This is a genomic window from Methylophilus sp., assembly GCF_052437885.1.
In the GTDB taxonomy this organism is placed as follows: Bacteria; Pseudomonadota; Gammaproteobacteria; order Burkholderiales; family Methylophilaceae; genus Methylophilus.
This window is the reverse complement of the sequence record NZ_JBQVPB010000001.1, coordinates 170,349-283,258: the sequence shown is the minus strand read 5'-3', so window position 1 is coordinate 283,258 and position 112,910 is coordinate 170,349. Positions and strand designations below refer to the sequence as shown.

The 112,910-nt window shown below is 53.1% G+C and carries 113 protein-coding genes, 1 other RNA gene and 1 pseudogene (2 of these 115 cut by a window edge); 55 read left to right on the top strand and 60 right to left on the bottom strand.

Annotation, left to right across the window (positions count from 1 at the left end; all coding sequences use genetic code 11):
- The 6 genes in view from ACT6RZ_RS01425 to mraZ are tightly spaced (at most 25 nt apart) and all read right to left on the bottom strand, a layout consistent with a single transcriptional unit that may run on beyond the window.
- Nucleotides 1-747, bottom strand: partial view of a UDP-N-acetylmuramoyl-tripeptide--D-alanyl-D-alanine ligase gene (locus tag ACT6RZ_RS01425; RefSeq protein WP_444700400.1) — the 5' portion only. The gene continues 630 nt to the left of window position 1, outside the view; only the first 747 of its 1,377 coding nucleotides appear in the window; it begins with the start codon at nt 745-747; the stop codon falls past the left edge of the window.
- Complete coding sequence (locus tag ACT6RZ_RS01420; protein WP_444700399.1) at nt 744-2,171, bottom strand: UDP-N-acetylmuramoyl-L-alanyl-D-glutamate--2,6-diaminopimelate ligase; 1,428 nt, start codon at nt 2,169-2,171, stop codon at nt 744-746. The genes ACT6RZ_RS01425 and ACT6RZ_RS01420 overlap by 4 nt, the downstream gene beginning before the upstream one ends.
- On the bottom strand, nt 2,168-3,895 hold the full coding sequence (locus tag ACT6RZ_RS01415) for a peptidoglycan D,D-transpeptidase FtsI family protein (protein ID WP_444700398.1): 1,728 nt from the start codon (nt 3,893-3,895) through the stop codon (nt 2,168-2,170). The genes ACT6RZ_RS01420 and ACT6RZ_RS01415 overlap by 4 nt, the downstream gene beginning before the upstream one ends.
- Nucleotides 3,896-3,920: 25 nt before the next feature.
- Nucleotides 3,921-4,220: a cell division protein FtsL gene (gene ftsL, locus ACT6RZ_RS01410; protein ID WP_379057546.1), complete on the bottom strand. Its 300-nt coding sequence runs from the start codon at nt 4,218-4,220 to the stop codon at nt 3,921-3,923.
- Nucleotides 4,221-4,236: 16 nt separating this feature from the next.
- Nucleotides 4,237-5,223, bottom strand: coding sequence for a 16S rRNA (cytosine(1402)-N(4))-methyltransferase RsmH (gene rsmH / locus ACT6RZ_RS01405; protein WP_444700397.1), 987 nt, complete (start codon nt 5,221-5,223; stop codon nt 4,237-4,239).
- Nucleotides 5,220-5,666, bottom strand: coding sequence for a division/cell wall cluster transcriptional repressor MraZ (gene mraZ / locus ACT6RZ_RS01400; RefSeq protein WP_379058004.1), 447 nt, complete (start codon nt 5,664-5,666; stop codon nt 5,220-5,222). Before mraZ ends, rsmH begins: the two co-directional genes overlap by 4 nt.
- Nucleotides 5,667-5,977: 311 nt before the next feature.
- Here mraZ and ACT6RZ_RS01395 point away from each other — a divergent pair.
- A pseudogene (locus tag ACT6RZ_RS01395) lies at nt 5,978-6,277 on the top strand (glutaredoxin family protein); the annotation flags it as partial.
- Between the two features lie 83 nt (nt 6,278-6,360).
- Here the strand turns inward: ACT6RZ_RS01395 and rnpB are convergent.
- An RNA gene (gene rnpB, locus ACT6RZ_RS01390) (RNase P RNA component class A) lies at nt 6,361-6,693 on the bottom strand.
- A gap of 68 nt (nt 6,694-6,761) precedes the next feature.
- On the opposite strand from rnpB, the gene ACT6RZ_RS01385 reads away from it, so the two are divergent.
- The 3 genes from ACT6RZ_RS01385 to ung are packed head-to-tail and all read left to right on the top strand — an operon-like array spanning nt 6,762 to nt 8,145.
- Entirely contained in the window at nt 6,762-7,244 is a 483-nt protein-coding gene (locus ACT6RZ_RS01385; protein ID WP_444700396.1) for a nucleotidyl transferase AbiEii/AbiGii toxin family protein, read from the top strand.
- Nucleotides 7,245-7,248: 4 nt separating this feature from the next.
- Entirely contained in the window at nt 7,249-7,428 is a 180-nt protein-coding gene (locus tag ACT6RZ_RS01380; RefSeq protein WP_444700395.1) for a hypothetical protein, read from the top strand.
- A gap of 30 nt (nt 7,429-7,458) precedes the next feature.
- Nucleotides 7,459-8,145, top strand: a complete 687-nt coding sequence (gene ung / locus ACT6RZ_RS01375) for a uracil-DNA glycosylase (protein WP_444700394.1) — start codon at nt 7,459-7,461, stop codon at nt 8,143-8,145.
- Between the two features lie 61 nt (nt 8,146-8,206).
- Here ung and pyrC read toward each other — a convergent pair whose 3' ends face one another.
- Entirely contained in the window at nt 8,207-9,241 is a 1,035-nt protein-coding gene (pyrC, locus tag ACT6RZ_RS01370) for a dihydroorotase (RefSeq protein WP_444700393.1), read from the bottom strand.
- A 23-nt stretch (nt 9,242-9,264) separates the two neighbouring features.
- A complete protein-coding gene (rsmI, locus tag ACT6RZ_RS01365; RefSeq protein ID WP_444700392.1) occupies nt 9,265-10,113 on the bottom strand; it encodes a 16S rRNA (cytidine(1402)-2'-O)-methyltransferase in 849 nt (282 codons plus the stop codon).
- Between the two features lie 105 nt (nt 10,114-10,218).
- On the opposite strand from rsmI, the gene ACT6RZ_RS01360 reads away from it, so the two are divergent.
- From ACT6RZ_RS01360 to ACT6RZ_RS01350, 3 genes are all read left to right on the top strand, one after another.
- A complete protein-coding gene (locus ACT6RZ_RS01360; protein ID WP_444700485.1) occupies nt 10,219-10,575 on the top strand; it encodes a YraN family protein in 357 nt (118 codons plus the stop codon).
- A gap of 110 nt (nt 10,576-10,685) precedes the next feature.
- Nucleotides 10,686-11,270: a BON domain-containing protein gene (locus ACT6RZ_RS01355; RefSeq protein ID WP_444700391.1), complete on the top strand. Its 585-nt coding sequence runs from the start codon at nt 10,686-10,688 to the stop codon at nt 11,268-11,270.
- A 31-nt stretch (nt 11,271-11,301) separates the two neighbouring features.
- A complete protein-coding gene (locus ACT6RZ_RS01350; protein ID WP_379057536.1) occupies nt 11,302-11,595 on the top strand; it encodes a DUF3579 domain-containing protein in 294 nt (97 codons plus the stop codon).
- Here ACT6RZ_RS01350 and ACT6RZ_RS01345 read toward each other — a convergent pair.
- Complete coding sequence (locus ACT6RZ_RS01345) at nt 11,582-12,088, bottom strand: TlpA disulfide reductase family protein (RefSeq protein ID WP_444700390.1); 507 nt, start codon at nt 12,086-12,088, stop codon at nt 11,582-11,584. The genes ACT6RZ_RS01350 and ACT6RZ_RS01345 overlap by 14 nt on opposite strands.
- Before the next feature lie 257 nt (nt 12,089-12,345).
- Here ACT6RZ_RS01345 and trxA point away from each other — a divergent pair, with 257 nt between their 5' ends.
- From trxA to ACT6RZ_RS01325, 4 genes are all read left to right on the top strand, one after another.
- Nucleotides 12,346-12,672, top strand: a complete 327-nt coding sequence (trxA, locus tag ACT6RZ_RS01340) for a thioredoxin TrxA (RefSeq protein WP_019883507.1) — start codon at nt 12,346-12,348, stop codon at nt 12,670-12,672.
- An 82-nt stretch (nt 12,673-12,754) separates the two neighbouring features.
- Nucleotides 12,755-14,014: a transcription termination factor Rho gene (gene rho / locus ACT6RZ_RS01335; protein ID WP_379034478.1), complete on the top strand. Its 1,260-nt coding sequence runs from the start codon at nt 12,755-12,757 to the stop codon at nt 14,012-14,014.
- Between the two features lie 104 nt (nt 14,015-14,118).
- Entirely contained in the window at nt 14,119-14,319 is a 201-nt protein-coding gene (gene rpmE / locus ACT6RZ_RS01330) for a 50S ribosomal protein L31 (RefSeq protein ID WP_379034476.1), read from the top strand.
- A gap of 119 nt (nt 14,320-14,438) precedes the next feature.
- Nucleotides 14,439-16,106, top strand: a complete 1,668-nt coding sequence (locus tag ACT6RZ_RS01325; protein WP_444700389.1) for an ArnT family glycosyltransferase — start codon at nt 14,439-14,441, stop codon at nt 16,104-16,106.
- Between the two features lie 39 nt (nt 16,107-16,145).
- Here the strand turns inward: ACT6RZ_RS01325 and ACT6RZ_RS01320 are convergent, their stop codons facing one another.
- The 5 genes from ACT6RZ_RS01320 to ACT6RZ_RS01300 all read right to left on the bottom strand — a co-directional run bounded on the left by ACT6RZ_RS01320 (nt 16,146) and on the right by ACT6RZ_RS01300 (nt 22,286).
- On the bottom strand, nt 16,146-16,364 hold the full coding sequence (locus tag ACT6RZ_RS01320; RefSeq protein ID WP_444700388.1) for a formate dehydrogenase subunit delta: 219 nt from the start codon (nt 16,362-16,364) through the stop codon (nt 16,146-16,148).
- A 61-nt stretch (nt 16,365-16,425) separates the two neighbouring features.
- Nucleotides 16,426-17,286: a formate dehydrogenase accessory sulfurtransferase FdhD gene (gene fdhD, locus ACT6RZ_RS01315; RefSeq protein ID WP_444700387.1), complete on the bottom strand. Its 861-nt coding sequence runs from the start codon at nt 17,284-17,286 to the stop codon at nt 16,426-16,428.
- Between the two features lie 35 nt (nt 17,287-17,321).
- A complete protein-coding gene (fdhF, locus tag ACT6RZ_RS01310) occupies nt 17,322-20,243 on the bottom strand; it encodes a formate dehydrogenase subunit alpha (protein ID WP_444700386.1) in 2,922 nt (973 codons plus the stop codon).
- A gap of 17 nt (nt 20,244-20,260) precedes the next feature.
- Nucleotides 20,261-21,826 carry a formate dehydrogenase beta subunit gene (locus ACT6RZ_RS01305; protein ID WP_444700385.1) on the bottom strand — a complete coding sequence of 522 codons (1,566 nt, stop codon included), beginning with the start codon at nt 21,824-21,826 and terminating at the stop codon, nt 20,261-20,263.
- Nucleotides 21,819-22,286, bottom strand: coding sequence for a formate dehydrogenase subunit gamma (locus ACT6RZ_RS01300; protein ID WP_444700484.1), 468 nt, complete (start codon nt 22,284-22,286; stop codon nt 21,819-21,821). Before ACT6RZ_RS01300 ends, ACT6RZ_RS01305 begins: the two co-directional genes overlap by 8 nt.
- Nucleotides 22,287-22,419: 133 nt before the next feature.
- Here ACT6RZ_RS01300 and moaA point away from each other — a divergent pair, with 133 nt between their 5' ends.
- The 8 genes from moaA (at nt 22,420) to lplT (ending at nt 30,945) form a co-directional block, all read left to right on the top strand.
- A complete protein-coding gene (gene moaA, locus ACT6RZ_RS01295; RefSeq protein WP_444700384.1) occupies nt 22,420-23,430 on the top strand; it encodes a GTP 3',8-cyclase MoaA in 1,011 nt (336 codons plus the stop codon).
- Nucleotides 23,430-23,978, top strand: coding sequence for a molybdenum cofactor guanylyltransferase MobA (gene mobA / locus ACT6RZ_RS01290; protein WP_444700383.1), 549 nt, complete (start codon nt 23,430-23,432; stop codon nt 23,976-23,978). Before moaA ends, mobA begins: the two co-directional genes overlap by 1 nt.
- Nucleotides 23,979-24,114: 136 nt before the next feature.
- The gene (moeA, locus tag ACT6RZ_RS01285; RefSeq protein WP_444700382.1) at nt 24,115-25,398 is read left to right on the top strand and encodes a molybdopterin molybdotransferase MoeA; all 1,284 of its coding nucleotides are present in this window, start codon (nt 24,115-24,117) and stop codon (nt 25,396-25,398) included.
- Nucleotides 25,399-25,485: 87 nt separating this feature from the next.
- Nucleotides 25,486-26,274, top strand: coding sequence for a TonB family protein (locus tag ACT6RZ_RS01280; RefSeq protein ID WP_444700381.1), 789 nt, complete (start codon nt 25,486-25,488; stop codon nt 26,272-26,274).
- Between the two features lie 11 nt (nt 26,275-26,285).
- Entirely contained in the window at nt 26,286-27,764 is a 1,479-nt protein-coding gene (locus ACT6RZ_RS01275) for an ATP-binding protein (protein ID WP_444700380.1), read from the top strand.
- A 123-nt stretch (nt 27,765-27,887) separates the two neighbouring features.
- Nucleotides 27,888-28,349 carry a peroxiredoxin gene (locus ACT6RZ_RS01270; protein WP_444700379.1) on the top strand — a complete coding sequence of 154 codons (462 nt, stop codon included), beginning with the start codon at nt 27,888-27,890 and terminating at the stop codon, nt 28,347-28,349.
- Nucleotides 28,350-28,360: 11 nt separating this feature from the next.
- Complete coding sequence (locus ACT6RZ_RS01265) at nt 28,361-29,755, top strand: PhoH family protein (RefSeq protein ID WP_444700378.1); 1,395 nt, start codon at nt 28,361-28,363, stop codon at nt 29,753-29,755.
- Nucleotides 29,756-29,775: 20 nt separating this feature from the next.
- Entirely contained in the window at nt 29,776-30,945 is a 1,170-nt protein-coding gene (gene lplT, locus ACT6RZ_RS01260) for a lysophospholipid transporter LplT (protein WP_444700377.1), read from the top strand.
- 124 nt (nt 30,946-31,069) lie between these two features.
- Here the strand turns inward: lplT and ACT6RZ_RS01255 are convergent, their stop codons facing one another.
- From ACT6RZ_RS01255 to ACT6RZ_RS01235, 5 genes are all read right to left on the bottom strand, one after another.
- Nucleotides 31,070-32,395: an NAD(P)/FAD-dependent oxidoreductase gene (locus ACT6RZ_RS01255; RefSeq protein WP_444700376.1), complete on the bottom strand. Its 1,326-nt coding sequence runs from the start codon at nt 32,393-32,395 to the stop codon at nt 31,070-31,072.
- A gap of 69 nt (nt 32,396-32,464) precedes the next feature.
- Nucleotides 32,465-32,977: a c-type cytochrome gene (locus ACT6RZ_RS01250; protein ID WP_444700375.1), complete on the bottom strand. Its 513-nt coding sequence runs from the start codon at nt 32,975-32,977 to the stop codon at nt 32,465-32,467.
- A 144-nt stretch (nt 32,978-33,121) separates the two neighbouring features.
- Nucleotides 33,122-33,604, bottom strand: coding sequence for a c-type cytochrome (locus ACT6RZ_RS01245; protein ID WP_444700374.1), 483 nt, complete (start codon nt 33,602-33,604; stop codon nt 33,122-33,124).
- A 220-nt stretch (nt 33,605-33,824) separates the two neighbouring features.
- Nucleotides 33,825-34,703, bottom strand: a complete 879-nt coding sequence (locus ACT6RZ_RS01240) for a quinoprotein dehydrogenase-associated putative ABC transporter substrate-binding protein (protein WP_444700373.1) — start codon at nt 34,701-34,703, stop codon at nt 33,825-33,827.
- A 244-nt stretch (nt 34,704-34,947) separates the two neighbouring features.
- A complete protein-coding gene (locus ACT6RZ_RS01235; protein WP_444700372.1) occupies nt 34,948-36,813 on the bottom strand; it encodes a PQQ-dependent dehydrogenase, methanol/ethanol family in 1,866 nt (621 codons plus the stop codon).
- A 322-nt stretch (nt 36,814-37,135) separates the two neighbouring features.
- On the opposite strand from ACT6RZ_RS01235, the gene ACT6RZ_RS01230 reads away from it, so the two are divergent.
- The 7 genes from ACT6RZ_RS01230 (at nt 37,136) to ACT6RZ_RS01200 (ending at nt 47,086) form a co-directional block, all read left to right on the top strand.
- Nucleotides 37,136-38,170: an alpha/beta fold hydrolase gene (locus ACT6RZ_RS01230; protein WP_444700371.1), complete on the top strand. Its 1,035-nt coding sequence runs from the start codon at nt 37,136-37,138 to the stop codon at nt 38,168-38,170.
- A 25-nt stretch (nt 38,171-38,195) separates the two neighbouring features.
- A complete protein-coding gene (locus ACT6RZ_RS01225; RefSeq protein ID WP_444700370.1) occupies nt 38,196-39,482 on the top strand; it encodes a YhjD/YihY/BrkB family envelope integrity protein in 1,287 nt (428 codons plus the stop codon).
- 127 nt (nt 39,483-39,609) lie between these two features.
- On the top strand, nt 39,610-41,115 hold the full coding sequence (locus ACT6RZ_RS01220) for a tetratricopeptide repeat protein (RefSeq protein WP_444700369.1): 1,506 nt from the start codon (nt 39,610-39,612) through the stop codon (nt 41,113-41,115).
- Between the two features lie 243 nt (nt 41,116-41,358).
- Nucleotides 41,359-42,033 carry a YfiR family protein gene (locus ACT6RZ_RS01215; protein WP_444700368.1) on the top strand — a complete coding sequence of 225 codons (675 nt, stop codon included), beginning with the start codon at nt 41,359-41,361 and terminating at the stop codon, nt 42,031-42,033.
- Nucleotides 42,034-42,039: 6 nt separating this feature from the next.
- Complete coding sequence (locus ACT6RZ_RS01210; RefSeq protein WP_444700367.1) at nt 42,040-44,115, top strand: EAL domain-containing protein; 2,076 nt, start codon at nt 42,040-42,042, stop codon at nt 44,113-44,115.
- 49 nt (nt 44,116-44,164) lie between these two features.
- On the top strand, nt 44,165-45,433 hold the full coding sequence (locus ACT6RZ_RS01205; protein WP_444700366.1) for an OmpP1/FadL family transporter: 1,269 nt from the start codon (nt 44,165-44,167) through the stop codon (nt 45,431-45,433).
- 180 nt (nt 45,434-45,613) lie between these two features.
- Nucleotides 45,614-47,086: a porin gene (locus ACT6RZ_RS01200; protein WP_444700365.1), complete on the top strand. Its 1,473-nt coding sequence runs from the start codon at nt 45,614-45,616 to the stop codon at nt 47,084-47,086.
- A 114-nt stretch (nt 47,087-47,200) separates the two neighbouring features.
- Here the strand turns inward: ACT6RZ_RS01200 and ACT6RZ_RS01195 are convergent, their stop codons facing one another.
- The 4 genes from ACT6RZ_RS01195 to ACT6RZ_RS01180 form a co-directional block, all read right to left on the bottom strand.
- A complete protein-coding gene (locus ACT6RZ_RS01195) occupies nt 47,201-48,127 on the bottom strand; it encodes a choice-of-anchor A family protein (protein WP_444700364.1) in 927 nt (308 codons plus the stop codon).
- Nucleotides 48,128-48,296: 169 nt separating this feature from the next.
- Complete coding sequence (locus ACT6RZ_RS01190; protein WP_444700363.1) at nt 48,297-50,903, bottom strand: EAL domain-containing protein; 2,607 nt, start codon at nt 50,901-50,903, stop codon at nt 48,297-48,299.
- 163 nt (nt 50,904-51,066) lie between these two features.
- Nucleotides 51,067-51,726, bottom strand: a complete 660-nt coding sequence (locus ACT6RZ_RS01185) for a pyridoxamine 5'-phosphate oxidase family protein (protein ID WP_444700362.1) — start codon at nt 51,724-51,726, stop codon at nt 51,067-51,069.
- Between the two features lie 120 nt (nt 51,727-51,846).
- On the bottom strand, nt 51,847-52,605 hold the full coding sequence (locus tag ACT6RZ_RS01180) for a hypothetical protein (RefSeq protein ID WP_444700361.1): 759 nt from the start codon (nt 52,603-52,605) through the stop codon (nt 51,847-51,849).
- Between the two features lie 252 nt (nt 52,606-52,857).
- Here ACT6RZ_RS01180 and ACT6RZ_RS01175 point away from each other — a divergent pair, with 252 nt between their 5' ends.
- Together ACT6RZ_RS01175 and ACT6RZ_RS01170 are read left to right on the top strand one after the other, a co-directional pair.
- Nucleotides 52,858-54,942, top strand: coding sequence for an EAL domain-containing protein (locus ACT6RZ_RS01175; RefSeq protein ID WP_444700360.1), 2,085 nt, complete (start codon nt 52,858-52,860; stop codon nt 54,940-54,942).
- Nucleotides 54,926-57,010 (top strand): diguanylate cyclase domain-containing protein, encoded by a 2,085-nt coding sequence (locus ACT6RZ_RS01170; protein ID WP_444700359.1) that lies wholly within the window; start codon nt 54,926-54,928, stop codon nt 57,008-57,010. The genes ACT6RZ_RS01175 and ACT6RZ_RS01170 overlap by 17 nt, the downstream gene beginning before the upstream one ends.
- A gap of 12 nt (nt 57,011-57,022) precedes the next feature.
- Here ACT6RZ_RS01170 and ACT6RZ_RS01165 read toward each other — a convergent pair whose 3' ends face one another.
- Nucleotides 57,023-58,366, bottom strand: a complete 1,344-nt coding sequence (locus ACT6RZ_RS01165; protein ID WP_444700358.1) for a diguanylate cyclase domain-containing protein — start codon at nt 58,364-58,366, stop codon at nt 57,023-57,025.
- A 355-nt stretch (nt 58,367-58,721) separates the two neighbouring features.
- Between ACT6RZ_RS01165 and ACT6RZ_RS01160 the strand changes: the two genes are divergently transcribed.
- The gene (locus tag ACT6RZ_RS01160; protein ID WP_444700357.1) at nt 58,722-59,240 is read left to right on the top strand and encodes a cupin domain-containing protein; all 519 of its coding nucleotides are present in this window, start codon (nt 58,722-58,724) and stop codon (nt 59,238-59,240) included.
- 293 nt (nt 59,241-59,533) lie between these two features.
- Nucleotides 59,534-61,426 (top strand): PAS domain S-box protein, encoded by a 1,893-nt coding sequence (locus ACT6RZ_RS01155; RefSeq protein ID WP_444700356.1) that lies wholly within the window; start codon nt 59,534-59,536, stop codon nt 61,424-61,426.
- Nucleotides 61,427-61,488: 62 nt separating this feature from the next.
- Here the strand turns inward: ACT6RZ_RS01155 and ACT6RZ_RS01150 are convergent, their stop codons facing one another.
- The 4 genes from ACT6RZ_RS01150 to ACT6RZ_RS01135 all read right to left on the bottom strand — a co-directional run bounded on the left by ACT6RZ_RS01150 (nt 61,489) and on the right by ACT6RZ_RS01135 (nt 67,510).
- Nucleotides 61,489-64,578 (bottom strand): efflux RND transporter permease subunit, encoded by a 3,090-nt coding sequence (locus tag ACT6RZ_RS01150; protein ID WP_444700355.1) that lies wholly within the window; start codon nt 64,576-64,578, stop codon nt 61,489-61,491.
- Between the two features lie 11 nt (nt 64,579-64,589).
- Nucleotides 64,590-65,774, bottom strand: a complete 1,185-nt coding sequence (locus ACT6RZ_RS01145) for an efflux RND transporter periplasmic adaptor subunit (protein WP_444700354.1) — start codon at nt 65,772-65,774, stop codon at nt 64,590-64,592.
- 13 nt (nt 65,775-65,787) lie between these two features.
- Entirely contained in the window at nt 65,788-67,071 is a 1,284-nt protein-coding gene (locus tag ACT6RZ_RS01140) for a TolC family protein (protein ID WP_444700353.1), read from the bottom strand.
- Nucleotides 67,072-67,159: 88 nt separating this feature from the next.
- Nucleotides 67,160-67,510: a hypothetical protein gene (locus tag ACT6RZ_RS01135; protein ID WP_444700352.1), complete on the bottom strand. Its 351-nt coding sequence runs from the start codon at nt 67,508-67,510 to the stop codon at nt 67,160-67,162.
- A gap of 284 nt (nt 67,511-67,794) precedes the next feature.
- Between ACT6RZ_RS01135 and ACT6RZ_RS01130 the strand changes: the two genes are divergently transcribed.
- Entirely contained in the window at nt 67,795-68,022 is a 228-nt protein-coding gene (locus tag ACT6RZ_RS01130; protein ID WP_444700351.1) for a hypothetical protein, read from the top strand.
- Between the two features lie 38 nt (nt 68,023-68,060).
- On the opposite strand, the gene ACT6RZ_RS01125 is transcribed toward ACT6RZ_RS01130, so the two are convergent.
- Nucleotides 68,061-68,231: a DUF3309 family protein gene (locus ACT6RZ_RS01125; RefSeq protein WP_444700350.1), complete on the bottom strand. Its 171-nt coding sequence runs from the start codon at nt 68,229-68,231 to the stop codon at nt 68,061-68,063.
- Nucleotides 68,232-68,441: 210 nt separating this feature from the next.
- Nucleotides 68,442-68,639 (bottom strand): hypothetical protein, encoded by a 198-nt coding sequence (locus ACT6RZ_RS01120; RefSeq protein WP_444700349.1) that lies wholly within the window; start codon nt 68,637-68,639, stop codon nt 68,442-68,444.
- 344 nt (nt 68,640-68,983) lie between these two features.
- Between ACT6RZ_RS01120 and ACT6RZ_RS01115 the strand changes: the two genes are divergently transcribed.
- A complete protein-coding gene (locus ACT6RZ_RS01115; RefSeq protein WP_444700348.1) occupies nt 68,984-69,178 on the top strand; it encodes a hypothetical protein in 195 nt (64 codons plus the stop codon).
- An 80-nt stretch (nt 69,179-69,258) separates the two neighbouring features.
- Here ACT6RZ_RS01115 and ACT6RZ_RS01110 read toward each other — a convergent pair whose 3' ends face one another.
- Entirely contained in the window at nt 69,259-69,564 is a 306-nt protein-coding gene (locus tag ACT6RZ_RS01110) for a hypothetical protein (RefSeq protein ID WP_444700347.1), read from the bottom strand.
- Between the two features lie 18 nt (nt 69,565-69,582).
- The gene (locus ACT6RZ_RS01105) at nt 69,583-69,735 is read right to left on the bottom strand and encodes a DUF3309 domain-containing protein (RefSeq protein WP_444700346.1); all 153 of its coding nucleotides are present in this window, start codon (nt 69,733-69,735) and stop codon (nt 69,583-69,585) included.
- Nucleotides 69,736-70,026: 291 nt separating this feature from the next.
- Here ACT6RZ_RS01105 and ACT6RZ_RS01100 point away from each other — a divergent pair, with 291 nt between their 5' ends.
- Together ACT6RZ_RS01100 and ACT6RZ_RS01095 are read left to right on the top strand one after the other, a co-directional pair.
- On the top strand, nt 70,027-70,509 hold the full coding sequence (locus ACT6RZ_RS01100) for a DUF421 domain-containing protein (protein WP_444700345.1): 483 nt from the start codon (nt 70,027-70,029) through the stop codon (nt 70,507-70,509).
- A 361-nt stretch (nt 70,510-70,870) separates the two neighbouring features.
- A complete protein-coding gene (locus tag ACT6RZ_RS01095) occupies nt 70,871-72,493 on the top strand; it encodes an EAL domain-containing protein (protein WP_444700344.1) in 1,623 nt (540 codons plus the stop codon).
- A 58-nt stretch (nt 72,494-72,551) separates the two neighbouring features.
- Here the strand turns inward: ACT6RZ_RS01095 and ACT6RZ_RS01090 are convergent, their stop codons facing one another.
- From ACT6RZ_RS01090 to ACT6RZ_RS01080, 3 genes are all read right to left on the bottom strand, one after another.
- Nucleotides 72,552-73,505: a PA2778 family cysteine peptidase gene (locus tag ACT6RZ_RS01090; RefSeq protein WP_444700343.1), complete on the bottom strand. Its 954-nt coding sequence runs from the start codon at nt 73,503-73,505 to the stop codon at nt 72,552-72,554.
- Nucleotides 73,506-73,553: 48 nt separating this feature from the next.
- Entirely contained in the window at nt 73,554-73,952 is a 399-nt protein-coding gene (locus ACT6RZ_RS01085) for a PA2779 family protein (RefSeq protein WP_444700342.1), read from the bottom strand.
- Nucleotides 73,953-74,035: 83 nt separating this feature from the next.
- A complete protein-coding gene (locus tag ACT6RZ_RS01080) occupies nt 74,036-74,191 on the bottom strand; it encodes a DUF3309 family protein (protein WP_442585401.1) in 156 nt (51 codons plus the stop codon).
- Between the two features lie 213 nt (nt 74,192-74,404).
- On the opposite strand from ACT6RZ_RS01080, the gene ACT6RZ_RS01075 reads away from it, so the two are divergent.
- From ACT6RZ_RS01075 to ACT6RZ_RS01065, 3 genes are all read left to right on the top strand, one after another.
- Nucleotides 74,405-74,857 carry an RrF2 family transcriptional regulator gene (locus tag ACT6RZ_RS01075; RefSeq protein ID WP_444700341.1) on the top strand — a complete coding sequence of 151 codons (453 nt, stop codon included), beginning with the start codon at nt 74,405-74,407 and terminating at the stop codon, nt 74,855-74,857.
- A gap of 94 nt (nt 74,858-74,951) precedes the next feature.
- Nucleotides 74,952-76,130, top strand: coding sequence for a globin domain-containing protein (locus ACT6RZ_RS01070; RefSeq protein WP_444700340.1), 1,179 nt, complete (start codon nt 74,952-74,954; stop codon nt 76,128-76,130).
- A gap of 263 nt (nt 76,131-76,393) precedes the next feature.
- Nucleotides 76,394-78,241, top strand: coding sequence for a GGDEF domain-containing protein (locus ACT6RZ_RS01065; RefSeq protein ID WP_444700339.1), 1,848 nt, complete (start codon nt 76,394-76,396; stop codon nt 78,239-78,241).
- 347 nt (nt 78,242-78,588) lie between these two features.
- Here the strand turns inward: ACT6RZ_RS01065 and ACT6RZ_RS01060 are convergent, their stop codons facing one another.
- Together ACT6RZ_RS01060 and ACT6RZ_RS01055 are read right to left on the bottom strand one after the other, a co-directional pair.
- Complete coding sequence (locus ACT6RZ_RS01060) at nt 78,589-79,599, bottom strand: hypothetical protein (protein ID WP_444700338.1); 1,011 nt, start codon at nt 79,597-79,599, stop codon at nt 78,589-78,591.
- A 91-nt stretch (nt 79,600-79,690) separates the two neighbouring features.
- Complete coding sequence (locus ACT6RZ_RS01055) at nt 79,691-79,846, bottom strand: DUF3309 family protein (RefSeq protein ID WP_444700337.1); 156 nt, start codon at nt 79,844-79,846, stop codon at nt 79,691-79,693.
- A gap of 673 nt (nt 79,847-80,519) precedes the next feature.
- On the opposite strand from ACT6RZ_RS01055, the gene ACT6RZ_RS01050 reads away from it, so the two are divergent.
- The gene (locus ACT6RZ_RS01050; RefSeq protein WP_444700336.1) at nt 80,520-80,954 is read left to right on the top strand and encodes a DUF6232 family protein; all 435 of its coding nucleotides are present in this window, start codon (nt 80,520-80,522) and stop codon (nt 80,952-80,954) included.
- Nucleotides 80,955-81,003: 49 nt separating this feature from the next.
- On the opposite strand, the gene ACT6RZ_RS01045 is transcribed toward ACT6RZ_RS01050, so the two are convergent.
- The 6 genes from ACT6RZ_RS01045 to ACT6RZ_RS01020 form a co-directional block, all read right to left on the bottom strand.
- Nucleotides 81,004-81,417: a CBS domain-containing protein gene (locus ACT6RZ_RS01045; RefSeq protein ID WP_444700335.1), complete on the bottom strand. Its 414-nt coding sequence runs from the start codon at nt 81,415-81,417 to the stop codon at nt 81,004-81,006.
- 165 nt (nt 81,418-81,582) lie between these two features.
- The gene (locus ACT6RZ_RS01040; protein ID WP_444700334.1) at nt 81,583-82,788 is read right to left on the bottom strand and encodes a zinc-dependent alcohol dehydrogenase; all 1,206 of its coding nucleotides are present in this window, start codon (nt 82,786-82,788) and stop codon (nt 81,583-81,585) included.
- A gap of 242 nt (nt 82,789-83,030) precedes the next feature.
- Nucleotides 83,031-83,522, bottom strand: a complete 492-nt coding sequence (locus tag ACT6RZ_RS01035; protein ID WP_444700333.1) for a TIR domain-containing protein — start codon at nt 83,520-83,522, stop codon at nt 83,031-83,033.
- 120 nt (nt 83,523-83,642) lie between these two features.
- Nucleotides 83,643-84,230, bottom strand: a complete 588-nt coding sequence (locus ACT6RZ_RS01030; protein ID WP_444700332.1) for an SLOG domain-containing protein — start codon at nt 84,228-84,230, stop codon at nt 83,643-83,645.
- Between the two features lie 2 nt (nt 84,231-84,232).
- On the bottom strand, nt 84,233-85,375 hold the full coding sequence (locus tag ACT6RZ_RS01025) for a toll/interleukin-1 receptor domain-containing protein (RefSeq protein ID WP_444700331.1): 1,143 nt from the start codon (nt 85,373-85,375) through the stop codon (nt 84,233-84,235).
- Nucleotides 85,376-85,536: 161 nt separating this feature from the next.
- Nucleotides 85,537-85,692 carry a DUF3309 family protein gene (locus ACT6RZ_RS01020; RefSeq protein ID WP_444700330.1) on the bottom strand — a complete coding sequence of 52 codons (156 nt, stop codon included), beginning with the start codon at nt 85,690-85,692 and terminating at the stop codon, nt 85,537-85,539.
- 375 nt (nt 85,693-86,067) lie between these two features.
- Between ACT6RZ_RS01020 and ACT6RZ_RS01015 the strand changes: the two genes are divergently transcribed.
- Genes ACT6RZ_RS01015 through ACT6RZ_RS00990 form a run of 6 tightly spaced genes read left to right on the top strand, consistent with a single transcriptional unit; the run spans nt 86,068 to nt 92,137 of the window.
- A complete protein-coding gene (locus tag ACT6RZ_RS01015; RefSeq protein WP_444700329.1) occupies nt 86,068-86,931 on the top strand; it encodes an STAS domain-containing protein in 864 nt (287 codons plus the stop codon).
- A gap of 9 nt (nt 86,932-86,940) precedes the next feature.
- Nucleotides 86,941-87,294 (top strand): STAS domain-containing protein, encoded by a 354-nt coding sequence (locus ACT6RZ_RS01010; RefSeq protein ID WP_444700328.1) that lies wholly within the window; start codon nt 86,941-86,943, stop codon nt 87,292-87,294.
- 41 nt (nt 87,295-87,335) lie between these two features.
- A complete protein-coding gene (locus ACT6RZ_RS01005; protein ID WP_444700327.1) occupies nt 87,336-87,752 on the top strand; it encodes an ATP-binding protein in 417 nt (138 codons plus the stop codon).
- On the top strand, nt 87,752-88,762 hold the full coding sequence (locus tag ACT6RZ_RS01000; protein WP_444700326.1) for an ATP-binding SpoIIE family protein phosphatase: 1,011 nt from the start codon (nt 87,752-87,754) through the stop codon (nt 88,760-88,762). The genes ACT6RZ_RS01005 and ACT6RZ_RS01000 overlap by 1 nt, the downstream gene beginning before the upstream one ends.
- A gap of 22 nt (nt 88,763-88,784) precedes the next feature.
- The gene (locus ACT6RZ_RS00995) at nt 88,785-90,626 is read left to right on the top strand and encodes an ATP-binding protein (RefSeq protein ID WP_444700325.1); all 1,842 of its coding nucleotides are present in this window, start codon (nt 88,785-88,787) and stop codon (nt 90,624-90,626) included.
- Nucleotides 90,623-92,137, top strand: coding sequence for an ATP-binding response regulator (locus ACT6RZ_RS00990; RefSeq protein WP_444700324.1), 1,515 nt, complete (start codon nt 90,623-90,625; stop codon nt 92,135-92,137). Before ACT6RZ_RS00995 ends, ACT6RZ_RS00990 begins: the two co-directional genes overlap by 4 nt.
- Before the next feature lie 60 nt (nt 92,138-92,197).
- On the opposite strand, the gene ACT6RZ_RS00985 is transcribed toward ACT6RZ_RS00990, so the two are convergent.
- The 12 genes from ACT6RZ_RS00985 to ACT6RZ_RS00930 form a co-directional block, all read right to left on the bottom strand.
- Nucleotides 92,198-92,833 carry a hypothetical protein gene (locus ACT6RZ_RS00985; protein ID WP_444700323.1) on the bottom strand — a complete coding sequence of 212 codons (636 nt, stop codon included), beginning with the start codon at nt 92,831-92,833 and terminating at the stop codon, nt 92,198-92,200.
- Between the two features lie 14 nt (nt 92,834-92,847).
- Nucleotides 92,848-92,991 (bottom strand): hypothetical protein, encoded by a 144-nt coding sequence (locus tag ACT6RZ_RS00980; RefSeq protein WP_444700322.1) that lies wholly within the window; start codon nt 92,989-92,991, stop codon nt 92,848-92,850.
- 352 nt (nt 92,992-93,343) lie between these two features.
- On the bottom strand, nt 93,344-93,898 hold the full coding sequence (pal, locus tag ACT6RZ_RS00975; RefSeq protein WP_444700321.1) for a peptidoglycan-associated lipoprotein Pal: 555 nt from the start codon (nt 93,896-93,898) through the stop codon (nt 93,344-93,346).
- 73 nt (nt 93,899-93,971) lie between these two features.
- The gene (locus ACT6RZ_RS00970) at nt 93,972-94,304 is read right to left on the bottom strand and encodes a hypothetical protein (protein ID WP_444700320.1); all 333 of its coding nucleotides are present in this window, start codon (nt 94,302-94,304) and stop codon (nt 93,972-93,974) included.
- 55 nt (nt 94,305-94,359) lie between these two features.
- Nucleotides 94,360-94,515 carry a DUF3309 family protein gene (locus tag ACT6RZ_RS00965; RefSeq protein WP_379034328.1) on the bottom strand — a complete coding sequence of 52 codons (156 nt, stop codon included), beginning with the start codon at nt 94,513-94,515 and terminating at the stop codon, nt 94,360-94,362.
- A gap of 316 nt (nt 94,516-94,831) precedes the next feature.
- A complete protein-coding gene (locus tag ACT6RZ_RS00960) occupies nt 94,832-96,475 on the bottom strand; it encodes a hybrid sensor histidine kinase/response regulator (protein ID WP_444700319.1) in 1,644 nt (547 codons plus the stop codon).
- A complete protein-coding gene (locus ACT6RZ_RS00955; protein ID WP_444700318.1) occupies nt 96,475-97,095 on the bottom strand; it encodes an MEDS domain-containing protein in 621 nt (206 codons plus the stop codon). Before ACT6RZ_RS00955 ends, ACT6RZ_RS00960 begins: the two co-directional genes overlap by 1 nt.
- Before the next feature lie 204 nt (nt 97,096-97,299).
- Nucleotides 97,300-97,719, bottom strand: a complete 420-nt coding sequence (locus ACT6RZ_RS00950; RefSeq protein WP_444700317.1) for a hypothetical protein — start codon at nt 97,717-97,719, stop codon at nt 97,300-97,302.
- Nucleotides 97,720-97,778: 59 nt separating this feature from the next.
- Nucleotides 97,779-98,489, bottom strand: coding sequence for an MBL fold metallo-hydrolase (locus tag ACT6RZ_RS00945; RefSeq protein ID WP_444700316.1), 711 nt, complete (start codon nt 98,487-98,489; stop codon nt 97,779-97,781).
- A gap of 153 nt (nt 98,490-98,642) precedes the next feature.
- Nucleotides 98,643-98,912: a hypothetical protein gene (locus ACT6RZ_RS00940; protein ID WP_444700315.1), complete on the bottom strand. Its 270-nt coding sequence runs from the start codon at nt 98,910-98,912 to the stop codon at nt 98,643-98,645.
- Between the two features lie 134 nt (nt 98,913-99,046).
- Nucleotides 99,047-99,421 (bottom strand): hypothetical protein, encoded by a 375-nt coding sequence (locus tag ACT6RZ_RS00935; RefSeq protein ID WP_444700314.1) that lies wholly within the window; start codon nt 99,419-99,421, stop codon nt 99,047-99,049.
- Nucleotides 99,422-99,778: 357 nt separating this feature from the next.
- The gene (locus tag ACT6RZ_RS00930) at nt 99,779-100,117 is read right to left on the bottom strand and encodes a hypothetical protein (RefSeq protein WP_444700313.1); all 339 of its coding nucleotides are present in this window, start codon (nt 100,115-100,117) and stop codon (nt 99,779-99,781) included.
- 427 nt (nt 100,118-100,544) lie between these two features.
- Here ACT6RZ_RS00930 and ACT6RZ_RS00925 point away from each other — a divergent pair, with 427 nt between their 5' ends.
- The gene (locus ACT6RZ_RS00925; RefSeq protein WP_444700312.1) at nt 100,545-101,381 is read left to right on the top strand and encodes an EAL domain-containing protein; all 837 of its coding nucleotides are present in this window, start codon (nt 100,545-100,547) and stop codon (nt 101,379-101,381) included.
- 37 nt (nt 101,382-101,418) lie between these two features.
- Here the strand turns inward: ACT6RZ_RS00925 and ACT6RZ_RS00920 are convergent, their stop codons facing one another.
- The 4 genes from ACT6RZ_RS00920 to ACT6RZ_RS00905 form a co-directional block, all read right to left on the bottom strand.
- Entirely contained in the window at nt 101,419-101,940 is a 522-nt protein-coding gene (locus ACT6RZ_RS00920) for a class IV adenylate cyclase (protein WP_444700311.1), read from the bottom strand.
- A gap of 147 nt (nt 101,941-102,087) precedes the next feature.
- Nucleotides 102,088-102,564 (bottom strand): acyloxyacyl hydrolase, encoded by a 477-nt coding sequence (locus ACT6RZ_RS00915; RefSeq protein ID WP_444700310.1) that lies wholly within the window; start codon nt 102,562-102,564, stop codon nt 102,088-102,090.
- Nucleotides 102,565-102,567: 3 nt separating this feature from the next.
- Nucleotides 102,568-102,987, bottom strand: a complete 420-nt coding sequence (locus ACT6RZ_RS00910) for a CBS domain-containing protein (RefSeq protein WP_444700309.1) — start codon at nt 102,985-102,987, stop codon at nt 102,568-102,570.
- Between the two features lie 316 nt (nt 102,988-103,303).
- Complete coding sequence (locus ACT6RZ_RS00905; RefSeq protein ID WP_444700308.1) at nt 103,304-103,564, bottom strand: hypothetical protein; 261 nt, start codon at nt 103,562-103,564, stop codon at nt 103,304-103,306.
- A 285-nt stretch (nt 103,565-103,849) separates the two neighbouring features.
- Between ACT6RZ_RS00905 and ACT6RZ_RS00900 the strand changes: the two genes are divergently transcribed.
- The 10 genes from ACT6RZ_RS00900 to ACT6RZ_RS00855 all read left to right on the top strand — a co-directional run.
- Nucleotides 103,850-104,989 carry a diguanylate cyclase domain-containing protein gene (locus tag ACT6RZ_RS00900; protein ID WP_444700307.1) on the top strand — a complete coding sequence of 380 codons (1,140 nt, stop codon included), beginning with the start codon at nt 103,850-103,852 and terminating at the stop codon, nt 104,987-104,989.
- 372 nt (nt 104,990-105,361) lie between these two features.
- On the top strand, nt 105,362-105,541 hold the full coding sequence (locus ACT6RZ_RS00895) for a Flp family type IVb pilin (protein ID WP_444700306.1): 180 nt from the start codon (nt 105,362-105,364) through the stop codon (nt 105,539-105,541).
- Between the two features lie 63 nt (nt 105,542-105,604).
- Entirely contained in the window at nt 105,605-106,054 is a 450-nt protein-coding gene (locus tag ACT6RZ_RS00890) for a prepilin peptidase (protein ID WP_444700305.1), read from the top strand.
- Entirely contained in the window at nt 106,051-106,533 is a 483-nt protein-coding gene (locus tag ACT6RZ_RS00885) for a TadE/TadG family type IV pilus assembly protein (RefSeq protein WP_444700304.1), read from the top strand. The genes ACT6RZ_RS00890 and ACT6RZ_RS00885 overlap by 4 nt, the downstream gene beginning before the upstream one ends.
- A gap of 42 nt (nt 106,534-106,575) precedes the next feature.
- A complete protein-coding gene (gene cpaB, locus ACT6RZ_RS00880) occupies nt 106,576-107,502 on the top strand; it encodes a Flp pilus assembly protein CpaB (protein ID WP_444700303.1) in 927 nt (308 codons plus the stop codon).
- A 22-nt stretch (nt 107,503-107,524) separates the two neighbouring features.
- Nucleotides 107,525-108,865: a type II and III secretion system protein family protein gene (locus tag ACT6RZ_RS00875; protein ID WP_444700302.1), complete on the top strand. Its 1,341-nt coding sequence runs from the start codon at nt 107,525-107,527 to the stop codon at nt 108,863-108,865.
- Between the two features lie 3 nt (nt 108,866-108,868).
- Entirely contained in the window at nt 108,869-110,077 is a 1,209-nt protein-coding gene (locus ACT6RZ_RS00870) for an AAA family ATPase (RefSeq protein ID WP_444700301.1), read from the top strand.
- A gap of 10 nt (nt 110,078-110,087) precedes the next feature.
- The gene (locus ACT6RZ_RS00865; protein ID WP_444700300.1) at nt 110,088-111,350 is read left to right on the top strand and encodes a CpaF family protein; all 1,263 of its coding nucleotides are present in this window, start codon (nt 110,088-110,090) and stop codon (nt 111,348-111,350) included.
- Complete coding sequence (locus tag ACT6RZ_RS00860; RefSeq protein ID WP_444700299.1) at nt 111,350-112,267, top strand: type II secretion system F family protein; 918 nt, start codon at nt 111,350-111,352, stop codon at nt 112,265-112,267. Before ACT6RZ_RS00865 ends, ACT6RZ_RS00860 begins: the two co-directional genes overlap by 1 nt.
- 2 nt (nt 112,268-112,269) lie before the next feature.
- Nucleotides 112,270-112,910 carry the 5' portion of a type II secretion system F family protein gene (locus ACT6RZ_RS00855; RefSeq protein ID WP_444700298.1) on the top strand. The gene runs 277 nt beyond the window's last position, so only the first 641 of its 918 coding nucleotides appear in the window; the start codon lies at nt 112,270-112,272; the stop codon falls past the right edge of the window.

Sequence of the window (112,910 nt, the reverse complement as noted above, 5' to 3'; positions counted from 1 at the left end):
CACATCAGCTTCAGCATGCACGCCAAAAGTCATTATTCGGCGTGTACTGTTAAGGCCACGCCAATAGCTGGCAAATTCGCTGTCGGCATTGATCACCGCGATGCCGTCAGCAGCCAGGCCGCTGAAGATCTCGCCCTTGGCTTTGGCGATGTTTTCACGCGAGCCTAGTTCACCGATATGGGCGGTGCCGGCATTGTTGATGACAGCCACATTCGGCCGTGCGATGCGGGTCAGGTAAGCTATCTCACCCAGGTGGTTCATACCCATCTCTATCACGGCACTGCGGTGAAACGGGCGCAGGCGCAGCAGGGTCAATGGCATGCCGATATCGTTATTAAAGTTGCCGGCAGTCGCCAGCACCTTGTCGGCACCACCCACATGCAACTGCATGATGGCGGCGATCATTTCCTTGGTGGTGGTCTTGCCGTTGCTGCCGGTCACCGCGATCAGCGGCGTGCCCAGATGCTGGCGCCAGTAAGCGGCCAGCTCACCCATGGCCAGCCTTGTGTCTTGCACTTGCACCACAGCCAATTCGGTTTTTACCGCGTGCGACACCAGTGCCGCAGAGGCGCCCAGGGCAGTGACCTGCGGCAAAAAGTCATGTCCGTCAAACTTTTCACCAGGCAAGGCGACAAACAGCTGGCCTGGCTGCGCGCGGCGGCTATCGGTGTCTACCGAGGTGACCATGACATCGGCACCATGCAGCGTGCCTTTCAATACCTCAGCGATGGTTTGTAATGACATCATGCCTGCGCCCTCTTTTTCAGCGCGTTGAGTACCCACTCGGCATCGCTGAACGGATAGCGTATGCCCTGGATCTCCTGGTAATCTTCATGGCCTTTGCCGGCCACCAGCACCACATCGCCCTTGCTGGCGCGCGCGATAGACAGCGCGATCGCCTTGGCCCTGTCGGTCTCCATGGTGAATTCACGGCTCAGGCCTTCGGAGATCGCGGCGATGATGGCGTAGGGGTTCTCGCTGCGCGGGTTATCGTTGGTCACGATCACGCTATCTGCCAGTGCACCGGCGATGCGGCCCATCTCACTGCGTTTACCACTATCGCGGTCACCACCACAACCAAACACGCAGCTTAATTTGCCACGCGCCTGCACGCGCAGGGTATCCAGCGCTTTTTCCAGCGCATCCGGCGTATGTGCATAATCGACCACCACCAATGGCAGGTCACCGCCACCGAACATCTGCATGCGGCCGGCTACCGGCACCAGTCCAGAGACCGCTTGCAAAGCGGCGGGCAAGGCGACGTCGTTCACCAGCAAACAGGCCAGCACCGCCAGCACGTTATAGACATTGAACTGGCCCAGGGCATGCAATTGCACCACCCCATTGCCTTGTGGCGTGCGCACCTGGATCTCAAAGCCGGTCGCATGCATGGTCACCGCCGTTGCGCATACATCTGCCTCGTGCATGCCATAACTCAGCACAGTCTTGCCTTGCAGGCGCAAGCGGTCTATCAGCGTCAAACCAAACGCATCATCGGCATTGATGACTGCGGCGCTCAGGGTCTGCCAGTCAAACAGTTTTTGCTTGGCTAGCTGGTAGGACTCCATGGTCACGTGGTAATCCAGGTGGTCACGCGTCATATTGGTAAACACCGCCACGTCGAACGACACGCCGTTGACCCTACCCTGGTCCAGGCCATGCGAAGACACTTCCATCGCCACCATCTGCACGTCTTCGAGCAGGAAATTGGCCAGTATCTTTTGCACTTCTACCGGGCCAGGCGTGGTGTTCTGGGTGGGCTGCAGATCATCCAGCGTGCCATTACCCAGCGTGCCTATCACCGCTGACCTCTGTTGCAGGAAGCGGTAAGCCTGTGCCAGCCAGTGGGTGACTGTGGTTTTGCCGTTAGTGCCGGTGACGCCTACGCACCACAGCTGCTCCGAAGGGTCTTTATAGAACTGGCTAGCAATATGGCCGACCTGGAATTTCAGGTCAGCGATGGCGATATTGTGTACCGTCCACTCCGGGTTCCAGTCAAATCCCTGGCTATCCCAGATCACGGTATTGGCGCCTTTGCCTATGGCGTCGGGAATATACTCGCGGCCGTCGCCATGCTGGCCCGGATACGCCAGGAACAGACCATGCTTTTCCACCTGGCGGCTATCTGCGGTGATGCCATGTACCGGCGCGGGAATGATGTATTTACTCACATCGCCTCCGGCACGGCGTTGACTTCTGTAGGTGTTGCCAGCGGCACGGCATTGCCATCCTGCGGGATAGCCAGCATGCGCAACACATCATTCATCACGGCACTGAATACCGGGGCCGCGACACTGCCGCCGTAATATTCGCCATTGCTGGGCTCATCTATCATCACCGCCATGATCAGACGCGGGTTGGAAGCAGGCACCATGCCGACAAACGAACCCACATATTTGTCATGCTCATAGCCATGTGCGCCCAGCTTGTGCGCGGTGCCGGTCTTGCCGCCGACGCGATAACCGGTGACCTGGGCTTTCAGCGCAGTACCGCCCGGTTGCACCACCAGCTCCAGCATATCTTTCACGGCATTGGCCACCTTGGCAGAAAACACCTGGCGGCCTACTGGCGGCTCAGGCAGCTTGGTCAGCGTCACAGGCAGCAATTCGCCTTCATTGGCGAATACGGTATAGGCTCTGGCCAGCTGCAACAGGGTCACGCTGATGCCATGACCATAAGACATGGTCGCCTGCTCGATAGGACGCCAGGTCTTGTAATCGCGCACTTTGCCTGAGGCTTCGCCCGGGAAACCGATCTTGGTCGGCGAGCCAAAACCAAGCTGGATATAGGTGTTCCACAATTGTTCGCGGTTGAGCTCCAGCGCCATTTTGGCGGAGCCGACATTGGAAGATTTCTGTATGATCTGCGACACGCTCAGCATCTGGTTAGGGTGAGCGTCGTGTATGGTGGCAGTGCCTACCCGCAGATAGCCTGGCGCGGTCTGTATCTTGGTATCCGGCTGGTAAGGCCCGAACTCCATCGCGGCGGCGGCTGTGACCGGCTTCATGGTAGAGCCAGGCTCGAAGATATTGACGATGGCAGAATTGCGCAGCTTGCTGGCAACATTGCCCGGGTTGTTCGGGTTATAGGTAGGGATATTCACCAATGCCAGCACTTCGCCGGTCTTGGCATCCAGCACCACTGCTGCGGCGGCCTTGGCCTTGTGTTTTTCTACCGCGCGTGACAGTTCGCGATGCACGACATATTGCACGGTGCGGTCTATGCTCAGCACCAGGTCCTGGCCGTCATGCGGCAACTTGATGGCGACCAGGTCTTCAACCACATGGCCTTTGCGGTCACGTACGAAATCGCGCTTGCCGGAAGTGCCGGAAAGCACGCTGTTGCGGTAGAGCTCCATGCCCTCGACGCCGGTGTCATCAACGCCGGTGAAACCGACGATATGCGCCGCCACTTCTGCCGCAGGGTAGAAGCGTTTGTATTCTTTCTGACTGAATACGCCGGGCACTTTCATCGCCATCACCAGTTTTGCCACATCGGGCGCTACTCTCCGTTTGATATATACAAATTCTTTTTTCTTTTGCAGCACTTTTTGCTGCAACTCTTTGGGCCGCATTTCGAGCAATTTGGCCATCTGCTTCAACTGCGCCGCCGAGATATTCACATCGGTCGGGTTCATCCATAACGATTCCACCGGCAGGCTGATCGCCAATGGCTTGAAGTTACGGTCATAAATCTTGCCGCGGTGCGGCATCAGCTCTACTTTGCGACGCGAAAACGCTTCGCCTTTTTTAATCAGATAATCCTTATGCAGGGTTTGCAGGTAAAACCCGCGACCCAGCAGCAGCACAAAACTCAGCAGCACCAGCACCAGCAGCGTCCTTCTACGCCAGGCGGGCAACTTGACCAGCTTGTGTTGACTCTCTTTAAGCAGCATGCGCGTTCACTTGATCCACACCACTTTACGGCGCTGCCGGCGCAACAACTGGTGCTGCCGGCAGGTCTATAACCATCACCTGTGTCTGCTGCATGCTGGGGCTATGCATATGCAAACGCGCGGTGGCGAACTCTTCCAGGCGCGAATGCATGGCCCAGGTACTTTGTTCTATCTGCAACTGGTCATACTCTGTCATATATTGCTTGGTCAGCATCTCCTGCCGGTCCAGCTCAAAATACAACTTGCGCGCCTTGTACTGCGCAGTCACCACGCCCAACGCCATGGCGATGGTGACAGCGAATAAAATCAGGTTCAGGCGTATCATTTGATCACTGCACCCGTCACTGGACGTGAGTGCGTTCAGCCACGCGCAACACCGCACTGCGTGAACGCACATTGGCCGACACCTCGGCCTTGCCCGGCTTGATGGCTTTACCGATCGTCCGCAAACGCGGCTGCGGCAGATCCACGGCACGCACCGGCAAGCCACTGGGCAAATTATCCCTATCCATTTCGGACTGGATAAAACGCTTGACGATGCGGTCTTCCAGCGAATGGAAGCTGATCACCGCCAACCGGCCATTCTCACGCAGCAGGCGCAGACAATCCGGCAACACTAGCGAGAGTTCCTCAAGCTCTTGATTGACGAAAATCCGTAAAGCCTGAAATGTGCGCGTTGCAGGGTTCTGGCCCGGCTCAACCTTGTGGATGGCGCCTGCCACGATCTTGGCAAGTTGTCCCGTAGTGGTGATGGCATGCCCATCTTCGCGCTCCTTAACAATCGCCCTTGCAACCTGCTTAGCAAACCGTTCTTCACCATAATCCCTTATCACCTCACCCAATTGCTTCTCTGAAATAGTCGCCAACCACTCGGCGGCAGTTTTGCCACGACTCTGATCCATACGCATATCCAGCGGCCCGTCAAAACGAAAACTGAAACCGCGCTCACCTTCATCTATTTGCGGTGACGAAATGCCCAGGTCGAGCAAAATACCGTCTACCGCTTCTATGCCCAACTCAGCCAATACCGCTGTCATGCCGGAAAAATGTACATGGGCGATGCTGAACCGCGCATCGTCTATTGTTTTAGCGTGTGCGACCGCTGCCAGATCGCGATCCAGCGCGATCAGACGGCCTTTGGCACCCAGCTTGGAAAGTAACAGGCGGCTGTGGCCGCCACGCCCGAAAGTGCCATCGACGTAAACGCCATCGGCACGCACATTGAGCGCAGCGACAGCCTCATGCAATAACACCGTGATGTGGCTGGCGGCTGGCGACACAGACGTTTCCGTCGAAGACGCGGGCGCTGACTTCGCGCCCGTCATCATAGTGAGAATCCCTCTAGTTCTTGCGGGATCTGTAGTTGATCAGTGGACATCAGTTTTTCCAGTTGCTCATCCCAGGCGGCGACATCCCATAGCTCAAAATGGCTACCCTGGCCGACCATCATCACATCTTTATCCAGATGGGCGAATTTGCGCAGCACTGCATTCACCAGCAAGCGGCCGGCAGAGTCGAGATGCATCACATCGGCCTGGCCGACGATCATGCGCTGAATACCACTGATCTGGGGATTGAAACTGGACAAACTGGTCAGTTTGGTTTCTATAGGCTCCCAGGCGGCCTGGGGGTAAAGGATAAGGCAACGGTGCGGGTGCGCGGTCAGCACCAGCTCACCCTGGCCACCTGCGGTCAGGGCGTCTCTATGCTTGGCTGGCACACTGAGCCGACCTTTTGCATCCAAACTTAACTGTACCGCGCCACGAAACATGTTTACCTGACTGTCCTTTTTCACACTTTGCGTTCGTTTATGAGAAAATTTCCCACAATTCAACACAAAATCACCCTTTTGCACACTATAGATAAAATAAAAGTGCTTGGCAAGCACTTTGGTGGAAAAATTTCTTTAAAGACAAAGACTTACGCCATTTTAACAAGTCAATTTAAATCAACACATTGGCGCATTAAACACACAAATTCGTTTAATAAAAATAGCTATCTCATTGAAAATATTGAATAATTAAAAAATGTTATTTTTGCTGCCATTTTTTGCATGAAAACTGGTCGAATATCCAGCATCAAATGAAGATCGCACCCACACCCATGTCACGCAAATTGAAGTTTTTTCTGATAGTCGCAGGTATCTTGCTAGCCATGGAATGGCGCGGCCTGCTGTATTACTTTTCACCACCGCCGGACTTTGGCCACGGCGAGGTGACGCTGTATGCGACCGACTGGTGCCCGTACTGCGAAAAAACCCGCGCCCTGCTCGCGCAAAAGCATGTGCCATATAAGGAATACAATATAGAGACTTCGGAACAGGGGCGTAGCCAATACCAGCGCCTGGCCGGAAATGGGGTGCCGGTATTGCTGATAGACGGGGAGGTAGTGCGCGGTTACAACGAGAAAACCATCATTGCCGCGCTGGCACACTGGCAAAACAGCCAGGCGACGGAAAAACAGAAAAGTAAAGCCAACCGATAAGCCGGGTTCTGTATCCACTTGCGTGGCGACAGTCATTCCTCTAGGCGTGCAATTACTCACACGCTCAAGCTATCTACCCGCTGGCAGCGCGAGCCACGCCTTATTACTTGCGTAAAATGCCAGCCTATTTGATATTGCTGCAGATGGAGGTTACCGCGTTTCACCGTAACTTAATACGCTCGTCTCTGTGGCCCTATTCCTCGCCTTATACCTTGCGGCTTTCAACGTACGGCCGTTAGCCGTCATCCCGCTCTGTGCAGCCCGGACTTTCCTCCCCCTAGCAAATACTAAGCGGCGACTGTCTGGTTGGCTTCAGGCGGCAGTTTAACACGAAGCAAAAAACACTTGCCGCAGGATTCACTAAAGAATTAAACTCAAGCGCATGTTTTATCTGGATTTATTCAAACAACTCGCGCAATATCAGGTGCAATATCTACTGATAGGCGGATTAGCTATCTCCATGCACGGCATAGAACGCGCCACCATGGACATTGACATCACAATAGCCATGAATCCTGACAATCAGGAAAACCTGATTTCGTGGGCAATATCCTCAGGGTTAAAACCGGTATTGCCTGTTCCGCTTGAAAGCCTGCGCGACATTGCCTTACTAAAACAATGGCATCAAGAAAAAAATCTACTAGCCTTTGCATTAACCACCCCTGAAATAGCCGGTGTCACCATTGATATCTTATTGTTTCCTGCCGTGGATTTTATTGAAATGCAGCAACGTGCCGTACCTTTTACGATTGATGAGATTGAAATCCCAGTAGCTTCTATAGATGACCTGATCTCGCTCAAGCAGGCAGCAGGCCGAGCGATTGATTTGAGTGATATCGAACACCTGAAACGTTTGCAAGGTTAGCGCTATGCAAAGCTCATTTAAACGAGAAGACAGAACTTACTACCTGACAGATGAGCGCATGGCGGCATTCCAAGCGCTGACACCTGCGCAACGCCTGGCATGGGTAGAGCAAATGGCGGCTTTCTTGCGCAAGGCCGCCATCGCCAGACAAAATCAGCTTAAAGATCAAGCCAGTTCGCCTTAAAAAAAACAGTTTTTTATCATACAGATCAAGATGACATCAGCAGAAAAAACCGGCCAACTCCACCCCTCATGGCAAGCCAGTATTGGCGCAGAACTCGACAAGCCGTATATGCTATCGCTGAAAGCGTTTTTGCAGCAGGAGAAAGCCGACGGCAAAACGATATACCCGCCCGGGCCGCTTATCTTTAATGCGTTCAACCATACGCCATTCGACCAGGTGCGCGTCGTCATCATAGGGCAGGACCCTTACCACGGGCCGGGGCAGGCGCATGGCCTGAGTTTTTCAGTACAGGCTGGCGTGGCTTTACCTCCCTCACTGATGAATATCTTCAAGGAGATACAGGCAGATATCGGCATACGCATGAGCGGCAGTGGCGATCTGACGCCGTGGGCAGACCAGGGCGTGCTGCTGCTGAATGCCACACTGACGGTGCAGATGGCGACTGCCGGTTCGCACCAGAACCGTGGCTGGGAGCAATTCACAGATGCGGCGATCACCGCCCTGAATGCAGAGCGTGAGGGCCTGGTGTTTGTGTTGTGGGGTAGTTATGCGCAGAAAAAAGGGGCCATGATAGACCCCGCTAAACATTTGATCCTGAAGTCGGTGCACCCGTCGCCACTATCGGCGCACCGCGGTTTCTTTGGTAACCGCCAGTTCTCCCAGATCAATGACTACCTGGTGTCGCGTGGGCAAACAGCCATTCACTGGCAGCTGTAGATAGCAGCTATTTGGCCGCCAGGTATCTGTAGCGAGCGACAAGCAGCACTGGCGTCAATTCTTATAGCAGTTTCCAGGCGATGGTTTGCCCGGCACGCAGTGGCACCAGCACATCATCGGCAAACGGAATAGTTTCCGGCACCAGCCAGCTTTCCTTGCGTAAAGTGACCTTGTCAGTGTTGCGCGGCAGCTGATAAAAGTCCGGCCCGTAAAAACTGGCGAAGCCTTCCAGCTTGTCCAGTGCGCCTGCCGCTTCAAACGCTTCTGCATACAACTCGATCGCGGCATGGGCGGTATACATACCGGCACATCCGCAACTGGCTTCTTTGGCTGACTTTGGATGCGGCGCGCTATCAGTGCCGAGGAAGAACTTGGCTGAACCTGAGATCGCCGCCTTGACCAGTGCCTGTCTATGCGTTTCGCGCTTGAGCACCGGCAGGCAGTAATGGTGCGGGCGTATACCGCCGGTAAACATGGCATTGCGGTTCATGAGCAAATGATGCGCGGTGATGGTAGCCGCCAGATTGGCCGAGCCCTGCGCCACAAACTCGGCGGCATCTTGCGTGGTGATATGTTCAAACACCACTTTCAGACCAGGGAAATCTTTTAGCAAAGGCTGCAAATGGCGTTCTATAAACACTTTTTCGCGGTCAAAAACGTCGATCTCGGCATCTGTGACTTCACCGTGTATCAACAATGGCAAGCCCAGCTTCTCCATCTCAGCCAGCACTGCGGCACATTTGGCCAGGCTGGTGACGCCGGAATCACTGTTGGTGGTCGCACCCGCCGGATATAACTTTACCGCCTTGACTACGCCATCCTGGTGCGCGCGCGTGATCTCTTGCGCCGCCATGTTGTCGGTCAGGTACAAGGTCATCAGCGGCTCAAAACCCAGGCCGGCCGGCAAGGCCTGTTTGATACGCGCATAGTAGTCGCGCGCCGCCTCTGCGCTTGCCACCGGCGGGCGCAGGTTGGGCATGACGATGGCGCGGGCAAACTGCCTGGCCGTATCGGGCAACACGGCTTTTAAAGTCTCGCCATCGCGCAGGTGCAAATGCCAGTCGTCAGGGCGGGTGATCGTCAGTTGGGTGGTCATGTTTGAATCATCGTCTTAAAAAGTTATACGGCGGCCTTGAATGCCAGTGCCGCTTCATAGAGTTCGTTTTTCTTGTGGCCGGTGATATCCGTGGCGAGGGCGACCGCCTGCTTCAACGGCAGCTCTTCCAGCAAGCGCTTGAGGATACGTTGCGTGTTCTCATCCAGCCCTTCCTGCTTCTCCACCGGGGCCGGGTGTATCAGCAGCACGAACTCGCCACGCTGCTGGTTGCTATCTGCCTGCAACCAGTCCACCGTCTCGGCCAGGCTACTGGTGTGTATGGTCTCAAAGGTCTTGGTCAGTTCACGCGCCACGGTCAGCCTGCGCTCGCTACCAAATACGCTGAGCAGGTCTTGTACGCATTCGACGATACGGTGCGGGGCTTCGTACAGCACCAGGGTCACAGTCACCGCCTTCAGGGTTTCCAGCCGTTTGCGGCGTTGCGAGCCGCTGGCGGGCAAAAAACCTTCAAAGCAGAATCCGGCCTGGGTGATCCCAGAGGCTGACAAGGCCGCGATCACGGCACTGGCGCCAGGGATAGGCACCACTTTCAAACCGGCGGCACGCACAGCCTGCACCACCACGGCACCGGGGTCACTCACCGCCGGTGTGCCGGCATCGGTCACCAGCGCGATCGACTCCCCGGCCTGCAGCCGCTTAAGCAAAGCTTCGGCCGAATGCTGCTCGTTATGCTCATGCACGGCGATCAGTAGTTTGCTGATGCCAAAATGCCGCAACAAGCCAACGCTATGCCGGGTATCCTCGGCCGCGATCGCATCCACCAGTTTCAGGGTTTCCAGCGCGCGCAGGGTGATATCCCCCAAATTGCCTATCGGTGTCGCCACCACATATAATGTACCCGATTCACTCATATCGCTATTTTAAGGCATAGCGGGCGTTTCGCTAAGTAATATAGCAACGCTGCCATGCCATGCGAGGCTAAAAATGCATACCAGACCAGGGTCATCAGCGCCGGGATGAAGCTTAACCAGAACAACAAAGGCATTGCGGCTGAAGCGGCGGCGGCCAGGTTTCTTACCCGGCAGGGCCTGGTGCTGCTGGAACAGAACTATAGTTGCCGCTTTGGCGAGATAGACCTGATCATGCGTGACCGGCAAGAGCTGGTATTTGTAGAGGTCAGGCTGCGCAGCAACCTTAAATTCACCAGTGCCGCCGACAGCATACACCCGCACAAACAGCAAAAACTCATACGTGCAGCCCAGCATTACCTGCAAAACCTCAGCGCCAGCAGCCCGTGCCGGTTTGATGTGGTGCTGTTCGACAACGATAGTTATGTATCACCCAACTGGATTCGTAATGCAATAGACACATAAAAAGCGTAGAATTTTATTTATTGCCTGCTGTCACACTACACATTGTCACGATTTGTCTCGTGAACCCCAGTTTTTATCGTAGAACGTTTTTTCGCAGAACAAGGAACCTCATGAATCAAAAAATTCACGCCAAAAAAATCTCCGTCATCGCCATGTTACTGATCAGCACACAGCTGAGCGGCTGTTTCCCCGCTATCGTGGGCGGTGCCGCAGCAGGTGGCGCCATGGCAGCTGATCGCCGTTCTTCAGGCATTTATGTTGAAGATGAGAATATAGAATTAAAAACCTTGAAACGCATCTCCCAATACATGGATAAATCTTCACATATCAATGTGACCAGTTACAACCGCATCGTGCTGCTGACTGGCGAAGTGCCCAATGCAGGCCAGCAGGCGCAGGCAGAAACGCTGACCCGCGAGGTGCCGAATGTGCGTGATATTCACAATGCCATCACCATAGGCTTTACTTCTTCCATCAGTGACCGCAGCAATGACGCCTACATCACCACCAAGGTGAAAGCGCGCTTTCTTAGCGAGAACCTTTTCCCGGCCAATGTCGTGAAAGTGGTGACTGAAGCGAGCGTGGTCTACCTGATGGGGATAGTGTCGGAAAAAGAAGCCAATGATGCGGTGGAGATCGCCAGAACCACTGAAGGCGTGAGCAAAGTAGTCAAAGTGTTTGAATACTCCAAATAATTTTTTAATACCCGAGCTTTAAGGAAACTGAATGGAAGACCAGGAAATTATCATTCAAGGCATTACGCTTGCCGGAAAACCCTTTCGCCCCAGCGACTGGGTGGACCGCATGTGTAGCACTTACGCCAGTTTTGGCGTCGACAAGAAACTACGCTATTCGCCTTATTTAAAGCCCAAACTGGTGAATAATGTGCGCAGCCTGTCAGTAGATATGAAGCTGAAACAGGTCAACCCCGAAGGCTTTGAACAATTGATCCAGTTTGCCAAGGAAAACCAGCTCAGCATCATCAACCCGGCGGGTGAAGCGGTCACTATCGAGGCTTAACGTCCCTGGTATCCGCAGCCGCGGCGTCTTTCAGCAACTGCTCCAGCCAGTGCTTGCTGACAGCGCCGCGTTTTACTTTATATAACCGCCCATCGGGATGGTAGATATAAGTCGTCGGCAGCACTTCAGGTCGCTGCCATGTTTTCTTTTGTGCGTCACCCAGAATGACAGGGAATGAGATCAGCATATCTTCGGCAAAATCCCTGACAGATTTCTCACTCTTGTACTGCACCGCCACCCCCAACACCATGACATGCTGCCGGTGGTGCTCGTCATAAAAAGCCACCAGTTCCGGCATTTCCTCCAGGCAGGGCGGGCACCAGGGCGCCCAGTAGTTGACCACCAGCCACTGGCCTTTGTACTGCGCCAGCTGATGGCTGTGACCTGCGGTATCCTGCATCACCCATGCCGCGGGCAGTTCGGCCAGCAGGCTATTCACCCACAGCAGGCCGCACAAGGCCATGATCCAGCGCCTGTAAATGTTATGTTTCATTAAATACCATCAGTTGAGATTAACAGCCTGCTCTTGAAAACCACACTATTGCTACCATCATAGTATATGTATAGAAAAAGACTTGATTCTGCTGGAAATGTGTTGCTATACTTATCGCAAACACATTTAGTAATTTCATATTTACAGCAAATTACTAACTCAAACAATTTAAGCCCAACAATTTTTAGCGCCACTAATCAGAATTTTTCTGTTTAATTCCACTCTATTTATTCTCCACCCATTCTTACGAGGCAATAATGAGCGACAACATTACCCATTTAAGCGATGCCAGCTTTGAACAGGAAGTCCTGCAATCTACGGTTCCCGTATTGGTTGATTACTGGGCAGAGTGGTGTGGCCCTTGTAAAATGATCGCGCCTATTCTGGATGATATCAGCAAAGAATACGCTGGCCGCCTGAAAGTTGCCAAACTGAATATCGATGATAACCAGAATACGCCGCCTAAATACGGCATCCGTGGTATTCCTACTTTAATGCTGTTCAAAAACGGCAATGTGGAAGCCACCAAAGTAGGCGCACTCTCCAAGTCCCAACTCAGCGCGTTTATCGATAGCAACATTTAAAACACCCAACCCGGTTTCAACAGCCTAGAAACCGGGTTTTTCTATCCCACTCTCCGGCGTCTCTCAATCTAGCGAGTCACTCATGCACTTATCCGACCTCAAACATCTCCCTGTTACCGAACTGGTAGAAATGGCCACCAGTAACGAAATCGAAAATGCTAGCCGCATGCGCAAGCAGGACCTGATTTTTGCCATCCTGAAAAACAAAGCAAAAAAAGGCGACAGCATTTTTGGAGATGGGACCTTGGAAGTATTGCCTGACGGCTTTGGTTTCCTGCGTTCGCCAGACACTTCATACCTGGCCGGGCCGGATGACATTTATGTCTCGCCTTCGCAGATCCGCCGCTTCAACCTGCATACAGGTGACAGCATACAGGGTGAGATCCGCACACCTAAAGATGGCGAGCGTTATTTTGCGCTGGTTAAAGTAGACAGCGTCAACGGCGAAGCGCCTGAGAATACCAAACACAAGATCCTGTTCGAGAACCTGACGCCCTTGTTCCCGACCGTACCGCTGACACTGGAGCGTGAGATACGCGGTGAAGAAAACATCACCAGCCGCATGATAGACATGATCGCGCCTATAGGCCGCGGCCAGCGTGCTTTGCTGGTTGCCAGCCCCAAGAGCGGTAAAACCGTGATGCTGCAAAATGTGGCCCACGCGATCACCGCCAACCATCCTGACTGTGTGCTGATCGTGCTGCTGATAGACGAGCGCCCGGAAGAAGTAACAGAGATGACCCGCTCGGTGCGTGGCGAAGTAGTCGCCTCGACCTTTGATGAGCCGGCGACCCGTCACGTGCAAGTGGCGGAAATGGTGCTGGAAAAAGCCAAGCGCCTGGTTGAACATAAAAAAGACGTGGTCATTCTGCTCGACTCCATCACCCGCCTGGCCCGTGCTTATAACACGGTGATCCCTTCCTCCGGCAAGGTATTGACCGGTGGTGTGGATGCCAACGCACTGCAAAAACCCAAGCGTTTCTTTGGTGCGGCGCGTAACGTAGAAGAAGGTGGCTCACTGACCATTATCGCGACTGCACTGGTAGACACCGGCTCGCGTATGGATGATGTGATCTACGAAGAATTTAAAGGTACCGGCAACATGGAGATCCATCTGGATAGACGCATGGCCGAGAAACGTATCTACCCTGCCATCAACGTCAACAAATCCGGCACCCGCCGCGAAGAACTGTTGCTGGACAAAGATGTGCTGCAAAAAATCTGGGTGCTGCGCAAATTGCTTTACCCTATGGACGACCTCGAGGCGATGGAGTTCTTGCTGGACAAAATCAAGGCCACTAAAACCAACAACGACTTTTTTGACAGCATGCGTAGAGGCTAAACCGCCAGCGCGTCAAAATTATTTCCCTGCATCTATTGATTAATGCAATGAATTGGGTGATAATCGCGCGCTTACCGCAACTGCTTAAAGATTAGAGAGAAAGCATGAAAGCCGACATTCACCCAACATACCCTGAAATTAACGTCACCTGTAGCTGTGGCAATAAATTCAAAACCCGTTCTACCAGCAGCAAAGACTTGAACATCGAAGTATGTTCACAGTGCCACCCGTTCTACACTGGCAAACAGAAGATCGTGGACACCGCTGGTCGCGTTGAGAAATTCCGCCAGAAATACGGCATGTAATTGGGTGGAAGCAGTATCAAAAAGGCAGCATGGCTGCCTTTTTTGTTTTCAACGCATGCAGGCTAGTCTTGATGTTTACGTTAAGATAACAGCCTGAAACATCTAAAACGAGCTGACAGATGCAGTTTTTTATTGATCACGACTGGCAGGAAAACATGGCTACCCCGCGCGCCAAAGTGGGGGAACGCGCCAAAACACATCTGCTGATCCTGCTGTGTGCCATCTGGCTGTGTGTAGGCCTGATCGGTCACTCGCCGTGGAAGCCGTTCGAGTCCCAATCTGCCAGCATCATCCAGAGCCTGATAGACCACCCCTTCCTGTCTGCCGGCAGCTGGACCGACGGCCACTGGATCGCGCCGGTCTCCGCCGGTCATCCGGCACTGGAAACACCACCGCTGTTCTACTGGGTAGCTACCGGGTTTTCACAAGCCCTTGCTACGCTATTGCCTGTTCACGACGCCGCCAGACTCAGTGTAGGCGTCTGGATGCTGGTCACACTGCTGATGATGGGCCTGAGTGGCCGCGAATTGTGGAACCTGGGCGCCGGGCGCCAGACCAACTTTATTTTTATCGGCTGTCTGGGGCTGGTGGTCAGCGCGCATACCATCATGCCGGAAGTAGCAGCGCTCAGCGGCATCAGCATGGCGTTTTATGCCCTGACCCTGGTGCTGCGCAAACCGGCACGCGCCATGTGGCTGCTCGCCGGCGGATTATTGATCGCCTTTCTATCGGCAGGTCTGCTACCCGCCACCATGATCATCGCCACCACCATAGGTGTGCTGTTTCTACCTGTGATCTGCCAGCATGCGGCAGCCAAACGCGCCCTGTTGTCAGGCCTGGCACTGGCTTTGCCGGGTATTTTGCTCTGGTGCTGGTTATGCCAGCAGTGGGCGCCCGACTTATGGGCGAGCTGGTGGCCGACTCAGGTGAACATACAGCTACCGAGCAAGCACGTATACTTTATGCGCACGCTGGCCTGGTATGCCTGGCCGGCATTACCGCTTGCCATGTGGGGCATCTGGCGTTTCAGGCATGCGGTGCTGCACACCTATCGCTTTCAGCTTTGCCTGATCTTCTTTATTTTGGCGTTTATCCTGATCGGCTTTTTTAGTGACCGCAGTGAAGTGAATGCCCTGCCACTGCTTATCCCGCTCACCGCACTGGCGGCAGGCAGCATAGAAACGCTGAAACGCGGCGCTGCTGGCGCATTGAACTGGTTCGGCCTGATCTTGTTCGGCCTGTTGATCGCCATCGCCTGGCTAGGCTGGTGGGCGATGCTCACCGGCAACCCGGTCAAACTTTACCAGCGCCTGGCTTATTTATCCGGCCTGCAAACCATACAACTCAGCGTGCTGTACGGCACCATCGCGGTAGCGGTGACCTTGATCTGGTTATCCGGCGTGATACGTTCCAAACACTCTAACCGCTCCAGCGCCACCAACTGGGCGATAGGCATGACCTGCGCCTGGACGGTATTCATGAGTTTATGGCTGCCTATGATAGAAGCGGCACGTACCTACCAGCCTATCTTCGCAGATCTGCGCCAGCACCTGCCCAGCGACTATCGCTGCATCAGCAGCCATAATATCGGCTCTTCGCAAGCTGATCTGCTGCACTATCATGCCGGCATACGCCTGACAGCGGAATCTGGCCACTGTGACCTGTTATTGATAGAGGACCAGCCGGGTAAACGCCACGCATCACCGGGCGCAGAATGGTCGCTGATCTGGGAAGGCGAACAAAGCCGCCAAAGCAGGGAATCTTACCGCTTGCTACAGCGCCGCTAGCTTACTGACGGCAGTTCTACTGGCGCCGCCGGCAACGACTCAGGCCTGCATATGCTGCTGAATGGCAGCGAGTACTTTGGGGTGCAAGCCCGCACCCTGTTGCTGTTGCACATGCGCCACCAGTGATTTGATCATCACCGAGTTCCAGAACTTTTTAAGATGCCCGGCGATCTCCAGCTTGGCATCTTCGGCGTCGGGGTTCGCCTCAAAAAAGTCACCGATCTGGTTGGCCATTTTGATTAATTTATCTACTTCCATCTCGTACTCTTTTCAACTCAACAATAGATTAGCGACAGCCTGCCAGCAGATATCAGTCAGGCTAGGCCAATGCGCCGTGGTAGACCACACACTGGCCAGGTCTGGCGAAACCGACCAGTAAAAAATCGTATTCCTGTGCCAGGCTGACGGCCAGCGCGGTCGGTGCTGAAATAGCCACCAGTGCCCGGCCACCGGTCATGGTCACTTTCTGCACCATTTCGTAACTGGCGCGGCTGGTGGTCAACACCCAGTGCTGGCGCCATAACTCGCTGAGATCACTGGATTGCCGCAACAATGACCCTATCAGTTTATCCAGCGCATTGTGCCTGCCTACATCTTCACGCACCTGCAATACCTGCCCCTGGTCATTCACGATGGCACAGGCATGCGTGGCGCCGGTGAGCTGCTGTAGCGGTTGCTGTGTTTTAAGCTGCGCCATGGCGGCATCTATGACCTGCAGTGACAAGGCCGGCACAGGCACTTTGGCTTGTGCGGGCAGTTTGAATACCTGTTCCAGGCTTTCCGCGCCACATAAACCGCAGCCGGTACGCCCGGTCAGATTACGCCGTTGCTCCTTGAGCGCGGCAAACTGCGCGGTGGCGAGTTCTATATGCAACTCAATGCCACGCAACTGGCCGTTGCCATGCTGGATCGCTTTTGCGTCTATGCCATAGATCTGCGCCCGCTCGCTGATGATGCCTTCGGTGTATGAAAAGCCGTAGGCAAAATCTTCCAGGTCGGCCGGGGTGGCCAGCATGACCACATGCGAAATGCCGTTATACACCAATGCGACCGGCACTTCCTGCGCCAGCGTATCGATGACATCAGTGGGCGATTCGCCGTCACGCCAGCGCGTCACTGCAAAGTCACGGCCGGTTTGCTCGGCGGCCAGCGGCTGCCAGTCACTACTTGCATCAGTCATAGTACAGTCCTGCAATTCAGCTGCCACAGGACCCATCAGGAAACGACCGTCTGCGGGTCCATGCCCGACAATTCGATCTGCGTGTCGCTGAAATTGCGGTAGTCTTTCTGCCATTCGGACAGCTGATTGACTTTGCTGACTTGCACCGCCGTCACTTTATATTCCGGGCAATTAGTGGCCCAGTCAGAGTTGTCGGTGGTGATCACATTGGCGCCAGATTCGGGATGGTGGAAAGTGGTATACACCACTCCAGGCTGCACCCTCTCGGTGATCTTGGCCCGTAACACGGTTTGCCCGGCACGGCTGCTCACGCCTACCCAGTCGCCTTCCTGGATACCTCTATCTTCAGCATCATGCGGGTGGATCTCGATCTTGTCTTCGGGGTGCCAGACCACGTTTTCGGTACGGCGCGTCTGTGCCCCTACGTTGTATTGCGACAGGATACGGCCAGTAGTCAGGATCAGCGGGAATTTGCCATTGACCTTTTCGGTGGTCGGCACATATTGAGTCACAAAGAATTTGCCTTTACCGCGCACGAATTCGTCCACATGCATGGTGGGGGTGCCTGCGGGCGCCTCATCGTTACAAGGCCACTGTATGCTACCCAGTTCGTCCAGTTTTTTGAAACTGACGCCATTAAAGGTCGGGGTCAAGGCTGCGATCTCGTCCATGATATCGCTGGCATGCGTGTAGTGCATGGGGTAACCCAGGGCTTCGGAGAACCTGGCGGTGATCTCCCAGTCTTCCAGACCGGCTTCGTGTTTACCATCATCCCTGAGGCCATTTTTTGGCGACATGACTTTGCGCACCGGCGAGATACGGCGCTCGGCATTGGTAAAGGTGCCGTTTTTCTCCAGGAAAGAAGCACCGGGGAAAAACACATGGGCAAACTTGGCGGTCTCGTTCAGGAACAAGTCCTGCACGATCACACACTCCATACTTTCCAGCGCATGCGTGACATGCTGGGTATCCGGGTCAGATTGCGCAATATCTTCACCCACGCAATAAACCGCTTTAAAACTGCCTTCTGCCGCCAGGTCCAGCATATTCGGGATACGCAGGCCGGGGTCTGCGCTCAAAGTCACACCCCAGGCGGCTTCAAACAATGCACGCGTCTCATCATCCGACACATGGCGGTAGCCGGGGAACTCATGCGGCATGGAACCCATATCACAAGAGCCTTGTACGTTATTCTGTCCACGCAACGGGTTGACGCCTACCCCTTCACGGCCGATATTGCCGGTCGCCATCGCCAGGTTGGCAATGCCCATCACGGTAGTCGAACCCTGGCTGTGCTCGGTCACGCCCAGGCCATAGTAAATCGCGGCGTTGCCGCCGGTAGCAAACAGACGCGCCGCTTCGCGGACTTTTTGTGGCTCCAGCCCCAGATCCTTGGCCAGCGCTTCAGGAGAGTTCTCCGGCTTGGCGACAAAGTCACGCCAGGCGACGAAAGAATCCCACTCGCAACGGGCTTTGACAAAGTCTTCCTTGACCAGGCCTTCGGTCACCACTACATGCGCCAGGGCGCTGATCAATGCCACATTGGTGCCAGGGCGCAGGTTCAGGTGATAGTCGGCACGGATATGCGGTGAGTTTTCCACCAGGTCTATTGCACGCGGGTCGGCGACTATGAGTTTGGCGCCCTCACGCAGGCGGCGTTTCATCAGGGAGCCGAATACCGGGTGACCATCGGTGGGGTTGGCGCCCATGACGAAGATCACATCGGATTTCATCACCGAATCAAAGGTCTGCGTACCGGCAGATTCGCCCAGTGTCTGTTTCAGACCATAGCCGGTAGGGCTATGGCAGACGCGCGCACAGGTATCTACGTTATTGCTGCCAAATACAGCGCGTATCAGTTTCTGTGTCACATAGACTTCTTCGTTGGTGCAACGGCTGGAAGTAATGCCACCGACTGCATCTTTACCATATCTGGCCTGAATACGTTGGATCTCACTGGCCGCATAGTTGATCGCCTCGTCCCAGCCGACTTTTTGCCAGGGGTCGTGTATGCTTTTGCGTATCATAGGCGTGGTGATGCGGTCAGCATGGGTGGCATAACCCCAGGCGAAACGGCCTTTGACACAGCTATGGCCATGGTTGGCACCGCCCGCTTTAGTTGGCGTCATGCGTACGACTTCTTCACCTTTCATCTCGGCATCAAAGCTGCAACCGACACCGCAATAGGCACAAGTGGTTGTCACGCTATGCTCGGGGGTACCGGCAGCGATCACGGTTTTTTCCATCAGGGTGGCCGTTGGGCAAGCTTGTACACAGGCGCCACACGACACGCATTCGGACTCAAGGAAGTTCTGGTTGCCGGCGGATACTTTGCTGTCAAAGCCACGGCCTTGTATGGTCAGGGCGAACGTGCCTTGCGTTTCTTCACAGGCGCGCACACAGCGCGAACAGACGATGCATTTTGATGCATCGAACGTAAAATAAGGGTTGGATTCATCTTTGGCCTGGCCCAGGTGGTTCTCGCCTTCATAGCCATAGCGGACTTCGCGCAAGCCTACCGCACCCGCCATGTCCTGCAACTCGCAATCACCGTTGGCGGCACAGGTCAGGCAATCCAGCGGATGGTCGGAAATATACAGTTCCATCACGCCACGGCGCACATCGGCCAGTTTGGGCGTTTGCGTTTTGACCTTGATGCCGGCAGCTACCGGCGTGGTGCAGGAGGCCGGATAGCCGCGCCGCCCTTCGATCTCAACCAGACACAGGCGGCAGGAGCCAAACGCTTCCAGCGAATCGGTCGCGCACAGTTTAGGCACGGTCACGCCACCCAACTGCGCGGCATGCATGATAGAGGTGCCTTCAGGCACTGTCACATCCACACCGTCAATGTTCAGCGTCACCATCACATCACTGTCAGACCTGGGGGTGCCATAGTCTTTATCGGCATCGTATGTCAGGGCCGCTGGCCGGGTGGGGGTATATTTGATGTCATCCATAATGTCACCTCTGCTGCCTAGGCAGCCGCTTCTTTATTACTCAGACCAAAATCTTCAGGGAAATGATTGAGGGCGCTCAACACCGGGTAAGGTGTCATGCCCCCCAAAGCACATAAAGAACCATTTAACATGGTGTCGGACAGATCACGCAGCAACTGCACATTTTGCGGGTGGTTCTTACCCGCGACTATCTTGTCCATCACTTCTACGCCACGCGTAGAGCCTATGCGGCAAGGTGTGCATTTGCCGCAGCTTTCCACGGCACAGAACTCAAAGGCATAGCGGGCCATTTTGGCCATATCGGCGGTATCATCAAAAGCGACGATGCCACCGTGGCCCAGCACCGCCCAGATCTTTCCAAATTCTTCATAATCCAGCGGCGTATCAAATTGCGCTTCTGGTAAATAAGCACCTAATGGCCCACCCACCTGCACTGCACGGATCGGGCGGCCAGAAGCCGAACCACCGCCATAGTCATACAACAACTCGCGTAGCGTGGCACCAAAAGCCAGCTCAACCAGCCCGGTTTGTTTCAGGTTACCCGCCAGCTGTATAGGCAGCGTGCCGCGTGAACGGCCCATGCCGTAATCGGCATAATATTGTGCGCCCTGATGCAGAATGATAGGCACGGTCGCCAGTGAGATCACATTATTGACGATGGTCGGTTTGCCAAACAGGCCTTCTATCGCCGGTAGCGGCGGCTTGAAGCGCACCAGGCCACGCTTGCCTTCCAGGCTTTCCAGCAGTGAAGTCTCTTCGCCACAGACATATGCACCGGCAGCACGGCGGACTTGCAGATGAAAAGCCTTGCCAGAGCCGAGGATGTTTTCACCCAGGTAACCGGCCAGGGCCGCCCTGCGTATGGCTTCATTCAAAGTGTTGAGCGCGTGTGGATATTCACTGCGCAGATAGATATAACCCTGGGTGGCGCCGACGGCGATGCCGGCGATGGTCATGCCTTCGATCAGCACAAACGGGTCGTCTTCCATGATCATGCGGTCAGAATAGGTGCCGGAATCGCCTTCATCGGCATTGCACACCACATATTTCTGATCCGCAGGCGCATTAAGCACGGTGTTCCATTTGATGCCGGTGGGGAAAGCCGCGCCGCCACGGCCGCGCAGGCCGGAATCAGTCACCGCCTTGACGATATCGGCACCGCCGAGGGCCAGTGCATTTTTTAATCCCAGGTAGCCGTCATGCGCCAGGTAATCATCCAGCGACAGTGGATCGGTGATGCCGACACGGGCAAATGTCAGGCGTTGCTGTTTTTTCAGCCAGGCCAGTTCTTCGGTCAGGCCCAGATATAAGGGATGCGCTTGAGCTGATGCAGAGAGGGCATGGATAAAATCAGCATCGAACAGGCTGGCGACATCTTTAGGCTGCACCGGGCCAAACGCGACGCGGCCTTGTGGCAGTTCGACTTCGACCAGCGGCTCCAGCCAGAACAGGCCGCGCGAACCGTTGCGGACCAGCTGGATATCAATGCCACGCGCCTGCGCTTCACTGGCGATCGCTTTGGCAGTGCGCCCGGCACCGAGTGAGAGTGCGGTAGAGTCTATAGGCACATAGATTTTAACCATGGCACACCTCGGCGATCAACTCGGAGACTTTTTCGCTATCCATGCGGCCATGCACTTCGTCATCCAGCATCACTGCCGGTGAACAGCCGCAGTTGCCCAGGCAATACACCGGCAATAATGTAAGCTGGCCGTCTTGTGTGGTCTGGTGGTAATCCACACCCAGTCTGGATTTGAGTTCGGCTTCCAGTTTTTCAGAGCCCATGGCCTGGCACGATTCGGCGCGGCAAACCTGAAGTATATGTTTGCCTACCGGGCGGCTGCGGAAGTGATGATAAAAACTGACCACCCCGTGCACTTCGGCGACTGACAGGGCCAGTGCACTGGAAATATCAGGATAAATGACTTCCGGCACATAGCCGATATCATCCTGTATCGCATGTAAAAGCGGCATCAAACCGCCCGCTACAAGACGATGTGCTTGAATATGCGCTTGAATGCGCGCTTGCTGCTCATGGCTCAGTATCTGGTTCAAACCAACCTCGCATTTACAATTCAGTTACATTCTATCACCATCGAATAATAACCTCTATTTATGCCTTGTTAAAGCAGGAAAAGGGCATAATATATTGATTACTTTAAGATTCATGAGTTTCATGACCCCTGTGAATAATATTCCTAGCCAGTTGATCGACCAGTTTGGCCGTCGTGTGGACTATATTCGCCTGTCCATCACAGACCGTTGCGATTTCCGCTGCCAGTACTGCATGGCCGAAGAAATGACCTTTCTGCCGCGTGACGAAGTATTGTCGCTGGAGGAATGTGCACGGCTGGTTAAATTATTTGTGCGCATGGGGGTGAGCAAAGTGCGTATCACCGGCGGCGAGCCGCTGGTGCGCAAAAATGCCATCTGGTTATTTGAAGAGATAGGCCACCTGCCCGGGCTGCAAGAATGCCTGCTCACCACCAACGGCAGCCAGCTAGACCGCTACAGCCTGGCGCTGAAAGCTGCCGGAGTCAACCGTATCAATATCTCGCTAGACAGCCTGGATGAGGAGCGTTTCCGCAGGATCACCCGCGTAGGCGAGCTGACTAAAGTGCTGTCCGGCCTGGAGCATGCCATACAGGCCGGGTTCGCCAATATCAAACTCAACACTGTGCTGATGCGCGGCATCAATGACGATGAAGCATTCGATCTGGTCGACTTTGCTATCCGCAAACAGATAGACATCAGCTTTATTGAAGAGATGCCTTTGGGTGAGGTCAACCATGACCGCGAAAACAGTTGCGTGAGCAATAACGAAACGCTGACACAACTCAAAAGTAAGTTCTCACTCACCCCCAGCACCCATAAGACAGGCGGCCCGGCGCGCTACTGGCAGGTCAATGGCCAGAAAACCAGGATAGGGTTCATTTCGCCACATAGTCATAACTTTTGTGAAAGTTGCAACCGCGTGCGCATCACCTGCAAAGGCGAATTGTTTTTATGCCTGGGCCAGGAACACAAGGTAGACCTGCTGCCTATCCTGCGTACCCACCCGCATGATGATAGTCCGCTGGTAGCAGCCATATTGCACGGCATGCGCATCAAACCCAAAGGGCACGATTTTGATTTACAGCGTGCCACGCCAGCCGTGATCCGTTTTATGTCGCATACAGGTGGTTGATGCAGATCACCGCAGTCATTCTTGCCGGCGGCCGCGGCTTGCGCATGGGCGGTATCGATAAAGGCCTGGTCGATTACCAGGGCAAAGCCATGGTCGCGCATGTGCTGGAACGCATACGACCGCAAGTCGACCAGGTCATCATCAATGCCAATCGCAATCTGGACATCTACCAGCAATACGGCGCGACTGTGGTGACAGATGCCACCGACCAGTTTGATGGCCCGCTGGCAGGGTTCCAGGCCGGCTCAGCGCATGCTGCGACCGACTGGATACTCACAGCTCCCTGCGACTCGCCGCTGTTACCGCTGGATCTGGTCGCACGCCTGTCGCAGGCTATCCGCATCTCAAATACTTTAGTGGCAGTCGCCCGTAGTGCCAGTGGCGAGCATCCGGTCTTTTGCCTGTTTCATCACTCATTAACTGCTGACCTGGCGGCATTCCTCAGTGAGGGCCAGCGTCGGGTCAGTGGCTGGCAAGCCAGGCATACGCCAGTGTTTGTCACGTTTGAAGATGAGCAAGCATTCACTAACATCAACCATGCGCAGTAACGATCAGCCTCTGTAAATACCAGTCAGTCCAGCGAGCGCAGTAGCGCCTGTTTTTTAAAATGACTGCTGCTTGGCAGATGGTGACAGCCACTTTAGTATGTAAAAATAATGTTTTCGCGATCGGTGAATATTTGTCATGCAACCACACTCTCCTGAATTTCCTGATTTAGACCTTTCTGCTTTAGCAGCCCATGCTTCCTGCCTGGATGACTACGACCCTAACGCCATGTCGGTGACACAGGCGCGGCATTATATTCAGCAGTTCTTAAGCCCGGTCAGCGAGACCGCAACGGTCGCCATCAAAGACAGCCTGGGGCGGGTACTGGCAGTGCCGGTGACTTCGGGTCTGAATGTGCCTGGCCATGACAATTCAGCAATGGATGGCTTTGCCTTCCGCCATGCCGAAGGCGGCAATGCGCTCAAGATCATAGGTACTGCTTTTGCAGGTGTGCCTTACACAGCGGAGATCCCGCCTGGTTGCTGCATCAAGATCATGACCGGCGCAGTGATCCCGCCCGGCGTGGATACAGTGATCATGCAGGAGCATACCGCTACCGAAGGCGAGTGGGTGACCCTGACTAAACTACCGGCTTTGGGTGCCAATATCCGTCTGACCGGCGAAGATATCGCTGCCGGCCAAACGGTGCTGGCGCCTGGCCATCGCATTCAACCGGCGGATATGGGCCTGCTGGCGTCGCTGGGCATTGCCGGGGTCGAGGTTTACCGCAGGCTGAAAGTAGCTTTTTTCAGCACGGGTGATGAATTGGTCAGCGTAGGCCAGCCTTTGCAGCAAGGGCAAATCTACGACAGTAACCGCTATAGTTTATGGGGCGTGCTGCAAGCCGCCGGGGTAGAAATGCATGACCTTGGCAATGTGGCTGACGACCCGGCCGCACTGGAAAAAACCCTGCTGCAAGCCGCGGCTGAGCATGACGTGGTGATCACCACAGGCGGTGTCTCTGTGGGTGAGGCCGACTTTATGAAACAACTATTAGCCGAGCACGGCCAGGTGCTGTTCTGGAAAATCAATATGAAGCCTGGCCGGCCGCTGGCTTACGGCAAGATAGGCGACGCCCATTATTTTGGCCTGCCTGGCAACCCGGTTTCTGCCATGGTGACTTTCTACCAGTTTGTGCAGGATGCCCTCAAGCACCTGGCGGGCACCGCCAGCCTGGTTTCGCCGACTTTTAAGGTCGAATGCGTGGATGCCATTAAAAAGGCCACCGGCCGTACCGAATTCCAGCGCGGCATATTGTTTAAAGAAGGCACAGACTGGAAAGTAAAAACCACCGGCCAGCAAGGATCCGGCATTTTAAGCAGCATGAGTCTGGCCAATTGCTTTATCGTGCTGGATGAGAAAACCGGCGCGCTGCAAGCAGGCGCACTGGTAGATGTTCAACCTTTTCACGGCGTGTGCTAGCCAAACTAAGCTTACGCACTGGCAAAAAAACCAGAAAATAGCTTATAGTGTCAGGTCGTGATGGGGGTTTAAGGTTAGGATTTAGGCGTGCAAGCCGTACTAAAAGAATCAAAACAATTCAAACATGCATTGGAGTGGTGCCTGATAGGCTCGCTATTGATACATGCATTGATTATGTTATTCATGCCCAAACCCACCTATGAAAAACCGCCTGTCACCAAACAGGAGATACAGATCGAGCTGGTGAAAGAAACGCCACCTGCGGCCACCTTACCTGCGGCAGAGCCTGAGCCTACCCCACCCACGCCTGAACCACCAAAACCGCAGCCGGTGAAACCACCGCCCAAGCCGGTTGAACAAAAGCCGGTTGAACAAAAAACAGTACCGCAAAAACCATCGCCGGTGGTAGAACCGCCGTCAGAACCCACACACGCAGTGGCAGAAGCGCCCGCGCCGGCAGTGATCACGGCAAAGCCCACCGCGAGCGAGAGTAAATCTGAGCTGGTAGTGCCGGCACCGGCGCCACCAGCACCGCCAGCCGAACCACCCAAAGCCACCGGGCCCAGTGAGGGCGATATTGACGCTGCACGCAATGCCTTCAGGAGTGCAGCGCACCGCGAACTGAAGAAGAACCAGCGCTACCCCAGGATCGCACAGGACAGAGGCATTGAAGGCGAGGTGAAATTAAAGATCAATATTGATGACCGCGGCGAGATCACCGGCATTGAGGTCGTAGAGTCCAGTGGTAATAGAGCGATCGACGATGCAGCCCTGGCGGCAGCGCAAAAATCGCAGTTAAAGCCGCACTTCAACGAGATCTTGCGCGGTAGAGTCAACAACATCATAGTCACGGTCAGTTTCAAGCTGACCACCTGAGCCAACCGCATATGGCATTTTCCAAAGGCAGATTTAAAACAGCGTTTACGCGGCGTGCCTATGGCAAGTCGCTCAAACATCTGCTGCTGTTTCATGACCTGTATTTCATCGCCCTGATCATCCTGGCGGTTGCCAGCGGCGGTTACGGCATTTACCTGTGGGATAAAGCTTCCAAGCAGTCGCAGCGTATCAATATGGTGATACAGGAGATCTACCTGGTCAGGGGCGACCTCTACCGCCAGGTAAAAGAGCTGTTTGATGCTTTTTTTCTGCAGGAAGAAAATGCGCTCAATGAATACAATCACTATACCGCCTCTATCCTGGAGCATCTGCAGCGTTTGCAAAGCATCGCCATCGATGAAGAAGAGCGCACCGCACTCAGCGAGATAGAAAGCAAGTACCGCAAGCTGGTGAATGAGGCGCCCACCCTGTTTTACCGCTACCAGAACAACCCCAACAAGCAGGCGCAAAAATCGATTTATCAGGATATTGAGACTGGTATCTTCACGCATTACGAAGAAGTCTCCAAGCGCGCCGAACACCTGCTGATGATCAAGCAGAGCGAGATCAAGAACCGTCTGGATGACGCCCGCAGCAGCTCTATCGCCGTGCTGTCGCTGCCACTGTTGCTTGCCTGCGTGCTGATCCTGTACTCACGCCGTATCCTCAAGCGCTCTATCGTCAAACCTATCAATGACATCATGATCGCCACCAATGCCATCAGTACCGGCAACCTGAGCCATCAAGTCCCCGAAGCCGGTGCCGAAGAACTGGCGGTGTTATCCAGAGAGATCAATAAAATGGCCGAAGACCTGGCCCTGAGCCGGGATGCATTGGTGAAAAGCGAGAAGCAGGCGGCACTTGGCCTGCTGGTGCCTATGCTGGCGCACAATATCCGCAATCCGCTCGCCAGCATACGCGCCACCGCCCAGGTGATTGATGCGCCGGATAAAGATACCCAGGAATCGGTGCATGGCATCATCCACACGGTGGATAGACTGGAAAGATGGACTGGTAGCCTGCTCTCCTATCTGCACCCGATCAAACCCATGCTCAACCAGTTGCTGCTTTCTTCTATCGTGCAGGGTGCCATCATGACCTTGCAGCCCAAGCTGAGGGAAAAAAACATCAGGGTGATAGAAGACAGTGCCGGCATCAATCACCTGATCCTGACCGATGAACATCTGCTGGAACAGATGCTGTACAACTTGCTGCTCAATGCCTCGGAAGCCTCGGCCAAAGGCACAGACATCCATATCCGCTGCTCGCTGCAGGAAAACATGCTGACGCTGGTGATCATAGACCAGGGGCCGGGCATGCCTTTCAAACCAGATCCGCACGCCATCACTCCTGGCCCCACCACCAAACGCTTTGGTACTGGTCTGGGCATCCCGTTTGCCTTCAAAGTCTGCGAAGAGCTGGGCGGGTCCATGCAGTTTGAAAGCCGCACCGGCATAGGCACGCGCATCACTATTTCGCTGCCGCAATAAGCCTGTCTGCGGCCCGCAGGCGTTTATCGGCGTCTTGCGCGCCGGCCTGGAAAATTTTCTTTTTCTGCTTGCTTAATTTTGGTTTTTTATCAACAATGTGATTAAGCATCTGCCACGAATATTATGTCGAATTCACCAGCTCCCGCATTATCCCTGCCGGCAACCTCCGGCCTTCAATTCAAAGTCAGTGACTATTTGGGAAAATTCCTTGTTTTGTATTTTTACCCAAAAGATGCCACACCTGGCTGTACCACCCAGGGCGTTCAGTTTCGCGACCTGCATGACGAGTTCACTGCCGCCAATGCCGTGATCTTTGGTATTTCGCGCGACAGTCTCAAATCGCACGAGAACTTCAAGGCCAAATACACTTTCCCGTTCGAGCTGGTCTCGGACGCGGATGAGATCGCCTGCCAGGCACTGAACGTGATTAAAATGAAAAACATGTACGGTAAACAGGTACGTGGTATAGAGCGCAGTACGTTTTTGATAGACCCGACTGGCACCATTGTCCGCGAGTGGCGTGGTGTCAAGGTCGATGGCCATGCCGCTGAAGTGCTGGCCAGCATACAATCTTTCCACTCATAAAGTGATTTCCTATGGCACGTGCTGCGCAAACTAAGTTGTTCGTTCTGGATACCAATGTACTGATGCACGACCCTTCGTCGCTGTTCAGATTTGAAGAACATGATGTGTATTTGCCTATGGTGACTCTGGAAGAGTTGGACAATGGGAAAAAAGGGCTGACTGAAGTTGCCCGCAATGCGCGCCAGGCTAGCCGCTTCCTTGAAGAAATCATGGGTGGCGTAGATACCAGCAATCTGGAGGATGGCTGTCAACTGGCAATCAAGGGCAACCGCCACCTGTCCGGAAAACTGTTTTTTCAAACCGAACATGTGCCTACAGACCTGCCAGGCTTAGCGGGCAGTAAAGCAGATAACCAGATCATCAGTGTTGTACTGGCACTCAAAAAACAATCCCCGGACCGTAATGTCATTCTGGTCAGCAAGGATATCAATATCCGTATCAAGGCACGCGCCATGGGCGTGCCTTCTGAAGACTACTTTAATGACAAGGTGCTGGAAGACAGCGAGTTGCTTTACACCGGCTTGCGCGAGCTACCGGAAGACTTCTGGGAGGCGCACAGCAAAGACATGCACTCCTGGCAGGAAGCAGGCCGCATGTTTTACAAGATCAACGGCCCTATCGTCAAATCGCTGCTGATCAATGAATTCGTCTTTTACGAATATAACAAGCCTTTTCACGCCATTGTGCGCAAACTTGAAGACAATTCAGCCGTGCTTGAAGTGGTGCACGATCACGCCAACCCCAAACACAATGTCTGGGGCATCACTGCGCGTAACCGTGAACAGAACTTTGCCCTCAACCTGTTGATGGACCCCGAGATAGACTTCGTCACCCTGCTCGGCCAGGCGGGTACAGGCAAGACCTTGCTGACCCTGGCTGCCGCGCTGACGCAAACGCTGGATAAAAAACGTTATTCCGAGATCATCATGACCCGTGTCACCGTGCCGGTGGGTGAAGATATAGGCTTTTTACCAGGCACGGAAGAAGAGAAAATGGCGCCATGGATGGGCGCGCTGGAAGATAACCTGGATGTACTGAACAAAACGGATGAAGATGTAGGTGAATGGGGCCGTGCGGCGACGCAGGACCTGATCCGCACCCGGATCAAGATCAAGTCACTGAATTTTATGCGTGGCCGTACCTTCCTCAACAAATTCCTGATCATTGATGAGGCGCAGAACCTGACGCCCAAACAAATGAAAACCCTGATCACGCGCGCCGGCCCGGGCACCAAGGTCGTCTGTCTGGGCAATATCGCCCAAATCGATACGCCCTACCTGACTGAAGGCAGTTCAGGCCTCACCTATGTGGTGGACCGTTTCAAGAACTGGCAGCATAACGGCCATATCACTTTGATCCGCGGCGAGCGTTCACGCCTGGCGGACTTTGCGGCAGAGGTGTTGTAGACGCAGGTCTGCCCCATGTTATGGTCAAAGGCTTTTATACACTACTGATTGCCCAGTTCTTATCGGCGATCGCCGATAATGCACTGCTGTTTGCGGCGATCGCGCTGCTCGCGCAACTCAACGCGCCTACCTGGCACGAACCGTTGTTGCGCGAGTTCTTCGTTATATCCTATATCGTGCTGGCACCATTTGTCGGCCCGTTTGCCGATGCCCTGCCCAAAGGCCGTGTCATGTTTTTGAGCAACGGCCTCAAGTTTGTAGGCTGTTTGCTGGCGCTGGCTGGGGTGCCGCCTTTATATGCCTATGCGGTAGTCGGCATAGGCGCTGCTGCTTATTCACCAGCCAAATACGGCATCCTCACCGAGATGCTGCCTTCGCATCTGCTGATCAAGGCCAATGCCTGGATGGAAGGCACCACCGTGACTGCCATCATACTCGGGCCGGTGCTGGGTTCTACCATCGCGGCAGCGACCAGCCCTTATGTAGGCATTGCATTTATCACTGTGCTTTACCTGATGGCTGCAGCGTTCAACTACTTTATTCCCAAAGTGCCTATCGATCACAAAGTAGAGCAAAAAACGCTGCGCTTCTTGCTGAAAGACTTCTGGCATGCGTTTGTGACCTTGTGGAAAGACCCGCAGGGCCAGGTGTCACTGGCAGTCACTACCCTGTTCTGGGGCGCAGGCGCCACCTTGCAGTTCGTGGTATTGAAGTGGGCAGATATCAAACTGGGCTTTACGCAACAGGAGGCGACTTACCTGATCGCCATTCTGGCGGTCGGCATTGCCGCAGGCTCAGTGATCGCCTCGCGCTATGTACAACTGGAGAATGCGGTCAAAGTACTGCCAGCCGGCATTTACATGGGCATACTGGTGATCAGCATGGTGCTGATCAACAACCCTGTCGTCGCGGCAGTGTTACTGTTTACCATAGGGGTACTCTCGGGCTATTTCCTGGTGCCGCTCAACTCGCTGCTGCAACATAGGGGCCATCATCTGCTCGGTGCCGGGCATTCTATCGCGGTGCAGAATTTTAACGAGAATATCGGCATCCTGTTATTGCTGGGTGCTTACACCTGGATGGTGGGTGCGAAGTTCGAGATCAACACCATAGTGGCGATCTTTGGCGTATTTATTATTTTCAGCATGTCTCTGATCACCTTTGTCTACCGCAAACATATTCAGAGCTGAATCATTGCATCAACATCAGTATTCAAGAAAATAAACCTGTTTGAATAAAATAAAAGGGCGCTTCAAGCGCCCTTTTATTTTGTGTTGCCTTTGCGCCATCAGGCGAAAAGCAAGGCTGCAAAGATCAGTGCAGTTTCACATGCGGTTCGGTACGCCTGGAGATCAGACGGCCTATGCTGTGAACGATCACTGCCAGCACGCCATGCAAAGCCATTAAATGCATTTTATACAGGCTGCGGTACATCACCCTGGCAAACAGGCCCTGAATGTACATGCTGCCGCCAGCCACTGCGCCCATCAGGCTGCCAACCGTGGAATATTTGCCCAGGTTGACCAGTGAGCCATAATCGCGGTAATGAAACTCTGGCAGCGTGTCTTTACCGGCAACGCGTGCTTTCACTGTTTTCACCAGCAATGAAGCTTCCTGGTGCGCAGCCTGTGCACGTGGTGGCACTGTGGTATCGTGTCCCAGCCATGGGCAGGCAGCACAATCACCAAAAGCAAAAATATGCTCGTCGCGTGTGGTTTGCAGATGCTGGTTCACCACCAGCTGATTGATCCTGTTGGTTTCCAGGCCATCGATATCCTTGAGGAAATCCGGCGCCTTGATACCAGCCGCCCACACCACCAGCTCGGCAGGGATAAAACGGCCGCTGTGCGTAGTGATGCCTTTTGCAGAAACCTCAGTCACGCGCTCGCCGGTAAACACATTGACGCGCAATTTGCGCAGTTCAACATCCACCGCATAAGAAAGCTTGGTCGGCAACGCAGGCAAAATGCGGTCACTGGCTTCTATCAGCGAGATCTTCACATCGCGGTCAGCGTCGATCTTGTCCAGCCCATAGGCGGCCAATTCACGTGTGGTATTGTGCAGCTCGGCTGCCAGCTCGACGCCGGTAGCGCCGGCACCGACAATGGCGACTTCCAGCTGGCCTGGTTTCAATGGCTCAGGCTGTGTCTGTGCGCGCAACAATGCGTTATGCAGATAACGGTGGAATTTCTGCGCCTGGGAATGCGTATCCAGCGCCAATGAATATTCGCGTGCACCCTTGATACCAAAGTCATTGGTAGTACTGCCTACGGCAATGATCAGGGTGTCGTATTTAAAGGTACGGCGTGCAATGACCTCGTTGCCATCTTCGTCCAGAAACGGCGCCAGGATGACTTCGCGTGTGGCGCGGTTCAAGCCATCCATGCGGCCCAGACGGAATTTAAAATGATGCCAGTGCGCCTGTGCCAGGTAATCCAGCTCATGCCTGTCCGGATCCATGCTACCGGCAGCGATTTCATGTAATAACGGTTTCCATACATGTGTCCTGGTGCTGTCGATCAGCGTGATGCGAGCCTTGTTCTTTTTGCCGAGAGAATCTCCCAGCTTGGTCGCCAATTCCAGGCCACCTGCGCCACCACCTACGATGATGACATGGTGTAAATTATTTTCATCCGTCACACTTATATCCTTCAATAAAAAAGCGCGCCTGCCGTACAGCCAAGCGCGCACAACAACTACATTATACCGCTATTCGTTGCCTGTGATTTTTGCATGGCTACGAATAAAGGCAATCACTTTCAATACATCATCCGGTTTCAAACCATCATCCGGCGCCATCAGGCCAAAACCTTTAGCTCCCATGCCACCGTTAGTGCCATGCCAGATAGTCTCAAACATGCCTTTGTTGGTCGCATTCTTGGCATAACGGAAGTTATCACCGATCAGGCCAGGTCCAACCGCACCTTCACCGTGCCCGCCATGGCAAGCCACGCAAGAAAACAGGTTGAATTTCTTCTTGCCTTCCTTGATCGCGTCTTCCTTACCGATGTAAGGGTTCTTGCCTGTGCTTAAAAACTCTTTCGCCCCCGGCGTATCAAACATTTTGAGGTCGATCTGCAAAGGCTGACCATCCTGGGTCGCCTCAAACGTGATCGCCTTGATATCCTCTGATGATTCAGCTGCAGTGCCTGATGACTGACCACTGTTACCACATGCGGCCAGCAGCGCTGCCAGAACTGACGTTAACAACAAACTTCTCATGATTGCCCCCCATACCTTTAGTAAGATTTTTCCTTGAAATTAAACAGTTTTTGTTGTTTTTATTATGCATAAAACTGACTGAATCATTGTGCCATAAAAACAAAAAACGGTCACCAAGGTGACCGTTTTAAGTTGGTATTATTATTATTCGTTACCGGTTGCTTTTACAACACTGTTACTACGGATGAAAGCGATCACTTGCAATACTTCATCTGGTTTCAAGCCATCATCTGGAGCCATCAGGCCATAGCCCTTAGCACCCATACCACCGTTAGTACCGTGCCAGATGGTTTCAAACATGCCTTTATTGGTACCATCTTTAGCATAACGGAAGTTAGCACCGATCAAGCCTGGACCAACCGCGCCCTCGCCTTTACCACCGTGACAGGCTACGCATGAATACAGGTTGAATTTCTTTTTACCTGCTTTAATTGCAGCTTCGTTACCGATATATGGGTTTTTACCTGTCGCTAAGAATTCTTTAGCTGCGTCGGTATCAAACATGGCTTTATCAATATTGATGGTAGATCCGTCTTGAGTAGCCGAAAAAGTAATATCAGCCATTGCGCCTGTAGTGAATGCCAACAGGGAAACCATCACAGCTGATTTAATTTTGTTGCCTAACATGTTGTCTCCTAATCCTAAACAAAATGAGCGGCGTTAATTGAAAACCAAATAATTAACGCATGCTCATTTAACGAATCGTTTCAGAAACGGTTGACGAATATTTCCGAATAATCTTCAGAATCTTTCACGTGGCCATTTCAAAACAAGTGCTCGATTTTACTGAGTTTTTTTCCCAATGTCATTAATCAAGGCCTGTTTATAAAAATTTTTCATTTCAGTGTTATTTTTTGTACACACTATCGCCTTCAACGACCGGCACAGTAGGAATGCCATAATCTTTCAGGATGGCATCGATCTTGTCTTTATTGCGCTCCAGCGCTTCGTTGATCATTTTGATGCGGTCTTTATCTTTCATCCTCACAGCAACCGAGATATTCCAGTACTCTTTACCCTTGAGGTTGACTTTGTTGTATTCAGGGATCATGCGCAATTCGAGTGGCACTTTGGATTGTTTGGCGTAATAGCCAGCAATCGGCGCCCACATGATCGCCACATCGATCTTGCCGGCAGCAAGGTCATCGATCATAAAGCTGGTTGGCAGATTCAAATCGCGTTGCATACGATAAGGACGCGCATTGGTCATCAGGTTGTAATCATTCAGGGGAATAGTAGCCGGGCTTTGGCCGACGATACCGATGATGCCTTTTTTCAGGTCTGGTGAATCCCAGTTGGTGATATCGTAGTTGCTGTCCTTGCGCCAGACGAACACATGGCCAGAACGGTAATAAGGTTTGGAGGTACGCAGACCGTCAAAGTCAGAGGTCATGCCGATGATCACATCACATCGCATGGCATTAATAGTGTTACGCAAAAAACCCTGGCGGTTATAGGCATACTGGAAAGTCAGTTTCTTGCCGAGATCATCTGCCAGCACTTTGGCGATCTTGTCTTCAAAACCTTCCAGCTTGATATTGGAGTAAGGCATGTTGTCAGGGTCAGAACAGACCTTGAATTCTGATTCATCTGCTACGCGACGTACTTCGCCGATACGGCCTTCATCCGGGTTAATGGATGGAATTTCTATTTCCTCTGCCAGCACCGTTGTTTGTGCTGCCCATACCAACCCGATCGCACCCAATAACTTCCATGTCATTTTCATCTTGATTTCATCCTTATTGTGATTTTACCTGTCGTGTTTGGAGTGTTTTTAAAAGCTAAAAGTTCTGCCAACACCCGACAAGAGCCATCATCTTATCGTGAATAAGTTTCTATTTGTTGCCAAAACCTATTTTAATTTTTAATGCTTTTACGAATCATGAATTTCATGAAAAAAAACACCCTGCCGAAGCAGGGTGTTAGAGGAGTCAACGTATTTCTTAAGTTAACTTGAAATAAATTTCAAATTACAGTGAGAATACATTCAGTGCACCGCCGCCAGGAGCAGCGTTGTACTTGGTCAACTCTTTGTAACCACCAGCAGCACCCAGTGCGTCTGTGTCGTTAGTCATACCCAGGTTCATCGCAACGCCAGCCCAACCACCGATACCGGAGAAGACACCAACGTATTGTTTACCTTTGTTACCGTATGTGAATGCGTTACCGATAACACCGGAACCCACTTGGAATTTCCACAGCTCTTTACCGTTTTGTGCATCAACAGCTTTGAACCAACGATCCAAAGTACCGTAGAACACAATGTTAGTAGAAGTAGTCAAAGCACCACCCCAAGCAGAGAATTTCTCTTTGTTGTACCAAACTTTTTTGTTGGTCATTGGATCATAAGCGCCGAAGCCACCCATTACGCCGTCAGGACCAGCAAACATAGTCAATGTAGCACCAACCCATGGTTGACCAGCAACGTATTTGGATTCAACTGGCTCGTATGTCATACACACGTGGTTCAATGGTGTGTATACCAAACCTGTTTTTGGTGAGTAAGCAGCAGGCTGTTGGTCTTTAGTACCCAAAGCAGCTGGGCAAACACCCTTAGCGTTGTAGTCTTGGTGAGTAGAAGCTGATGCCAATTTGTCTGGCACACCAGTTTTCAGGTCAACGTTGTTAGCCCAGTTAACGAATGGATGCACTTTTTCAGCTGCAACCAATGTACCGTTACCTGCTTGCCATGTGTACAGGAAGCCGTTACGGTCATGGTGCCATGCGTATGTTTTGCCACCTTTGTCGAACAGGATCACTTCGTTAATACCATCGTAGTCCCACTCATCGTGCGGAGTCATTTGCATGCCCCATTTAGCCACGCCAGTGTCTAAGTCACGAGCAAAAATAGTCATAGACCATTTGTTGTCGCCTGGACGTACATCTGGGTTCCAAACGGATGGGTTACCAGTACCGTAGTAAACCAGGTTTGTTTTTGCATCATATGGCCACCAGCCCCATACGGAACCGCCACCATGTTGCCAGCCATCTTTAACAGCTTGTGGTTTCAACCAGGTACGTGTACCCAATTCTTTTTCACCTGTTTTCAGTTGGTCGTTAGGGATCTTTTTGAAAGAACCACCTTCTTTGTTACCGCCGTTTACGTCTTGGTAAACTGACAGAGCACTGTATTGTGGGTTTTCTTTGTTGAAGTCAGCACCGATCAATGATTCGCTGTCTGGACCAGCTGAGTAAGCTTTCCATGCCAATGAGCCATCTTTCAGGTTGTATGCAGCGATAAAGCAACGTACGCCGAATTCAGCACCTGAACAACCGGTCAATACTTTGTCTTTGATCACGTGTGGAGCGTTAGTGTTAGTAGCACCGACTTTAGGATCAGTGTTTTTAACATCCCATACTTTAGCACCGGTTTTTGCATCCAGAGCGATCAGAACGCCGTCGTTCTGTTGCAGGAAGATTTTACCGTCGCCGTAGCCCAGACCACGAGAAACGTTGTCACAGCACAGAACTGCTTGAACGCTAGGGTCTTGTTTCGGGAAATAGGACCAAACGATTTTTTGGTTATCGTTCAGATCCAGAGCGTATACGTTGTTTGGGAAAGCAGTGTGCAGATACATCATGTTGCCCACTACAACTGGAGAACCTTCGTGACCACGGTTTACACCGGTAGCGAATGTCCATGCAGCTTTCAGGTTCTTAACGTTGCCTTTGTTTACTTGTGACAGCGCGCTGTAACCTTGGTTATTATGTTGACCGCGTGGGTGAGCCCAGTTGTTCGCATCTTTCAATGCAGCTTCTTGGTCTGCTGCAGCAAATGCCACTAAAGGCAACGCTGCTACCAGGCCCAAAGCCAGTTTGATTTTATTAACTTGCATATTGATCTCCAAAGTTGATACTAAGGGTTTAATATTAAGTACACATTCAACTTGCATCCACTAGGATTGGAGTACTAAATTGTTCGCATACTTTACACAATACCGGCTAGGGAAAATTTCCCGACTAACTGCAGAAATTCACACTTTGCCGCATATGAGGATTGCAATATAGAACAATTTGTTTTCAATTGCAACACTTTAGTTACAAATTGGTTACACTTTTTTCAGCTTTGTTTTTGTTATTCTTTTTTAGCAAAATCTGCTTGAAAAAAAATCCTAAAAATCAGATAGTTAATCTACCAGCCTAGAAAAAATACGCTTTATGAATCATTTGAGTCTTTACCCGGAATGCACGCCATACCAGCATGAACTGTTAAAAGTCAGCGCCACGCATGCGGTCTATGTCGAACAATGTGGCAATGCCCAGGGTGTGCCTGTCATTTTTTTGCATGGCGGGCCCGGCAGTGGTTGCAACCCGGCACAGCGCCGCTTTTTTGACCCGGCGTATTACCGCATCATATTGTTTGATCAACGCGGCTGCGGCCGTAGCCAGCCAGCTGGCGAAACACAGGACAACACCACACAGACACTGGTTGAAGACATAGAAGCCATACGCCAGCACCTGAATATCCGGCAGTGGCATGTGTTCGGCGGCTCCTGGGGCAGCACGCTGGCACTGGCCTATGCCACCCGGCACCCTGCTGACATCATCAGCCTGACATTAAGAGGTATATTTTTAAGCCGGCCACAGGAGATCAGGTGGTTTTTGGGCGAGGTGGCCTTATTCTTCCCGGAAGCCTGGCATACGCTGGTAGCCGGTGTGCCCCTAAGCCAGCGGGAAAATATCCTGGATTACTACGCCAGACTGGTATTCAATACCGACCCTGCCATCAGTATTCCGGCAGCCATACGCTGGAATGCTTTTGAATCCAGCATCATGAGCCTGCTCCCCAAACCAGAAGCCACAGAGTCATCCAGCCAGGCTAAAACCAACGCCACATCAGCGGACGCGACGCCAGCCAAAGCGGCAGCGGCCAAAGACAGCGCGGCGGTAGACGGCCCCACCGAACTGGCCCGGGCACGCGTGCAGATCCATTACATACAGCACTTGTGTTTTATCGATGGCGAACAATTGCTGCAGCTGGCAGCCACCACATTAAGCCAGATCCCGACCACCATAGTGCAAGGCCGCTATGATATGGTGTGCCCGCCACAAACCGCCTGGCAACTCGCCCAGGCCATGCCGCATGCCAGCCTGGTGATGGTGGCGGACGCCGGCCATTCAGCCATGGAGCAAGGTACTTGCCAGGCATTGCTGGCAGCGACAGAGCGCTACAAAGCGCTGGTGGCCGTGTAACTCAGCGGGCGATGGGGTCTTATTGATGCTGACAGCAGGGGTGAACAGGTTAAAGCGCCACTGGCACGCGCTCAGGCAATTTTTTCTGCCTTATGTGTATTCCACGCCGCTATTTGTCATTAAGACCACGCTGCAAGGCGTGAGCAGGCACAGACTGATGGGGCTTTCTGCCGCATTGTCCTTTTATGCACTGTTCGCGCTGATCCCGCTGATCATCCTGATCTTCTTTTTAATCAGCCATATGGTGTATTCATCAGACTACGCCATCGTCAAGCTGGCGATACTGACCAGCAACCTGCTACCAGAATTCAGCCAGCGCATCATGATAGAGGTGTACAACAACACGCAGACCAAAGCCGCCTGGGGCGCGCTGGGCTTCTTTATCCTGTTATGGACCATCACGCCGCTGGCGGCGGCCATGCGCTCCAGCTTTTACCAGATCGCCAGCCGCCATGATGTGCCGTCTTTCTGGAACAAGAAATTCCGCGATGTGCTGGCGGTGCTGGGTGTGCTGCTGGTGTTCTTTCTGTTTACCGCAGCGGGCTTTGTGCTCGAATCAGTGATTGTTTTTCTGGCGGTGCATCTGCCCTCTGCCCTGATCAACTTGGTCGGCGCGCTGCTCTCGCTGCTGCTGACCACACTGCTGATCGCCGGGTTTTACCGCACGTTCTGCCCCTTGCATGTGCAATGGCGCCATTTATTATTATCCGCACTACTCACCGCCGGCTTGTGGCTGCTGATGCGCCCGGCGTTCGGCCTGTTTCTCAGTGTGAACAAAAATTTCGGGGCGGTGTTCGGCAGCATGAAAGCCATGTTCGTTTCCATCAGCTGGCTGTACCTGAATTTTGCTATCTTCCTGATCGGCTTTGAGCTGATGGTCACCCTCAGGCAAAAAGACGTATTGCTGCTGAAAGGGCTGTTTGATGACATTCCCAACCAGCAACATTACTTGCAGACCCTGATGCATAAATACGGCCAGACTTATAGCAACGGCAGTTACATTTTCAACCAGGGCGACGCCAACCATCATTATTATATGGTGGTAGAGGGCACGCTGCACCTGGTGCAACGCTCGCCGGATGGCGCAGACAAAACCATACGCATCTTGCAATACGGCGATTTCTTTGGCGATATCGCCTTGTTTTCTGCGCAGCCGGTCACCGCCAGTGCAGTCGTGGTGTCTGAACAGGCGGCGGTGATAGAGATAGCTACCGAATGCATAGAGGACTTGTTACAGGAAGAACCCAAGATAGCCGTACGCCTGCTCAAACAGTTATCCAGTCACGCCCAGATCAATAGTGCCCCAACATGATGCTACGTTCATTCATACTGTTTTAAAACGACTAAGTCACCAGTTGTTGTCTTAACTCAAAGCGAGTGAGCCTTGCGGAATTGTAAGATATGTTACAAAATTGTAACAACCTTAGGAATGACGCATCATGGCACTCTCCCTCCCACAAGAAATCAATGCACTGATACAGCAGTTGCAGGCGCAACAATTTGCCAGCGTGGTGCAGCGTGCACGCCAGCTGGTGGCGCAGTTTCCGCGTGAGTTCATTTTGCACCATCTGCTGGCACTGGCACTGGATCAAAGCCAGCAATACCCCGAGGCGGCGCTGGCGTATGCCCAGGCACTCAAGCTGCAACCGAATAACGTTGAACTCTGGTTCAACCATGCCATTGTACTGACGCATCTGAACCAGCTGCCCCAGGCAGAACAAGCCTACCGCAAAGCCATTACGCTAAACCCGCAATTTTTTGAGGCGCACGGCAATCTGGGCACTCTGTTACAAAAACAGGGCCGCCTGGAAGAAGCCATCAGCAGCTACCAGACCGGCTTGCGCATGCAGCCGCAAGATGCGCGCGGCCATTTTAATTTAGGCACTGCCTACCGCGACCAGGGGCAATTGCATGAGGCGGTGCGCAGTTACCAACGCGCCATTGAGCTGTTCCCCAATTACACCGATGCCTACAACAACCTTGGAGAAACCTGGCGCGACCAGGGCGATATGACGCTCGCGGTGCAGCATTACCAGCAAGCGTTGCAGCGCAACCCCGAGCATGCGGGTGCCAATTACAATATGGGCGAGTTTCTTTATCTGGCAAAGCGTCATGAAGAAGCGATCCCTTACTTTGAACGCTCGCAGCTGGATGACTGGCAATCGCGGGTATTGTATTGCCTCTATCAGGCAGAAAAGTTTGAGGCCTTTAAGCAGCTGCGCGCCGAGGTGATCGCGCAAGGCCCGCATACCGCACCGTTTATTGCCACCCTGTCTAGCCATTACAGCATCAATCACGGCGAAGCCGACCCTTACCAGTTCTGTGCCAACGGGCTGGAATTCGTTTATCACCGGCGCCTGCCTGAACTGGCGCCTGGCAGCCCGCTACTGGCTGAGCTGCTCGACAATATCGCACAGACGGATATCGCAGAACGCAAACAGGCGCGCCTGACCAATGGCAAGCAATCGGCGGGCAATCTGTTCAAGCGCCCGGAAGCGGCTTTCCGCACGCTGGGAGAACTGGTCAAACGCGAGTTCAGGCTTTACCAGCAACATTTCCAGCAGGCGCAGTGCGCACTGATCACGCACTTTCCTGCAGAACTGGAGTTTACCAGCTCGTGGTATGTCAATATGCAGAAAGGCGGCCACCTGGATGCGCATATCCATGAGATAGGCTGGATCAGCGGTGCGGTTTACCTGGCCATGCCCGAGACTGCCGATCCTAAAGAAGGCGCTTTTGAATATGGCACGCATGGCGACAGTTACCCTAAGTTGCATGATGATTTCCCCACCCGCTTTATCAAGCCTGGCATAGGCGATATCGTGCTGTTCCCTTCTTCGCTGTTTCACCGCACTATCCCTTTTCATGCCGAGGCCAACCGCATCTGCGTCGCCTTTGATTTAAAACCCGCCAGCCACCTGCAAACCGCACGCAGCCAGTACTGACCAGCGACTGCTGAGGCATAGATATCTGATGTGCGCGCCCGCGCCACGGCAGGCGCGGCCTAATCCGCAAATAACACTAAAATAATTTGATTATCATATACATACAGAATTTATCAGTGTTTTAGATTGTAGATTTTGCGCCACAAGGTATGATGTTTCATTGTTAAGCGCTCATGGCCTGCACCTGTTTAAAGCTGGTCAGTGGCGCTCTCCGATGACACGCCAAGGGAGTTCAGCCTGAAAATGAAACCAAGCTTTTGCAGGAGAACGCAGCGCCCTGGCCTGGTCAGCTCAGTTTCCCCCGGCTATCTCTCTCATTCTTTACCCGCCATGCTGCAACCAGGCCGCCGCGATAAGAACCGGCTACACCCGGGCGCCTATGCTGCCATACGCCCGGCCCTGACATTCATGCTCTCATGCCTGGGGCTGACAGCGCCCCATCCCGGCTGGGCGGCTTCCGCGCCACCCGACATGCGTGAAACCACTTCTGAACTGATCTTTAACCTTGCCCTGCTGAGCCAGACACCCAACCGCCTGCCTCAGGAAAGCTACAATATCTGTGCGTTTGAAGAGGATATAGGCTATCTGCAATCCAGCACCCTGGAATCCCAAAAATTACAGAATCTGCCGCTGTTCTTACTACCGCTGAAAACGATCGCTGACGTGAAACGCTGCAATCTGTTGTATATTCAGGACTTTATTCCACAAAAACCGCTGGAATTACAGCAGTCCATTCAAAAAGACGCGGTACTGACCGTGGTACACGGCAGTAACAAATTCTCTGACTATGGCCATGTGGTGATCCACGCCCAGGATAAGCGTTACCAGTTTGATCTGCGCATACAGCCGGCAAAACAGGCTGGGCTTGTGTTTGATGCACGACTGTTGAAATTGGCGACCAATATTATTAACGATTAAGCGAGTATGTTAAGACTGTTTCGTAACCTGAAGATCGCCGAGAAATTACTGCTGACAGAATTGGCGATGACCCTGAGTATGCTATTGGTGTTCAGCATATTCGCCCTGGGTAACCACTACCATAATTTACGCACGCACCTGGCACAGGGCATTCTGCTACAAATGAATGTGGTCACCACCTCCATCGGCCCGGCAGTCATGTTTGGTCAGCTGGATTCGGCGACCAAAACACTGGAGCCGCTATCGGATAACAACAATATCCGTACCATAGTGATACTGGACCAGCATCAGAAAAAGCTGGAAAGCCTGCATCCGCAGCACCTGCCCAGTTCTTCTGCCTGGCAATGGCTTTACCCTTTCTTTGGCGATATGGAGCTCAACGCACCTATCGTCGTCAACGAAAAGACCGTAGGCACCCTACGCGCCATCATCAAACAGGAACAGATAGTCGATATGCTGATCGGCTTTGCCTGGTCGAATACCGTTGCCGCCATTGCCGCGGCGCTGTTCGGTTATTTTGTGATGTGGCGGCTCAACCGCTATATCGTCGGCCCTATCCACACCCTGCAGACCTTTGTCAGCAACATCACGCAGAACCACCATTACGAGCAGCGCATTTACACCACCAGCCAGGACGAGATCGGTCTGCTGGGCAAAGACATCAACAACATGCTGGAAAGCATCAGCCAGCGTGACGCCCAGTTGCAGAAAGAACTGGAACATCGCAAGGAGATCGAGGAGAAACTGCAGTTCCTGGCGCATTACGATAAAAGCACGCTGTTGCTGAACCGCCATGCGTTTGAAGAGATCATCACCAAAAAGATCACCGGCCCGGCCGATGAACGCAAACGCGTTTACCTGCTATTGCTGGATCTGGACCGTTTCAAGATCGTCAATGACACCTTCGGCCATAATACTGGCGACAAATTACTGCAACAGGTAGCGCACAGGCTGCGTGGCAATATGTCGCAAGAAGATGCGATCTTCAGGCTGGGCGGCGATGAATTCGCCGTGATTCTCGAAGCGCCCAAACGCAGTACTATAGAACAGGTCTGCAACCGGGTGATTCAGAACATTTCCACCCCGTTTATCGTCGATGACCATGAGATCCATATCGGCGTCAGCATAGGCATAGCCACCCTGCGGCCAGGGTTTGACTCTAAAACAGAAGTCATGAAAAATGCCGACATGGCGCTTTACCAGGCCAAAGATGCCGGCAGGAACACCTTTCGTTTTTACAGCGATGAAGATGAAGTCAATACTTCTGAATTGCGCACGCTGCGCGAAGAGTTGCATTTTTCACTGCAGAACCAGGAGCTGGAACTGTATTACCAGCCCATCATTCATACCCAGCAGTTGAAGACCATAGGCTTTGAAGCCTTGCTCAGGTGGCGCCATCCGACCAAAGGCGTGCTGGCACCAGACCAGTTCATACACCTGGCAGAAGGCTCAGGCCTGATCATCAGCATAGGTGCCTGGGTCATACACCAGTCACTCAAGCAACTGGCCATGTGGCAGCAAACCTTTGACAGCGACCTGTTCATGAACGTCAATATCTCGTCCCGCCAGCTGGACGATGACAGTTTGTCCGGCAGCATACGCCACGCGCTGGACTACTATCAGATCGCGCCGCGCACGCTCAACCTGGAGATCACCGAATCCATGGTCATGCGCAATATCGAATCCGCCAAGCATGTGCTGTATGCCCTGAAGCAGCTGGGCATAGGCATTGCGATCGATGATTTCGGCATAGGCCACTCATCCATGAATTACCTGAAGCAACTGCCGGTCGATATCCTCAAGATAGACAAGCAATTCACTGCTGGTATTCCGCATGATAAAGTCGATATCGCCATTGTCGATGCCCTGGTGGCACTGGCGGTCAGCCTCAACCTGAAAGTGGTGGCTGAAGGCGTAGAAAGCGCCATCCAGTTCGAATACCTGCAATACAAACTCTGCCATCATGTGCAAGGCTATCTGTTCAGTGCTGCGCTCTCGGCCAGCCAGACCACGGCTTTCCTGGCAGATTTTCCGGAAAGTATCCCGGCCGGTTTCCGCAAGGCAGTGTTACCGGAAGCCTGATTTCGCCATTGAAATAACTTAAAACATAAAGCACGCTTTAGGGGGATCCATGTCACGTTTTACGTCGCCACTCACGCTAGGCATTTTATTGTCTGCTTATCAGCTCACAGGCCATACGGCCGGCTTTGCCCTTTCCGAGCAAAGTGGCAGTGGCCTGGGTAACGCCTATGCCGGCGCCGCTGCCGTGGCTGAAGATGCCAGCACCATTTATTTCAACCCGGCCGGGATGACTTATATAGCAGGGCGGCAACTGGTTGGCGCTTTGCACACCATACGCACCTCGGGTGACTTTAATAACCAGGGCAGCATCTCCCCTACCGGGCGGCCTCTAGGCGGTGAAGGCGGTGATTTCGGCGGCTGGGCTTTCCTGCCGAATATCTACTACAAGCAGGACCTGACAGAGCAGCTCAAATTCGGTATCGGTGTAGGCACACCGTTCGGGTTGAAAACCGAATACGACAGAAACTGGATGGGGCGCTTTCAGGCGGTCAAATCCGAGCTCAAAACCATCAATATCAACCCTTCGCTGGCCTGGAAAGTGAATGAGCAATGGTCGCTGGGCATAGGTATTTCTGCCATGTGGGCAGAAGCCGAACTGACCAGTGCGGCCAACCTGGGTCCGGCCGGGGTGACGACGGCAAAAAACAAAGGTGATGACTGGGGCTTTGGTTACAACCTGGGTGCGATTTATCAAATCACGCCCGCCACCCGCCTTGGCGTGGCCTATAGATCAAAAGTTGAACAGCATTTAAAAGGCGAGGTACGTTCACCTTCTACGGTGACCAGTGCCAGCCCGACGCAGACGCTGAACACAGATATCACTGCCGACCTCACCCTGCCGGAAACCTTTTCTTTCAGCACGTTCAGCCAGCTGGATGACCGCTGGGATCTGCTGACAGATATCACCTGGACCCGCTGGAGCCAGTTCAAGGAGCTGGTCATACGCCGCGACAATGGTTCTAACTCTATCGTCGGCTCGACCGCAGAGCACTGGAACAATACCCTGCGTTACTCTGCCGGCCTGAACTATCGCTACACGGACACGCTGAAACTGCGCACTGGTATCGCTTATGATGATGAAGCCATTGATAACGATCACCGTACACCGCGCATCCCCGGCAATGACCGTATCTGGCTCTCATTCGGCGCCAGCTGGCAATATAGCCCGGCGACCAAGCTGGATATAGGCTATACCCATCTGTTTATCAAAGATGCACGCATCAGCGATGACCAGCGTGCCGCTGGCCGCGGCTTGCTGTCAGGCACATACGAAGGCAGCGCCCATATATTGAGCATGCAATTCGCGCATAACTTTTAGCCGCTGGCCAGGTTTGAATACCAGCCGTGAGTGCCCTGCCTCACGGCTTTTTCTTTGGCGCTAGCGCCCGCCGCTCCTGCTTGTCAGGTCTGTGTAAGCAGGCTGTCATCTAACATTCACACACAAAACCGAGAATTGCTGGCTGGAAATAACCAGTCACATCGTTTTCAAGGATACCGGATGACCATCAACCATTTTTTCAAATTAGCACTGCTGCCACTGAGCATACACCAGGCATTTGCCGCTCTACCGCAAAGCCCGGCGGAACAACCTGGCACCGCGACACAAGAATCCCCTTCTTTTGTATCACGTTTCATGAATGACGATAATCCGTTCCGCGTCAATTTCGAGCTGGGCGACCACCCATCCTATTTCCAGGTTTACGGCCTGGTAGATATCGGCCTCACCCATATCAACCACTCCTTGCCCGAAAGCTACGAGTTAGCGAATAACTTTTATCCTTATGCCGGTGCCAAAAAGACCGCCAGAACCACTTCACGCACCAACTGGGTCAATGGTGGCTGGCAAGGCTCACGCCTGGGTTTTAAAGGCGAAGTGGCCAAGCTGCAAGCCTGGGATCATGATTTCAAATTCATCTACCAATTTGAAGCCGGCTTTAATACGCTGGATATGAAACTGCATGATGCTGCGCAAACACTGGCCGATAACTCGGGTACCAATGCCAACTCCAGCGTCAGCACCAACTCATCCATGAACGGTGAGCTGTTTACCAGACAGGCCTGGGCAGGGATAGATGGCGGCTCATTGGGCAAACTGACCTACGGTACCCAATACAACCCGTTCTTTGAAATTACCGTAACCTATGATCCTAACGGCAAAGCAGACAGTTTTTCACCCCTGGGTGAAAGCGGTACCGTTGGCGGTGGCGGTGGCGTGTCTGAAAACTCACGTATGAAAAACTCCATCAAATACGCCAACGTTTACGAGTTGGAAGATCATGACAAAATCAATTATGCCGTGATCAACCAGTTCGGCAATTCTGCTGGCACATCGCACGGCAACGGCTTTACCACGCAGCTAGGCTACGAGAGCAGTGCCTTCGGTGTGCAGTTCGCCTACGACAAATTTTTTGACTCCGTACGTTCGGGGACAGCAGCGCCTGGCAACCCTTTAGCGAATGACACCATTGCCGTAGCCCTGCTTAACACCGAAGCCGCCTTGCTGACTGGCAGATGGTCACCGACCAAAGACCTGAAGATCATAGGCGGTATGGAATGGTACCAATTGAAGCCTTCCTCTACACCCACCATCAGTTACCATAACCTGTACGACCAAACAGTGTTTGGCGGCGTGGCCACCTCTGCATTGCAGCCTGGCTTTAAACAGGATAACCATGTCTATTACCTGGGAGCCAACTTTGACTTTGCGCAACGCATGCCGGCACTGGCAGGCCTGACCACTTCTGTAGGCTTTTATGAAACCAAAGCCGATGCCATTGAAGGTCCTACGGTCTCAACCAACTCGCAAGGCAAGATCGAGACCTGGACAGCCATGGCTGACTACAGGTTTAACAAGCGCTTTGATACCTATGTCGCTTACACCAGCAACCATTTTTCCGGGGACAAATACCCGAGTGCCACCACTTATAGAGATGTGAACAGTGTAGGGGCAGGGCTGCGGCTAAAATTTTAAAACCGGCGAAATTTTAAAACCGGCGGCAACCTGGCCGGCTTAAACAAAAAAGACTCAAGCATTGCTTGAGTCTTTTTTTACTGCCCTGGCGCATGCTACACGCTAGTGGCCTGTTCAGGCCAGATGTTGGCGTCTGCGTGCCAGCAAACCTGCTACTCCCAGACCAAGCAGCAACATGCCATAAGCGTCAGGCTCAGGTACGGCCGTCACTGGCAAGCCTGCGACTTCGGTGGCTTTGAACATGCCGTTCACATTGACCTGGGTATTGGTGTTCCAGCTTTTGCCTATCACATTGCCGTTGATGGCAGTATAGCCGCCGGTGATATCAGCCAGCGGCGCCAGAATAGAACCTGTGGCGCCGGAACCTGTGTTAAGGGCGGTCGCTTCGTAAAAGTTATAGATCACATTGAAACCATACTTGCCAAAATCGGTGCCCGTACCGCCATCAAACTTCAATGCGTTGCCAGAAATGTTGAGGATGATGGTCTGGCCGTTGGCAAAGCCGCTAAAAGTGGTGTTGTTTCTGGAGTTGAACAGACTGCCGTCGATGTCAAAGATCTGTGCATCAGTGCTGTTGCTGGCGGTGAGCTGCAAACCGCTATATTGATAGCTGGCAGTGCCGGTATTGTTCAGGCCGTTCAGGCTGAGTGACAGGTTTTGCAGGTAAGTGCGCTCACTGGCAAAATCGACCGGGTTGCTATTGGTATAAGCCCCGTTAAAGCCAAAGCTGGAGGTAGTGCTGGCGCCAGCCACATCAATATTGCCGTTCTTCACGCTGCCACTGCTAAAGGTCAGGCTCTTGCCCACCACCAGTGAATTACCGGCTACGCCACGATTGAGCTCGTTCACGGCATAGTTAGATGCAATGAAGTGACCACCGACAGCGATGGCGCCTTCAACATCGCTGTTGCTGCTGGTAAAGTTCTCAAATACGAATACATTAAACTGACCGGCAACACCCAGATCAAGGATACCTGCAGATGCACTCAAGGCCTGCATTGATAATGCGGTGATGGCTAAATGCTTGATGATTGACTTCATATGGCTTTCTATAGCGTGACTTTATGGAGAATGGCAGCGAACATGGTGCTCATTTAGGCTGCCATGCTAAAGAATAACGCTGGCATTCGCATCTGTTTTTAACTACTTTTACGTTGTGGGTATTACTGTTCAGGCGAGTGCCGGGCCAGCGTCAGGATTAGGGCAGGCATCAGCAGATATCGATCTGGGCGCCTTGAGGGCCGGCCTTTTGCGCTTCAGCGACCAGCAGTTGTTCAAACGCTGCTGCCGGGATGGGCGGCGAATAGAAGAATCCCTGAGCATAATCACAATGGATAGCGCGCAGCAAGTCACGCTGTACGGAGGTTTCCACGCCTTCGGCGATCACCTTGAGGCCAAGTTTGTGCGCCATGACGATGATGGCTTCACACAAGACATAGCTTTCGTTACCTTCGCTCAGTTCGCGTGTAAACGACTGGTCTATCTTGAGAAAATCAATATCAAACTTGCTCAGGTAGGATAAAGAGGAATAACCGGTGCCGAAGTCATCAATGGCGACCTGGACGCCCAGATCCCTGAAATGCAGCAGGCGCTGCTCAACCACCGGGTCAGGGTTGAGCAACAGGCCTTCGGTGATCTCGACCACGATACGTTTGCCATCCAGGCCGAGTTGCTGCAGCAGTTGCATCCAGTCACTGTTCATGGCCGACGGCTCGATAAACTGCATAGGTGATTTGTTGACACTGATGGCGAATTCGTCGCCCACCAGCGCCTGCCACTTCAATGCATTCTGTGCCGCCTGCCTGAATATCCAGTCGCCCATGCGGGTGATCTCGCCGGTCTCTTCTGCCACCGGGATAAACAGGGCCGGGCTGATCAATCCGCGCGTGGGGTGCTGCCAGCGCATCAGGGTCTCGGCTTTGACTATCCTGTCACTACGCAGGCAGATGATAGGCTGGTAATAATCACGCAACTCATCGTTCTCCACCGCGTTGCGTAGATCCCTGGCTAACGATGTGCGCTGGGTCAGTGCCTCGCGCATGGCCAGTGAGAAATAGCACACATTATTGCGCCCGCGGTTTTTGGCTTCATACATGGCCTGGTCCGAATGCTGGATCATCTCTTCGGCGTTGGCGGCATCATCAGGAAACTGGCTGATGCCTATACTGGCAGTGACGAACATGCGTTCGCCACCCAGGATATACGAGTGAGAGATATGCTGCAGCACCTGATTGCACAGCGTGTGCAGATCGGCCACCTCATCCGGCAGGATCACGGCGAACTCGTCGCCGCCCAGGCGCGCCACGGTCGCACTCTCCATCAGGTTCTGGCGTATGCGCCGCCCGACTTCTATCAGCAGGTCATCACCGCGGTGGTGGCCCAGCGTATCGTTCACATCCTTGAATTGGTCCAGATCGAGAAACAGCAGCGTCAGCCGTTGTTGTTTCAGTGTCGCTTCCTGTATCGCTTCTACCAGCCGCTGGTTGAAATAATGCCGGTTAGGCAGCTGGGTCAGGCTGTCATAATTCGCCTGCCGCCAGATCGCTTCTGCGGCGGCTTTTTTCTCGGTGATATCGAAATGCGTACCATGCATGACCAGCGGTTCGCCGCTGGCAGTGCGCGAGATCAGGCTGCCACGGTCAGACACCCAGATCCAGCGTCCGTCTTTGTGGCGCATGCGTATATCGCATTCATAAAAATCAATCTCGCGCTTGAGGTGGCGTTCTATCAACTGCATGGCCATCTGCAGATCATCGGGATGCATCAGCTGGGTGGCGGTTTCCAGTGACAGCGGCGCGAGCTCGTCCAGCGTGTAGCCTACGATCTCGGCCCAGCGCGCATTGAACTGGCACTCCCCGGTCTGCATATTCCACTCCCAGGTGCCGGCCCGCGTCGCATCAATGATCTCGGTCAGGCGCATGCGCTGGTTTTCCAGTTCCTGGCTTTTGCTCTCTATCTCTGCGGTCTTGCGCCTGACCGCCACCCGCAGGGTGAACACCAGCAACATCAGCACCACCGCCACGACCAGTATGAACGCCAGCCCGAGGATAGCCTGCCTGGAATAGGCATTGCGCGGCACATGCCTGCCTTTCCATTTGGATTCTATCGCTGCCAGTTCAGCGGCGGTAATGGTAGACGCGCCCTGTTCTATCAAGGCGAGTAACTGCGGATTATCTTTTTTGACTGCTCTATGGAATTTGCCGTGATAAAGGGTGAATGACCGCAATATGCTATTCTCGGCGCCCTTGCGATATAGATAGTAGCTGGCGGGATAATCGTCCATGCAACTGATCATGACTTGCTGGTTCAGAGTCGCCTGAATGATCTCGTCATAACTGTTGTACACGCGGAAAGATTTCACCCCGGCTTCTTTCAGCTGGAAGATGCAGCCATCGCCTTTTTGCACACCCACGGTAAAGCCAGCCAGTGACTCGGCAGAGATCAGGCCGCTCATGCTTTCATGCGCATAAATGCCGACAGCGACTTTGGCATAAGGCGCCGAGAACGCATATCTGGTCTCGCGCTCGGGGTTGCGGAAGATCATTTCAATCACATCCGCATGCCCGCTCAGCAATTGCTGTTGCGCCATCTCCCAGGTGGTGGAGATCAGCGTGACATCGACACCGGTCTTCTGCTCCCACAGCTTCCAGTAATCCGCCACTATGCCTACGGTATTGCCCTGGTCATCCTTGAATAAATAGGGCGGGTAATTATCGTCACTGATGACGGTGATGGCCTTTTCGGGCGTGGCAACAGCCTGGCAAATACTTGCCAGGCTGAACAAGAGTAAGAGAGAGTAAGAGATGAAATAACGCATGCTGAACAGGTGTGACCACTTACATCGATTCAACTTTCGTCACATGGAATAATTGTTGTTCGGTTTTTTTAACCGATTATGCGGGATATGAAAAATTAAAACCATCTCAATACAATTAATTTGATATTAATGGCGTCAATAGTGTCCCAGTCTTAGGCAAAAATCAGACATCAGGCGCACCGGCCTTGATCTTCTCCATCCAGTCTTCCACCTGGATAAAGCCTGAGTCCTGTGCTTTTCTGGCATCTTCTTCTGACAGCACATCCTGCATGAACTCAAAGCGTTTCCATTCGGCCAGTGGCGTCTGGCATTGCGCGACCGGCACATAACGCGACTGGCTTTCACGCGTATAACGGTGGATATAGCGCGGGCAGTTCTGCCACAATTCAGACAGGGTGACCTTGACCACGAATTCGGCTTCCTGGTAGAGGGCCAGTAGTTGCGGGTCCCTGGAAACTGCACTCACCCCTTGCAGGCGGATGCGGTGTGGCTTGTCAAACGCAATAAACAGCATGCCTATCTCGGCATTCGCCACCATATTGCCCACCGACAACTGCATGCCGTTGCCGTTATACACCGGGAAGATCAGCGTCTGCCCATCCAGCACCTGCACAAAGCCGGTGTGGCCGCCTTTATAAGACACGGTCGGCCGGCCGTTGTGGTCCACCGTAGACAGGAAAAACATATCCAGCGATTCGATAAAGCCTTTGGCATCGGCATCGATCTCCGTCTTGCAGGCGATCTCCTCTATCCTGTCGGCCAGTTTCCTGGTGCCCTGCTCGTCCTGCACCTTGCGATGCACCTCCCCGAATAAACGACTCATGCTTCCCCCCTATACAGAATTTAATGTCTTAACAAATGAGCTCACCGGGTGAACAGCATCACCCGGTCACGCACAGCTATTGTAGATCCGGCGCAGGTAATCGTCAGCCGTCTTTGGTCATTAGAACACGCGTATCAACCTGAAACTCCACAATTTCTCAGTTTTGCCGCCCGCGTTGAGGGTAGAGGTGGCGACCCCGGCCTGTAGCGTGTAATGCTGGTTGATATCATAGTGCAGCTGGGGCGTCAGCCGGTAACGCCAGGAGCCGCCACTGCTGACTTCCTGGTTCAGCTCCAGGCCCAGCGTCAGCCTTGGCGAGACATCATAGAACACGGTATTGTTCAGCAGGTATTCGACCTCGGCACTGCGATTGATACCATTGATGCGCAGCCCCAGCATGCTCAGGCTAGACCATTTGTCCGCCCAGCGCACGGCATGGATATAAGTCGCGTCACCCGACAGGGTCTTGGTATGTTTGTTGAGGTCGAGGAAAGCCTGCCAGCCATTGGCCATGCCCAGATGGTTATAAATACCCAGGGTCTTCTGGATGGCCACTTTATAGCGCTCATGGCTGGCATCTTCAAACGGCAATTCAAGCTCCAGCGCCAGGTCATCGGCCAGGCCATATTCCACCTCGGGCGCCCAGCTGACATCATCGGTGCGCGGGTTAATATCCACCAGCGCATTGACTTCCATATCGCCTTGCCTGACCCCTAGCGGGCGCACCAGGTCATACACCATAGGTTCAGGTATCCTCAGCAGCCGGTCACTGTGTGCGGCGTCCGTCTCGCGGAAAAACGGTTCTTCTGCCGCCTGGGCTAGTGGCAGCAAAAGTGAGGAACAATATGCCCAGGTAAAAATATTTTTTTCCAGCTTCATAACTGCATTGATATAAATAAAAATGCAATGCTATCATGGCAATCAGGAGATATAGGCTTACACACCCATTTAATGCCTGGTCGGCATAGGCTTTAAATAGGCATTCTCCGCTGTAACAGGCAATACCCTTGCAAAAGATGAACTTGCAGCAGATTGGCGAGTCACTATGCTAATCAGCATCTTTGCATTTATCTGATTGTTTGACGTTTTTTTAAATTAACGTTTCCTGAACAGGATCAGAGCAAGGAACCTATGTCGACACTCGCTTACTTTTTAACGGGGCAAAACAACCCGTTTGTCGTACTGTTATCGCTGCTGATGTCATGCAGTATCTGGTGGGGGGTGCTGGTGATCGAGTCCAGCATCCGCAGCCTGGATTACCTGAATGCCCGCAAATGGCGTATCTGGCAGACCTTGCTACTCGGCTTTGGCATCTGGGCCTTTCACTTTATCGGCATGCTGGGCTGGCACCCGGGTTTCACGCTTTATTTTGATACCACCCTCACCTTTACCTCGCTGATCATTTCCATCCTGGCGGCTTACTCGCTGATCGCGGCTTTCAAGATGAAAGCCGGGCTGTTTTCAACCTATATCATGCTGCATACGCTGGGGTTCACCGTGGGCCTGGGCATCATGCATTACCTGGGTATTTTTTCGGCGCAGACAGTGCCGGGGGCAAAATGGGATTGGTCCTGGGTGCTGATATCGCTGGTGCTGGCCATAGTGCTGGGCCTGGTGGCGGTGGCATGGACGCAGTGGAAAACGCAACTGCCTTCCGCAAGCAAGCGCAACGCGCGCTTTTTTGTCGCCCTGGGCCTGGGCGTACTGTTATTTTTTGTGCACTATACCGGCGTCATCGGGGCCAGTTTTCCGCAAGGTAGCTTCTGTATCAACAATGCGGCGTTTTCCACCGGCACCCTGGCCACCATCGTCATTATCTGCGGCTTGATCATGGCGGCTTCCATGATGTTTACCAGCAATATGGAGGCCCGCATTGAGTCCAAACTACAGGAACAGAACCGTAACCTGACCAATAAGACCGAGTTACTGGAACAACTGCTGTTTGTAGACACCATCACCGAACTGCCTAACCGCAATGCGCTGGACCAGAAATTGCGCGAATTGGTCAAAAGCAACCACAACCACGCGCACCTGATCAAGATCCTGCTGGTAAGCTACGAATCTATCTGTGACTCGTGGGGGCAGGAGTTCGGCAACAAAGTCATACACCTGATGAAAGACCGCATCAATGAGCACAAGCTGCAAAACAGCACGCTGTACCGGGCTTCCGAAAGTGTGTTCGAGATATTGTCCACCCATTACATTCCCGATATTCCGGCGTTCGCCTCGCACCTGACTGAACATATCTCGCAATCTTTTGAGATCGATGGCAAATCGATTTCGGTGGGCTGCCAGATCGGTTTTGCCACTGCCAACTCTTATGGCGAGCTGACACAACTGCCCTCCATGTCACGCTCGGCCTGTGATTATGCACAGCGCAGCAGCGTCAGCTGGTTAAGCTTTGAGCCACACATGTTGAAAGATACCCGCGACGAACTGGAGATACAGGGCCAATTGCGTAAAGCCATCCATGACTCCGAGTTCAAACTGGCGTTTCAGCCCAAAGTGGATGCCAATTCGGGCGAGCTGATAGGCGCCGAGGCATTGCTGCGCTGGAGCACCGGCGACAACCAGTTTATCAGCCCGGCCAAGTTTATCCCCATCGCTGAGAAATACGGCTTGATCAATGCCATAGGCCAGCTGATATTGCACCAATCGCTGGCGCAGCAGGCGCGCTGGATCGCGGACCACTTGCACCTGCGGTTGTCTATCAACTTATCACCCTATCAGCTTGAGCAGCCCGATCTGGTCGAGACTATCGCCGCCCTGCTGAAAAGATACAAAGTGCCGCCCGATTCCATCTGTTTCGAGATCACCGAATCGGCCGCCATGCTGCGGCCCCAGCTGACCATAGAAAAACTGAGAAAACTGCGGCAACTGGGGGTAGAGCTGTCTATCGATGATTTCGGCACCGGCTATTCTTCGCTCAGCCTGCTGCATACGCTGCCCATCCATGAACTGAAGATAGACCGCAGCTTTGTGCAGAGCATACGCACCGGCAGCCTGCCTATCATCCGCGCCTCTATCCAGATGGCGAAAGACCTGCGCATACGCACGGTGGCAGAAGGCATAGAATCTGAAGACGAACGCGTGTGTATGGTCGCCTGCGGCGTCGATGAACTGCAAGGCTATCTGATCTCCATGCCCTTGTTCGGAGATGCCTTCACAACCTTTGCCCTCAACCACAAGCAGGTGAGCCATGCCGGCATTTTTTAGTCTGAGAAACCTGGTCGCTGCCGCGATACTGATGACACTGACCGTGTATCTGGTGCCGCAGCATGTGCTGTCACCTATCGTTTCCGAAGCGCTCATAGAACTGCAGTTGCTCGCCGAGCTGTTTGTGATTGTGATTGCGGCATTGATCGCCATCACGGCATGGAACAGCCTGCCGGCAGAACTGGGGTTCTCACGTGCCGGTGCTGAAAGAAACGTGAACCACATCCTGCTCACCGGGTTCTCGCTGGTGTTTATCATGCACGCTGCCTACCTGTATGGTTTTGTCGATGAAAAGACTTTCGACCCCAGCCGCAAGACCACGGTTTTCCTGTTTTATGCCAGGGTGTTTGAGATCATGGTCTATGCCGCGCTGACCTTTGGCATCAAACTGCGCGCCCAGCGCAAGACCCTGCTGCTGGCGGGATTGAGTTTTGCTGCTGTGCTGGTATTGCTGACCGAGCCTTACACCGCAGCCATCCAGGCGCAATCTGCTGACTCGGTGTTTGTGCATGCAGTGGCAGGCTATATGGTGGCATTGCTGTACTTTGCCCTCGCTTATCTGCTGTTCTCGCAATCGACGGCGACCCTGCTGCAGCATGAGCGCGCCTGCCAGCTGGCTTACACCTGTGTATTCTCGGGCCTGAGCTTGCTTTGCCTGCAATCGCACCAGACTGACTCTGACCTGGGCGAGCTGGCCAGCCATGTGTTCACCATCATCGCCTATACCTTGCTGTCCAGGCTGACGTTCGTGTTTACTTTTGATCAGTATGCGCAGAACCTGAAACAGATCCAGCAACAGAATCAAACCGAACTGAACACTCTGATCCAGGCCTTGCCACTGTCTATCGCCAGGCTGGATCACAGCCTGCGCTACCGCTATGTGAATACCACGCACGAGAAAGTCATGGGCTTTCCCCTGGGTGACACCATAGGCAAACATGTGGATGAGATACTGCCGCACGAGATACGCGAGACGGCCAGGATGCACCTGGCAAAAGCGCTGGAGGGCAAGCACGGCAACTTTAACTATTCGATAGAAAAAGTCGATTCCAAAATGGCTTATCGCCATGTGCAGGTGGTGCCCGAGCCGGATGAGCATAATGAAGGCGGTGTGCTCATGATCATTCTGGACACCTCGGATCAGGAGATCATGCAGCAAAAGGTCAGGCAGTTTGTGCGTGAGCTGACAGAACTGAATGCCGCGCTGGATGCGCACGCAATTGTGGCGTTCACCGACAGGAACGGCATCATCACCAAGGTGAATGACAAATTCTGCGAGATCTCCAAGTTCTCGCGCGGCGAGCTGATAGGGCGCACGCACAAGATCATCAACTCTGGCGTGCACCCCACCGCTTTTTTCAAGGATCTGTGGCAGACCATCTCATCCGGCCAGGTGTGGAATGGCGAGATCTGCAACCGGGCCAAGGATGGCAGCCTGTACTGGGTGCACACCACCATAGTGCCATTTCTGGGCCCGGATAATAAACCGCTGCAATATGTCGCCATCCGCGCCGACATCACCGAACGCAAACTGGCCGAAGAGCGGGCCAACTACCTGGCCTTGCATGACGTGCTGACCGGGCTGGCCAATCGCAGGCTGATGCATGAGCGGCTGGAGATCACCATGGCCAATTGCCAGCGTATGGCGGTCTATGGCGCACTCATCATGCTGGACCTGGATAAGTTCAAGCAGATCAATGACACCTATGGCCATGCCAGCGGCGACGAATTACTCAAGCAGGTGGCCAAGCGCCTGCAACGCTCGGTGCGCGGCAACGATACGGCTGCCAGACTGGGCGGCGACGAGTTCGTCATCATCATCAGTGACACCGGCGCCGGGTTCGACGAGGCCAAGGAGACCACCTCGCAATTCTGCGCGCGCATGAAAAACATCCTCAACCAGGCTTACGAGATCGACGAGCATGTATTCAAGGTGACTGCCAGCATGGGTTTTGTCGTGTTTAATGGCAACCAGGTGTCGGTAGACCATCTGTTCGAACGCGGTGATGCGGCCTTGTATGAAGCCAAAAACAAGGGCAAAGACCGCTTTGTGTTTTCAGAGGTGTGAATACTGCCAGCGCTATTGCCAGAAGCTGTAGGTGTTGCGCCCTTTTTGCTTGGCCTGATACAGCGCAATGTCCGCCTGCTTGAATAACTGTTTCAGTGCCACCTCTGAGGTCGGCTCAAACAGGGTCAAGCCTATGCTCAGATGTACGGCGATCTCGTGCCCGTGTATGTGCATGGGTTTCTTGAACACGCTTAACAGCTTGTTCGCCACTTTCACCAGGCTCTCCTGCGAATGCTGGTCGCGGACCACGATCACAAACTCATCACCGCCGATACGGCTCACGGTATCCACATCGCGGATATTGCTCTTGAGCATATTAGCCACCTGCTTGATGACTTCGTCACCGACATCGTGGCCGTAATTGTCATTGATGCTTTTAAAGTGATCGACATCCAGTGCCATCAGGCCGAACATCTTGCTAAAGCGTTTGGCCTCGGAGTGCACATAGTTGAGGCGGTTTTCCAGCAGCCTGCGGTTAGGCAGGCCGGTCAGGCTATCCATCAAGGCGCCTTCAGACAGGTAGTAGCGTTCCTTGGCAAAAAAGTAGGCGAACAGGCCGACCACCACACTGAAGACCAGACTTAAAATGACGCCAAACCTGCGGTCACGCAAGTTATGTATCTTTTTGTTCTCTATCGCCCACTCCCATTTACCATTGGGCACCAGGCTTTCCTGAATGTAGGCGTGCTTCTGCCTGAACAGTTGCGGGTCGCCATAAAACACATGCTTGTCGTCTGCCGTCCTGATGGCAAACGCAAATTCATTACGCAGATTGTGCTCAAAGGCCGCATCCAGAAAGGCATGCGTATCTATCACGGTCGAGATGATGCCCCAATAGCTGCCATCGATAAAGATAGGAAAGCGGTAGATCATGCCACTGCCACCCTGTATCAGGTCTAGCGGGCCATCCAGCACCCCCTGGCCGGACTCGATGGCAAGTTGCACTTTGGACCATTGTGATGGCACATAGCGGTAATCGATACCAATGATCTTCTCATTGCCTGTTTCGGGATAAACATAGGTCAGCTTGTAATCGACCGCCACTGCCAGGTTTCTGACATGGCGTGCCTGTGCCCACAGATCGGCCAGAATGGCCTGTATTTTGCGGGTTTCCAGCTGGTTTCTGTAGACTTTGATAAAACTGGACAAGCCATTGGAGATGAACAACAGCGAGTTGAGCTCCCTGTCCATCTCGGAGCGCAGCACGTTGCCATAAGAGGCCGCTTCGAGATAAGCCTCACTCTCATCTTTCTGGCGCTGGTATTCAAACAGGAAATACCAGAACGCAAAAGCGAGCAATGCGGCCAACAGGGCGACACACATGCTTTTGAAGGTTTGGTTAGGTTTGCGTAACACTGGTTTATGTCAGAAACTCATTGGGATAAATGATTGTATTTTAACCAGCTATAACTCTTTTGACACAAAAAAACGGTGATTACGGCTTAGTTTCGCAATTAATTACCATGATAAATACAAACTCAACAACATTCGCCGTGGCTGGCTATTTCATCACTGGCATGGCCTTTGCCACGGGCAAAGCAGGTTTATCCCGTGCCGGCTAAGGATTAAGCGCAGGGCAGAATCAGCATTTCCCCTAGTCTGTGTTCATGAATAAAAACAGTCCTCTTAACGACAATTAAGCAAAAATAGCTCACATATATACAGACCTGTATACAGCTTAAAACCCTTCATTATCACGAGAGGATAATCCATGAAAAATCAATTGCGCATCATCACGGCCCTGACACTTGTGCTGTCCGGCGTTGCCGTCGCCCAGGAAAATATAGAGCGCATGCATGCCAGCAGCATGCGATCATTTACGCCAGAAACGGTGCAATGGCAAGACGAACCCATACTGCCCAAAGGGGCCAAGAGTGCCATCCTGGTGGGTGACCCGACTAAAAAAGGCGTGTTTATCGCCTGGCTCAAATTCCCTGCCAATTACCCTATCCCGCCGCATACACACCCCTATACCGAAGTGGTGACTGTGCTGAGTGGTAAAGTCGGCAATGGTATGGGCAAGGTATTGGACAAAACCAAAGGTGAAATGCTGAATGCCGGTTCCAGCTTTGTATTACCTAGCGGCCATACGCACTATTTGTGGACCACCGACCAGGAAACCATAGTAGAACTGATCGCCACCGGGCCCTGGGATATCACCTATACCAACCCGGCAGAAGATCCGCGAAAAGAGGACCCGCGCAAAAAAGCTGCAGCGCCTAAAAAATAACCCAGTCGGCCAGCTAGCGGGGCGGCGCGGGCGGGTTTGCCTGGGCCGCCCCGCTAGCCTGAACAAACCCGGCACTGTCAGCGATCGCTAGTGGCTGTACTGATTTCTTGTCGCATGCACAGGCCAGAAAATCGTGCCATCAACCTGGCTATGCCCAATTAAAACGAACGTCCCTCCCGCACACTGGTCTGACTGTAAAGCGAAGAAAAACGCTCTCAAAATGACTCTTTTATGACTATATATTTTATGTGTATTTTTATATAGTTTGAATGAAATCACTGCAGGGAGAGATTGTGACCAGTCACGAAAAATTAAGACTAGAAAAACTAAGGTCATTGGGATTGCTCGATTCAGACCCTGATGAATTCTTCGACTGTATTACCCGGGTCGCTTCCACCATACTCGGCACCCCCATCTCTGTCATCTCGCTGGTCGATGAGAACCGGCAGTGGTTTAAATCCAAACACGGTATAGATGCCACCGAAACCGCCAGGGATATCTCCTTCTGTACCCATGCCGTGAGCAGCGGCCAGCAGCTCATCGTTGAAGACGCCAGCAATGATGCGCGCTTCGCCAGCAACCCGCTGGTCGTGAATGCACCCAACATCCGCTTTTACGCCGGCATCCCGATCAAAAGCGTAGAGGGCTATTCGCTGGGCACCTTATGCGTGATAGATAACAAACCCAAACGCCCCAGCAGCAGCGAATTAAAGGCACTCAATGACCTGGCGCAGCTCGCCACCAAAGAGATCCAGTTCCGTGAGCGCATGCTCAGCGCGCAAGACTCGATAGACCAGGCCCAAAGCAAATTCAAAAGTGTGTTTGAGAACGCCGGTGTCGGTATCGCGCTGGTCAACCCCAGCGGTGGCTGGTTGCAGGTCAACAGCGAGTTATGCAAGATCGTAGATTACAGCCAGGCCGAGCTGATAGACCTGACTTTTCAGGACATCACCCACCCTGAAGATCTGAACACCGACCTCAACCTGCTGGACCAGCTGGTGACCGACAAAATAGACCGTTACCAGCTGGAAAAAAGATATATCCGCAAAGACCAGGCCACCATCTGGGTTGAGATCACGGTCACCAAGCACACGACAGAGAGAGGCGAGCTGGATTACTTTATCGCCATCGTCAAGGATATACAGTCGGCGAAAGAAACCGAATTCGCGCTGACGGCGTTGCGCAGGACGCTGGAAGAAAAAGTGGCACAACGCACAGATGAACTGCGCCTGGTCAATCAATCCATGTCCAAAGCCTATCAGGAAAAGATACAGTCCGAGCAGGAGTTGCAGAACAAGGAACTGGAGTTGAGGACCATACTGGATAATGCCAATGAGGCCTATATCTGTATGGACGCCGAAGGGCTGGTCACCGCCTGGAACAAGCAGGCAGAAAACACTTTTGGCTGGCTGGAGCAAGAAGCCATAGGAAAAAAACTGGAAAACCTGATCATTCCGCCTGAATCACAAGCGGCCCACCATCACGGCATGCACAGATACCTGACAGAAAGGAAATCCAGGATACTGGGCAACCGTATCGAGCTGGAAGCGGTGCGTAAAGATGGCGTGCGCATTCCTATCGAACTGCAGGTGAACGCGCTGGAAATCAACGAGCAGGTGCTGTTCACCTCTTTTCTCAGGGATATCACCGAGCGCAAGCAGCTGGAGAACCTGCTTAAAAATGAAGCGAGGAACGACCCGCTGACCGGCCTGGCCAACCGGCGCAAACTGGAAGAGATACTGCCTATCGCTTTTCAGCGTGCCAAGAGCAACAAGGTATACCTGGCGCTGGTGTTTATCGACCTGGATGGCTTTAAACTGATCAATGACACCCATGGCCACCAGGTGGGCGACCAGTTACTCAGAGAAGTCGCCAACCGTATCAACCATTGCAGCAGGATGTCGGATACCGCGGTCAGGTATGCCGGTGATGAATTCGTCATCGTGCTGGAAAACCTGAAAAACAAGCATGACACCAAACGCATCTCGGCCAATATACAGAAGATCATGGCCGAGCCGGTGCTGGTGGGTGATACACAACTGCAGATCACCCTCAGCATAGGTATCGCCTATTATGGCGGCGCCGAGCCGCAAGCCATTGAGCCGCTGGAGCTGATCAGGCTGGCGGACAAAGCCATGTACACCGCCAAAAAGAACGGCAAAAACGGGGTGGTGATGATAGATTAAGCCCTGCCCGGTCTGCGCTTTGCCCGCAGCCACACAAAACTTCAGCGCAGCGGCGGGGGCGGTTACACAGCCTCCATCCAGTCATACACCACCGGCAGCAAGATCAGTGTGAGTACGGTGGCAGTCAGCAGCCCGCCGATCACAACGATAGCCAGCGGCCGTAATATCTCCGAGCCTACGCCGCTGGCGAGCACAAATGGTATCAATCCGAATATCTCCACCAGCGCAGTCATCATCACCGGCCGCAAGCGCAAGGTGCTACCCTCAACGACGGCCTCGCGCACTGTGCGCCCCTGGTCGCGTAACTGGTTGATAAATGACACCAGCACTATGCCGTTCAACATGGCCACGCCAAACACGGCAATAAAACCTATCGCCGCCGGCACAGAGAGGTATTGCCGGCAAAGCGCCAGGGCGAAGAGTCCGCCCATGGCCGCGAAAGGCACGTTGGCGAGTATCAGGCCGGCATAGCGCAAGCTATGAAACGCGGTATACAGCAGCACAAAGATCAGGCCTATGGTCAGCGGCACGATCAGCGCCAGTTTGCCCATGGCGCGTTGCTGATGCTCAAAGGCACCGCCCCACTCTATCCAGTAGCCGCTGGGTAATCGTATCTGCTGGTCTATGCGTGCCTGTGCCTGCTTGACGAAGCCATCGATGTCGCGGCCCTGCACGTCCATCTGGATCACGGCATAGCGCTGTAACTGCTCGCGCCGGATAAAGGCATAGCCTTCTTCTGTGCTTAAGGTTGCCACCTGCGAAAGCGGGATCAGCGCACCTTGCGCGGTCGGGATAGGGATCTCGCCTATGGCTTTGACATCGGCACGGAACGCCGGGGCAAACCAGACCTGGAGATCAAAGCGCTTGACGCCATCGATCACGCTGGACACCGGCTTGCCGCCTATGCCGGACTGCACCACCTGCAACACGTCATCGGCATTTATGCCATAGCGGGCGATGGCTTCACGGTCTACCGTGATCTTCAATTGCGGTTTGCCCAGATTGGCTTCCAGCGCCAGCTCGCTGACCCCCTCCACCCCGGCCAGTGTCGCTTTCACCTGGCTGGCGATACGGTCTATGCTGGCCAGTTCCTCGCCGTAAACTTTCACCGACAAGGTCGCACGCACCCCTGAGATCAGCTCTTCCACACGCATCTGTATCGGCTGGGTGGCAGCGATCACGGCTTCCGGCACGGCTTTTTCCAGTTGCGCCTGCAGTTTTTGCGCCAGTTGCGCATGGCTGATCTTTTCAGGCCAGGTAGCTGCCGGCTTTAAATGCACCAGTATCTCCATGTAATTCACATCGGCGATCTCGCCTTTTTCTGCGCGCCCCAGCATGGCGACACTGCCTTGCACTTCCGGCATATATTTCAGGCTGGCGTATACGCGGTCCGACACCGCCAGCGACTGTTCGAGTGACGCCGAGGGGATATTGGTCACCCGGAACAGGATATCCTGCTCTTGCAGATTAGGCATGAACTCCTTGCCCAAAAACGGCAGCAGTATCAGCGAGGCGATAAATGCCAGCGTGGTCAGCGCCACGATGATCTTTTGATGCGCCAGGCTCCATTGCAAGCCCCTGAGATAAGCGGGCTTGCAGTTGCGTATCAGCCACGGCTCTTTTTCTGACCCCGGCTTTAACAGCAGTGAGGCCAGCACAGGGATCAGCGTCAGGGTCAGCAGCATGGAGCCGGCCATGGCAAACGTCATATTGATCGCCAGTGGCTTGAACAGTTTGCCTTCCAGCCCGGTCAGCGAAAATATGGGCAGGAACACCACGGTGATGATCAGCACGCCGAAAGCGACAGGATGGATCACCTCTTTGGCGGCAGCCAACACCACCTGCATCTGACTGCCCTGCTTAGGCTGGTCAGTGGTTGCGGCAAACTGCGACAGCCGCCGGTAACAGTTTTCTACCAGCACCAGTGGCCCGTCTATGGTCATGCCCAGGCCTATGATCAAACCGCCCAGTGACATCAGATTGGCCGAGATGCCGTAATATTGCATCAGGATAAAGGCGATCAGCCTGCCGAGCGGGATGGCGACCACCACCACCAGCGCCGCGCGCACTTCGCCCAACAGCAGAAACAGCACGGCGATGACCAGCAAGGCGCCTTCTATCATGGCCCGGTCAGCCATGTGTATCGCTTTATCTATGATAGCGGTGCGGTCATACACGGTTTCCAGCGTCACGCCGGCTGGCAGTGTCGCCTTGATCAGGGCCAGTTTCTGCTTGGCCGCATTCACCACCTGTTGCGCATTTTCACCCAGGCGTGCCAGCACCATGCCCATCACCACCTCTTTGCCATCCTGGGTCACAGCCCCCACGCGCAAGCCGGGGCCTGCAACCACTTTGGCGATATTCTCTATATAGACCGGCGTGCCATTGTTCTCGGCGACCACTATCCTTTCGATATCCCGCGTCGATCTGACCAGGCCCAGGCCGCGCACCAGCAACTGCTCCTGGCCGACATTGATGAACTGCCCGCCTACCTGGCGGTTATTGGCGGTGAGGCGCTCAACCACTTGCGCAAAAGTCAAACCATACTGAAACAGTTTTTGCGGGTCGACCTGCACCTGGAATTGTTTTTCATGGCCGCCCCACGAGGTGACATCATCCACGCCCGCCGTGGTCCGCAACACCATGCGCACCGTCCAATCCTGCAGTGTGCGCAGTTCCATCGCACTCAGGCTGTCAGACTTGAGGGTGTACCAGAGCACCTGCCCTAGCCCGGAAGTATTCGGCCCCAGCACCGGCTCGCCATAACCCTGCCCGCCGTCGGCCATGCGCATGCGGTTCTTGATATCCGCCAGTTTCTCGCTGACCAGGAACCTGGCCTGCTGGATATCGGTGCCATCTTTAAAATAGACGCTGACATAGGACAGTCCGAACAGGGAGACCGAGCGGATATGCTCTATGCCTTTGAGGCCGGCCAATGCACTTTCTACCGGAAAGGTGACTAACTGCTCTACATCTTCAGACGCCAGGCCTGGCGATTCGGTGTAGATATTCACCTGGGCGGGCGTCACGTCGGGGAAAGCATCCAGCGGCACCTCCTGCCACGCCCGCACGCCAAAAAATACCAGCAGCAAAGAGGCCAGTATCACCAGTAGCCGGTAACGCAGCGCTGTGTCTAAGATCCAGTGCAACATATGCGTTTCTCCTAATGTTCGTCACTGATCTGGGATTTAAGCTGCCTGGCCTTGAGCGCATACACGCCAGCTCGCACTATGTGCTCACCCTCGCGCAAACCGCTTTTGATCTCGACCTGGTCATTCAGCTGCTGGCCCAATGCCACCGGCCGCGCCGCAAAAGTCGCCGACTGTGCATGATTTTGCTGTGCGATATAGACATGCGGCATGCCCTGTATCATGACGATGGCATCGGCAGGCACTAGCAGCGCCAGCTGCCCGGCGGCATGGCTTAATACTGCGGTGGCAAACATATCTATGCGCAATTTATGCCCGGGGTTGCGCAGCTCGATACGCGCTTTTACCGTGCGCGTGGTCTTATCCACCATACTCGCCAGATAGCTGACTTTGCCGGTGAATACTTCTTGCGGGTAAGCGCTCACTGTCACGCTGGCGTCTTTGCCTATGGCAATATCCTTCAGGTCTTTTTCCGGCACATCGGCTTCTATCCACACGGTAGAAAGGTCGGCAATGGTGAAGATACTGTCTGTGGTCTTGGCCAGCTCGCCTATCACCGCGTTCTTCTCCAGCACTATCCCGGCAAAAGGCGCCGTCAGCACATAAGTCGAGCCGTTGTGTCTGGCGCTGTTTTCCTTACTCAGGCCGCCATACATGCGCAAACGCTCAGAGTCGGCATAAGCCGCCGACCTGGCCCTTTCCAGCGCAGCCTGCGACTCTATCATTTGCTTTTGCGGCACCACTTTGTCTTCATACAGGCGCGAGATGCGCTCATAGTTGGCGAGTGCCAATGCCAGCTCACTTTGCGAGCTGCGGTACTGCGCACGCGCTTCACCCATCTGTATGCTGTCTATCTCGGCCAGCCGCTGACCGGCAGTCACCTGGTCGCCAAGGTTGGCGATCACTTTGGAGAGTTTGCCCTCAATGCGGGGCGTGACATGGGCCAGTCTGTTCTGGTTGGCCACGATATTGGCGGTGAGAGTGAGCTGGCTTTGCAATGGTTGCAGGCTCACCGCGCCAGTAGCGATACCGAATTGCTCGAGCTCTGCGGCGGTGAATGCCAGCAGCTCGGTCTGTTCATGCTGTGCCGCCTTTTCAGGCGCCTCAGCCTGTGCTGATTGCGCGCTGTTATCAGCGCTACAACCGCTGATGACCAGCAAGGTCATCAGTGCGGCTGTGTGTTTGAATAGTGTGTACATATAGATATCCTGATTAATTGGCTGGCAGGCTGGGCATCAGCCAGCCAGAGAGGTATTCCAGCTCGACCTGGACCAGCCTGATGTCTTTCTGGGCATCGATGATGTCGCGTTGTGCGTCCACGGTCTGCCGTTGCAGGATCAGCAATTGCGGCAGCGCTATCTCGCCATTCTCAAATGCGATCTTGGCCAGTTTGAGATTCTGTTCCAGCCGGGGATATACCTCTTTGTCCAGGCGGCTGACGCGCTCGCGGATATTTTCACGGCGCAACCAGGCAGCCTGGATAGCAGCTTTGGCGTTGCGCGTGAGTGTGGCGCGATTGATCTCGGACTGGGTGAATTCGGCCGTCGCCCGGCCTATGCCGGCACCATTGCGGCGAAACAGCGGCAGCGGCAGCGACAGGCCGACCGAAGTGATATTGTCATCGCCGGCCATGGTCGCCTCCCGGCTGTTGACCAAGCTGACGGTCAGGTCGGGGTATTTTAGAGTTTGCTGTAACTGCAAGCGTGATCTGGCAGCCGATTCTTTGATCAGCAATGATTGCATGGCTGGCCTGGCGGCCAGTTTATCCAGCAAGTCACTCAGCGTGTAGCTGCTGGCAGCCGGCATCAGCTCGCCAGTCACGGCTGGCAAGTCTGTCTCGCCCAGCTGCAAGGTCGCGGCCAGTTGCGCTCTTGCGCGCAGCAGTTGTTCATTCAGGGCACTCAACTGGTTGCGGGCGCGCTCGGTATCGACCACGGCCAGGTTGCCATCCAGCAGGCTGTCTTCACCGGCCTGCACCCGCTTGCGCGACAAGGCGGTGTTTTGCTCTATCAGTGTCAGTATGCGTTGCTCGACCTCTATGCGTTTCTGGATCGCCAGCACAGTGACGAACTGCTCTTCGAGTTGCGCATGCAGGCTACGGTATTCTTCCGCGATATCCAGCGCGATGGCCTGCTGGCTTTGCCGGGCGGCATTTCGGCGCAAGCCCTGTTGCCCGGCGATCTCAAAGGTCTGCGCCACGCCGGCGCCCCACTCACCGCGCCTTGTATCACTCCCTGGGGATTGCTGGATATTGCGCTGGCGCACATCCAGATTCAGCACCGGGTTATAGTAAAGCGGCCCTTGGGCATCCTGAAAGTCACCATCGGCAATGTGCTGGTTAGCGATCTGGCGCTGCAAGTCGGCATTGTTGCCGATCGCTAATGACCAGGCCTGGTCCAGCGCTAAAGCTGCGGCTTGCGATGCTGCGGGTGGAAAGCTTATAAACAGCCATAAGCCAAGGCCGACAATGGCTGCAAATCGTTGCAGCCCTGTCATTATCATAGGCATAAACACAGTGATATCCTCTCTGTAAAGCTAACATATCCAGACGCGCTATTTTCAAAGCGCCCATGAATGGCCAGATTTACAAGAGGATAGGCGGGCGGTACAGACCTTTTAGAAAGGGATAGCTGACGTTATTGCAGGCGATACTGGTGTAACTGCCGCTATCCAGCCGCGGGATGGCGGGTGTGATATCGCCGGAGATCAATCCCAGCAGATGGGCTGAAAAGTGGCAGGCATGATTGCAGGTGGATTCCTGGTGCGGCGGACGGCTGTCATCGGTGCCCTGCTGCAAATGCACATCCAGCATGGCGGTGTTTTCGGGTGCAAATACATCATCAACCAATACCTGCGGCGAGACCGCCCACGCTGACGAGCTTAACAGCGAGAGCAGCGCGATAAAGGCAAATAGTTTTTTGATGAAAGGATGCATGCCAGGCCAATTTATCAATAACATTTGCAATAGTCAAGAAATCGACTGTCAGTCAGGCACTGGGGGCGTCGATGCAGCATTTATCAGCGGCTTTCATCAGCGGATTAAAAGTATTATTTAGATAAATATTTAACCAGGATGAATAAAGGAGTAAGCTGGCTTTTTGTATGATTGCCTGCAGTTTTGCGACGGGCTTGCAGTATCAGAAATCATTGGGTGCCGGGGTGTCAGACTGCCGTGTGTGTGAGTAGTTTGGAACAATGATAGCGGGGGAGGAAAGCCAAATGCGTTTTGAAAGCATAGCCACGGATGAGCTTATCCGTATCGCCCATGCCGGACTGGGCTTTAAGCTGAGTGCCAGCAGCAAACCGCTGGCCGATCTTCTCAGGATCGCCGATGCCGCCAAAGACAAAGGCGCTACCATCACGTTCACTGAATTCGACAACCTGAGTGAATACGATATCAAACGCATACTAGTGGCTAGTGAAGGTCACGTGTTGTTTGACCATTGAGTTCTGGCCATCAAGCCTTGAACGCGTGCAGTGCGCATTTACACTTCAATAAAACCGGCAGTGAACGCCAGCACAATCAGCACCGCGATTACTACGCCCATCAAACTCTTATTGGAATGATATTCACCCCACTCGATGTTATAAGGCAAAGTGCGCACGGCACTCACTGCAGCCAGCACGACAAATACAATCAGCAGAGTACTAATCATGGTGTTCTCCTGCAAATCAATTCAGGCATGGCCAGTCAGCCTGGCGGTTTCGGCCTTGAATTCGTTAAAGTTTAATGATGCTTCATCATCGCGAATTCAGACAGATACCGCTATACAATTTAGGCTGAATATTTTGTAGGAAAGTTCAGACAAGCATTTTTTGCGGTCCACTGCATGTGTGGCGGTTATCACATGAATCAATGGTTCCGGCTAAGACTCTGTCGCCTTGCGCGCTTTCAGATGATTGATCGCCAGCGCCTGTTTCACCGTGCGTGTACATGACTTGCCTTCACGGTTCTGCAATTTCTCTTCACGCACTGTCGTCTGCCTGGAAGAGGCTACGCCCTCCCTGCTATCAAGGCTGGTCGGCTCTATCCATGACGGTTCAAAACGTGTTTTTTCTAACATAGCGATCTCCTTGCATGATGCCTCTGCCGTATACAACATTGCTTACTTAAGGGAACTGATACAGTTGGAACAGCAGTGACAGGTAGATGTATAGCGCTATACATCACGATTGATAGTAGTTTGCGTACTTGTGTACAGGCTACGCGAGACTGCCTAGCCGCTCTGTCGGCGATTTAAGGAAACCGGCGTAGGAATCCTCAACATCACTCAATATCATCAGTCGAACTCTTTGCATCCAGCATGATCAAGAATATCTGACAGGTTTTTCAGGTAATCACTGATAAGAAAGTCCGCGCTAAAAACGTATCTTTAAAGCTGCTGATCAATCATATCTGGAGATAACCATGCCGCAATCACTGATAGAACAACATTTTTCCGGGGCAGAGATTCTGGCTGCTGCGGATGAGACCACACACCCGGTGTTTCCTGAAGAGACTCACAAGCCTATCAAGCCGGACCCGGATACGCCTTACCAGCCGACTGAGCCGGCTACGCCCGACGTACAGCCGGACATCATAGGCGATAATCAGGCCCAATGATTGCGTATGAGTGCTTGACGCTGCGACAGTGAACGCTGGCAGCGTGTAGCACTTTTATCAGCAAAGTCCAAGCCGGCTTTTTACTTGTCTGCTACCGCCGCAGTATGAAAGCCGGCTTCCGTCAGCCGGAATGCTTCATCAAGCGCCACTATCCATTCCTGTGCCTTGGCGTATTCAAGGCCGTTCACCAGGTCTTCCTGACTTTTCTGTTTATCGTACCAGACGCTACTTAACTTGCTTGCCAGCAGGGCCTCGCCAGTCAGCAGTTTGAAGTGGTTAACGAATATATCCATCAGTAAGCGCGCACTCACGTCATCGCTATGCAAGGTGTCTTTCTCTACCTGTGGATTAGGCTCTGCCTGATTGATCTGTGTCTCACTCACCATGATTAAGCTCCTGCAAAATTAAGCACCTGTTAACGCCAGAATGATCAGGATCAGCAACACCAGTCCCAATCCTCCACTCGGGTAATATCCCCAGTTGGCGCTATGCGGCCAGGTTGGCAACGCACCGATCACGGCAAGAATCAATATCACTAACAATACGGTACTGAGCATCACACTCTCCTATCACTTTATCTGACTATATAAACGTCATCATGTTGCCGCGAGTTGGCAGAAAGTGTTATGTCACTAAGGCTGAAATGATTGTAGGAATGGGCGCACACACCAGGCATAAGCACTGACTGAAGCTTTATGCCTGCTGGCATACACTCTTTACCTGACATGCATTTTCAGTGTTTTCCTACACGCTTTTCATCCACATCTGACAAATATAAACCGCGTATTTTTGTAGCATTCACCCCAAGCTTGCGCTAAGCATGCATACATTTCAGGGGGCGATAACCAATGGATCTCTCAACATTTCACCTGACCATTCCGCTGTGGGAGATAGTCCTGCGCGGCTCGGTGGTCTACTGGTTCCTGTTTCTTATTTTCAGATCTATCCTGCGCCGCAGCATGGGTAGTGTAGGTGTCAGTGATTTCCTGTTTGTGGTGATCATTGCCGATGCTTCGCAGAATGCCATGAGTGGAGACGCCAAATCGATCTCAGACGGTCTGGTGCTTATCGTCGTGCTGGTGTTCTGGAACCTGCTGATCGATTTCCTCAGTTTTAAATACACCTGGGTAAGGCGTATGGTAGAGGCACAACCGCTGGTGCTGGTGAAGAACGGCATGCTGCAAAGAAAAGAGATGCGCAAGGAATTCGTCACCAAGGATGAGATCATGGCCAAACTCAGGGAAGAAGGCATAGGCAGCATCGCCGAAGTGAAACAGATGCAGATAGAAATGGATGGCGAGATCAGCGTCATTCGCTTTGACAACGCATGATTTCATAGTAGATTTACTATCCCAGGCTATAAAATAAAAAAAATTAACATTTAATCGCTGTTTACTCTACAGCTTGGCACTCTCGCGCCGATAACCAAGTTATGGAATAAATTGTGAATCAATTTATTTTGTTATGGAAGAAATTGTGTATCAATTTATTTGCTTTCATAAAGCTTCAAGATCGATATCCAACAACATTAACGAAAAAAATAAATTATGTTTATCACTCTTGTATCTCGCGCGTATTTAATCACTTCCAGATCGCACACTCTTATCCCCTGATGCTGAGCGGCCATATTTACCGGCCGCATAAAGTTGACGACGCAGCGATAAGACTGACCTTGTGGAAGGATGTAGCTATATGAATAATCTGTTAAAAATGGGATGGCGTAACAAGCGGGTGCTGACCGGCGTCACTATCCTGCTCATCGTGATCACCGCCTTTGTGTCTATCTTTTTATCGCTGATGATCGCGCAGAACCAGGCCATCTCAAAAGAAACCAGACGCCTGCGCGAGATCACCAGCGGCGTACTCATGCGCATGAGTTCTACCCGTGAGCAATTCACGAATGTGGTCACGCATTTTGCCCATGTGGCAGAAAAAGATGCCTGTGCGCCACAGCATATCCAGAAGATGCAGGAATTCAATATCGCTGGTTTTTTCCTGCAGGCGGTCGCCCATGTCAAAGATAATCGCATCGTATGCTCTTCTATCTCTGAAGTGTTCGACGGCATCACCCTGGGCACCCCGTTCAGGATAGAGCCGGACGGCACCCGCTTGTGGGCCAATATCAAAGTCGCCGACTGGCAGAATCACCACCTGGTAGTGATGGAAAAAGCTGGCTGGGCCATCGTCATGGTTCCCAGTCATGCCATAGAAGCACTGGGCAACTCCGGGGTGGCTGTCGGCATTTTCGGTATCCAGTCGCACAAGCTGTACACCGCCAGAGGCGAGATCGCGGCTGACTGGCTGCAAAGATACCAGGGCAAGCAAGCGCTCACTTTTATAGACAAGGAACGCCATATGCTGGTGTATATGGCGCCTAACCAGCTGAACCTGACCGGCGTGGTGGCCGCCATGCCCTTGAAGGATATCAATGACGACCTGGTATCTTTTATCCAGATACTGATCCCGCTGGCGATGGTGGTAGGGATCTCGCTGGGCGGCATTTTCGTGTATATGCAGCGCACCCGCTATTCGACAAAATCGGCCATCTTGCGTGCACTGGCCAATAACGAGTTCTACCTGGAATACCAGCCCATCATGAATTTGCAGACCAAACTATGCGTGGGTGCAGAAGCCTTGATCCGCTGGAAAACGCCAGACAATAACTTTATCAGCCCGGACACGTTTATCCCTGCCGCAGAGGCTTCCGGCGTCATTTGCCAGATCACCCAGCGGGTGTTCGAGTTAGTGGCTAAAGACATGCACACTGCACTCAACATGCATAAACATTTTCATGTGGGCATCAATATCTCTTCGCACGATATCCGTTCCGGCAAGTTATTACCCATGATAGAGCAGCTGAAAAGATCCACAGGCGCGCAGGGCAGGCAGATCGTGATTGAAGTCACCGAACGCGGTTTCCTTGATGATGATGAAGCCCTGACCACGATTAAAAACATACGCGACTGCGGCGTGATGGTAGCGATAGATGATTTTGGTACCGGCTACTCCAGCCTGTCTTACCTGACCAAATTCCAGCTGGATTACCTCAAGATAGACAAGACCTTTGTCGACTCGGTGGGCACCGATGCCGTGACCAGCCATGTGGCTTTCCATATCATTGAGATGGCAAAGACTTTGCAGCTGGACATGGTGGCCGAAGGCGTTGAGACCGAGCAGCAGGCGCAGATTCTACGCGAGCGCGGTGTGAAATATGTGCAGGGCTGGCTGTTCTCTAAATCGCTCAAGCGCAAAGATTTTTACAGCTACTTGGAAAAACATACGCAAACGCGGACATTGAGCGAGGCGGTTTCTTAACCACAATCACTCAGTACTGTTGAGTCCTGGTCGCTGGAGCTTAAATGCGGCCAGCACATCATCGCTGTTGCTGCCTGATCTCGGCCAGCGTCTGTTTGATCTGTGACTTCAGCTTTTCGTTATCACCTGCCAGCGCCAGGCCCTGCCTGGCTACTGCTTCGGCCTGGCTGGTCTGTTTCTGCGCCAGCAATACATTGGCCAGATTATTATAAGCCGCGGCAGATGCGGGGTGTATCTCTGTCGCCCGTTTGAAACTGCTGGCCGCTAACGGCAGCTCACCGGCAGCATAAGCCGCATTGCCCAGACCCATCAATAACACCAGGTGATCAGGCCATTTTTGCACGGCTGCCTGATAAGCTGTTTTCCTGGCAGCAGCAGGCGCATTTCTTTCATAGGCCACCAGGGCTTGCGCCACATCATCCGCACTGGCACTGGCCGGCAATTGCCCGGGGGCTAATGCGACAAATGCCCAGTGCTCGCTACGCGCCCAGGTGCGCTGAAAAGCACTCAGCGACATCTCCTGGCGCTGATACGGCCCCGAGCGCAACCAGATCAATTCTTTATCGGCGTCGTAGCCGACCACCACCGCATAATGCCAGGAAGGCACCCACGAGAAACCCAGGTTCTGCATCACCACCACCACATTACCAGCTGCGATCTCCTGCATCACCGCCTGTAGTTGCGGCGGGATCTGTACCGCGATCGCACCATGACGCCTGGCGGCAGCCAGCATCTCGATCTGCAGGCTGCCCTGGCGGCTGGGCACATACACTTCCGGCGTCAATTGTTCGGGCGTGACGGTGAGATGCACCGCATTTAGCGCAGTCGCCAGCGCGGCCGGGCCACACTGGTATTGCTCCTGCGGGAAGAAAGGCGTTTGTGTCAGCTCGGCATGGCGCGGCAGCTGGGTGTTCTGCGTGGCCTCGCGTACCCCGGTAGCGGCACACGCGGTCAGCAGGCACAAAAAAGCCAGCATGCAACAACGGTACAGTCTGGCTTTCAAGTCGTTCATAGCTTCAGGTGCTCCATCCCGCAAAGTGATCTGCGAGATGATAAAGCATTAACGTACTGAACGTGTGAACGGGAAGATCTTGGTGAAACCAAGGATATCTGTCAGCAACAATACCAGGAACACCAGCACGATGGCACCTATGATGCCGCCGCCAGCCGGGGCCTTATCCATCTCTGTCGCCAGTTTGCTGGCTTCGTCATCGTTCAGCGCTGCCACGCGTGATTTGGCTTCCACAGGGTCGATGCCGCGTGCCACCAGCGCAGATTGCACTTCATCACGCGAGAGCATGGCGACGATCTTGGCCCTGTCCTGTTCACCTTTGGCGGTGATGGCTGATTCTGCCACCTGCTCGGTACCTATCATGGCAGCCTGCACGGTTTGAATGGAGCCGGTGAAGAAAATTGAGAGCGCCAGGAAAGCGCTTAAGAAACGTTTAGCCATGATCATGATGTACTTCCTTTTTTAAAGTGGACACAGAGATAAAAACTGGCTCAGACATTGCTGCCCAAGCCAGTTGAATAAGGTTTTTCCTACAGCCTGCCGGTTAAAGCGAGTATCAGCAGGATAAGCACTACCAGTCCCAGCCCGCCACTTGGGTAATATCCCCAACCTGAGCTATAAGGCCAGGCAGGCAAGGCGCCAACCAGGGCAAGAATAAGAATCACAAGCAGGACAGTTCTAAGCATAGCGGTCTCCTTGACTTCAAACTATTGCCGGAAAGCGAGCAATTTTGTTTTGAGTTATTAAAATTTATTGAGGCTCAATCATGCAGGCATGCCATTAAACCCGCTATGCAGTTATTGCTGAATTAAATGTAGGAATATTCCGATAGCAGAATCTGTGCTTGACGGGATTTAATATGCATTTATAATGCACATTAAATCAACCAAGGAATATGTGTGCAACTCACGCGCTTTTCAGATTTAGGCTTGCGGCTGCTGATGTATCTGGCAGTCAATGACAGGCAATCGCCCCCGGTCACGGTGGCTGAGGTGGCCCTGCAATTTAAAATGGCGCGCAATCACCTGGTCAAGGTGTCTGCCACCCTGACCAGACATGGCTATATACGCTCGCTGCGCGGGCGCACCGGCGGCATCGAGCTTGCCCGCCCTGCCGAACAGATCAAGGTCGGCGACCTGGTCAGGTTGCTGGAAGGTTCGGAACACCTGATCGATTGCGCATCCCTGCACTGCGTGCTGAATCCGGCATGCGGGCTTAAATCTGCGCTCAGCCATGCACTGGATAGTTTTTACGACACATTGAACACCTATACCCTGGCCAGCATCCTCAAGGGCAGGTCCACGGATGCGATACAGACTCTGCAATACGACTATATAAGACTAGTAGTTTGAGGACAGGTAGTCTAACAAGATGCCTGGGCGACACTGCCCATTTTTTTGATGTTTAAATATGCATTTTTTATGCATAATATAAAAGGAGAGAGTGATGTTTTCTGAAAGCGCAGTTCCCTATATCAAAGCCAGTGTGCCTGTCTTGCGCGAGCACGGCGTGCAGATCACTACCGTGTTCTACGCCAACCTGTTCAAGGCGCATCCGCAACTGCTGAATGTGTTCAATATGCGTAACCAGGCCGATGGCATACAGCAGCAATCACTGGCGGCAGCGGTGTTTGCCTATGCGGCCAACTTTGAAAATCCTGAGGCGCTGGCGCCGGTGATCACGCGCATAGTGCATAAACATGCCTCTCTTGGCATCACTGCCGACCTTTACCCTATCGTGGGCACGCATTTACTGGGCGCTATCAAGGAAGTGCTGGGCGAGGCCGCCACCCCTGAACTGATAGATGCCTGGGCAGAAGCCTACGGCGCGCTGGCCGCTGCCCTGATCGCCGAAGAAAAAAAACTCTACGGCGACACAGTGGCACCAGGCGCGCTGAGTCAGGTGCAGGTGGCAGAAGTCATTGCGCAAAGCCCCACCGCAAAAACCTTCAGGTTACAGCCACTGGGCCAGGCTGCAGTGCCGGCATATATCCCCGGCCAATACATCAGCGTCTACGTCACGTTTGACGATGGCCAGCGCCAGCCCAGACAATACAGCTTGTCTGATGCACCTGGCAAAAACAGCTTGTCCATCACCGTCAAGAAAGAGCATCTCACCGGCACGGCGGCAGATAAATCCGTCTCCAACTGGCTGCATGACCATCTCAAAGTGGGTGACACGCTGGACGTCAGCCACCCTTATGGCGAGTTCGCCATCCAGGCCAGGCACGATAAGCCTATCGTCATGCTGGCGGCGGGCGTGGGCATCACCCCCATGATCTCGGCGCTGAACCACCTGGCCAAAGTCAGCCCGCAACACCCTGTGCACCTGTTGTATGCGGTGCGCTCACCAGAGGAATATCTGCACCGCGCTGATATCGAACAGGCGATGGCATCTATGCCGCAACTGAACTTCAAGCTGTATACCGGCCAGGCAGCAGACGCTCCCGGCAGGCTGACGGTTGCCGATATCCCGCCTGCCGTGCTTAAACAGGCAGAGATCTATATGTGTGGGCCTAGCGGTTTTATGCAGGCGCAGAAACAGCGTTTAGTCGAATCAGGCGTTGCCGCCGCCAGTATCCATAAAGAAGTGTTCGGGCCGGATCTGCTCGAAGCGCTGGTTTAACAACGCTGGTTTAACAATGCTGGTGTAGCAGCGAGCGCAAAGGCCTGGCAACCTGGCCTTTGCCTGGCCTTTGCCTGATATGCGCAGCAGGCTGATGACCTGGAAAGCGTTATTAACATATTCGCTGCAATTTTGAATCTTTTGTGAAATCAGCAGAAATAAGCGTTTCTGGTTTAAGTTAGCGGCCATGGCATACGTTATTGCTAGTGAATTGTAATCAATAGATAAGTCAGCGCATGCTCGCCCACAAAAAGAATACCCCTATGGATAGAACCGCACAATCAATCGCAAACCTGGCTTACAGCTGGGGCGCCAAGTGGGCAGATGATCAGCGCCGGCTATTTGAAAGCAGCCGTGATGTGCACTCGCAGGCTATCCTGGATATTCTGCTCAATCGCAACCTGACTTCGGTCTACCAGCCTATCGTGTCATTGCAGAGTGCCGATATTTACGGCTTTGAGGGCCTGATACGCGGCCCGGCGGCGACCAGCCTGCACGCGCCGCTGGATCTGTTCGATGCCGCCAAAGAACAATTGTTTTTGCCGGAAATGGAGCACCTTAGCCGCCAGATCGTGCTCGAGAATTACGCCGCCACCTGCAAGACGCGCAAGCTGTTTCTCAACAGCACGCCGGAAATGTTGCTGATGTCGGCCCCCAACAAGGGCGAGACCCTGGCCTATCTGGCCAGCCTGGGGCTGGAACCCAAACAGATCATTATCGAAGTCACCGAACAGACGCGTAACATGGATTACGGCCTGCTGCGCGAAGCGGTGCAGTATTACCGCAATATCGGTTTTGAGATCGCCATGGATGACCTGGGCGAAGGTTTTTCCAGCTTGCGACTGTGGTCAGAACTGAAGCCGGACTACGTCAAGATAGACAAGCACTTTATCCGCAATATCCATCTCGATCAGGTCAAGTTCGAGTTCGTACGCTCTATCCAGCAGATAGCGCAGAACTCCGGCGCCAAGGTGATCGCCGAAGGCATAGAAGCCTATGAAGAGCTGTGCATCATCAAAGACCTCAAGATAGACTTCGGCCAGGGCTATTTTCTCGGGCGGCCGGAAGCCGAGCTGATACTGTCTATAGATGCAGAGGTAAAGAAACAACTGGTGAGGAACACCCTGCATCTTTACCAGAATAACTATGTGGCGCTAGATCACCGTTCCAACGTCAACAAGTTATTAAAGTACATCCCGCCTATCCCGGCCGACATGACCAACAACGAAGTCATGCGGCTGATAGAGTCCGACAACAGCATACATATGCTGCCGGTGGTCGATGGCGAGATCCCTATCGGGCTGATCACACGCTACGCCATGATAGATAACCTGGCGCGGCCTTACCGCCGTGAGCTATACGGCAACCGCCGCTGCGCCGAGACCTTTATGGATGCCCATCCGCTGATCGTGGAGAAATCCATGAGCCTGAAGGCACTCAGCGACATCATCGCCGAAGAGGCGCAGCATTTCAGCAATGGTTTTATCATCACCGACAACGGCCGCTACCTCGGCATAGGCCGCGGGCAGGACCTGTTGCGCGAAGTGACGCAGATGCAGATCAACGCCGCGCGCTACGCCAACCCTATCACCCTGTTGCCCGGCAATGTGCCCATCAATGAGCAGCTGGAGCGCCTGCTGGCGTCTGAGTGCAAATTCTGCGTCTGCTATTTTGATCTGGATACTTTCAAGCCATATAACGATATTTATGGCTTTCGCCGTGGCGATGAGATCATCAGCTATACCGCCAAACTGCTGCTTGACCATGTGGACCAGCATTTTGATTTTGTCGGCCACATAGGCGGTGATGATTTTATTGTGATCTTCCAGAGTGAAGACTGGCAGGCGCGCTGTAAAAAGATCCTGGCCAGCCTGGAAAAAGATATTGCCGCCTTTTATGACGAGGCGCACAAGGCGGCCGGTGGCATAGTGGCTGAAGACCGGCAGGGTAAAGTGGTGGAGTATCCGTTTGTCAGCCTGTCTATAGGGGCAGTGAAAGTAAAACCGGGCAAATACAGGTCACAGCATGAGCTGTCTTCTGCTGTCAGCCTGGCGAAAAAACAAGCCAAAAAGATCCTCGGCAACAGCCTGTTTATCGAGCGGCGGGCTTAACAGCAAAAAAGGCGAAGCATGCTTCGCCTTGTTTAATGCTGCCAGCTGATCAACGTACGAATAAAGCGATCAGGATGATGATAGGGATAGGGATACCGATAAAGTACAGCAGTAATGAGCGCATATGACCTCCGCATTAAACATTAAAATTGAGCCTGCCTTTTAAGTGCTTATCCCTGCAGTTGCCAGGCATAAGCACTGTTATCAGTCAGCGTACAAATAGGGCGATCAGAATGATCAGTGGAATAGGCACGCCTAAAAAAAACAGTAGTAATGAACGCATTTTAAATCTCCCGCAAAATTAACAATATTGAGTAGGCTGGCATTGAGAAGGATAGCAAGCCCGATTACGCATCACGGCAGCGACCACCCCAGGTAGCAGCCAGGCTGGCTGAGAATGCACCGATCAGCAATGAAACAAACAACCACAATGTGATCCCTACAGAAGCCTTGCGCGCTTTATCAGCAGCTTCCTTGGCTTTGGTTTCGGCTTCTTTCGCTTTAGTCTGCACGTTGTTGTAGATCTCTTTCACGCGTGTCTCAGCTTCCTGCTGGGTCAGATTGGTATGCTGGGAGATCAATTGCGCAACATAGCTGGTATCTTCAGCTGACAAAGCACCGTTCGCCAGTGAAGTGGCGAAGATACGCCCTACCTCAGCTGTCGGCAGTTCTGTCGCCTGTACAGTGTTAGTCGCATGATGAGCGGCAGCATGCTGGTGGTCAGTCGCCGGGTCGTGGTCAGGCGTATCGGTCACCGCAGTGCTGGCATTCGGTCTGAACAAGGCATCGACAAAATAAGCGGAAGCGTCACTACCCTGATCGCCGGCCTGGTTATCAGCGGCACCATTTGCTGCAGCGGCACTATGCGCTGCAACTGCACCTGCTGCTGCCGCACCACCGGCTACGCTGGCCGTCGCCTGCACACCAGTGCTGACTACCGAACCGATCACACTGGTCAGCAAGGCAGCCGTTGCCAGTGTGGCGATACCCCAGGCGATAAAGCCATGCGCAGTATCACGGAAATACACCTCATCCGCGTCAGTATCCTGCCAGCGCACACGCAGTCGGCCAGTCAGATAACCGCCCAGGCCAGAAGCCAGTGCTTGCGTCACTGTGATCCAGATAATGGCGGCAATGCCAAAAGTGGCGGCCGTCACCCCATCATGCGCCCACGGCGAGATGGAAGACAAGCCAAGGCCGGTGCCCAGCAGAAAAAGAATCAGCGACAGCACCGCCGCAGCGACTGCGCCCAGCAGGATGGCAGACCAGGAGATGGCACTGCCATTAATAGCATTCACCTGAGTGAGATTACTTGTGCGACCCGCTGACGGGTCAGTGGATAAAATAGCTTGTGCCATGATGTAGCTCCATAAATTTATAATTAAGTTTTTGTTTCAACTGGTACAAACTGCTTTCAGGGCTGCTTTGAAACCGGGCCTTTGCCCAGGCTCAAACCAAGCCTATCAGCGACAAGATCAGCATTAGAACAAGTGCTGATCCTATGATCCCGATCGGGTAATAACCCCATTTGGTACTGTACGGCCATGCTGGCATTGCAAAAAATAAAGCCACTATCAGTAGCCCGATCAACACATCCCCAACCATGATCCCTCCAAAAATCAAATAAATTAATAAAAGATTAACCGCTGGATTGCGCTTGCTGCATGCAGTAAAACCGCAACCTTTTCACTAGCAGGGCATGCGTGTCATGCCCAGTAGAATGAGGCTCAATCATGCGGATTTATCACAGCCTGCTCCATACAATTTCTACTGAATTTTTTGTAGGAATCGTCGGACGCAATACGGCTGCGCCAGGGGTGGTCTTAAGAGGTGCCAGATGCTTTCGGGCGTGAATTTTTATTGCTGCCAGCGTGGGCGTAAAAATGAGAGCTTCATACCACTGTCATAAAAGCATGTTTGCAAGTGACTGATTCTGAATTATTTTTTTGAAAAAAACGCCAATTCATGAACGCTTAAATTAACATATGAAAAGATACTGTGATTGCTGAAAAATAAGCGTATATTGAACTTTCACCTCTCGAAAGCAGTGTTAAAACTCGCTTCTCTTTGTAGCCGTTAAGGCCCATACATCAGAGTAGTTGTCTTAAATTGTTTAATGTAGATCTCCCTCTCGTGCTCCCCTGGTAGTTTGCTTACTGCTGCAGCATGCGAATGATTTCGCTGGCTAACGTAACACGCAGTTCGCGTGGGCATATCAGTGGTTGCTGTTTTATTCATCCATTCTTCTCCCCCGCTTAAACCTAGAAAAGGTCAAGTTATGGATGAAAATATATTGTTCAGTCATGCTGATATAAAAGTCAGTCTCCAGCATTTGAATGTGCATGGCAAAAGCTATGCCATCGCCGACATTCACCAGGTCGAGGCCAGGCTGGTAGAACCCAAACGCATCGCGGCGTTGATTCTGTTTTTTTGTGGCATAGCATTGCTGCTGGACGAAGGCAGTCTGTTTGCACTAGGAGGCTTTTGTGTATTGCTGGGAATCGTTTTATGGGTTGCTGGCGGCGCCAAATACTCAGTGGTGATCCATACTGCTGGCGGAGAACATTGCGTGCTCACCAGCGATGACCGTTTGTTTACCGAAAAGGTGATACACGCGCTAGATACCGCCATGCAGCCTGCGACACAGCCCAGAGTGAATATCCCGGCTGGCCAGCAACCGGCTTACAGTGATATCAGTCTGGGCGCTTCATAGCGCTATTTCTGATTTAAGCTGCTGATGCATACAGGCGAGCAGGCCTGTTTCAGGCTGGCTGGGAGATGCCTATCAGTGCTTCTGTCGCCACCGAGCTATCTGTAAGCGCCAGATCAGCCAGCGAGACAATACCGACTAATTGATATTCGCTGTTCAGCACCGGCAATCTGCGCACCTGAAAACGCTGCATATAGCGCGCTGCATCCTCTACTGTCTGGTCGTCATACATATATTTAGCTTCGGTACCCAGTAGCTGGTTGATCCTGGTCTGATCCAGCGACAAGCCCTGGGCCACCGCGCGTATGGTGATATCCCTGTCGGACAGCATGCCTATCAACTCACCGTGCTCGCAGATAGGCAATATGCCTAAATCATGCTCTGCCATGAGTTGCGCGGCGCTGCGCAGGGTGTCGTCAGGCGAGGCGACGATCACTTCCGGGGTCATTATCTGGCTTATCAGCATGCTTGTTTCCTTATTCAATTCCGTTGTGCCAGCTTTCAGAGGTAGAAGTTAAAGCACCGTTAAGACACAGTTTAACGGTGCACCTGCCTGCTGATTATCCGCACCCGGCTGATAGCCGCGTAAGACTTTGATGCAAATGCCCGCAGATTCATCTGACACACAGACTTAATCAACCGTGACCAGTTGTTTATCGTCCATGGATTTCGCACCGGGTATCAGTATCACTTTGCGGCAGTTTTCCTGCTTGTTGTTAAAGATGTCGTAGCCCCTGGCGGCATCTTCCAGCGACATGCGATGGGTGATGATATCGGCCGGATGCAACCTGCCCTCTTCTATGTGCTCAAGTAATTCGTTCAGGTAGCGATGCACATGGGTCTGGCCCATTTTAAAAGTGATGCCTTTATCAAATGCATCGCCCAACAGAAAGCCGTGAATAAAGCCGGCGTAAACGCCAGGGATGCTAATCACGCCGCCCCTGCGGGTGGCGGCGATACATTGACGCAATACCTGGCCACTGCTGGTCTCCAGTTTCAGGCTGGTCAGCGTCGTTTCTACCAGACTGCCTTTGGCTTCAAAGCCCACGGCATCTATGCTGGCATCTACGCCGCGGTGGCCGGTCTGCTGTATGATCAGCTCTGCCGGGTCATCATTGTCGTCAAAGTTGATGCTGATGGTGTCGTAAGCTTCCTGGGCGAAATCCAGGCGGTACTGGTGGTGATCGACCATGAATATGGTTTCTACACCCAGCATGCGGGCACAGGCTGCAGCCATCAGGCCGACTGGCCCGGCGCCGAAAATGGCGATGCTGGAACCAGGCCCTACATCGGCGTTGAGCAATGCCTGATAACCAGTAGGCAAAATATCGGTGAGAAATAATACCTGCTCATCTGCCAGCGAACCCGGTACTTTAAACGGGCCTACATTGCCATGCGGCACGCGCACCAGTTCAGCCTGCCCGCCCGGCACGCCACCATACAAGTGACTATAGCCAAACAGTGCCGCAGGCGGTTTGATATCCTTTTTATTCAGTGATGCACCCCTATCCGGGTTGGTGGTCTCGCAAGCGGCATACTGGGTTTTCTCACAGAAAAAACAGTGCCCGCAGGCGATCACGAACGGGATGATCACGCGATCACCTTTCTGCACGCTGGTGACGCCGGGGCCTACATCTTCCACCACGCCCATGAATTCATGCCCCAGAATATCGCCATCTTTCACTTCCGGGATCTTGCCGCGATACAGGTGCAGGTCAGAACCGCAAATGGCGGTAGCTGTCACCCGCAAAATCACGTCATCCTCTGCAGTCAGGATAGGGTCAGGCATGTTCTCGACTCGAACATCGTTGCTTCCATGGTAGGTCAGTGCACGCATAGTGCTTCCTTTATAAAGTTAAAATATGCATTGAATGGCCACAAACGAGGAGCGCAGGCCTGCACCACAGCCAATGACAGTCTCAACTTTAAACAGGGGGCAAAATCAGGATAAGACTCTAATCTCTGATTAGTTTGTAGGTGTCGCTAATCTATAGCGGGTGATCCGCGTATATGCAATCAAACACTTGATGTCTGGCTCATCCTGGCTGGCAGAAAATGGCTGCGCCTGACCACGGCCATTTAGCGCAGCCGGTTGGCGATGGCGGCCTCTATCCATTGTTGCAGATGCTCACTGATATGGGCATAGACTTCTTTACTGCTGGCCCCTGGCGGGTCATAAGTGGGGATGATGGTTGATAATTGCCTGCCGTCCGGCAAGCTCATTGTCGTGAAAGGGTCAGGGCCGGCAACAGACTCCTGCTGGTTCTGGTCAAGTAATCTGTGTATGCGTATGCCGAACATGCCTTTGCCACTGTCCAGCGATTGTGCGATCTCATAATTCACCCAGCGGCTGCTGGCAGTCTCTGCCCCTATCAGCACTATAGTACAGCTACGGCCATTGAGTTCCTCGTCTATCCAGTCCATGATGGCTGCCGCATCACCGCGCTTGACGCTTTCCCAGGTGTTATCCCTGGCTGCCTGATTGCCTTCCACCACGCCGATATTGCGCACCATGGAGGCACGCCAGCAATCGCTTTCATAATCAAAGCTGTAGAAGACTCTGCGCGCCATACATTACCCTGTTGATCAAAACCATGCATGGTACTTTAAACCTAAAGGCGCTGAATATCTAACTGAAGATTGTTGGCTGGCCGAATGCCGGTGTAGTGAAGCTTATATGACGGGCAGGCGCTACTGGATAGAGTGGTGACTGGTATAGGAGAAATGCGTATGGAACAGGCGCGCGAAATCGATATCAGCCAGATCGGCCTGCGTGCCATAACCATAGTCCAGGGCCAGGTTCAAAGCAGCACCACCGGGTGAAGGCACCGCCAGCACGCTGGCCTGCGGATGATAATATTTAAAGATGGCATGCTCGGTTTCCACGCCTTCCATGCCACCTATGAACACAGCGCCGCTCAGGTCTGGCCTGGAGAGCATCTGCTTGCGCATCTGCAACACACTGGCTTCACGGTCTCCGGCCACGGCTTCGGTAAACACCACATTGCCGAATTGTTGGTTTTCTTGCGGGTAATCATCCGCAAAAAACCTGCTCTGGTATAACACCACGGCCTCGGCATAATCTACGCCCAGGTCTTCACAAATACTCCACAGCATGGGTGTGATGGCCGGGTGCCCGCCCCAGATGATTTTATGCTGGCGAATCACCGTGAGCAACAATTCACGCACCGCACACTGGATCAGGAAAGGGTTGGCCGTCTCGTGGTAAGTGCCGCGGTGCGTCAACGGCACACTGGCTGAAAGAAATATCGCGCCCATGCTTAATGCCCCCACTTGCTAAATCGCGCATCGGCTTCAGTCGCTTTGATCCAGCTGGCTGATTGCGTATGCGTCTTCAGCCAGTCCAGGTGCGCCAGCCCCTCCTGGTGCAGGCCTATAGGGTCGTAAACCACTGCCACCGGCTGGCCCGGTGTATGCATCACCGCTGCTTGCAGATCGAATGGCACCGGCACGCCAGCGGTCGGGTAGACGGTCAGTTGCTCGCCGTCTGGCAATTGCAGATGCACGGCTTTATGCGCACTGACGCCTAGCATTTTGCCGCCTATGGCCTGGATGGCGATACGGATACTGCTGATCAGATTCACCGAGCGTACCGCATGGTTCTGGCTACGCACTTCTTCCAGTTGCTGGCAAATGCGCACCAGTGCATCGTCAGCCATAAGCCCCGAATCATGCGTGATATCGGTCGCTGCAAGTTTCACCACGCTGGCGGTGGCTGATCTCATTGAAGCACCGGCGTCAGGCCAGCTGACTTTCAACACGCTGATGCCTTTGGCCAGCACGCGGCCGAACTCGGCATTGGTCCAGCGCTGCTCAAAATAGGCAGGCGTGTCCAGCATCAGCAAGACATCGGCATCATACAGGCGGTGCCATGACAAAGCTTCTTCCTCTGCAGCCGGCGCCGTACCCTGGCTATCGAGGAATACATCAAACTGCCGCTCCACCAGCGCATTAAACAATTGCGTCGCCGCTTTCGCGGCCTCATCGCGCCTGTAACTGATAAATACCCGCCGCTGCCTGGGCAATAGACCCACACTTTCCAGAAGAGCGGCGGCAATCATATCGACGCCGGTATCGGCATAGCTCAAGTGATTGAGCGGTTGCAGTATCGCAGGCAGTTCAGCGGCCGCCTTATCCAGACTGGAGACTACCGACAACAGCGGTACCCCGCGTTGCAGCAACTCTTCGAGGCTGGCAGTATCTGCCAGCGGATCGGCAAAAAACACCGCGGCAGCAGGTTGCAGCTGATGCGGTTTAAACGTGGTGGGCAATATCTCCCAGGCCACATCATGGCCTAAGCTGAGATTGAAGGGGGCCAATGCCTGTGCCAGACTTTCGCTGAGTGTACTGATCTGAATATCTGACGGCGCTCCTAGCACCGCGAGCTGATATAAAAAAGTCATTTCAAGGCATTCATATTATTTTCTACCGAAAAAATCATGCATCTAGCGACATTAAAGGTGTACCTGACTAGTCAGCCTATTATTCCACAGCCCGGTCAAACGTGCTGACTCATTATGAAAGCAGCCGCTTTTAATACTCAACCACTAACATATTCAACCACTTAGATAACGCCCACGATAGCCAAGCCTATCAGCGTGACCAACAAAGCCCCTGTGACCCAGGTAGGGCAATAGCCCCACCTGGCGCTGTAAGGCCAGGCAGGCAACAGTGCAAATAAAGCAACGATATTAGAGCCGATCAGAATAGTACCCAACATGAATGATCTCCTTTAACGGTAATCAACGCTGCCGGAACCAACGCAGCAAGATTATGTGATTAGTAATATTGAAGATAAATCATGCGGCATAGCCAACAGCGCTGCTATAGAAGTGAGACTGAACTTGGTGTAAGAATTAACAGTCAACTGAACTATCAGCCAGTAAAAAAATAGTCAGGCATGTTCAGAATCTTCAATCAAGATCACAAAAAATACTTACAATTTCAGGTATTGTAAGAATCCTCCAAAATCCTGACAAAACCAGTTAGACTGCGAGATACAGCAGTCATTTTTCAGTTTAAAACATAAAGATTTAGTGCTTTTAAAAAAAGACACGGTGATCCATGCGCCGGCAACCGAACAACGGAGATAAAAATGAGTCAGGAATCAGCATTGCAACTCGCACAAGTGATCAAAGGCAATGAAGAGGCTTTAGTCGATGAATTGATCTTAACCATGAAAACAAAGCTCGTACGCTTTGACAAAGTGGCAGAATCAGAAATACGGCAACAGGCGGCGCAGTTATTAAAACTGCTGGAAAGCAATATCCCGAAAACAACCATTTACAACCTGAATGAAGGTATCTGGGCCGAAACAAAACAGTTGCTGACCGAGTTTTCTCAATCCAGGGTCAGGCAGGGCTTCTCGCCGGCTGAAACTGCGGGCTTTGTCTTCTCTTTCAAAGAGCCCATCTTTAAACTGCTGCGCACCGTGCTGGCAGATAAACCCCAGCAACTGGCTGAGGAAATGGCCACCACCACCATACTGTTCGATAACCTGGGCCTGTTTACGATAGAGGTCTACCAGAAAGCACGCGAACAGGTCATCCTGCGCCAACAGCAGGAACTGCTCGAATTATCCACGCCGGTAGTGCAACTGTGGCAAAACGTGCTGGCTTTGCCGCTGATAGGCACCCTGGATAGCGCAAGAACCCAGGTAGTGATGGAAAACCTGTTGCAAAAGATCGTCGAAACCGGCGCCCTGATCGCCATTATCGATATCACCGGCGTGCCTACGGTAGATACCCTGGTAGCGCAACACTTGCTGAAAACCATAGCCGCTGCGCGCCTGATGGGTGCCGACTGTATCATCAGCGGTATCCGGCCGCAGATCGCGCAGACCATAGTGCACCTGGGTGTGAATCTGGAAGATGTGATCACCAAAGCCACCCTGGCAGACGCTTTTGTCGTCGCGCTGAAAAAGACCGGCGCATCTGTCACCAGTCCACTAGTGGGTTAAGGGGAAACCATGGAACGCATTCCAATCCTGAGGATGGGCTCGCTGTTACTTGTTACCATTCAGGTCGATATGCATGACCGGCTGGCCATGACCTTACAGGAAGATTTAACCGATCGTATCGTGAGCGACCGCGCCAAAGGCGTGCTGATCGATATTTCTGCACTGGATATCGTTGATTCATTCATAGGCCGCATGATCAGTAACACCGCTGCCATGGCCAAGATCCTGGATGCCAAGACCGTGGTGGTGGGCATGCAGCCCGCTGTCGCCATCACCCTGGTTGAACTGGGCCTGGCCCTGGAAGGTGTGATCACCGCCCTTAACGTGGAGCGTGGCATTGCCATGTTAGAACAGAACACATGAGCCGCTACTCTGGGTGTAAAACAACGGCGCGTGGTGTTTAGATGAAAACAGCAGCAGCAGGCGCGGTAGTGATGCCGTTGTACAGTGACGAGGACGTGGTCCGTTTAAGAAAACTGGTGCGTGAGGAATTGATAGCTCTGGGGTTCGGCATAGTCGACCAGACCAAAATGATCACCGCTGCCAGCGAGCTCGCCCGTAACACGCTCAAATATGGCAAAGGCGGCGAATGTCATTTAAGCAAGCTCAGTGAATCGGCCAAAACCGGCGTTGAACTGTTATTTACGGACGATGGCCCTGGTATTGAGGATGTTGGACTGGCACTGACCGACGGCTATACCAGCGGTGGCGGCCTCGGACTTGGGTTAAGCGGCGCAAAAAAACTTTCTGATGAGTTTCATCTGGAAACACAACCCGGCAACGGCACCCATGTCATCATTAGAAAATGGAAACTCGCGTAATGATTTTCGGAACACAAAGTTGCCATAATATAGGCGAACTCAGCGAAGTTTCATCGGTGCGCAGGGCAGGCGTAGACTTAGGCCGCAAGCTAGGATTCGATGATATACGCGCAGGCGAACTGGCGATCATCATCACTGAAGCGGCGACCAATATCGGCAAGCACGCCAAATCAGGGCAGATCTACCTGCGGCCGATCTCGCAAGGCGACAAACATGGTATAGAGGTGCTGGCAGTAGATTCCGGGCCAGGCATGCTCAATGTGGAGATCAATTTTGAAGATGGCAATTCTTCTACCGGCACGTCTGGTACAGGATTAGGCGCGATCAAACGGCTGGCGCATTTTATCGATATTTACTCAGAATATGATAAAGGCACGGTGCTGCTGATGATCATGTGGGCAGACCCCGCTATCAGCGCGCAAAATTTCTGGGAGATAGGCAATATGTGCCTGCCTATCGCCAGTGAAGATGTGTGTGGTGACTCCTGGACGGCGGTCGGTGCCAGCAATGCGCTGAGTGTAGTGGTTGCCGATGGCCTGGGCCATGGCCAGGGCGCAGCGGATGCTTCTTTATTAGCGGTGCAAGCTCTGCAAGATGATCCCGAGTTATACCCCAACCGCATCATGCAGAACAGCCATCAACTGATGCGCGGCAGCCGCGGTGCAGCCGTCGCCATCGCCAAAGTGGATGTCAGCGCCAATGTGCTGCGTTATTGTGGCGTGGGTAATATCGCCGGCTGTATATTCGGGCCGGAGAGCCGCCAGCACCTGATCAGCCATAACGGCATCGTCGGTAACAATATGCACAAGACGCAGGAGTTCTTACATAAATGGAGCGAAGACGCTATCGTCATCATGCATTCCGATGGCATAGGTACAAAATGGACTTTGGAACAGTATCCGCAACTTGAAAAACGTCATTCATCTGTTATTGCAGCGGTGATACACCGGGACTTTACCCGTGGCCGCGATGACGCCACCATTGTGGTTTTCAAGCGCAACTTAAATTAGGCTTATTTGGAATTAGGCTTATATGGCTATCAGATTTCTCGCCTTAAGTATCGAAAATGAATTTGATGTCCTGGCTGCCCGACAGCGCGCCAGAGATATCGCGGCTATTTGCGGCTTTGCCCTGCAAGACCAGGCACGCGTGTCTACCTCGGTTTCCGAGCTGGCAAGAAACGTCTATAACTACGCCGGCAAAGGCCGCATAGAATATTCGATAGAAGGCGCTACCGTGCCCCAGCTGTTGAAGATCGTGATCGAAGACAAAGGCCCGGGTATCCCGCATATCAAACAGGTGCTGTCTGGCGGCTATCAATCCCCTACCGGCATGGGGCTGGGGGTGATAGGTGCGAAAAGGTTGATGGACCGCTTTGACATCACCACTAACAGTGGCGGCACCACCATCACGCTGCACAAGTTCCTGCCGGCGACTGCGCCCTTGCTGACACCGGCCATGGTCGGCAGCTCGATCTCGGGGCTGTCAGAACTGGCACCGAATATCTCCTTGTCTGAAGTGCAGCATCAGAACCGCGAGTTATTGCGCACGCTGGATGAATTGAATGCCAGACAAAAAGAACTGCTTTCACTGACGCAAGAGCTGGAAGATACCAACCGTGGCGTGGTGGCGCTCTATGCCGAGCTGGATGAAAAAGCCAGTCATCTGCGCCGTGCCGACGAGCTGAAATCCCGCTTTCTCTCCAACATGAGCCATGAGTTCAGGACGCCGCTCAACTCTATACGCGCGCTGGCAAAACTGCTGCTGGACAGAATGGATGGCGAGCTCACCACAGAGCAGGAAGTCCAGGTGCAGTACATACTCAAAGGGGCTGTCTCTTTAAGCGACCTGGTAAATGACCTGCTCGATATCGCCAAGATAGAAGCCGGCAAGACCGAGATCAAACCGACCACTTTTTATGTCAGCGAAATGATCAGTGCCTTGAGAGGCATGCTGAAACCGTTGCTGGTATCAAACAAGCTGGCGCTAAATTTCACGCTGCCTGAAGAAGATATAGAGCTGTTTCAGGATGAGCCCAAGATCTCGCAGATCCTGCGTAACTTTATCTCCAACTCGCTTAAATTCACCGAGGTCGGCAGCATAGATGTCAGCGTCTCTATCGCCAATGATCAATGCGTGACCTTCTCGGTGAAAGATAGCGGCCTTGGCATCGCCCCGGAATACCTGGAGCTTATTTTCGAGGAATTCTCCCAGGTGGAGAACCGTTTGCAGAAAGGCGTCAAAGGCACCGGCCTGGGCCTGCCTCTGTGCAAGAACCTGGCCACCCTGCTCAAAGGCAAGGTCGCGGTTGAGAGCACTCTGGGCGAGGGCTCTACTTTTTCGGTGACAGTCCCCGCCTACTACAAAGTGATCAACCCGGTTGAAGAGGTGGTGCCGGCATTAACGGTTGCTGATGACCGCTTGCCGGTGATGATCATTGAAGACGAAGCCTACGAGCAGTTGCTGTATGAACGCTACCTGGCAGACAGCGAGTTCAGGGTGGTGCCTGCCCGCTCTTTACGCGAGGCCAATACCTTATGGGGCCAGGTGAGACCGGCGGCGGTGTTACTCGATATCCTGCTCAAAGGTGAGGATTCATGGCGCTGGTTAGCTGACCTGAAACAGGATGAGCAGCGTAATGCAGTGCCGGTGATCATTGCCTCCAGTGTAGAAGACGAACGTAAAGGCCTGGCCCTGGGTGCCGATGCCTACTTTCATAAACCCTTGCTCAAAGCCGACCTGCTGGCCAGCTTAAGGCAATTACTGGGCATGCAGCGCGATGATACGCCAGCGGCCTTGACCCGCGCGCTAGCCCCGGAAGCAGGCACGCTGGCTGAAGACAGCGCCACGCCCAGGCAAAAGGGGGCGCAATGATCAGTGATCACGCGCTCAGTGATTTTTTAATATTGAATGTGGATGACACCGACGCCACCCGCTATGCTAAATCCCGCATACTGGTCAAAGCCGGTTTCAGGGTGATAGAGGCCGCCAATGGTGCAGATGCGCTGGCCATGGCCAAAAGCGAACAGCCCAACCTTGTTTTGCTGGATACCCGCTTGCCGGATATCAACGGCTTTGAGGTGTGCAGGCGATTAAAATCTGAACCGGCGACTGACGCCATCGCCATCCTGCAGACCTCGGCCTCATTTATCACGCTGGTGGATAAGATCAACGGTATTGAATGCGGTGCGGATAATTACCTGTTTGAACCGATAGAGCCTGAAGAGCTGGTGGTGAATATCAAGGCCCTGCTCAGGTTGAGCCTGGCAGAGCAGGAGGTGCGCGAGAGAGACAAGCGCAAAGATATCTTCCTCGCCACGCTGGCACATGAGCTGCGCAACCCGCTGGGCCCGATCAGAAACTCCATCAAGCTGCTCAAGACCCTGAATACCAATCTCAGTGCCAAAGAGTTTGAGCTGCTGGATATCATCTCGCGCCAGACCGACCAGATGGTGAAACTGGTAGATGACCTGCTGGATGTTTCCAGGATCTCGCAGGGCAAGATATCGCTGGATATAGAGACCCTGAATGTAGGCGACTTTGTTGAGGCCGCCGCTGAAAGCAGCAGCAATCTGATCAACGACCGCGGCCATCAACTGAGCATCAACATCGTTGAGCAAGCATTGTGGGTGTCAGGCGATAAAGTGCGCCTGATACAGATCATCAGCAATCTGATCAATAATGCCGCCAAATTCACGCCTACGGGTGGCCACATCGCCATCAATGTGGTCAGGGAAGGCCACTGTGTGCTGATCCAGGTGTCGGATAACGGCATAGGCCTGGATGCAGATCACCTGCAGAATATTTTTGAGCTGTTTGTGCAGCATGCACATACCGAAGAACGCGCGCAGGAAGGCCTGGGCATAGGGCTGGCGCTGGTTAAAAACCTGACCGACCTGCACCATGGCGAGATCCGCGTCAGCAGCCCCGGCAAACATCAGGGCAGTACCTTCACCCTGGCATTGAAACTGGTGCAACAACCGCAAAACCAGGTGGCAGCAGAAGCAACGCCATCGTTGCCACGCGAAAATGCGCGCGTGCTGGTTGTGGATGATAATGAGGATGCTGCCAACACCCTGTCGGCGCTATTGCAATTGGCTGGCAATGAGGTGATGACCGCCCATTCCGGCAAACAGGGCCTGGCTGCGGCGCAAGAATTTCAACCCAGCATCATCTTCCTCGACATCGGCTTGCCGGATATGACAGGCTATGAAGTCGCGCAAGCGATACGCAAAATAGAGAGTATCAGTCTGTGCTACCTGATCGCCCTGACCGGCTATGGTACCGAGGCTGACCGGCAGATGGCCCTGGATGCGGGCTTTGATCTGCATCTGACCAAACCACTCGATTATGAAAAAATAGAATCTATCAATCTGGGGCTGTAACCAGGGTTCAGGATTGGCCAGCCTGCGCCTGCATTTAGCGCATGTAAGTGGTTAAGCAGCTTAAACCAGATTGGATATCACGATACGCTGCTGTTCTTTTGAAAACAGGGCGCCCTCACTGATCAGCGCGATAGAACCCCAATTGACAAAAGTAGCTAAAGCATTCGCCTGTTTAGGTGCAGCGTCGGCAGGCTGCATGGCCATTTCTAACACCCAGTCCCCGGCCACCTGCTGTGCTGACAGCGTCACTTGCGCCGCCTTTTCAGTGCTATCTATATAAGTGAGCAGGCAGGCTGCCAGCACATGCCTGAGCCTGCTTGCCTTAACCAGCGCCGGCGAGGTGATGGTGTTGTGAAACACGACGTTGCTGGTATAAATATCCATTTTCAGCAGGTCCAGGCACTCTTCTACTATGCTATTCAGGGGCTGCAGGTTTTGATCGTCTGGGTTCAGCCAGCTGAACAGATCCACTGTGGCGTTGGTCGCGGCACTCAATGAATCCTTGAGTTCCTTTAGCCGTTTTAACAGAAAGCCGGATTCGGTTTGCCCTGCCTGTATCTTTTTGTCCATCAGCTGCGATAACAGGGCGATGGGTTGCATGCGCCCGAGCATGCGGTGACGGAAACCGGGCGCCAGGCGCTTGATGATCTCAAAACGAAGTGCCACGGCGCTGGCAGGATCAGGAACGACAGTCATTGTGATCTCCCCCATCAGCTCAGCACTATGCCTATCATCAGGATAGTGGCGATAAATATGACGAACATCATCAACACTGACGCAGCCACGGCGCCTGCCGAAATAGCCATGGTGGTGATGGTGCTTATTTTTTGTTTGTTGAGATAACTTTTTGCCATGGCTTACCTGTGGTTTAACTTTCCCTACGAATTTGATTTGCTTAACTTTATTTTCAAAGCCATCATGCGGCAAACCTGCCACCTGGTGTAGTGCTTCCAGGCTGAGTTTGTTGTAAGAATCCACACACTAAGTGGTTGATTCATTTGATATTCACCGGGAGTCTCAGAAAAAAAATCCCACCGAAGTGGGAAAAAAGATTGGGGGTCTCAGGGAACAACAGAAGCGCTCTAAGCCAGACACTCCTGTTAACGACATAGTCTCAATTTGCATGACTTTTCAGTATAGTGAAAGCGCTGATTCCGCAGTAGGCGCTATCTGACACAGCCAGATAGCGCTGGCCACAGACCTTGCTTACTGGCCTGAATACACCACATCCACGCGGCGGTCATGCTGGAAGCAATCTTCCTCGGCACAATTCTGCTTGGAGCGTTCTTCACCGTAGCTCACTGTTTCTATCTGCTGGTCATTCACCCCCTCGATATTGAGTGCATTTTTCACTGCCACTGCACGCCGCTGGCCCAGGGCCAGATTGTATTCATGGCTGCCACGCTCATCGGTGTTGCCTTGTACCACCACTTTGGTTTGCGGATGTGCCGCCAGGTATTTAGCGTGATGCGTGATCAGGCCGCGGTATTCGTCGCGGATGGCATCGCTATCGTAATCAAAGAAGATCTGGCGTTTTGCCAGTTCAGCCGCACTCAGCTGATCTTTGCCGGAATCTACGTCCACGGTTTTAATGGTGATCTTGTTAGGTGCGGCAGGCGCATCAGCGTTGCTATTCTCCTGCGCGGCAGGGATGGGACGCGTCACGCTGGACCCTTCATTGACAGCAGGGTTCATGGGGGTGCTTTTACAAGCGGATAACAGCAAGGCCAGGGCAGCAATTTTCCACAAATGATTAGTCATGTTTTTTTCCTTGAAATATATGGTTATAAGATCAGCTTACACACCCGTATAGCCTTTCCCGGCCGCATAGCTACTAGGTCGGCTCGGGAAAAGAATTCATGAAGTCTGCGCTATATAAAGCGTCTGAAAAATGCGGTGCATCATTATTGTGTGACTGGGGCAGCTTGGTGCGCAATTGCTCGGTCGATGGCACCTGCCATGCGTTTGCAGACAGATCATTGCCGGTCAGACTGGTGGAAACCCAGGCTCGGTCGCTGGGAATGTTCCAGCTGGCGTCATTGGACAGGTAGGAAGAGATCAATAGAAACAGCGCTGCGGCGATGATGCCCACAGTCACACTGGCTAAAGAAATACCACTACCGACTTCGTTTGCATCATATTCACTAGAACCCTGGGCCTGACTCATGATAAAACCTCCTGCTCGACTTGCTGTTAAGCGACAGTGCTTCATCAGGCGGCAATTATGCCCCGCCAGTGAGCGCCAGAATAATCAAGATCAAAAGCACCAGGCCCAGGCCGCCACTTGGGTAATAGCCCCATTTAGCGCTATGTGGCCAGGTTGGCAAGGCTCCTATCAGAGCAAGAATTAACAGCACAATCAAAATGGTATGCAGCATGAACTTCTCCTAAAACCTTACCTACAAATGTTGAAGATAGAGTGATCAAGGTCATTGCTAGTGCTAGGCTGATCACTCAATGTCTGGAGGCTCAATCATGCAGGCTTTGCCGCAAACGCTGTATACCGTTTCAGCTGAATTTGACGTAGGAATCATCGGACAAGAAAACAACAAGCCCCGAGCTGTTCAGATCGGGGCTTGCGGGTGGGCGGCAGCCAGTACAGGCCTGGCTCAGTGGTGACTGGATAAAAGTTTTCCTACAATAGTCAGGCGCAGAACGAGCACCACCATTGCGGTATGACACCAGGCATTTGCACTATGTAAGCTGCTGATCCAGATTGGAGAGTGCAGCTTCCAATGCCTCTAGCGCGATCGGTTTGGTCAGGTGGATATCAAAACCTGCCTGCTGCGACATGGCGATATCCTTTTGCTGACCATAGCCGGTGAGCGCGATCATAAACGGCGCCTGGCGTGCGTTCTTTCTGATCAGGGTGGCCAGTTCATAGCCTGTCATCCCAGGCAATCCGATATCGAGGATCACGATATCGGGGTCAAACTCAGGCATTAGCACCAGCGCATCGTTAGGGTGGGTCGCGGTGGCAGTGACATAGCCTATCAGCTCCAGGTATTCAGCCAGGGTTTGCACGGCATCGACATTGTCATCGACCAGCAGTATCTTCTTCGGCGATACCGTGTGTACCGCTTTTTCGGCGATGACCGCCGTTGGGCCGGCATCGTGTGCCACAGGTAACAGCACCGAGAATTTGGCCCCATGGCCTTCTACACTTTCAACCTGCACCCGGCCCCTATGCAACTCGACCAGGCTTTTCACCACCGACAAGCCTATGCCCAGGCCGCCTTGCGACCTTTCCAGAGTTTGCCTGCCCTGCTCGAACATATTGAATATATTGGGCAGCAACTCGGCCGGAATGCCAGGCCCCTGATCCTGGATGGTGATCTCTATCATGTTGCCGCTGGGCATGGAGCTGACATAGATATGTCCGCCTTCGCTCATGAATTTGGCGGCATTATTCAACAGGTTGCTGAAGATCTGGATCAGGCGGTAAGCATCACCGCGCACAAAATGGGGATGTTCGGCAGACAGGCTCTTGCTGAAGTGATGGCGCTTTTCGTTAAGCAGCGGGGTACAGTTCTCTATGGCTCTGGCCAGCACATCATTCAGGTCCACCAGCTCATTTTTCAGCGTGGTTTTACCGGCGGTGATACGCGAGATATCCAGCAGGTCATCCACCAGCTGGGCCAGATGCTTGGCTTGTCTGTCTATGATATGCAGCTCGTTAGGCAGGTCGCCTTTGTTTTTGATTTTCAGGATATCCAGCGACATCATGATAGGCGCCAGCGGGTTTCTCAGCTCATGACCCAGTATGGCCATAAATTCATCTTTGGCGCGGTTGGCCCTTTCAGCTTCCTGCTGCGCCCTGGCGGTCAATATGCCGGTGCCTGCCAGCGTGATCGCCGCCCGGATAAATGCCAGATCCGTCAGTGTAGGGAAATCAGGTTTTTCAGAACCGAACCAGATGGTGCCGCCGGTGGGGCCGTAGCCCAGCCTGAGTTTGATCAGCTGTAGCTGCTCGCCTCGCAGTACCAGTGTGTAAGGCTTTGCCTCCTGCATGGGCAGATGTTTGAAATCGTTCAGGGTAGTCTGCCAGGCCGCCAGTTGCTCGCCTGATTCCAGCTGGCGATTCCACATCAGTGAGGCATAGCTTGAGTTTGGTTCTAACTGCACTTCTGAATAAATAAAGCGTATAGGCAGCGTGCGCTCTATCGCTTCAAACGTGAGCTTGAGGATAGCCTGGCCACTGCGCCCTACCCATAAGCCGGGTAGCGCGAGCAAGCCCATCATATTGCGCAAGGTATCAGATAACTGTGTAGGGATCACCTGCTCATCAGGTGTTGGTGAGTTGACCAATTTAAGGTAACTGACCTTTTTCTCATCCATTATGCGTATGGCGCACGGGCGTTCAACTCTTCCAGCATTTGCGAAGCCGGGGTGTAGAAAGGGTTTTCCTGCACCACGCCATTGACCAGCGTCAGCGGGTGCGTCCGCAACAAGTCCATCATCATGGAGCCCGACAGTTTGGCGATATCGTAAACACAGACCGCAGGTTGCTTGTTGACGATGAGGAACTCGTTCACTTCAGCCTCGTAAGAGAGTATGCCCCTGAAATCCATCTCTTCAAGAAATACCCAGTCCATATCGCCAACCACTCTCAGGCGCGGGAACCCGGCATCTATGGCCGCATTGCGCGCCTCGATCAGCCTGGTCAGCATATTGGTGCGCTCAAAGCCGTTGCCATCAAGATATGAGTTGTGCCAGGTCATGACTTCTAACTGGCCGGTTTTTTCCAGTTCTGGCACATTCATGCCATAGGAATTCAAACGGGATTTATGGTCTTGTTCATTGACAGGGTTGACCAGATGCAGTGTCTTTTCGCCTTGTCCGTGGGCTTCGGCATAAAACGGCAGCAATACGTCGTACTCATCAGCCTTGCTGTTAAAAAAAGCACAGACATGAAAGTGGTCTGTAAGGGGTGTACCCGCTAATGTAAAACTGCTCATGATGTGACCCCTGATGAAGTTCTGGGAATTTATGCTTTTTTTGATAAATTAGCAAGCCACATACGTGCAGGCACACGCCTAATAAGGTGTTGATACTAAATATAAAAGACGCCCCGAGGGCTGGGAGGAAAGGCTGCATAAACTGTACAACACAAAGCACCTTAGGCAAGCGCTCAGCGCTTGCATGTGTGTGCCGTTAAACAGTTATTCTGCCCTGGATTTCAGGTTTTGCAGTAAAGAGTATTTTTCTCTGTCTATCTCATCCTGCGTCCTGATGCCCATGCGCCGTAACACCGGCAACGGCGGACACCAGCCCTGCAGGCCGTGTTGCAGCAAGAATGGCAGCACCACTGCTGGCAAAGCCAACCATTTCCTGTTCACGGTCAAGCCCAGTAGCAAGCCGCTGAGCGCCAGGGTAGAAGCATTCACTTCCAGCACGCGCTCTACATCCCATTCTTTTTCCAGCGCCAGGATACGTTTTTTGACCTCCCACGCTGGTCTGGTGGAGTAATACTGGATATTGCGGTTGGTGACCAGGTCGATATGGATATTGATGTCTGCCGCGGTGGAGTTTCTGACGCGGTCAAACTGGTTGGTATTTCTCACTTGATAATTCACGTCCATGATCGATTCCTCCAATGTCTAACTTGAAATGTCTAGCCGGGCGTATAGACCAACCGGGTTTAAATCCCTGCCGCATGTCTGATATTCAGACCCAGCTTCATATTGGCCGGGATAGCTTTGTCTATCATTTTCGGCGGCGGCAGGTCCAGCGCATCCATCATGCTGATGAACTCGGCGCGGCTTTTGCCGGCTATTCGTTTATTGTTGCGTTTTTCATGGCCTATGGTTGAACTGGTGTTGCCATCATAGTCGTGACAGGGATACACCACTGTCTCATCAGGATAGCTGAACAGTCGCTGCGTGATACTGTCGTAAAGCGTGCCGGCATCGCCGTTCTGAAAATCGGTACGGCCGCAGCCATTGATCAACAGGCTGTCGCCGGTAAACAATCTGCCGTTCCAGAAATAGGACATGGCACCTGCAGTGTGCCCGGGGGTATGCAATGCCTGTATCACCTGCTGCCGGCCAAACGTCAGGGTCTGGCCGTCAGCCAGCTGGATCTCGGCCGCGGTGATCTTGCAATGCAACGGCGTGGCCGCCCTGGCACCAGTCAATGAGCATAGCGCACCCGCTGAAGTGATATGGTCGGCATGCGCATGTGTTTCCAGCACCAGCCTGAGTTTCAGATCCTGCTCGGCCAGCAGTGTCATATACAGGTTTAAATGCTGGTCTACCGGGTCTATGATGACCGCCTCTTTGCTGTCGGCATCGGTGAGTAAATAGGTGTAAGTGCTGGAGTCATCATCAAAAAACTGATAAAGGTCCTTCATTGTTCTTCCCCACATGTTTCCTGATAACCCTGCCCTGATAACCCTGCCTTAGATCAAGCGGGCTTTTGACTGCAGCCAGGTCTGGCGTTTTTTGATGCCTGTGTTAAACCTTGGACTGTATCAAAGCCTGCACTAAAACTCGCAGCCAGGCTGCTATTCAGCCTGTGACGCTGCAGTGACAGTCGCGGGAGCGAGCTGTTCGTTTGCAGTCAACTGCAGATCATTGATGTCAGTCCTGGACAAAAACGGCGATTCGCTGGCGACGTCATTGTCGAACAATGGGCCAAGCACGATATCTATGGCGATCAAACCGATCAGCATAGCTACCAGCACCGGCAATATTTTCAGTACTGACCAGGCGATGACATTGATGACAGAATTAACGGCATTGGCAAGCTCACTGATCACAGCTGGATATGACATGATGAAATCCTCCCGAATCGAACTGACTGCATGCGGTGCACTCGCTGGAGCGACCAGGCAGACTGGGTGCGCATTACCAGTTTGGACAGGTCTGTAATCAGACTAGTTCTGCACTGGTAATGCCGGTTTTAACTTTATTGCGTAGTGGCTGGCGGGGCCGCTTCATACTCGGTCGGCTGTACCGGGTTGCCTTTGCTGGTACCTGCTTTTTCATCTTTATTATTCAGCACTTTATTTTTCTTTCTTTTGAACTGCGGGTCAGCAGCGCCTTTGTCAGTGCGCTTGTTCTGCTCTTTCACTTGCGGAGTATCAGCATTGCCGAGGTTGCTTGCATCGTTAGGCACACCATTCTGGTGCACGTCAGTCGGGCCTTTATCGGTGTAGCGTTGCTGTCTTTCCACTTGCGGGGTATTCGAAGTGCCCAATTTGGCACCATCATCTTTGCTCTCAGCGGCATAGCCGGAAATAGAAACAGTAGAAACCAGTAATGCGATCAATAGTTTATTCATATGGATATCCTTATAAAAGTAAACATAAGCGACTTAAAGTCTGTTCTTTTAAGCTTGAGTCATTAGATAATGATTTCGCTGGCGCATCTATCAGTTGGCCGCCCATTCCCATGTAGGAAGTTGCTGACTTATGCTGACGCAGCCAACCGGCAAGTGAGGTCAAGCCCTGTCTGGAAAAGCTGAATAGCAAAACCTATGCAGAGTACGTGAAAGAACGTTCCAGCCCAAAACAAGCTGGCCCTTTAAAGCTGATCAGAAAGAATATTTGGCAGATTTTAAAACCGCCAGGCATGGGCCTTGAATGCGTGATGACGGGCACTATCACTTCTCATACGCAAGGCCGCTCTAAACCGCTACTTAGGGGTTGCGGATATCCCGGTCCGGCCGGTCTGGCTCAGGCAGATCAGCATCTGGTTGCGGATCTATATCTATTTCTAGATCTTCATCCACATCAATATCCTCATCAGGATCGATCTCATCGTCGTCGCCGGGCACATCATCAGGATCTATCACGGCCGGATTGATAATATCGGGGTCTATAGGGTCAGGGTTGCTGGGGTCGGGAAAAGTCACTTCCGCTTCTGCCGACTGGCCGGCCGACTCAGGGATCGCCGGGTCGATTGCATTGTCAAAGCCACCATTCGGCAAATCTGCGTCTACGTCCATTACATTATCGCCATGCTGATCTAAAGCCATTGCCATCTCCTTTGCTTGTGTCATGCCTGCGATCTATCATATTAAAATCGCTTATAAGCAGATTAAAAGCATTCCCCAGGCAAGGTTATCCGCAAATGGCTGATAGCCACGTAAGAATCCCGCTCAAACCTGCATCAGACTATGCCTGGCCGGCCATTTGTGAGACTAATCTGACAATAAAATCAGTCATCTGCCAGTACACCATTCAGCAGATAAAAATTACATTGGTATAAATTATAAATATTTGCGTGACCCTGCATTATTTGATGCCTGGATTTACAGGTACGGACCATGCAGTTTGGGTAATGACGCAAGCTGCGGTGATGACTTTACGCTTCCATATTTGTATCAAACCAGCAGCGCCTGTATGACCATGGCGCTGTCAGGCAATTATTTTTCGAATAACCTTATGCAAAAGGAATAACCGATGAGTATAGATAGCCGATCCACTGATGATTTAATCAGACCCAACCATGCCGACCAGGCACTGGTGACCAACGAATCCACATTGAGCAATGCCCTGGAAAACAACCAGTTTGCGCTGTTTTATCAGCCACAAATAGATCTACCTACTGGTGAAGTGGTGGGTTTTGAGGGCCTGCTACGCTGGCGGCACCCCGAGTATGGGGTCAAGCTGCCAGACTCCTTTATTGCTACCGCCGAACAGACCGGGCAGATCGCACAACTCACGCATCTGGTGATAGATACCGGTTTCAAATTCATAGAAAAACTGAACCCTGAGCTGTCTTTTTCCCTCAACATCTCATCGCAATGCATACGCGATAACCACCTGGTGGATACACTGGATAGCTGCTGCAATGCGTTTCATATAGACCCGCACCGGGTGGTGCTGGAATTCACCGAGAAAGCCGCACTGGAAAATCCCGTGCATGCTGAAGATATCCTGGGCCAGCTAAAAACCAATGGCTTCCGCCTGGGTATCGACGATTCAGGCACGGGTTATACCGATATGCCGGACTTGGGCAAAATGCATTTTTCCGAGCTCAAGATCGACAAATCGCTGGTGACAACGATGGAGACTTCATCCAAATCACGCAAATCCATCATCTCAACCATTGCACTGGCAGATAGCCTGGGCATAGCCACCATTGCCGAAGGCATAGAAAACAATCTGGAAGCGATAGGGCTGCGCGAGTTGGGATGTCAATTTGGCCAGGGCTATTATTTTGCCCGGCCCATGGATGAAGCCGATACTTTAAGATGGCTGGAAAACTGGAACAAGAGCTCCAGTTTTATGATCTGAGTCAGCCATGCTAAGGGTCAGGTGAGTGTGCTACTGGTTAGCGCTTGTTTTTACGCGCCAGCATATCCACATAGGAATCTTCTATCAGTTGTTGCGGCGAAACCCCTAGATCTGCCATCAGCAGCGTAGCTTCGGCGATCGCATTTTCTGGGCTCTCGTCTTCTTCAAGCACCACTTCCAGCTCTAAAAACTCGCCCAGGTCGTTCACCCGGTCCAGGTGTATACGTGTGCGACCGCACATGATCAGCGTGCGCTGTTTGATTACGCGGCCAATCACGCCCTGGCCTGCGCTCAATACAGCTCTTAGCGTATTCGGCTCACTGGTAGGCGTGACCAGGTAAAAGGACTCTTTGGGGCCTGACTGGTGGGCGCGCCTATAAAAGATCAGCTCGCCTTTGGCATGGTCGAACATGCGCAATTTCAAGCGGCCATTGTTGCACTGGAAAAAAGTATCGTCCTGGAAGATCTCTACCGGCGCTGAAGTCGCCTGTGCAAGTGCTTTGGGAAGGATAGAACTGATACTTTCTATATTTGCTTTTATTTCTATATTGCGTGCCACTTGTTGTTACCAGAGTTGTGATGAATAGGCTGCGAGTATAGCAAATACCATGGATATAAATATGTCAATCACTGACATTGCGCCGGACTGTATGGTCGCGACGCTGCCAGGCTTATTTTCAGGTGAGATACATTCAAGCCAGCCAGCTTAAAACCGGTAATGCCAGTACAGACTCACCACTTCTACACCCGGGTTATCGCTGTCCAGATTGGCATTAGACAAATGGCTGACTGCCAAACCCAGGCTGTTATTCGGGTTAAGATCTTTAGCCAGTTCGAGCTGGGTACGAAACTCTACCGGGTAGCCCAGGTCGAGGTCGCTGCTGCCCCGGCTATAATAACCCACACCTACACCAGGTTTCAGGTGCCAGCTATCGGCAAACTGCCAGTCATACAGCAGGCCACCGCCCAGCCACAGGCTGCCATCGGTCGTGGCTTGCACACCTAGCCACGGTTTGAGGTCATCCAGCCAGACAGAAGTATCGTATTCGTAATCGACGCGGAAATCGGTTGCAGAATGAGAGCCGTCTATATCATAGCTACCAATGGCAAAGCCCAGTGTATCGGCGTGAGCATTCACAGCGCCGGCCACAGCCAGCGCAAGTACAAGCGTGATTTTTTTCATTTTTTAGCATGCCATTGAAGTGTGTTGTTGTTTAACAGCGAAGATACCCTTGATCTTGTTGCTGATGGCCAGATCATCCAGCGAGAGTATGCCCACCAGGTGATAGCCGCGGTCCAGCACCAGCAACCTGCGCAATTGGTGCTCAGTCATAAAATTGATGGCATGTTCGGTAGACTGGTCAGAAAACACATACTTGGCTTCAAATGTCATGAACTGCGAGATGCTGTTTTCTTCAAGTGACAGGCCGTTGGCCAAAGCCTTGACTGCGATATCGCGCACGCTGAGTGTGCCTAGCAGGCGATTGTCTTCACAGATGGGCAGAACGTCATAATCATGTTGCTCCATGATCTGCGCTGCATATTTAAGGGACTCTCCTGGCGGGGCAATCAGAACATTGGTGGTCATTACCTGGTTGATGATCATGTGCAATCCCTTTATTCTTAAGCAATCATTGATGGGCATAAAGACGGCGACCCTTTATAGCCACCGTATCGCTGACAAACAGGCCGGGGAAGCTGTACCGCTTCCACCACTGGTTATCAACGCTTGTAGATTAATGAAATTGCATATCAGCGTTTATCAGAAAGGCGCTGCAAATGCTGTAGGATTTGTCGGACTCCGGGCTATCACCATGCAAAGCGGCAGGCATTAAAAAACCAGGCCATCAAGCCTGGTGGTTTTTAAATCTGTCAGGCTGACCCACACCTGGCCGCTGGCGATCAAGCGCCGGCGTCGGTTGTCAGTCTGGTGATTTATGCGGGATCAAACTGTCATCCGGGATCTTGCCGGGTTCGATTTCCGGCTCAATGGCGGGGTCTGTTTCCGGGTCTACCCCTGGGATCTTGCCGGGCTCGATTTCGGGAACAGTCGGCGGGCTGCCGGAGTTGCCGTCATTACTTCTGTTTGGGTCGAGGTCATTGCCAGCCTGCTTACTCCCGTCTTTCTCGGCCGGGTCTTTCTCATTTTGGCCTTCGATCAGGCCATTAGGGTCTGTTGCCATACTTATCTCCTACATTGATCAGGTTGAATCAAGGCATATCGCCTGATGAGATGCATGATAGGGATAAGTGCATGCAGGCATTATCAGCAAACGGCTGAAAGCAGTGTAAGAATCAACTAGCGCTTCACAATAAGCAAAAAATTCGCCTGCGGCGGCAGGCATAGCTATCTAAAATACCGCATAATAACCACACCTACCACCTAGGGGATCATCACCTACCCAGATCAGCCACTAGCCCAAAAATCGCCCCCCATCTATACAAGCTTATGAGAACAGGATTGGATTTTGACCAAAATAACAAAAGGAAACGTCATCAAGAACCTGGAATTCGATCCGCATGCGCTGGCCTGCGAAGAGTTACGTCATGTCTACCGGGGTAAAAACAGCAACAAGCTGATCGTTTTGTTCAGCGGCTTTATTGCTGCTGCCATGCTGGCCTGGGATATAGGCTTTATTTATGGCTGCGCATGGTATGCGTGGTTGCTGGTGGCCCATGCCTGGCACTGGTGGCTGGGGCGCCTGGATTTTGCTTCTGCCAATGTCAGCGCCGAACTGGCGCGCATCAACCGCCATGTCATGGCCGCGGCCATCGCCGGCCTGGGCTGGGGTGCGCTCGCCATCGCATTACCCTTGTTGAGCAGGCCAAGCAAAGCCGCCATTCTGATCATCATGCTCATAGGTGTGATCGTCGCGCTGCCACGGCTGGTGGTGTTCCTGCCTATCTTTTTCGCCTTTGCTGCCGGGGTGTATGTGCCTTTGCTGCTGGCGACGCCTTTCCTTGATTTTGAGACCTTGCATATGGTCATGGTCATGCTGGTGGTGGTGGGCGCCACCTTGTGGGCATCGGCCAGCGAGGTGCGCAAGATCTTGATCGATGTATTGCTGAAACAAGTGGCCTCAGAGCAGGCGTCGTGGGAAGACAAACTGACTGGCATCGGTAACCGTCGCAGCTTTGATGTCAATTTTGCCAACCATTGGGCGCAGGCTTCGCGCTCTAAAGTCCCGCTGTCACTGATGATGGTGGATGTGGATTTTTTCAAGAAATTCAATGATAGCTATGGTCACCAGGCCGGCGATGACTGCTTGCGCCAGGTGGCACAGGCGCTGGACGGTTGCGCGCGTCGCGCTGGCGATTCAGTCACCCGTTATGGCGGCGAGGAGTTTGCCGTGGTGCTGTTTCACACCTCGCTGAACGAGGCACAGAACATCAGCGAGAACATGCTCAATGCCATACGCAAACTGGCGATGCCGCATGCACAATCCCCGCATGAGATCGTCACTATCTCTATGGGCATAGCCACCATTATGCCTAGCATGCACGACGATATGCAGCATTTTGTCGAGCAAGCCGATAAATGCCTGTATCGTGCCAAAGAGAATGGTCGCAACCGCGCCGAATGGCAGGTAGTGGCTAACGCAAAGTAACAATTCCTTTAAATTCATCTCCACATTTCACCAAAATGGCATGCCATTGTCATAATTTGTCAGCTTTTAGACAAAATATGTGAATCAGTGATAGAAATTGTTGCGCTGTATGTTTGTTAAAATTTAAACAAACTATAATAAAATCAAATAGTTATATGTTATTTCACGAAAATTAACATTCATGGCACACAAGTTGCTAATTACATGTAGAGCAATATCAGCTCGGATAGAAAAGAGTAACAAGGTGTCGCTTTCCTAGGGATGCACTTTGACTTACCACTGAAAGTACCTCTCGAGTACTGACTCTTTTCAATGTGTCATGAATGGGGGTATTTAACCGTACCCCGTTTATTAATTTCTCGGGGAATCCAGATGTTAAATTCTATCAAAACAGCTTTTGTAAACTTCATTTCTGACGAAGAAGGTGCCAGCGCCATTGAGTATGCATTGATCGCAGCCATGGTCGCCATTGCCCTGATCAACTTTGTCACGCCCATCAATCTGGCGATTAAAGATATCTTCGATCAAATCACTACAGCGCTGGCTATTTAAGCGCCTGAGTCATCGCCAGCCATAGTGGCTATAACAGTGGCGATCAAATACAGCATGCATAGTATGACTATCGCAGAAACGATCGTAATTGCCTGGTGCCTGGGTGTCATCCTGACAGACATGCACGCCAGGCGCATCCCCAATCTATTGAGTCTGGGTATGTGCCTGATCGCCATGGTCTGCTTGCTGGTCACCGGCCATACACTGCTCAATGCCAGCATGCATTCTGCCCTGCTGGCTGCAGCCGTCGCCCTGCTTTTGACTTTACCCGCTTATGCAGCACGCCTGCTGGGCGCTGGCGATGTCAAATTATTGCTGGCGATCGCGCTGGTCAGCGGCAGTTATTTCACGTTGTTTGCCTTTGTCATCGCCGCCTTGCTGGCGTTGATCGCTGGTGTGGCTTACTTATTGTTGAGCCGCTTGCGCACACTGCCTGCCACCCGCCGACGGTGGCTGCCGTTTGGCGCCGCCCTGAGTGTGGGATTGCTGGTGGCGATAGGAGTAAGCAGATGATGGCCAGCCTAAGAAAAGCTGGCCGTTCGCAGCCAGAAAAAGGCGCAGTCGCCATAGAGTTCATGCTGCTGTTCATGCTGTTTTTTGCGCTGTTTTACGCCATGGTCAACTATGCCATGGTGATGCTGATGCAATCGGCTTTTGCTCATGCGGCAGAAGAAGGCGCACGCGCCGCCATTGCAGTAGATCGCCTGGCATTTGCCAATAACCTGGCTTACCTCAGCAGTGGTGTAGACCCCAAAGTGCGCAGTGTGGTGGGGGATGCGCTGAACTGGTTGCCGGCAAAACCCAGGGACAAAGTACTGGGCGCGGGTAACAGCCGGGTACAACTGAGCATGAGTGGCAACCAGCTGACTGTCAGCGTGGTGTATAGCGGCTATGCTGCTGACCCGCTGATCCCCATGCTGACATTGCCCATCATAGGCCAGATTCCCAAAGTGCCTGCCGACCTGGCTGGCAAAGCAGTGATAGAACTTTAAAGTTTAAGTTCATGTTTAAGTTTAACTAGAGGATTAAGCATAGTGAACAGTACATTTTTGCGTGTATTGGCAACCTTGATGGTGATCGCTGCGATTGTGACAGCTTTCGTCGGCTATAAGCTGAGCCAGAAAAAACCGACCGCCAGCCTGGCAGTAGTGGTGCCCAGTTATACCCAGGTGATCGCGAAAAACACGCTTGCGGCAGGCCATGTGCTGGTCGCAGAAGACCTGGAGACGGCCACCAGCCCCCAGTTCGACAAACATGCTTTCAGCGACCCACAGGCGCTGCTGGGCAAGGCCATGGCTGCGCCTATCGTTAAAGGTGCGCCATTCAATGCCGCGCATTTTCCTGTTATCAGCGAGCTGGGCCAGGCACTGGCAGCCCATGAGCGTGCTGTTGCCATCAAGGTCAACGAAGTGGTCGGGGTAGGCGGTTTCATCAAGCCTGGCGACCATGTCGATGTATTACTGTATCTGCGCCAGGAGCGCGAAACCGGCGAAGTCAGCTCTGCCCAGGTGGTGCTCAGCAATGTGAAAGTGCTGGCCTATGGTGCACTCACCGCCGAAAGTGAATCTGCCCAGGCCGAGCCACTGACACCGGCCGCGCCTGCCAAACTGGGCAGCAGCAACAGATCCGAAAAAAATGGCAAAGACAGTCGTTCTGCCATCCTGGCGGTACCCGCAGCAGAGATGGCAAAACTGATGCTGGCAGATAGCACAGGCAGTTTGCGTCTGGCTTTGCGAGGTGAGGCATTGCCTGCTAACAGCAACGCCGCTGTGGCAGATAACCAGTTTATCCGCCTGGCTGATGTTTCCCAGCCTGCTGCATCCAAGCAGGCAGCACCGTCACAAGCGGTTGCCAGCAGCCAGGTGATTGTGAAAAAACCTGCTGCCTCCGCCAGCTCTAAACAGGAGCGTGTGATCGTGCATCGCGGTGAAAAAACAGAGGTCATCCATGTGGCCAGGTAATCATGCAAAGCAAAGGTTGATCATGTCAGCGTTTAAATATATCTGCACTTCACTGCTTAGCCTGGCCCTGGTGGCGCAGGCAGCACAGGACAATGCCTTGCAGCTGTCCATAGGTGACCAGCAGGTGTATGTGCATGCCAAACCGGTCAAGCGGGTGGCGGTAGGCAACCCGGAAATGCTGAGCATCAGCATGCTCACTTCGCGCAATATCCTGATCACCGGCAAACAGGCAGGCGTGACCGAGATCGCTATCTGGGAAAGCGAAAAAGCGGCAGCGCCGGCCAAACAGCTCAAAGTCGCGGTCAGCGTGAACACCGACCTCGAAAAGCAGCGTCTGCAGTTTTCCAGATCGATCAAAGTACAACCCGCCGGTAACCAGGTGGCGATCTCGGGCGAAGTGGATTCGCTGGAAGAACACGCACTGGCCACGCAGGCGATAGACCCTAAACCTGCCCCTATCGATGCCACCGTTAACAGCTTCAGCAACCAGGTGCAGATCGATATCAAGGTGGTAGAAGTCAGTCGGCAGAATATGATGCGGGCCGGGTTCTTCCTCGGTAAGAACAGCGGTAACTCCACCCTGGCGATAGGCTCTCCCGGCAACCTCAGCGGTATACGCGCCGAGGGTAATGGCTTTACGCTGGAAAGTGCCTCCGGGTTCTTCCCGGCGTCCAGCGCCTTCAACTTTGTGGCGGGCAATGCCGGCCGCGGCTTGCTGGGCACCTTGAGCATCCTGGAACAGAACGGCTTTGCCTACACGCTGGCAGAACCCAGCCTGACGGCACTTTCCGGCCAGAGTGCCAGTTTTCTGGCCGGCGGTGAATACCCGGTGCCTATACGCGCCGGGGCCGGTGGCGATAGCACGGTGACCATACGCTATAAAGAATATGGCGTGCGCCTGATGCTGACACCAACCGTGCTGGATAGCAACCGTATCTATCTGAAAGTGTCACCCGAGGTCAGCGAGATCGACTTTACCAACGCGGTGCAAAGCGGCGGGGTCTCAGTACCTGGCCTGCGTGTGCGCAGAACCGATACCAGTGTCTCGCTGGGTGATGGCGAGAGTTTTGTCATCAGCGGGCTGGTCAGCCGCAACACGCTGCAAAACGTGGACAAGATCCCTGGCCTGGGTAACTTGCCCATCATAGGCGCGTTCTTCCGCTCTACCCGCTTTGACCGTGAGGATAAAGAATTACTGATGATAGTCACCCCTCATCTGGTGCGGCCTATCGCCAAAGACGCCGCCTTGCCGGCCATGCCTGGCGGTAACCTGCGTGCTTACAACCCCAGTTACAGTGACCTGTTTTTCCAAAAAGGTCCCAAGCCGGATACCGGCATCCCTGCCACCGGCTTTTCGAGGTAACCCATGAGCGAACGCAACTGCTTTATTGCCATTACCCACAGCCACGAGTGCCTGCAGTGGTTAGGTCAATCGCTCAGGGATGAGGGCGACCTGATCCCGGCTGACTCACCTACTACCGAGCGCGTGGTGCAACTGGCGGATGCGATCGGCGCCTCCATCATTTTTGTGCAGCTGAACCCGGCCGACTACCGGCAGGAAGCCTTGCTGATAGAGGGCATCATCGCGGCCAAGCCTTTCCTGCCAGTGATAGTGGTGGCAGATACTTTTGACCAGAACCTGCTGTTGACGGTGATACGTCTGGGCGCACGCAACTTTATCAAAAGCGGTAGCCGTGCCAGCGAAGTGGTGGCAGAAGTCAAACGCCTGATCCCGCGCGATGGCAGTCTGCAGGCCAGCCAGAATGACCAGAATGGCAAGATCACTTCGGTGATCAGCGCCCGCCCTGGCAGTGACTCGCCCATGCTGGCACTGCACCTGGCGCTTGCCATCCAGGAGACTGAACCCACCCTGCTGCTAGACCTGGGTGTGCCGCATGGCGACGCCATGCTCTATCTCGGGCTGACTTCTTCCTACAGTTTTATTGATGCTATCCGCAGTTTGCGGCGTATCGATTCAACCCTGATACAGACCGGTTTCGGCCGCCACAAGAGTGGCCTGACCGTACTTTCCATGCCTGAAGATTCGTGGACAGGCGCCCAGTTCACCGCCGCCGACGTCTGCGTGCTGTTACGCAGCTTGCGCAGGCACTTTTCCAGGATAGTGCTCAACCTTGGCGGCATGGTCGACTCCGATTTCCTGCTGTTGCTGCTGGCGAATGTAGACCAGATCGTGCTGCTGGTAGAGCAAAGTGTGCCCAGTTGCCGCCAGAACATGCAGCTGGTCAAGCACCTGCGCGAAGAGAAAGTCTCGCTGGCGAACACTGGTGTGGTGGTAGATCGCTATCTTTCCAAAATGCCGCCGGATGCCGAGAGTATCGCGCAGTCGTTCGGCCTGCCCTTGCTTTCCACCCTGTCATCCTCAGGCATGGCGCGGCTGGCCACGATGAACTCGGGTGCAAGCATGTTTGAGTTATCGGCTAACGACCCCTATAGCATCAGCGTGCGCAAACTGGCCGAAAAACTGCTGGATGGCCAGGCCGGGCCGGCAGAAAAGCAACCTGGCCTGCTACACAAGCTGATTTCCTCACTCATCCCTGCGTATGATAAATCGTAAAGGCAGCATGATGAACTTTCAGCTGGGTGGATTCGATTATGGCCTGAAACAGGCACAAGACTTTCAGGAACTGAAATTTCAATTGCACCAGCACCTGATCGCAGAGATAGAGCGTGACCATCTGGGCTTGCTGGATCTGGCACGCGAAGACATCGCAGACTATGTGCGCGAGAAAGTCATTGCCTATGTCGCCGACCGCCATCTGCCTATCAGCGGTTATGACCTGGACAACCTGGTGGAAGAAGTGGTCGATGAGCTGGCCGGTTATGGCCCGCTGGAAAGCCTGATCAAGGACGACCGTATTAACGACATCCTGGTCAACGGCCCGAAAAAGATATTTATCGAACGCGATGGCAGGCTGGAAACCACCAACCTGCGTTTTATCGATGATGAGCATGTGTTACGCGTGATACGCCGCATCCTCGCCCATCTGGGGCGCCGCATCGATGAAGCCAGCCCCATGGTGGATGCCAGACTGCCGGATGGCAGCCGCGTCAATGCCATCATCCCGCCGCTGGCACTGGATGGCCCCTGCCTGTCTATCCGTAAATTCCGCAAGCAACCTTTGCTGTCTGCTGATCTGCTGCAATACGCCACCCTGGATGAAGAAATGCTGACCTTTCTCACGGCAGCAGTTGAGCGTCGCTGCAACCTGATCGTGAGCGGTGGTACTGGTGCTGGCAAAACGACTTTATTGAATGTGTTGAGCCGGTTTATCCCGCCGAATGAACGTATAGTCACCATAGAAGATGCCGCTGAACTGCAACTTGAGCACGAACACGTAGTCAGGCTGGAGACCCGGCCTTCGAATATTGATGGCAATGGCGAGATCACGGCGCGCGAGCTGGTGAAGAACTCCCTGCGCATGCGGCCGGACCGTATCGTGCTCGGCGAGGTGCGTGGTGAAGAAGTGATGGATGTGTTGCAGGCCATGAATACCGGCCATGATGGATGTATGAGTACCGTGCACGCCAACACCCCGGAAGACGCCATGCTGCGCTTTGAGATGCTGGCAGGCCTGGCCAAATTCCAGGGTACCGAAGGTACGCTGCGTAAAATGATCACTGCCGCGATAGAGCTGGTGGTGCAGATCGCCCGCATGCCGAACGGGCAACGCAAAGTGGTGTCTATCACCGAAATCGCGGGCGTACGCGATGGCCATTTTGTACTGAATGAGCTGTATGCCTATGACGCTGCCAGTGGCAGTTTTGCGCACCCCGGCGTGCGGCCGTGCAACCGTAAACTGCAGAACTTACCGTTCAGGAGGCAGTGATGAATATGCTGGCGATGTCATTTATCCTGCTGCCGGTGGCGATGCTATTCATGGCCATCTGGATGTTCAGGCACAGCAAACAGGCGCGCATACGTGAGCGCATGATACGCCATTTCAGAGAAGTATTGCCTGATGGCACTACCGTTGCCGGCGTCGCTCCGGGTGCGCAGCAGACGCGCTGGCACCAGTTCATCACCCGCGCTTCTATTTATATCGGCTTTGAACTGCAAAAGAAACATGCATTCTTTATCCCGCTGGCATTGCTGCTGCTGGCACTGGTAGGCTGGCTGATCTATGGCCTGACCGGCGCGATACTCATAGCCGGCACCAGCCTGTTCATCTTTGGTTTCTTGCTGCCATACAGCCGCTTGCGTAGGCGCCAGGCACAAACCATCGCCCAGATCCCGCTGTTTATCGACCAGCTGTTACGCAGCCTGAGTACTGGCCGCAGCCTGGAAAGTGCCATCCGTTTCGCCTCTAGCGAATCACTGCCACCCTTGCGCTATATCGTGGACCGCGTCACCCGTGCCGCAGATCTTGGCGCCGATATGGTGGAAAACCTGACCGAGGCAGCCAAACTGCATAATCTGCGTGAACTCAACCTGATCGCCTTGTCCATGCGCATCAGCAACCAGTATGGCGGCAGCCCGCGTGACATGCTGGACAGCGTGGTCAAAATGGTACGCCAGCAAGAACTGGCGCGCCGCGAACTGGCCGCCATGACCGGCGAGACCAGGATGTCGGCCTGGGTGCTGGGCATGACCCCTATCGCCATCGCGCTCTACATCATGGTGATGAACCCCAACTACCTGAACATGCTGCTGGACGATGACACCGGCAAGACCCTGCTGACCACCGCATTAGGCTTGCAAGGCGTGGGCGCATTTATTCTTTGGCGCATGCTGCGGAGCGTGTAGGCATGAGTCTGTTATGGCCGATCTCTATCCTACTGATGCTGCTGGCGGCAGGGCTGCTGCTATACGGCGCCCAGAAAGGCAGCCATCCCCGCTATATACAACGGCGTTTTCGTGAGGCTTTGCAGCAGGAAGGTATCCATATTTCCGCACGGCTGGGGCCACTGGATTTTGAAGAGATACTGCACGAGGTGCTGGAAAAAGTCTCGCGCAGCGAAATGGAAGAGATGCAGCGCCTGCTGATCCAGGCCGGTTGGCCCGGGGCCAAGGCAAAACTCACCTTCCTGCTCACTGCCTGGGTGCTACCGCTGCTGTTAGGCACACTGGCGGCCGCTTATGCGATCGCCAACCAGGATAGTTTTATCAATGTGCTGTTCCACTTGCTGTTCGCGTTTGCCGCCAGCTTTGTCCTGGTGCGTCGCTTGCTACGCTGGAAAGCACAGGCACGGCGTGCCGCTATCCGCAAAGAGGTGATCCCGTTTTTGCACCTGCTGCGCATGCTGTTTGAAGCAGGCCTGTCTATGGAACACATTTTGTTAGTGATAGAACAGCAGGGCCAGGCGCTGCTGCCCAACCTGGCCGCTGAATTGCAGCTGGTGATCAAACGCATACAGGCCGGGCAGGACCGCGCCGATGCGCTGAATGA

What these genes read in the sequence shown, in the direction of transcription:
- ACT6RZ_RS01415 (WP_444700398.1), bottom strand. Translation starts at nt 3,895, where the DNA reads ATGCTGCTTAAAGAGAGTCAACACAAGCTGGTCAAGTTGCCCGCCTGG.
- ftsL (WP_379057546.1), bottom strand. Translation starts at nt 4,220, where the DNA reads ATGATACGCCTGAACCTGATTTTATTCGCTGTCACCATCGCCATGGCG.
- rsmH (WP_444700397.1), bottom strand. Translation starts at nt 5,223, where the DNA reads ATGATGACGGGCGCGAAGTCAGCGCCCGCGTCTTCGACGGAAACGTCT.
- mraZ (WP_379058004.1), bottom strand. Translation starts at nt 5,666, where the DNA reads ATGTTTCGTGGCGCGGTACAGTTAAGTTTGGATGCAAAAGGTCGGCTC.
- ACT6RZ_RS01385 (WP_444700396.1), top strand. Translation starts at nt 6,762, where the DNA reads ATGTTTTATCTGGATTTATTCAAACAACTCGCGCAATATCAGGTGCAA.
- ACT6RZ_RS01380 (WP_444700395.1), top strand. Translation starts at nt 7,249, where the DNA reads ATGCAAAGCTCATTTAAACGAGAAGACAGAACTTACTACCTGACAGAT.
- ung (WP_444700394.1), top strand. Translation starts at nt 7,459, where the DNA reads ATGACATCAGCAGAAAAAACCGGCCAACTCCACCCCTCATGGCAAGCC.
- pyrC (WP_444700393.1), bottom strand. Translation starts at nt 9,241, where the DNA reads ATGACCACCCAACTGACGATCACCCGCCCTGACGACTGGCATTTGCAC.
- rsmI (WP_444700392.1), bottom strand. Translation starts at nt 10,113, where the DNA reads ATGAGTGAATCGGGTACATTATATGTGGTGGCGACACCGATAGGCAAT.
- ACT6RZ_RS01360 (WP_444700485.1), top strand. Translation starts at nt 10,219, where the DNA reads ATGAAGCTTAACCAGAACAACAAAGGCATTGCGGCTGAAGCGGCGGCG.
- ACT6RZ_RS01355 (WP_444700391.1), top strand. Translation starts at nt 10,686, where the DNA reads ATGAATCAAAAAATTCACGCCAAAAAAATCTCCGTCATCGCCATGTTA.
- ACT6RZ_RS01350 (WP_379057536.1), top strand. Translation starts at nt 11,302, where the DNA reads ATGGAAGACCAGGAAATTATCATTCAAGGCATTACGCTTGCCGGAAAA.
- ACT6RZ_RS01345 (WP_444700390.1), bottom strand. Translation starts at nt 12,088, where the DNA reads ATGAAACATAACATTTACAGGCGCTGGATCATGGCCTTGTGCGGCCTG.
- trxA (WP_019883507.1), top strand. Translation starts at nt 12,346, where the DNA reads ATGAGCGACAACATTACCCATTTAAGCGATGCCAGCTTTGAACAGGAA.
- rho (WP_379034478.1), top strand. Translation starts at nt 12,755, where the DNA reads ATGCACTTATCCGACCTCAAACATCTCCCTGTTACCGAACTGGTAGAA.
- rpmE (WP_379034476.1), top strand. Translation starts at nt 14,119, where the DNA reads ATGAAAGCCGACATTCACCCAACATACCCTGAAATTAACGTCACCTGT.
- ACT6RZ_RS01325 (WP_444700389.1), top strand. Translation starts at nt 14,439, where the DNA reads ATGCAGTTTTTTATTGATCACGACTGGCAGGAAAACATGGCTACCCCG.
- ACT6RZ_RS01320 (WP_444700388.1), bottom strand. Translation starts at nt 16,364, where the DNA reads ATGGAAGTAGATAAATTAATCAAAATGGCCAACCAGATCGGTGACTTT.
- fdhD (WP_444700387.1), bottom strand. Translation starts at nt 17,286, where the DNA reads ATGACTGATGCAAGTAGTGACTGGCAGCCGCTGGCCGCCGAGCAAACC.
- fdhF (WP_444700386.1), bottom strand. Translation starts at nt 20,243, where the DNA reads ATGGATGACATCAAATATACCCCCACCCGGCCAGCGGCCCTGACATAC.
- ACT6RZ_RS01305 (WP_444700385.1), bottom strand. Translation starts at nt 21,826, where the DNA reads ATGGTTAAAATCTATGTGCCTATAGACTCTACCGCACTCTCACTCGGT.
- moaA (WP_444700384.1), top strand. Translation starts at nt 22,420, where the DNA reads ATGACCCCTGTGAATAATATTCCTAGCCAGTTGATCGACCAGTTTGGC.
- mobA (WP_444700383.1), top strand. Translation starts at nt 23,430, where the DNA reads ATGCAGATCACCGCAGTCATTCTTGCCGGCGGCCGCGGCTTGCGCATG.
- moeA (WP_444700382.1), top strand. Translation starts at nt 24,115, where the DNA reads ATGCAACCACACTCTCCTGAATTTCCTGATTTAGACCTTTCTGCTTTA.
- ACT6RZ_RS01275 (WP_444700380.1), top strand. Translation starts at nt 26,286, where the DNA reads ATGGCATTTTCCAAAGGCAGATTTAAAACAGCGTTTACGCGGCGTGCC.
- ACT6RZ_RS01270 (WP_444700379.1), top strand. Translation starts at nt 27,888, where the DNA reads ATGTCGAATTCACCAGCTCCCGCATTATCCCTGCCGGCAACCTCCGGC.
- ACT6RZ_RS01265 (WP_444700378.1), top strand. Translation starts at nt 28,361, where the DNA reads ATGGCACGTGCTGCGCAAACTAAGTTGTTCGTTCTGGATACCAATGTA.
- lplT (WP_444700377.1), top strand. Translation starts at nt 29,776, where the DNA reads ATGGTCAAAGGCTTTTATACACTACTGATTGCCCAGTTCTTATCGGCG.
- ACT6RZ_RS01250 (WP_444700375.1), bottom strand. Translation starts at nt 32,977, where the DNA reads ATGAGAAGTTTGTTGTTAACGTCAGTTCTGGCAGCGCTGCTGGCCGCA.
- ACT6RZ_RS01245 (WP_444700374.1), bottom strand. Translation starts at nt 33,604, where the DNA reads ATGTTAGGCAACAAAATTAAATCAGCTGTGATGGTTTCCCTGTTGGCA.
- ACT6RZ_RS01240 (WP_444700373.1), bottom strand. Translation starts at nt 34,703, where the DNA reads ATGAAAATGACATGGAAGTTATTGGGTGCGATCGGGTTGGTATGGGCA.
- ACT6RZ_RS01235 (WP_444700372.1), bottom strand. Translation starts at nt 36,813, where the DNA reads ATGCAAGTTAATAAAATCAAACTGGCTTTGGGCCTGGTAGCAGCGTTG.
- ACT6RZ_RS01230 (WP_444700371.1), top strand. Translation starts at nt 37,136, where the DNA reads ATGAATCATTTGAGTCTTTACCCGGAATGCACGCCATACCAGCATGAA.
- ACT6RZ_RS01225 (WP_444700370.1), top strand. Translation starts at nt 38,196, where the DNA reads ATGCTGACAGCAGGGGTGAACAGGTTAAAGCGCCACTGGCACGCGCTC.
- ACT6RZ_RS01220 (WP_444700369.1), top strand. Translation starts at nt 39,610, where the DNA reads ATGGCACTCTCCCTCCCACAAGAAATCAATGCACTGATACAGCAGTTG.
- ACT6RZ_RS01215 (WP_444700368.1), top strand. Translation starts at nt 41,359, where the DNA reads ATGAAACCAAGCTTTTGCAGGAGAACGCAGCGCCCTGGCCTGGTCAGC.
- ACT6RZ_RS01210 (WP_444700367.1), top strand. Translation starts at nt 42,040, where the DNA reads ATGTTAAGACTGTTTCGTAACCTGAAGATCGCCGAGAAATTACTGCTG.
- ACT6RZ_RS01205 (WP_444700366.1), top strand. Translation starts at nt 44,165, where the DNA reads ATGTCACGTTTTACGTCGCCACTCACGCTAGGCATTTTATTGTCTGCT.
- ACT6RZ_RS01200 (WP_444700365.1), top strand. Translation starts at nt 45,614, where the DNA reads ATGACCATCAACCATTTTTTCAAATTAGCACTGCTGCCACTGAGCATA.
- ACT6RZ_RS01195 (WP_444700364.1), bottom strand. Translation starts at nt 48,127, where the DNA reads ATGAAGTCAATCATCAAGCATTTAGCCATCACCGCATTATCAATGCAG.
- ACT6RZ_RS01190 (WP_444700363.1), bottom strand. Translation starts at nt 50,903, where the DNA reads ATGCGTTATTTCATCTCTTACTCTCTCTTACTCTTGTTCAGCCTGGCA.
- ACT6RZ_RS01185 (WP_444700362.1), bottom strand. Translation starts at nt 51,726, where the DNA reads ATGAGTCGTTTATTCGGGGAGGTGCATCGCAAGGTGCAGGACGAGCAG.
- ACT6RZ_RS01180 (WP_444700361.1), bottom strand. Translation starts at nt 52,605, where the DNA reads ATGAAGCTGGAAAAAAATATTTTTACCTGGGCATATTGTTCCTCACTT.
- ACT6RZ_RS01175 (WP_444700360.1), top strand. Translation starts at nt 52,858, where the DNA reads ATGTCGACACTCGCTTACTTTTTAACGGGGCAAAACAACCCGTTTGTC.
- ACT6RZ_RS01170 (WP_444700359.1), top strand. Translation starts at nt 54,926, where the DNA reads ATGCCGGCATTTTTTAGTCTGAGAAACCTGGTCGCTGCCGCGATACTG.
- ACT6RZ_RS01160 (WP_444700357.1), top strand. Translation starts at nt 58,722, where the DNA reads ATGAAAAATCAATTGCGCATCATCACGGCCCTGACACTTGTGCTGTCC.
- ACT6RZ_RS01150 (WP_444700355.1), bottom strand. Translation starts at nt 64,578, where the DNA reads ATGTTGCACTGGATCTTAGACACAGCGCTGCGTTACCGGCTACTGGTG.
- ACT6RZ_RS01145 (WP_444700354.1), bottom strand. Translation starts at nt 65,774, where the DNA reads ATGTACACACTATTCAAACACACAGCCGCACTGATGACCTTGCTGGTC.
- ACT6RZ_RS01140 (WP_444700353.1), bottom strand. Translation starts at nt 67,071, where the DNA reads ATGACAGGGCTGCAACGATTTGCAGCCATTGTCGGCCTTGGCTTATGG.
- ACT6RZ_RS01135 (WP_444700352.1), bottom strand. Translation starts at nt 67,510, where the DNA reads ATGCATCCTTTCATCAAAAAACTATTTGCCTTTATCGCGCTGCTCTCG.
- ACT6RZ_RS01130 (WP_444700351.1), top strand. Translation starts at nt 67,795, where the DNA reads ATGCGTTTTGAAAGCATAGCCACGGATGAGCTTATCCGTATCGCCCAT.
- ACT6RZ_RS01125 (WP_444700350.1), bottom strand. Translation starts at nt 68,231, where the DNA reads ATGATTAGTACTCTGCTGATTGTATTTGTCGTGCTGGCTGCAGTGAGT.
- ACT6RZ_RS01120 (WP_444700349.1), bottom strand. Translation starts at nt 68,639, where the DNA reads ATGTTAGAAAAAACACGTTTTGAACCGTCATGGATAGAGCCGACCAGC.
- ACT6RZ_RS01115 (WP_444700348.1), top strand. Translation starts at nt 68,984, where the DNA reads ATGCCGCAATCACTGATAGAACAACATTTTTCCGGGGCAGAGATTCTG.
- ACT6RZ_RS01110 (WP_444700347.1), bottom strand. Translation starts at nt 69,564, where the DNA reads ATGGTGAGTGAGACACAGATCAATCAGGCAGAGCCTAATCCACAGGTA.
- ACT6RZ_RS01105 (WP_444700346.1), bottom strand. Translation starts at nt 69,735, where the DNA reads ATGCTCAGTACCGTATTGTTAGTGATATTGATTCTTGCCGTGATCGGT.
- ACT6RZ_RS01100 (WP_444700345.1), top strand. Translation starts at nt 70,027, where the DNA reads ATGGATCTCTCAACATTTCACCTGACCATTCCGCTGTGGGAGATAGTC.
- ACT6RZ_RS01095 (WP_444700344.1), top strand. Translation starts at nt 70,871, where the DNA reads ATGAATAATCTGTTAAAAATGGGATGGCGTAACAAGCGGGTGCTGACC.
- ACT6RZ_RS01090 (WP_444700343.1), bottom strand. Translation starts at nt 73,505, where the DNA reads ATGAACGACTTGAAAGCCAGACTGTACCGTTGTTGCATGCTGGCTTTT.
- ACT6RZ_RS01085 (WP_444700342.1), bottom strand. Translation starts at nt 73,952, where the DNA reads ATGATCATGGCTAAACGTTTCTTAAGCGCTTTCCTGGCGCTCTCAATT.
- ACT6RZ_RS01080 (WP_442585401.1), bottom strand. Translation starts at nt 74,191, where the DNA reads ATGCTTAGAACTGTCCTGCTTGTGATTCTTATTCTTGCCCTGGTTGGC.
- ACT6RZ_RS01070 (WP_444700340.1), top strand. Translation starts at nt 74,952, where the DNA reads ATGTTTTCTGAAAGCGCAGTTCCCTATATCAAAGCCAGTGTGCCTGTC.
- ACT6RZ_RS01065 (WP_444700339.1), top strand. Translation starts at nt 76,394, where the DNA reads ATGGATAGAACCGCACAATCAATCGCAAACCTGGCTTACAGCTGGGGC.
- ACT6RZ_RS01060 (WP_444700338.1), bottom strand. Translation starts at nt 79,599, where the DNA reads ATGGCACAAGCTATTTTATCCACTGACCCGTCAGCGGGTCGCACAAGT.
- ACT6RZ_RS01055 (WP_444700337.1), bottom strand. Translation starts at nt 79,846, where the DNA reads ATGGTTGGGGATGTGTTGATCGGGCTACTGATAGTGGCTTTATTTTTT.
- ACT6RZ_RS01050 (WP_444700336.1), top strand. Translation starts at nt 80,520, where the DNA reads ATGGATGAAAATATATTGTTCAGTCATGCTGATATAAAAGTCAGTCTC.
- ACT6RZ_RS01045 (WP_444700335.1), bottom strand. Translation starts at nt 81,417, where the DNA reads ATGCTGATAAGCCAGATAATGACCCCGGAAGTGATCGTCGCCTCGCCT.
- ACT6RZ_RS01040 (WP_444700334.1), bottom strand. Translation starts at nt 82,788, where the DNA reads ATGCGTGCACTGACCTACCATGGAAGCAACGATGTTCGAGTCGAGAAC.
- ACT6RZ_RS01035 (WP_444700333.1), bottom strand. Translation starts at nt 83,522, where the DNA reads ATGGCGCGCAGAGTCTTCTACAGCTTTGATTATGAAAGCGATTGCTGG.
- ACT6RZ_RS01030 (WP_444700332.1), bottom strand. Translation starts at nt 84,230, where the DNA reads ATGGGCGCGATATTTCTTTCAGCCAGTGTGCCGTTGACGCACCGCGGC.
- ACT6RZ_RS01025 (WP_444700331.1), bottom strand. Translation starts at nt 85,375, where the DNA reads ATGACTTTTTTATATCAGCTCGCGGTGCTAGGAGCGCCGTCAGATATT.
- ACT6RZ_RS01020 (WP_444700330.1), bottom strand. Translation starts at nt 85,692, where the DNA reads ATGTTGGGTACTATTCTGATCGGCTCTAATATCGTTGCTTTATTTGCA.
- ACT6RZ_RS01015 (WP_444700329.1), top strand. Translation starts at nt 86,068, where the DNA reads ATGAGTCAGGAATCAGCATTGCAACTCGCACAAGTGATCAAAGGCAAT.
- ACT6RZ_RS01010 (WP_444700328.1), top strand. Translation starts at nt 86,941, where the DNA reads ATGGAACGCATTCCAATCCTGAGGATGGGCTCGCTGTTACTTGTTACC.
- ACT6RZ_RS01005 (WP_444700327.1), top strand. Translation starts at nt 87,336, where the DNA reads ATGAAAACAGCAGCAGCAGGCGCGGTAGTGATGCCGTTGTACAGTGAC.
- ACT6RZ_RS01000 (WP_444700326.1), top strand. Translation starts at nt 87,752, where the DNA reads ATGATTTTCGGAACACAAAGTTGCCATAATATAGGCGAACTCAGCGAA.
- ACT6RZ_RS00995 (WP_444700325.1), top strand. Translation starts at nt 88,785, where the DNA reads ATGGCTATCAGATTTCTCGCCTTAAGTATCGAAAATGAATTTGATGTC.
- ACT6RZ_RS00990 (WP_444700324.1), top strand. Translation starts at nt 90,623, where the DNA reads ATGATCAGTGATCACGCGCTCAGTGATTTTTTAATATTGAATGTGGAT.
- ACT6RZ_RS00985 (WP_444700323.1), bottom strand. Translation starts at nt 92,833, where the DNA reads ATGACTGTCGTTCCTGATCCTGCCAGCGCCGTGGCACTTCGTTTTGAG.
- ACT6RZ_RS00980 (WP_444700322.1), bottom strand. Translation starts at nt 92,991, where the DNA reads ATGGCAAAAAGTTATCTCAACAAACAAAAAATAAGCACCATCACCACC.
- pal (WP_444700321.1), bottom strand. Translation starts at nt 93,898, where the DNA reads ATGACTAATCATTTGTGGAAAATTGCTGCCCTGGCCTTGCTGTTATCC.
- ACT6RZ_RS00970 (WP_444700320.1), bottom strand. Translation starts at nt 94,304, where the DNA reads ATGAGTCAGGCCCAGGGTTCTAGTGAATATGATGCAAACGAAGTCGGT.
- ACT6RZ_RS00965 (WP_379034328.1), bottom strand. Translation starts at nt 94,515, where the DNA reads ATGCTGCATACCATTTTGATTGTGCTGTTAATTCTTGCTCTGATAGGA.
- ACT6RZ_RS00960 (WP_444700319.1), bottom strand. Translation starts at nt 96,475, where the DNA reads ATGGATGAGAAAAAGGTCAGTTACCTTAAATTGGTCAACTCACCAACA.
- ACT6RZ_RS00955 (WP_444700318.1), bottom strand. Translation starts at nt 97,095, where the DNA reads ATGAGCAGTTTTACATTAGCGGGTACACCCCTTACAGACCACTTTCAT.
- ACT6RZ_RS00950 (WP_444700317.1), bottom strand. Translation starts at nt 97,719, where the DNA reads ATGGACGTGAATTATCAAGTGAGAAATACCAACCAGTTTGACCGCGTC.
- ACT6RZ_RS00945 (WP_444700316.1), bottom strand. Translation starts at nt 98,489, where the DNA reads ATGAAGGACCTTTATCAGTTTTTTGATGATGACTCCAGCACTTACACC.
- ACT6RZ_RS00940 (WP_444700315.1), bottom strand. Translation starts at nt 98,912, where the DNA reads ATGTCATATCCAGCTGTGATCAGTGAGCTTGCCAATGCCGTTAATTCT.
- ACT6RZ_RS00935 (WP_444700314.1), bottom strand. Translation starts at nt 99,421, where the DNA reads ATGAATAAACTATTGATCGCATTACTGGTTTCTACTGTTTCTATTTCC.
- ACT6RZ_RS00930 (WP_444700313.1), bottom strand. Translation starts at nt 100,117, where the DNA reads ATGGCTTTAGATCAGCATGGCGATAATGTAATGGACGTAGACGCAGAT.
- ACT6RZ_RS00925 (WP_444700312.1), top strand. Translation starts at nt 100,545, where the DNA reads ATGAGTATAGATAGCCGATCCACTGATGATTTAATCAGACCCAACCAT.
- ACT6RZ_RS00915 (WP_444700310.1), bottom strand. Translation starts at nt 102,564, where the DNA reads ATGAAAAAAATCACGCTTGTACTTGCGCTGGCTGTGGCCGGCGCTGTG.
- ACT6RZ_RS00910 (WP_444700309.1), bottom strand. Translation starts at nt 102,987, where the DNA reads ATGATCATCAACCAGGTAATGACCACCAATGTTCTGATTGCCCCGCCA.
- ACT6RZ_RS00905 (WP_444700308.1), bottom strand. Translation starts at nt 103,564, where the DNA reads ATGGCAACAGACCCTAATGGCCTGATCGAAGGCCAAAATGAGAAAGAC.
- ACT6RZ_RS00895 (WP_444700306.1), top strand. Translation starts at nt 105,362, where the DNA reads ATGTTAAATTCTATCAAAACAGCTTTTGTAAACTTCATTTCTGACGAA.
- ACT6RZ_RS00890 (WP_444700305.1), top strand. Translation starts at nt 105,605, where the DNA reads ATGACTATCGCAGAAACGATCGTAATTGCCTGGTGCCTGGGTGTCATC.
- ACT6RZ_RS00885 (WP_444700304.1), top strand. Translation starts at nt 106,051, where the DNA reads ATGATGGCCAGCCTAAGAAAAGCTGGCCGTTCGCAGCCAGAAAAAGGC.
- ACT6RZ_RS00875 (WP_444700302.1), top strand. Translation starts at nt 107,525, where the DNA reads ATGTCAGCGTTTAAATATATCTGCACTTCACTGCTTAGCCTGGCCCTG.
- ACT6RZ_RS00870 (WP_444700301.1), top strand. Translation starts at nt 108,869, where the DNA reads ATGAGCGAACGCAACTGCTTTATTGCCATTACCCACAGCCACGAGTGC.
- ACT6RZ_RS00865 (WP_444700300.1), top strand. Translation starts at nt 110,088, where the DNA reads ATGAACTTTCAGCTGGGTGGATTCGATTATGGCCTGAAACAGGCACAA.
- ACT6RZ_RS00860 (WP_444700299.1), top strand. Translation starts at nt 111,350, where the DNA reads ATGAATATGCTGGCGATGTCATTTATCCTGCTGCCGGTGGCGATGCTA.